Origin of the sequence: Fibrobacter sp. UWR4 (genome assembly GCF_003149045.1) — a bacterium.
GTDB lineage: Bacteria > Fibrobacterota > Fibrobacteria > Fibrobacterales > Fibrobacteraceae > Fibrobacter.
In genome coordinates this window covers 1-115,343 of record NZ_QGDU01000005.1, presented here as the reverse complement: position 1 = coordinate 115,343, position 115,343 = coordinate 1, and the positions used below count along the sequence as shown (strand labels likewise).

Below are 115,343 nucleotides of genomic sequence, written 5' to 3'. Positions count from 1 at the left end.
TCCCTCTGACCCATATCAGTTTTTACGGGCTGACTGTAAATCCCAGAACAATTCTTGGTCAAAAAGTTCAGAAAGAAATCTTCAAAATAGATGAAGATCTTTATGAACCGATGTATAACGGTGGTGTGGAACTCCTTGATAGAAAAGGATTTACACGATATGAAGTTTCCAATTTTGCAAAGCCAGGCTTTGAAAGTATTCACAATCAAAATTATTGGCAACGGGGCGAATATGCCGGTTTTGGACCGGGCGCTCACAGCTATGTAGGGAATAGGCGTTTTTTTGCTCCAGAGATATACCCTAGGTGGCGCGATTACGTGAGGAATGGGGCTCCGGAGAAACTCCTGGCGGTCGATGAATTGTCCGAAGATGACGTCCTGATGGAGCTCTTCTGGCTATCCCTAAGGCAATCCTCCGGCTTAGACCTGTTGGAACTGGAAAAACTGGGATATAAACTCCCGAATTGTGCTTTGGAAAAGTGGTTAAAGCATGGGTATTTGCAGGTGACGGATTCTCCTGAGACCGTTAACATCCGGCTTCAGGACAGGGGCTGGATCTTTATGGACGATATTGTTACGGACCTTGCGAACCGTTGTTCCAAGTTGGAATAGGGTTCCGTGTGCAAAACCCTGAGATATGAGTCACAGGGGCTTATTTTCATTTAATGGAATGCAAAAAAAAACATACATTTGATTAATGTATGGGGTACGAATATCCGTACCCGGAATTTGAGGTTGAACATGTGGGGTAGTCGTCAACATATTTTTCAGCTTTTAGGGCTGTTGCTGCTTTTGCTTGCAACAGGTACTTTTGCTGCGGAAGGCGATGAATCCTCCAAGGTTAAAGATGTTGACTGCGTCAATTATGATGGTTCTCCGGACGGACGTTGTGTCTATCTGCGCGTTTTAAGGTCTCAGGGTTTTAGTCTTTTTGTTGAAGCCCATGACGAAGATACGCTGTCTGCGGACGCCGTTAAGATAAATTCTCGTCAATACGCGCTGAAAAATACTGACTTCTATGTGTATGCGCCTTTGGCTGACAACGATTCCATTTATCTCTTCCGCTATGAAGGTGCCATTGGGGATTCTGTCCATAATCTGGATAAGGTAAATTCTGGCGAAAGAGCTCTTGCGAACTTCGGCATCAAGGGAATGTATCCTTATGTTAACATTCCTGTCGGTACTGCTAGTTCTCCCTCTGCTAAACCCGATACTTCCCGCATTTACAACATCTATGCTCCTGCTCTGAAATATTATGTCGCTGGTGAGGAGGTCACGGATGCAACCAAACTGCAACTGGAGGTCGGGGATTCTCTGCAGATCGATGTGGAAGCTGTTGTGACGATCGGCCCTGATGCCAATGCCGTAGATACGACTGTGGATAAGGAAAAGTTTTACGTATCCACATTTGGGGATAGTGACAATTTGATTTTCAAGACCCTTTCCGGTGCTGACTTGGAAACTGCAAACGGAAAGGCTTACGTTATCTTCAGTAAGGGTAAGAGCAGCTTCCTGGTCTACGCATCTGCATCTGTTACGGATGGCTCCAATTTTACATTGAGTGGTTACAAGAATCCAGGGGATTCCAAAAAGTACTTTGTAGAAGGTCCATTCCCTGGTGAACTTCGATTTGGTAATCCTGATCTGCCGGATTTGGAAAGCGCCGTCATCTTTGATACCGATGGCGATGGTATGGGCGATAGCATTTCTGTCCAGTTTGCCGGTAACATGGATTCCGTGGATGTGAAGGATTTCTTCTACAACTGGCCCTCTGGCGATAAGTTCAAGAAGTATTCCGGAGATGAAACTCGCACTGGAGACCAGTTTGGTCTGCCTGATATTGACGAGGCTCTCCAGGACAAGGATGCTTCCGGTGTATTGAAGGCCTATGTCTGTTCCTCTGTGGGGAATCGTTGCGACACTCTGCGCACGAACATTAAGGATAGCGTCGGTGCTGTAATTCAGGTTGCCACTCTGGTAAAGGGTAGTGGCGATACGGATACCTTGATTGTTCGCTTCAATAAGGATGTGGATGAATCCTGGACTGAGGGGGAAGGCCTGAAACTGAATGGGGAGCGCATTTATGCAGAAGCCATCCAGAAGGATGGAAATGTCTGGAAATTCCTGGTAGCTTCTGGCGTTGTGTCTGTGGGTGATAAGGTGAAGATTGAAACGGACTGTGGAAAGGACGCCTGTCCGGATGGAATTCTGACGGCTGCAGATGGAATTCCCACCAGCAAGAACAATCAGGAAGTTCCTGTTCAGAATTCTGGCCGTATCTATATGAGCGAAAATAACGGCTTCTACGATCGTGATGGTGATGGTCGTCTGGATAGCGTTTCCGTAGGTTTTGAAACTCCCATTACGGAAGATGACCTGAAGAACATGAATCTCACCTTCTACTGGCTGGATAACGATGGTGATGTGATTGAACTGAATCCTTCTCCTCGTGATTTGACCCTTTCTTCTGATGGAACTGTTCTTGGATTCTCCATTGATCCTAAGTCCTACGATGTGATGGAAAAACTTACTGCAGTGGATCCGACTCGAGTGTCCAAGACTTCTGATGGTAGGGAATATGGATACGCAACGCTTTCCAATAAGGTGACTATCGATGGAAAGGATACTACGGAAGAAGTTCGCTTTGAAATGAACGATTATATGGCGCCGGTTATCGCCAGCAACTTCCTTAATCCGGAATCCTTCCAGTACATGTCTCCGGACAAGTTTGTGGTGACTTTCTCTGAACCGATCGATTATGAAAAGTTCTCCATGACAGACGATTGCCTGTCCTTCTATGTGGATGGTGCCTGGATTCACTATAGTCTGACTTCTGTGGAATGGAGCGACGGAGGTCGTAAGGCGACTTTCTATATGGAAGCAGGAACGGATCTGGCGGAACGTATGAATCCTGCAGATTCCGTGAAGTTTGACAACTTTACCAGTGGTCTTGTGGATGCTAACGGTAACCGCGTTTCTGAACAGGCTCCTTCCGTAATGGTAGAGGGGGATCCTCGCGTCATTATGCAGACAACTTCCTTTGCTGATTTGAATCGCGCAGAAGAACTGAGTGACCGTGTGAAACCGTTTACCATTGACCATGTGAAGACTTCCCTGGACAAGGATAATGCTGCTTCTCTGGGCGTACTGATGGATGTGGGTTTCTCTACCATTATGAATAGCGACTCCGGTGCGAGCGTCCTGGATCTTGAAAACAGCGGTCTTGTCTGGGAACTTTACGTCTACACCAATATGGGTGTCTATGTGGGAAGCGCTTCCGGAAAGATAGCCTGTGATGACGAATTCTTTGAAGGAAACTGTTTTGAAAATCCCGACAAGCTTTATGTCCGCTGGAATATGCGTTCCGATGACGGCCGTAAGGTTGGAGTAGGTGTTTATCTTGCCAAGTTCAAGGTAAAAGTATTTGGTGCAAAGGAAGAATTTTTGATTGAAAGAGTCTTTAGGTGGGGCATTACTGGTTCCAGGAAGTGAGCCGCCCAAAGAGGATTTCAGAGGTTAGCGATATGTTGAAAACAACAAAATATATCTCAACTTTATTGATGTTCATGGCAGTTTCTGCCGTGGCTGGTGATGTTACGTACGACGCTCCGGAAAATCCGGCAACGGGTATCTGGATCCAGCAGATAGGAGACCTGATTGCTCACAATGGCTCCAAGGCTACGCTGTACTATACAAAGTATGCTGGACAAGATCGTGTAAAGAGCATCGACTATCAGTATGATGGTGGTGGTCGGTTACTCATGAACCCTAAAAAAAGGGAGACGCTTTGCACGGGTAATAGTAAGGAAGGCATGGACCATGGCGCGGAAGGTGATGGCCTTATTGGTGCAGATGGTATTGTTCACCATCCCGATGGTGACTTGCTTATTGCCGCCCAAGGAAGATTTGTCCATAAAGTCAGTAAAACTGCGAAGAAGGATGGTGGTAAGTGCTTGGTGGCAACTGCAACGCCGGCTACCTCTACCTCTGGTTTTTGGCATTTGATGATGGATCCTACCCAGGAAGTTTTGTGGGGTGCAGGTATCCCTGGTCCTCTGTTCCGTTTTGATACTAGGGTGGGGATCAATAAGAATAATTTCGCTGAAAAGGGGTATCGAGTCCATTTGCAAGCTGCTGAGGGATCACGCCGTAATGATGATGCTCTTGCAACTCTTATTTGGGATAATGAGGGTACTGCCTTCTATACCTATTCCAATTATTATGGTGGTGGCTGTGAAGCTAATGCGAATACGGGCGCTTTGTGCGATGAGGCTTCTGTAAAATCAAGAAAAGCGGGTGCCTATTTTGCTATGATCACGGACACTGTTAAGACATTGGTAACTGCTGATAATCGCGATGCCGTTGGTGGGAACATTGGTGATTCTGTTATTACCACTTTTAGAACAAAGATCCTGATTGATTCTCTGGAAGGTGCACATGGTGGAACCTATGATCCCTATTCCAAGACCATATTTGTCTTTGGTGGTTCTCGCATTGTGCAGATTCTGCCGTATCGTGAAAATGGTGAAATGAAGGCAAAAGTTGTTGCAACCATTGACCTTCGAAAAATGTTCTTCGTTGAAACTTTGGACAATATGACGCTTCCTAGAACCAATGATGGTGGTTACGTGGGATGGCGCCTGGATCAGGGTACTGTAGATGGTTATGGTCACCTGTTTGTTGCCAGCAACTCGGGACATATGGTGTTCGTTGACTATACCTCAAATCCTCAGAAGCACATTAATGACAATGTGCTGATTCATGTGCAGTGGATTGACAACTATCTAGATGATCTTGCTCCTCTTACTGGAGTGGTGGTGGATCGTGATGCCGCTGGTTCTGGTTCAGACTTTGAAATTATGAGTAGCGCTTCTCAGAGCAGTTCTTCTTTGCAGGTTTATGAAGAATCTTCTAGTAGTAGCAAGCCTGCTTCTAGCAGCTCTAACAAGGTTTCTTCTTCTTCTGGAACCATTCCTGGTCCCGGCTCTAGTGGCTCTGTAGGTTCTTCCTCTTCTGGCTCTGTTCCTGGTTCTAGCGGTTCTGTGGGTTCCTCCTCTTCTGGCTCCGTTCCTGGCTCCAGCGGCTCTGGCGATCCCTCTTCTTCTGGTTCCGTTCCTGGCTCCAGCGGCTCTGGCGATCCCTCTTCTTCTGGTTCCGTTCCTGGTTCCAGCGGCTCTGGCGATCCTTCATCTTCTGGTTCCGTTCCTGGCTCCAGCGGCTCTGGCGATCCTTCATCTTCTAGTTCCGTTCCTGGCTCCAGCGGCTCTGGCGATCCCTCTTCTTCTGGCTCCGTTCCTGGCTCCAGCGGTTCTGACAATCCTTCCTCTTCTGGTTCTGGAAATCCTGGAGAAGGTTCTTCCAGCAGTGGAAATGGAAAATCCAGTTCCTCTAACCGCTATATTGGTGTAGAAGACTTTGAAATTGAAGAATTGACTCCTGAAGAATCCTATCCCAGCCCCGAAGATTTTGAAAGGGGCGATGAGATTGTCTCCGGTACGGTTGTTCTTGTTCCTGCCGATCCGGATCCTAGCAATCCCAATATAAAGGTCATTAATGGCAACAACTACTTGCTGGGTGATAATCCTACTGGTTTGCCTCATGATTTGCGTTATGATTCCGGTAAGGATTCTGCAAGGGTTGGTGACATTGTCGCTATCACATTGGATAAAGATAAGGTGGATGAGTACTTTAATGGTGAAGATTCCTTGAAAATCATTGGTAGTGGTACAGTTAAGGTGCTTGACCCTGTCACTGGTGAAAAGGTGGATGCCATTAAGAAGAATACGGATGGCACTATAACCATATTTGTAACTGCCGATCAGGTGGTGGAGGGTGGTTCCATCAAGGTTGTTGGTAGCACCTCTAAGGTTGTCATCGATAACATCAATTTCTTCGATCCTGTTCCCGAAGCTCATAAGGGCTTTATTAAGGATACCAATGGTGACATGGATTTGGATTACCTGGAAATTCTCCTGAAGGATACATTGACTGCTTCTTACGAACTGGAAAATGTATGGCTCGTGGTGAACGGTGATACATTGAAGTGTGTGAACCCGTCCTTGAATGATGCTAAGGATCGCATTATTGTTGATGTAAGCGGCCTGGATTTGCCGGAATCTGAAAAGTTCCCAGTGGAAGGCGCTGTGGCAATTATGTCCTATAAGGATAAGGGCACTGGTTCCTCTCATGTTCGTAGCACCAATGTTATTAAGGTGGGTAGCAGTGTGATTAAGGATGCCTATGCCATTCGCGATGTTCATGGTAAGGATTCCTTGTTCCTGCAGTTCAATATTGAATTGATTCCCGTGGATATCGGTTCTCCTGAAATGCTGATTATGCTCAAGCAGGAAGCCGAACGATATGGCTTTGACCTGGATCAGATTTCCAAGGTTTATATGCCTGCTAAGGATATCGTGATTCTGGTTGGTGATTCCCTCGGTCTTAAGGGTGACATGAAGGATAGCGTTTCTCTCCATCCCAATGCAACCTTCTCTGAATTACCTTACATTACCTCGGATGAATATGATCGTGAAATTCCTGTAACTGTGGTGGATCGGTTCCCTGCTGTCCAGAATGTGGAATACTGGGATACCGATGGCGATGGTGTTCTTGACCAGATTGTAAGCGTGTTTGACTCCAAGCTTGCTAGGGAGGATATTGATGGTGCGCTGTACATGTCCTATCCCTGGTACAGCTATCGCGGAATGATGATTCAGCTTCAGGCTCAGCCTGCTGATCTGGAAATCGATCCTAACGACTCTACCCGCGTTATCTGGAAGGTCCGCTCCACAACCCGTCTGGCGGAAGGTGTCACTAGTATTAGTGAAAAGCTGCCCGAAGCAAACGTCTATACCTATTATTCCATCTTCGGTGAAACCTTCGTGAGCGAAGAAACTGCTCCGCTGGTGGATAAGATGTCTCCTGTGATTGCTCGCGCTACCTTGGATTACGGCAAGAAGGCTGACACCTTGGTTATCGTCTTCACCGAACCAATCATGACGAAGGATCTGAAGGGTGACGACTTCTTCTCCTTCATTCATGGTTCTGAAGTGATTGAGCTGAATCCTACTCGCATTGACTGGTCTTCCGATGGTTTGTCTGCCAAGTTGATTCTAGACGGCTCTATCGCTACAATCCTTCCGGGTGACTCCTTGCTGGTTCGTAAGGGCGATAAGGATGCTATCCGCGACAACTATGGTAACATTGCTGGTGAAAACCCCCAGTCGGTGGTTATTGGCGGCTTGCTGAACCATCTGGTGGAAGCTACCAATATGGGTACCTTTGATGCTAGCGATGATCGTGTGGTGGACGAAGGTGATAAGGAAAGCCATACCCTCCAGACCGTAAGTTCCGTAAACCTCCGCTATGTGCCTGGCTCTACTACGAAGGAAGATATGGAGAAGGAAGGCGCCTTAGGGCAGTTGGTACAGCTGGGCGAACGTTTTGTCCCGCAACTCCTGGATCGTGCGCAGATTTCTGCCGATGGTTCTTATGATCCGTCCGCTCTGGATTCCCTGAAGCCGGAAGATGTGTTCATCTCCTTCATCGTGAACTATACAGACCATCTCGGCCAGTATGTCAACGATACCGTAATTACGGTTCAGTGCAATAGCCCCAAGTTTGGTGGCAACTGCTTGGAAACGGATAAGAAGGTGTTCGTTAACTGGAACTATAAGGACCATCGTGGCCGCTTTGTCGGAACCGGCGTTTACAACGTCCAGTTCAAGATGATCGTTCGCTACGACAAGAAGAAGATCGAAGAAGAAATCAAGGATAAGTGGGGCGTTCGTCGCAAGAAACGTTCTAAAAAGTAAATCCTGAAAATTTCAAAAAAAGACTCTCGCCACACCCGCGAGAGCCTTTTTATTTGGAAAACTTAAAAAATCCCTAAAGAAAACGCAGACGGCTATCGCCGTCTGCCAAGGAACCCAGGGGGCGTAGCCTCCTGAGCCATCACTTGTTGATAACTGCGATAAAACCTCGTCACCAAATAAAAACGCCTGCAACAGAGCGTTGCAGGCCAAGGGTTCCAAGGGACGGAGTCCCTTGCGTCTAAGCGGCTATTTGTTAATAGCGGCGAGGATGTAAACCTTCGGTCTCTAAAGAAAACGCAGACGGCTATTGCCGTCTGCCAAGGAGTCCAGGGGGCGGAGCCTCCTGAGCCATCACTTGTTGATGGCTGCCAAAAATGCGTCTTTCTTTTCCTGGAGGAATTCCTTGCTGTTGTACTTGCGGATACGACGCAGGGCCTGGTCACGGAGCTGACGGACGCGTTCGTGGGAAATGTTCATGGATTCGCCCACTTCACGGAGTGTCTGCGGAGCTTCCTGATTGATACCGAAAATGCCGGTAATGACCTTTGCTTCGCGTTCCGGCAGCTGTTCCATAAGATCGCGAGCCAGTGCTTCCACACTCTGGATTTCGGATTCTGCTTCCGGATTGGATGCGCCACCATCGGGGAGCACTTCGGCGTAAGTAGCCTTGGAGTCCGCCTTCAGGGGGCTGTCAAAAGAAACGCCACGCTGGCCAATCTGGATGAGTTCGCGGATTTCTTCGTTGATTTCCTTACCGCGGGACTGTTCGTGCAGGGCCTTACGCACACGGAGATGCTGGTTTGCGGGAAGACGAATCAGGTTGCCCTGTTCGTTAATAGCGCGTGTAATATAGGCTTTAATCCACCATACGCCGTAAGAAATGAACTTGAGACCACGAGTGTGTTCGAAGGATTCGATGGCGCGAACGAGGCCCATAGCGCCTTCGCTAACCAGGTCCGGCAGGGGGATGGGGCAACCACGGTACTGGATGGCAACCTTCAAAACAAATCGCATGTTAGCGGAAATGAGCTTCTTTCGGGCAATTTTGTCGCCTTCCTTTGCCTTCTGGAAGAGAATCTGTTCTTCTTCACGAGAAAGAGGTGCGGTGCGACGAATATCTTCAAGGTATCTTTTTAGAGTAGTATCTGTAGAATCAATATGCATTTGGTAAACCTTACTCTTAATATCGTTTATTTTAAAGCAAGTTGCGTGCCAATTATGTAAAAAATTAAGAAGATTGCGTTAAAACCTAATTTAAAAGCTATAAAACGTCATTTATTTATGACTAAATGTAGCAAAATTATTTCTTTGTAATTGTTTTGTGACTATTTTTGTGTGGCTTTTTAGACATGTGTCCCATCATTAGTGGTAATTAAGAGCGGAAACATTTCGTATATTTTCCACGCTATGTCAATCAAAGAACCTGATCAATCAGTATGGAATCGTTTTTGGAAGCGCAAGAACGACATGGACAAGGTCTATCCTTCCTCCCCGTCGGTGCTTCAGACTATTAAGAAGAATTTTAAGGTTGAAGGGATGAAAATCCTGGAGGTAGGCGCTGGTACTGGTCGCGATAGTGCGGAACTGGCTCGCCTAGGTGCTGACGTTTACGTTCTTGATTTTGCCGAAAATAGTCTTAAAATTGTGGATTCCTTACGTAACAAGGAACAGCTCTTTGATAATTTGCACTTGGTTCGAGGCGACGCCTTTAAGGCTCCGTTCCCGGATTGCACTTTTGATCTTGTTTTCCATCAGGGCCTGGCAGAACATTTTAAGGATCCCCTTCCTCTGATTAAGGAAAACTACCGTATTTTGAAGCACGGTGGCCATTGCCTTTGCGATGTTCCTCAGACTGTGCATCCTTATACGATTATCAAGCATATCCTGATCGCCATGGATAAGTGGTTCGCCGGCTGGGAAACCCAGTTCACCATGCCGGAACTGAAGAAGCTTATGCGCGATGGCGGCTTCAAGTGTGTTTATACATACGGTGACTGGATGCGGCCCAATCTCTATTATCGCATGCTTCGTGAAGCCTGCTTCAAGATTGGTGTCGAATTGCCGAAGTATCCGCTCCAGGGAACGGCTTACCAGAAGATGAAGGATTCCATTCTGGATACCCTCTCCACTGTTCCGTTGATGCATTATACTCAGCTTTGTATTGGGGTCTTGGGTCGTAAGCCCTAAGTATTAAACTTGAACATACTTGTCGTCAATTATCGTGATCGTTTGCATCCCGCCGCTGGCGGTGCAGAAAAACACTTGCATCAAATTTTTTCCCTGATAGCCAAGGCTGGTCATCAGGTGGTCTTGTTCACGACGTCTTTTAAGGGTGCTAAGGAACGTGAAGTGGTGGATGGAATTCAGGTTGTCCGTAAAGGCGGCGATTTGATGTTCCAGTTGAATTGCGCGTTGAACCTTGGGAAACTGGACCGTGAGTTTGGCTTCGATGTAGTTGTGGAAGATTTGAACAAGCTTCCCGTATTCTCCCACTTCTTTGTGAAGAAGCCTGTGTTGGTGCAGATGCATCATTTGTGGCGTGGCTCCATTTTCCACGAGGCGTTTTTCCCGGTTGCTTTTGGGGTTTGGTTCTTTGAACGAATCATTCCACTGTTCTATCGCAAGCAGGATTTTGTGGTGGTTAGCTCCAGTACAAAACGTGAGCTTTCTGAAATAGGTATTGACGAAGATCGTATTGCCGTGATTTATAATGGATCCGATGACTGCGGTGCAGATTCTGAAAGCGAAAAACCTGTGAAGTGCCCATCGGGTATTCCTTATTTCCTCTGGCTGTCTAGGGTCCATAAGTACAAGGGAATATGGACTGCGCTGGAAGCTTTTGAAGAATTTGCGAAACAGCATTCTGATGTGAAATTGATGGTGGCGGGAGATGGTCCTCTTCTGAAAAAAATTCCTGCCTGGCTGAAATTGCACAATCTTTCTGATCGGGTTGAACTGCTTGGCTTTGTTTCCCGAGAAAGAAAGCGGGAACTTCTGGCAGGGGCGGTTGCCTTGCTGCAGACTAGCTATAAGGAAGGCTGGGGCCTGACTGTGGTAGAAGCGGCCAAGCTTGGTACGACAACCATTGCTAGTGATGTACCTGGCCTTCGAGACAGTGTTCGTAACGGTGAAACGGGTTTGCTTTTCCAGGCAGGTGATGCTGTTGCCTGTGCATCCGAGATGGATCGTCTTTATTGTAACGATGATCTGCGAACGCGTCTCGAGGAAGCGGCCAGGGCTTATGTGGATGAATTCCGCTGGGAAACTGCAGCGGAACTTACGACCAATTTGCTGCAGGATCTTGTGATTGAACATCAGGTTAGTGCGGTAGCCGAAGATGAATAGTAAGTTGAAATCATTTTTGGTGTTCTGTCTGAAGTTGCTGGTGACCTTGGTTCCTGCTTACTTCGTGTACCGCAATATCGTGCTGGCTCCGGACTGGAATATTGAAGACCTGTATGAATTGTTCTCGTCCAAGAGTGCGGTGCCGCTGGTACTTGCTATCGCCTGCTTGGGCATTTCCAACTTTACGGCTTGCCTTCAATGGAAACTTCTCCTTGAAAAACAGGATGTTCATTTGAGTTATGCGCGCCTGCTGAAGCTTTACTACGTAGGCCTGTTTTTTAATAACTTTATGCCGGGCAATGTGGGTGGAGATGCCAAGAAGGTTTATGATATTCGTATGCAAGGTGGACAGGATACGGTAGGTGCCGGACTTACGGCTACCTTCTTTGATCGCCTGTTCGGCCTGTTCTTTATTACGTTGTTTGCACTTGCCGTTGGTCTGCTGTTCTTTGTTCATGATCCGGAACAACGTGCGTTCATGTGGCCTTCCCTGTGGATTTGCCTTGGGTTCTGCATGCTGTTTGCATCCCTGTTTAGCCGTCGCCTGGGGGGCCTTGTCTGTAGGCTGATGACCAAGTTCCTTCCTGCAAAGATATCTGAACGTCTGATGCACATGTTCAAACGTTTTCAACAGTTCCGTTCCGTGAAGTTGTGGATTTCCATTAATGTGCTGTCTGCGATTACGCAGTCCCTTCGAATTTTCGTTCATTACTTCTGTGGAATTGCTGTGGGTGTGGATCTTTCCATGTCCTGGTATTTCTACTACATTCCGCTGGTAGCCATTGTGAGTGCCCTGCCTATTTCTATTGGCGGCTTTGGTCCTCGTGAATTGCTGGCTCAGTCTTTGTTTGCTCGAGCCGGCGTGGCAAATTTACCCTCCGTGGTAATTCAGCTTTTGGCTTACCTGGTGAGCCTTATATTGAGCCTTGTTGGCGCATTCCTCTTCCTGTTGGGAGGGGGTGTACCTAAGGGATCTTCTGCAGACGAAAAGTAATTCGTCTTTTATAGATTAAGGTGGCACTGCACCTGCACCATTATATGCGGGGAATGTGTCCCGACTTTATCGAGGAAATATGGATGCAGAGAGCATCCTCTCTGGATTGAATGGAGACCAGAGGGCGGCCGTGTTACACGACCATGAAAAGGACTCCCAGCTTTTAATTTTGGCGGGAGCGGGTTCTGGAAAAACATCTGTTTTAACAAAGCGTATTCAGTATCGCATTCTCTGCGGTGTTCAACCGGAAAAAATTCTGGCTTTAACCTTTACGGCGAAGGCCGCGGCGGAAATGCGGGAACGTGTACAGAAACTTTTTCCCAATGCAGGGGTTAGGCTCTGTACGTTCCATTCCCTGGCGTTGCATATTTTGAAAAGCGAGATTCCTTGCGGCTTGTCAAAATTACAGGCGGATACGATTCCGGCGTATCAAATTCTAGGCTTTGAAAAAATGCCGTCGCCTACGGAATCCTCGGATCGTGAATTCCTGCAGCAAATCAAGAAGACTAAACTGAAACCGGGGACCTTGTCCCGTGAAAATCTTTTCTCCGATGATTTGCCGAGATATGTACTTTCAAAAGTGGAACCCTTGCGGAAGGAGGTTCTTCGTTCGGGAAAGGTGGTGTTTGAAGACTTGATTTATCTGGCCATCAAATTGTTGGAGACGAATGAAGGTGCCGCTGGTTATTTTAGGGAACAATGGACTGAAATTCTGGTGGATGAATATCAGGATATTAATCCTTCCCAGTACCGTATGGTGAAAAATCTGCTTGGAGATAGGAAATCCCTTTTTGTAGTGGGGGATGATGACCAGGCTATTTATGGCTTCCGAGGAGCGGATATTGGAAACATCAATCGTTTCTGCGATGATTTCAAGGATAGTACCTTGATTCGCCTGGAATGGAATTATCGGTCTGTTCCCAATGTTCTCTATCTGGCTAATGAGATTTTCAAGAACAAGCCTCTCCATCTTCAGAAGGTATTGCGGGCAGGAAACTCCAAAGGGTCTGGCGGGAATCCTTTGTATACGGAGAACCGTAGGCCGGAAGTGTGGGAATCGGACAATCCTGTTGAAGAAATTCTGAAGATCGTGGCTTCCATCAAGGAACTGCGAATGGGTTACGACTTGAAATGGAAAAACTTCGCCATTCTTGTTCGGTACAACCGACAGCGTCTTTATTATGAAGAAGCTCTTCGGGATTACAACATCCCTGTTTTTGGAGATGTGGTGGATGTAGGGGACCAGGGGGAGGTGACTGTAGATGATGGCGTCCATGTGGAGACGGTTCATGCTTCCAAAGGTTTGCAGTATGCGGTAGTCTATTATGCCGGCATGGCGGAGGATCTTACTCCAGGAGAGTGTACTGGAAATCGCCGCCAACGGAAAAAACAACTGGATGAGGAACGAAGGCTGTATTATGTGGGGGTCACCCGAGCGGAAGCTTACCTGATTTTGTTATATTGCAGGAAAAGATTCTGGAAAGGGCGCCTTCGTAAGTACAAGCGTTCCCGATTCCTACCGAAAAGTCAACCTCAGACGGATTCTGTTATGCCAATGTTGCTTTTTAGAATTTGGGCCATCCTTACCGTGTTCGGCTATATGTTCGTACAGATTGTTAAGGTTCCTTACGTGCTGATCCGCTATGGAAAAAACTCCAAGGTCTGGGTGGATCGTAAAATTCAGGAATTTGGCGCCTATTGCATGAGACGTCTCCGTATTGATTTGACCATTGATGACCAGGCAAAGCTTGGGTCGGTGGATTGGAATCGTCCTGTATTTGTCATTGGCAACCATAGTTCCTTCGTTGACATTCCTATTGTGTTCCTTTCCATCCAGAAGACGATTGGTTTTGTGGCCAAGAAGACTTTGGGACGTATTCCATTTCTTCGTTTCTGGATGACCCGTATTGGCTGCGTCCTGATTGACCGAAGTAGCGGTAATGCGGCTATTGCAATCCGTAAGGCTATTGCGGAACGCGGTCAGGGTGCGCGAATCTTTATCTTCCCCGAAGGTCACCGCAGTAAGGATGGCAAGTTGGGCTCGTTCAAGAGTGGCGCCTTCAGGTTCGCTGCGGAAAATGACGGCATCATCCTCCCGCTGGTCATTCGTGGTTCTGGTGCTACTTGGGAACAGCGTAAGAGTTCCAAACGCTGCAAGGTGTCTGTCCAGATCATGGATCCGGTGGATCTTGCTGCCATGAAGAAGAATGAGTCCTTTGACTTGAAGAAGGATGTGATGTTTGCACTTCGTGACAAGATGAGTGCCGCTCTATGATCGGTGTGTTCGATTCCGGCTTTGGAGGATTAACGATCCTAAGGGACCTTCAGAAGGCCCTGCCGGAATACGATTACCTGTATTTGGGAGATAACGCCCGTGCACCCTATGGCTCCCGCAGTTTCGAGACCATTTATCGCTACACGCTGCAGGCTGTCCGTGAACTTTTCAGCAGGGGCTGCCCTCTGGTAATTCTTGCCTGCAATACGGCTTCGGCTCGCGCTCTCCGTAGTATTCAGCAGGATGTGTTGCCTTTTGAGTTTCCGGATCGCCGCGTCCTTGGCATTATTCGCCCGACGGCAGAAGAAGCCGGCAATTTTAGCCAGACAGGACATATCGGGATTTTTGCTACGGCGGGAACGGTTTCCTCCGGTAGTTATACCATTGAAATTAATCGGTTCTATCCGAATTTGAAAGTTACCCAGCACGCCTGCCCCATGTGGGTTCCTCTAGTGGAGTATGGCGAGAGGGGGACGGAAGGTGCACAGTTCTTCGTTCAGAAGGAAGTGAATGCCCTTATGAAGGAGGATCCGGAAATCGACGCGGTGCTTTTAGCCTGTACTCATTATCCTCTGCTGGAAGCGGAAATCCGTAAGGCACTGCCTGCCGGAGTTCGTCCCGTATTCCAGGGCGACATTGTTGCCCACAAGACAGTGGATTACCTAAAGCGTCATCCAGAAATTGAAATTCGCCTTACAAAAACTGGAAAAACCAGTTTTTTGACTACAGATACCGCAAAATTCTTCGAAAAAGGGGCAAATCTCTTTGGAATGAGCGATATTTGTGCTGAGTCGTTGACTTTTTAGTCAGTAAATTGTATCTTGCGTGTAATAATCGACGGGTCGTTGTTCGACCCGCCTGTTGAGTTTTATAATAAGGGGCTACTCCGAGCGTCTGTTCGGGGCAGTCTAAGTTTAACCTAATCGATTGGAAAGTAAATAAGATGCCGAAAACTCAGATTAACCTTGATGGTTGGCAGGACTACCGTGGTAACGCCGCTGGTAGCTTGCTCTATGTCGAAACTAGCCACACTTCCGAAGTGCCTGTTCGCGACCAGCTGAATGAAAATGGTAAGGGCTTCCTTTACGAACCGAACTATGAAACCAGCACCTATGGTCTCATGAGTTGCTACAATGTGAAGGCCGTGAACGCCATTCTCAAGGCAAAGAGCCGTTACATCCTGTTTGGCACTCGCTACGAAGGCCTGAGTGATTCTGAAATGCGCAATAAGTACCTGATCATGGGTTACATGCGCATCGATAAGATTAAGGATGTCCGTACCCGCCACATCCAGCGTTACATGGCTAATCCGGAACTGGAAGAACCGGAATGCATGCAGATGGAACACAACTGGGCTGTATATGGTCCCATGCGTTTTGTTTCCATGAACGATTCTTTCGTCGTAACCGATGAAATCCTTAAGGAATGGGGCTATCGTGGTCACGCTTCCCGCCAGCTGAAGGCTGTGTTCAAGAAGGAACATCTGGAACAGATCATTAAGTATCTGGACGAGAAGGAAGATATGATCGACGAATACATCGCTACCGTCGACGAATATAAGGAAGCCCTGGAAGAAGCTTAATGCGTCTTTGTGGGTAGGACTACCTGAGGTAGTCTAACGAAAAACCGGTCTCTGATGAGCCGGTTTTTTTTGTTTTGTGTAGAGAAAATAAGAAACCCCGCGATTCAATCGCGGGGCTTCTTTATATTCACGTAGAACGGGAATAGCGACTACAGGCACTCTGACGAGTGCCGTATTCTTACTTCAGGGTGCTTACCTGAACGTCCCAGCTCTGGTTGCCGAGGGCGATACGGTAAGTGGAAGCCTGACCAGCCTTCATGTTCTTGGTGTCCACAGCCGGAGCAGCGTTGGGGTCCTTCTTGGGAACGCCGATCTTGCGTTCGCCCTTCAGGAAGTCGATACCCTTGTTGCCAGCCTTGGTCTGGAGACAGCCGACGATGAAGATGTTTTCATCGGTAACAGGCAGACCGTTTTCTTCAAGCTGCTTCTTTGCAGCCGGAATACCCGGTTCCAGAATTTCTTCTGCGCACTGGACGCCCGGATGAGCCACAGAGAACGGTTCCAGCTTGAACTGGTCTGCTGCGATCTTCACCAGTTCCGGATCCGGTTCGCACGGGGTCTTGCCCTGGTAGCCCAGGAGCATCTTGCCGTAGCCTTCGGTCATCTTGAACCAACGATCACGACCAGCGTTTTCGTTGATGGTGTTCATGTAGGCCTGCTGGAAGTAGAACTGGGAAACCGGGGTCACGGAAGAGGCAAAGCCACCGCGAGCCACGCATTCGCTCATGTTCTTGATCACCTTGTCGTACAGGTGGAAGGTCTTGGTTTCGCGCATCATGAGGGTGTTGGCGGTAAGTGCGCCACCCGGCATGGGGGAGAAGATCACGTCCGGAGAGATCTGACGAGCTTCGGGCGGGAAGTTGTAGTCCTTGAGGCATTCCACTGCAACGTTGTTGGCGTCCATCAATTCCTTGATGTGATCGTCAACGATGCCGTCTTCGCCGAGAGCCAGCTTGTAGTCGGTGCCCTTGAGAGCGTGGAACATGGAGAAGAGGTCCGGCTGGGAAGTACCACCAGAAAGGGGCTTGCGAGCCAGGTCAACGCCATCAGCGCCACCTTCGATAGCGGCGGTGTACTGAGCCACACCAGTACCGCAGGTATCATGGCTGTGGATGCGCAGTTCAACGTCGTCGCCGAGAAGCTTACGAGCGCGCTTGAAGGTTTCGAAAACCTTGCGGGGGTTTGCGGTACCGGATGCGTCCTTGAAGCAAACGGAAGCGAAGGGAACACCTGCGTCCAGGATGTTCTTAAGGATGCGTTCGTAGAATTCGGGGTCGTGTGCGCCTTCGCATCCCGGAGGAAGTTCCATCATGGTAACTACGACTTCGTGTTCCAGACCGGCGTCGGTAATGCATTTACCGGAGTAGATCAGGTTGTTCACGTCGTTCAGGGCGTCGAAGTTACGGATACGGGTCATGCCGTGCTTCTTGAACATGTCAGCGTGGAGCTTGATCATGTCGCGGGGCTGGGGAGCAAGAGCCACAACGTTAATACCGCGGGCCAGGGTCTGGAGGCGAGCCTTCGGGCCGACAACGCGACGGAATTCGTCCATCATGTCGAATGCGTCTTCGCCGCAGTTCTGGTAGAGGGCCTGGAAACGGGCGCCGCCACCTGCTTCAAAGTGGGTGATACCTGCGTGGCATGCAGCTTCAACAGCCGGCATGAAGTCCTTAGCGAACACGCGGGCACCGAAAATAGACTGGAAACCATCACGGAAGGAGGTGTCCTGGAATTTGATCTTTTTCATGTGTCATCCTATGGGGTTATAAGCCCCGTGTGTATTAATTCAATAAAATACGTTGATGAATATAACAAAAGCGGTGAACAGAGTCTGTAAAAGGGGCGTAAAAGCGCCCCTTTTGACCCTTAAATCGACCGTTTTAGATAAACATAATCGTATTCAACTTGGCGCGGTACTTCCAAGTCAGTTCGTGCTTGGGGCCCAAAACGCCAAATAGGGTGAGCATCGCCTTCTTGGCAGCACCGTCGTTCCATTCCGGAGCTTCCACATACAGGTTGAGGAAGGCCTGGAGGGCATCTTCGAACTGTTCGCTTGCTGCCAGGATGCAGCACTGCTGATAGACGATAGCTTCCTTGCCCTGAACATCCTTTTTGGCTGCTTCGGCGTGGAAATCCAGAAGTTCCAGCAGGGACTTGGCTTCCTTGTACTGGTCATCGGCTTCTGTGAATTTGTTCAAAATGTCCTTGGCTTTTTCTGTATCGCCCATGCCGAGGCTTGCCTTTGCCCAAAGGAGAAGGAGTTTCTTGTCGTTGGGGGTCTTCTGCAAAGCTTCGTTTAGAAGGGGAAGAGCCTCGTCGAACTGCTTGTTGGCGATGGCTTCTTCCAGAGTATTCTGGGTGCGCATTTCGTCGGAGACATAGAATTTTTCAAGACGCTTCTTCAGTTCATCTTCGGGGAGCACTCCTGCGATGACATCTGCAATCTGGCCTTTGTCCACGATATGAACTTCGGGAACGGAACGGACGCGGAAGGCCTGGATGAGCTGCATGTTGGCTCGGTCGTCGCAACTGACGACGCCCAAGGTAAAGTCCATGCTTGTGCTCAGTTGACCCATGAGCTGTGCGTAACCAGCACAGTCGGGGTATTCGGCGGAGGAGAAAAGGACAGCTACAGCTCTTGTTTCGGAGGGCTGAGCAATTTCGGTTTCAAAATTTTCGGAGGTAATTTGTACTACTTTAGCCATGTCCTGTAATATAGTAATTAGTGATTTGAGGGTACAGGGTATAGGGTGTAGAGTGTAGGGAACAGAACTCGCGCTTGTATTGGATAGTCATTCGGCGCCATTTTTAAACCTCTAGGAGCGAAGCTCCGACCTCATACCTCAAGCGAAGCGTACCTCTGAACTAGAGATTAGAGGTTAGTGACTAGAAACTAGAGACTAGAAATTAGGGGTGTTGGGAATACTTCGTGAAGAAAAATAAAGATGTAATTGTCTTGAACTCACAAACACTTGCATCTAGCTGCCCTAACCTCTAGAACCTAGTCTCTAATCTTCAGAAGGATTATACTATATTGCCTTTCATGAGTACATGTTCTTTTTGTAAGGCCGAAGTGGCGGATGTAACTTTGCATCACCTGCAGTTGCGTATCTGTCCTAAGTGCCATTCCGTATTTTTTCCCTGCGACCAGACCATGGCTTTCCGTGGAGACCTGACGGATAAGTCCCGTGAACTTTGGCTTGCTGCTCTTAAGCGTATGAATGTGCAGGATCCTGTTTGTGAAAATCCTTGTTGCATTGATCATGGTGAACCCTTGGTCGAGGGGAAACTCCCTGATTATGGCTTTGATGGCCCGGTGACCACCTGCTGTAAGACTTTTCATATGAAACCCTCTCTTTTTATGGAATTGCTTCAGCGTACCTTGGATAATCCATTCCAGAATCCGGGCAAGGAAGGCAAGCACCATTTCTTTTTCATCAAGTGGTTTGACGCCTTGGTAAATAAGATCATGGGTGAGAAAATGCCGGATGAAGATCCGCTGGATTTGGTACAGTACAACATTCATCTGAAAAAGTTCATCGAGACTGAAGAATAATGACGAAGACTTACACCATCTTGGGGATTGTGGTGGCGATTATTCTGGGAGTGTACAATTACCTCCCGGATCAGCGTTTTTTGGATGAGGCGTTCCCTGTGGGAGAAGGCGTTTCCGTCATTGGTTATGATGATCAATATGATGGAGGTTCTTCTCAAATTGAATTTGACGCAGGGGATTCTACGCTTGATTTTAGCTGTACTTTGGGACCGGAAGATGCTAAGGCTGGCTGGTGTGGCGTTCTTTTCCAGTTGGGAGATGTTGCCGACAAAAAGTTCAAGAAGTGGAATTTCGTGGATACGGTTCACCTGGATATTGAATCTAGTGGAACGAATGAAATTCTCTTGAAAATCTGGACTTTTGATCCGGATGTGACTCAGTTGGATAAACCTAATACATTTAGACTCCTCCTGAAGGAAGTGGCCCTGAAGGGCGGCCGCGAAACAATCGCTATCCCGATGGATGATTTCTACACTCCTGAGTTCTGGTTTGAAGAATATGGGAAGGAGTCCGCCCGTAACCGTCGTTCTTTGGAATCCGCTGCTCGTGTGGAGATTACCTCTGGCTGGAATCAGCCCCGTGGTCAGAAGTATACCATCAAGCTTCGTCAACTGTCTGTTTCCGGTGTGAGCAACTTATATTTCGGCATTACGCTAGGCTTGATTGTCCTGGTGGTGATTGCCGCCATTGGTCTTCGTCATCCCCGCAGGAACGCAGAGGGTAGGCATGAACCGTAAGGTTGTCATTGCCGTATCCTCCGGCCTGATTCTGCTGGTGGCTGTCCTTGCTTTTTTTGTCCTGCAGAAAAAGTTTGGTTTTCGGGAAATGGCAATTTTCCCTACGGAAACCTATGAAGTCTACGCCGTGAACGATTCTATTGCTGGTGGATATTCCACGAGTGAAATTCATGTGGCAAATGATGGATCGGTTTTGGCAAACGTGAATATCAGGTCTGGCAAGGCTTATTCCTATGCGGGGGTCGGAGTTAACTTGCTTTCCGTGAATCATAGGCCTGCGGCGGAATTCTTTGATTTCGATCGGTTTGATTCTATTGAAGTGGATGTTCGAACTGGACGGATGCAGACTGTTGAAGTCCGTATATTGAATAATGATCCCGTATATAGTAGGGCAGGGGAACTATTGAGTTATCGTCCTAAGACAAAGATTGTTCCCGCAAACATGCAGACGAAAATTGCTCTAGCAGATTTCAAAACGCCAGAGTGGTGGCTCGCAGAGCAGGGATTGGATAAGGACGATTATCTCTCTTACTTTGATCGAGGCGTCATTCTTGCGGTGGTCAATGGAGAAAAGGTGATGCGAGGCATTCCGGATGAAATTGAACTGAAGTCCATTAGACTTTGGCGTGGAAACAAGCCGGAAGAAGGAAAATAAAGATGCAAGTAAGCAGAATATGGACCATTGATAAAATTATGCGCCTATTGGGCGTTGTTCTTGGTGCTGTTGCACTCCTGTGGCTGTTGAATTACCTCAAAGAAGTCCTATTCCCTTTCTTTGCTGCTTTTTTACTGGCCTATATTCTTGATCCCCTGGTTTGTAAATTACAGGTTAAGGTGAAACACCGCATTATTGCGGTTGTCATTGTTTTACTTTGTACATTGAGCATTGTTGGCGGATTGCTTTGGTTTATCGTGCCGAAAATTGTCGGGGAAATTCAGCATTTGGGTGTGCTGGTCTCAAGAATATTTAACGATTCAAGTTGGGCCAACCGTCTGTCGGAATTCATTCCGGATGAATTATGGAATTCCCTTAAGAATGATGTTTCCTGGAAGAATATTTCTACAACATTGAAGGAACTGGATGTTTGGCAATCGTCCCAGTCGTTGGCTGGTAAAGTTTTGCCGGGTGCCTGGGGCATGATTTCCAAAGGCGGACAAGTGATTGTCTGGATTTCAGGTGCTTCCTTGATTTTCATGTACTTGGTGTTCATCATGCTGGATATGCCCAAGTTGCGCAATGGCGCCCGCGAACTCTTCCCCAAAAGGTTTAAGGGGAGGGTTTCTGAATTTGGCAAGGAAGTGGATAAGTTCATGGGTAACTATTTCCGTGCGCAGTCCTTGGTTGCAATGAGCGTTGGCATTTTGTACGCGATTGGCTTTGCTATCATAGGATTGCCTATGGGCGTTGCGTTTGGACTTGTATCGGGTGCCATGAATATGATTCCTTATTTCCAGCTGGCATCGATTCCTGTGGCACTGCTTCTTGCTGTGGTCTATGCCCTTGAATCAGGTATGCCTTTTTGGGAAGTTGCGATTATTGTCTTGCTAGTTTATTTGATTGTGCAAGTAATACAGGACTTCTTCCTGGTACCGAAAATAGTGGGCTCTTCAATGGATTTGCCTCCTGTAGGAATCCTGTTATCCCTTTCTGTTTGGGGTAAACTACTGGGTTTCCTTGGCCTTATTGTGGCAATTCCCTTTACTTGCATTTGTCTGGTTTATATCAAAAAAATCCAGCAGAAAGCCGATAATAAAGCCGTTCCAGCGGTGGAGGACGGCTCTAAGGCTTGATTTTATTAGGATTTTTGCAAATTTTTGTGAAAGTTTCTACTTCTTGCGCAAAAAAAAGGTATAATATTGCCATTGAATTTTAACCAACTCAAAAACTCAAGGAGTTAATAATGAACAAGCAAGAACTCATCGACGCAATCCTCGCCAACAAGGAAGCTGGCATTGAATCCAAGGCTGCTGCTGGCCGCGCTCTCGACGCTGTGCTCGATGCAATCGCTGCTGGTGTTAAGAAGGACGGCAACGTTCAGCTCATCGGTTTCGGTACCTTCGCTGTTAAGGAACGCGCTGCTCGTGAAGGCCGCAATCCTCTGACCGGCGAAAAGATCAAGATCAAGGCTTCCAAGACCGTTGGCTTCAAGGCTGGCGCTGCTCTGAAGTCCTCTGTTGCTCCGAAGGCTGCTGCTAAGAAGGCTGCTCCGAAGGCTGCTGCAAAGCCCGCTAAGAAGGCTGCTAAGAAGAAGTAATAAAGCGAATGTCACACCAAGCTTGCTTGGTAAGGCTGTTGCTTAGAGCTTTTAAAAGGAACGCCCGTCATTGACGGGCGTTCCTTAATTTGTTATCCTTAAAAAAAATGAGGCTCGAAATGATTCGTAAATTTCTCGGTTTTTCTCTTGTAATTGCAGTTCTCTGCTTGGTTGGCTGTAGCGGATCTTCCAATGCGGAAGATGATTGCGATGTGGATCAGGTCACTACCCACTGTTCTGACGGTGCAGTAGACGACTCTGACGACCTTGTTGAAGACTCTAGCGATCTCTAGATTACTTGTACCAGCAATCCCTTGAGGTATTGGCCTTCGGGGAAAGCTGTGTTAACCGGATGGTCTGCGGGCTGTCCGAATCGTTCGATGATCTGCACGCGCTTGTGTGCGTCCGCTGCAGCATCGGCGATAATCTTCTGGAATAGATCCATTTCCATAAGGCCGGAGCAACTAAAGGTTGCGAGCATTCCGCCTTCTGCCAGAAGTTTCATAGCCAACAGGTTAATGTCCTTGTATCCGCGGCAACCTTTCTGCAAGTTGTCCTTGGAGTCTACAAACTTGGGTGGGTCCAACACAATGAAGTCAAACGTTTCTGCCTTGTCACGGCACTTGCGCAGGTACTGGAATACGTCCGCTTCCACATGGGTGGCGTGTGCGGTGGAAAGCTTGTTACGCATGATGCCTTCCTTGGCCAGCTTAAGAGCGTCCTTGGATACATCTACCTGATAAACCTTTTCGCAACCTCCGCGAAGGGCGTATAGACCGAAGCCTCCAGTATAGCAGAAACAGTTCAGAACCTTCTTGCCTTTGGCAAGCTCACCTACGCGACGGCGGGCGTCACGCTGGTCCAGATAATACCCGGTCTTGTGACCATTCTTCACATCGATAGGGAAGAGAATTCCATTTTCATTGATAATGACGGGCTCGTCAGGAACTTCCCCGTAGACGCAGCCTGTACGGATAGGAAGTCCTTCCTTTTTGCGGACGTCGGAATCGCAACGCTCGTAGATGCCACGACAGCCGGTCTTCTCGGCCAGCAGTTCGTAAATGATCTTGCGATTGACTTCTGCGCCTGCTGCAAGAATTTCCACGGAGTAGATGTCTGCGTACTTATCAATGATGCAGCCCGGAATGCCGTCATTTTCCGCATTGATCAGGCGGAATGCACTTTCCTTATCGGCAATGTCGAAACCGCGGCTCTTGCGTGCGGCGATGGCACGGTCTAGAATGTCGCTAAAGAAGTCTCGGTCAATGTTTGCTTTTTCTCCGAAAGTCCAGAAACGTCCTCGGATCTGGGATTTGGGGGAATAGGCTGCAAGGCCCAGGAAATCGCTATGGTAGCTGTATACTTCTACAACGTCACCCAGCTGAGGGTCGCCGGTAACTTCGTCGATGGCGCCACTGAAAATCCAGGGGTGGAAACGCAGTGCGGACTTTTCACGGGTTGCTTTCAGGATAATTGCTTTCATGGGCTAAAATATAGAAAGATGTCTTTTGCTATCTTTATGCTCAAGATGTTTGAAACGCTATTTGACAAGTACCCCTTCTTTCGTAAGATTCCTGCAATTCTCTGTATGGCGGTAATCTTCAAGCTTTCTTCCATGACTGGCGACGATTTGCAGGACTTACCTCAGGTTTGGGATAAGCTAGCCCATACGTGCGAATATGCAACTTTGGCGGGTTGTTTTGCTCTGTGGTGGGATCGTGCAACGTGGTCGAGCCGTCAGTGGTTTCGCATTTTAATTGTTGCAGTGATTGCTTTGGTGTATGGCTGTACCGATGAGTATCATCAAAGTTTTGTCGAGGGACGCTATAGTGATGCAATGGATTTAGTTGCGGACTTTACGGGGGGCCTTATTGGCGGTACTGTCTATGCTATCGTTTGTAAAATACTGAATCGATTTGACCCGCTTCCCATTAAACAAAAAACGCCGGAAGAATCCGACGAAGATGTAGCCGAATAGCAGGTTAGAAATTTCCTAGCAGAATGATTTCCCGCTGTAGCTGAATGCCGAATTTTTCAGCTACAGTTTTTTGTACATGCTCGCTAAGTTTTTTGATGTCGCTGGCAGTTGCTCCGCCTGCGTTCACAATAAAATTGGCGTGGACGGTGCTGACCTCGGCTCCACCAATGCGGTATCCCTTGAGTCCGGATTGTTCGATGTAGTAACCGGGCGCGATTTGCTGTGGCATATCTGCGGTGCCCACGTCCAGACGCTTGAAGGTGGAACCTGCGTTAGGCATGTTCAATGGCTGGCTTGCCTTTCGCTTGGCCATGCATTCCTGCATTTCCGTTTCCAGCGTGTAGCTGTCCTTGCCTGAAATGTCTGCGGTCTCCAATCGGAATGTTGCAGATAAAATAATTTCTGTTTTTTCCGGACTTGCAGCGAGTTCCTGGAAAAGACTGTGCCGATAGCCGAATTTGCAGTCGGTAGCAGCTCTCACCTTGACGTTTCCATGGATATCCAACGATTCCACTTCAATGCAGTTCGTCCCGATTTCTTGTCCATAGGCTCCGGCGTTCATGTAGATAGCTCCGCCTAGGGTCCCTGGAATTCCCGCCAGCTTGTGGATTCCTGCGAAGCCCATCTTGATGGTCTTTCGGGAAAAGGCCCCGAGGGAAATGCCTGCGCCTACCTTGAACTTGCCGTTTCCCAGATCAATGACTTCGGAGAAAGGTTTTCCTAAGGTGATGACGATGCCTTCGAACCCGCTGTCGGAAACGAGAAGGTTTGTTCCGTTTCCCACGACCATGCACGGCAGGTTCTTGTCCGCCAGTTCTTTTTTGGCGTTCATGATTTCTTCGACAGAGTCTGCCTTAATCAGGTATCTTGCTGGACCGCCCACCTTGAAGGAGGTGTGGTTGCACATAGGTTCGTTTTCCAGAATTTTCATAGCCAAAATATAGTTACGATGGTATCTTTGATGTTGCGCTTATGACCAACGAAGAGCTGAAACAGTTTAAGTCCGCTATCTCCATTACTGCGGTAGCCCAGTCCTTGGGCGTCGAAGTAAGTCATGGAAAGTGCCGCTGCTTTTTCCCGCAGCGTCATTCGCATGGTGATCGTACGCCCTCCGTCTCCATCTCTGAAGAGTATGGTAGTTTTCGTTGCTGGGTATGTGACGATGTGCGTGGTGATGTCATTTCGTTGGTTCAGCTTTTGAGGGACTGTTCCTTTACGGAAGCTTTGGACTGGCTGATGGAGCAGTATCCCGTGCTGGTTCCTGCAAATGCCAAACGTCCGGTTGTTTCTCACAGCAGTAGAGTGACTCCTCATAATGTACAAGGACCGATGGACTCAAAGATTGTCGCGGTGCAACATTCTGTAGATGTTGCTCCGGAACCCGAAGAAAACGAATTGATTTCTGAAGAAGACCGGAAGAAGTTGATTTTGTCCTTCCTGAAACGTTTAAGTCCTGTGGATGGGACTCCTGCGGCTTCCTGGCTCATGCGTCGCCGTATTTTTAAGCCCACATGGGATAAAATGCTTTTGCGTACCATTACGGATTATAGTGCCCTGAATAAGAGCTTGCGAGATGAATTCGGCGTGGAAATTCTCCAGCATGTGGGACTCTTTAATGAAAAGGGGAACCTGCGCTATTACAAGCACCCTCTCATTTTCCCTTATCTGGACACGGCTCGTCGTTCCTACTATTTCCAGGCTCGTGCGTTGGACAAGGATACCAAGCCAAAGGAATTATGCCTGAAGGGAACCGTACCCTATCCGTACAATATGTCTGCCCTGGACCAGAAGCCCGGCTGGATCTACTTGTGCGAAGGGGTGGTGGATACGTTGACGATGCTTGGCCAGAAGATTAGTGCCGTAGGCATACCAGGCGTTCGTTCTTTCAAGGTAAGCTGGCTCCCGCTGTTCAAGAACAAGAATGTGGTTCTATGTCTGGACCATGACGAGGCCGGCCGTAGCGGTATGGAGTATATTGGTAACCTGTTCAATCAGAATGGAATCCGGACCGTCATTCTTGGCGAGGGAATGGAAAACCTGCCAACAGCTATGAAAGAGGGACAGGACGTGAATGAATGGTTCGGCGGCAAGAAATAGTTGCTATATTTTTGAAGTCTAAATTTCAACTGTCTAAAAAAGGACAATAACAATGGCAAAGAAAGAATCCAAGAAGAAAGTCGTCCTCGCTTATAGCGGTGGCCTCGATACCTCCATCATCATTCCTTGGCTCAAGGAAAACTACGACTGCGAAGTGATCGCTTTCGCCGCTGACCTCGGTCAGAATGATTTCCCGGATGCAAAGGCTCTCGAACAGAAGGCTCTTGCAACTGGCGCATCCAAGTGCTACGTTCTCGACCTCAAGAAGGAATTCCTCGAAGACTACGTTTGGCCCACCGTCCGCGCTGGTGCCAAGTACGAAAGCACCTACCTCCTGGGTACCTCTTTCGCTCGTCCGCTTATCGCAAAGTACCAGGTCAAGATCGCTGAAAAGGAAGGCGCATACGCTGTTTCCCATGGCGCTACCGGTAAGGGTAACGACCAGGTCCGTTTCGAACTGACCTACGCAGCTCTCAACCCGAAGCTCGAAATCATCGCTCCGTGGAAGGACCCGAAGTGGAACATCCACAGCCGCGAAGATGCTATTGACTATGCTGCCGCCCGCAAGATTCCTCTGAACGGCATCAGCAAGAAGAAGATCTACTCCGAAGACGGCAACCTGTGGCACCTCTCTCACGAAGGTGGCATCCTGGAAGAACCGGATAAGGAACACCAGTACGATATGCTCAAGCATACCGTGACCTATGAAAAGGCTCCCAACAAGCCGGCTCACGTTACCATCGGCTTCGACAAGGGTACTCCGGTCTCTGTCAACGGCAAGAAGATGGGCGCAGTGGAACTCCTCGAAACCTTGAATAAGATCGGTGGCGAAAACGCTTGCGGTCTCCTGGACATTGTCGAAAACCGTCTCGTCGGCCTCAAGAGCCGCGGCGTTTACGAAACTCCGGGTGGCACCCTCCTTTACAAGGCTCACGAATGCCTCCAGCAGCTGGTCCTCGACAAGGAAACCTTGTTCGAAGCTCAGAAGATGTCTATGACCTATGCAAACCTCGTCTACAATGGCCAGTGGTTCACCCCGCTCCGTCAGTGCATGGACGCCTTCTTCGACGAAGTGAACAAGGTTGTTACCGGTGAAGTTACCCTCAAGCTCTATAAGGGCAACATCATCCCGGCCGGCATGAAGAGCCCCTTCAGCCTCTACGACATGAACCTGGGTGGCTTCTCCGACGTTGAAATGTACGACCAGAAGGATGCAACTGGCTTCATCCGCTGCTTCGGCCTCCCGCTGAAGACCCGTGCTCTCCTCCTCGGCAACAAGACCAACGTGGACTTCGGTTCCCCGGTCAAGCTCCCCAAGAAGTAAAAATGCAAAGGGAACCCTAGGTTCTCCTCTAAAGAGGACCATGCGCTCTAGACAATAAATTGTCTGAGCTGTCCGCCCTCTGGACTCCCTCCTTGATTCAAAAGAACTAGTCTTTTCATCAGGGATGGTTCCCTCAAACAACTTTGTAGAGTATGTCTGCAATTGAAAAGAGTCGCGAGAAATCGCGGCTCTTTTTTGATATTGATGATACTGAAAGAAATTCAGAATAACATTGTATCTGGATCAAAATTCGAAAATGTATCCGGCACCCCAGAGGACGCGTGGGGCGTCATGGTCAAGGAATTGATAGGCGGGAACGCTAATTTGTGTGTAAAATCCGTAAATGTGGGTCCACAATTCCAGGGAAATGTCCAGGTTTTCCTTGTAATTGTATGAGTACAGGTAATGACCGTTGTTTGCGTCGTTGAAAGCCTGATGCATTTTGTTCGGGGCCTTGGCGAAATCGTATCCGGACCCGATGCCTGCGTCAAAATTGAAGGGGAGGTCCCTGAAGAAGGTCCACAGTAAACTTCCGCGAACTCCGCACCAGAAATCATTGGGCCCGAATTGGATTCCGAGACCTTGAACTTTTGCGGTGAAGTCCTTGTAGCCGAAACTGCCCACCAGAACGATGGGGGTTGTATTACGGATTCCCGCACCAAATCCAAAACGCCAGTCATTTGCGTGGCAAGCTACTGTGAGGCTTATCACCAGGGCTAGGAAAAGGGGCCTTTTTAGCAGGGTAAAACTCATTTATTACAAATATAGTCAAATATTTATCCTATCTTTACTTACAAATCACGGCCTGGATATAGGGCCATTACAAAAAGGAACAACGATGAAGTTGAAATCTTTCTTGATGTCTTGTGTCGCCGCCTGCGCATTTGCAGCCCCCGTTATGGCTGAAGGTGGCATGTTCGAAGGCGCTCTTCCCGAAAACATGAAGGCTGACGTAGTTGCCGCTGTGAAGTACAACTACTACAACTTCAGTAACTGGCAGCAGGATGGTACCTCCAACTATACTTGGCTGGTAACTTTCGATGCTGACCTGCAGAACCAGTGGAAGGTTGCTAACTGGCGTAACCTTATTGACATCGACCTGGGTCAGACCTGGACCAAGGGTCTCGGCAAGCGCAAGTCTTCCGACCGTCTGTTCTGGGAATCCATGCTCGACTTCAATATGACCGAAGTCCTGAAACCCTACGTTGGTAACCGTTTCGAAACCCAGATGTTGGCTGGCTATGCTTACAGCGAAGACGAAGATGGCAATGAAGTAAGAAAGGCTGTCTCCAGCTTCATGGATCCTGCATACGAAACTCAGGTTGCTGGTCTTGCATACATTCCGAATGACATGTTCAGCCAGCGTATTGGTTTTGCAAACCGCATGACCATTTCCGATGGTTACGGCTATGCTGATGATCCGGACACCAAGAAGGTTGAAACCATTAAGGACGAACCGGGTCTGGAATCCGTTACTGAATTCAAGTATGCATTCTCTGATATCGTAAGCTTCAAGAGCCGTCTGTGGGCTTTCGTGAACTTCGAAGGTGTTGAAGAAATCGATGGCCGTTGGGAAAACCTCCTGACCGTCTCTCTCGCTCCGTACGTCGAACTCCAGGTGGGTTACGACATGGCTTACGACCTGGATCAGGACACCGATACTCAGTACAAGACCATGGTACTGTTCGGCCTGACCTGGCGTATGTTCTAATAATGACCGCTCGCTTGTCGTCAGAATGTAACGTGTGACAACGCTCGCTGCTGTTCTGGATGACAGAACCTGAGTTAAATAAGAAGCCCCCGAAAGGGGGCTTTTTTTGTATATAAATTAGAACGTTATGTTGTATAGAAGACGTCTAAGGGGGCTAGTTCTCTTTACTATAAATGAATGCTAAGTAGGTCTTCTTCCCACTGATCGCGGATTTTGCGGAGAGCTTCCAGGGACTTGTCGTCGGCGGCACTTTCGTCTCGGATTTGGGTTAGCTTTCTGTATCCCTCTAGGAGTAGTTCTGCCTTGGGGTAGTCGGGGGAGAGTTCCTTTAATGCTTTTTCAATGGCTTCGTCGGAATAAAGACGGTAAATACCTTCCAAACTTCGAGTGATATAAGTTTCCTGATCCCCTGTTTTCTTCGCTTCTCGGGCTTCCTCGAATTCCAGAGGTTCCATCTGGTCCATAAATCGGGATTCCTGGGCGTATAATTCGTCGTCTTCCTCCAGGGCGTCCTTTCGTTTGGATAATTCCAGCTGAGTTTTCATGTAGGGACGATAGGTCTCCATGTCTAAATCCAGATTTTTCTCGGAAATGAAGCGCTTCAGGTTCTGGAAGTTCCTTTCTGATGGATTGTTGAGGAGGCATTCCTTCAAAACAGCCAGTTGATCCTTGGCGGGAAGGGTCTTGAAGTTCTCGTTTTGGGTTCCGGAAGCTTTAATTCGAAGCCAGAAAACCCTTAAAAGGATCAAAACAATGGCTATTGTAAATAGAGTAGATGCGGTCATGATGCCCTTATTTAGAAAAATGGGGCGGAAAATCCATGTTTTTTGTCACGGAATATTGTAAAACCCTTTTTTACAGTGTTTTTTTAAAATTACATTTTCTAGTTAGAGTAAAAATGGAGTATATTTAGGTTCGGATATTTAAACCTGTGCACAGGTGGAGATTGGATTTATGAAGAAAACAGCTAAGCGTATTGCACTCTCTGCAATGATGTTCGGTTTGGCAGGGGTGATGCCCTCCCAGGCTATCGTTGCAGAAAATCAACGTGAACTGGATATTATTGTTCGTGACTTTGACGTTTCTCATCCGGACTTTGAAAACTTCCAGGAAGAAGCTTTTTATAGCCTTTATTCTGGCGCAAACGACGCTAAGGGTACGTCCTGGATTCCTAGTTATACCGGAAATTCTGAATGGTTGGATCGTCGTACAATTGCTGGCTATCAGAGATTTGGTTGCGGCAATACCAATACACCTGAATTTGGTATTGCTGTAGGTACCGCAGGTTATCCTAAGGATTTGACTTCTAAGAGCGGTGCGGCATCTACCGTTCCTGACTATGTGGCTGCTCTTGCCCTTCCTGCAAATACTCCTCAGGGTTACGCTTGGTATGGTGAATTCAGTAACTGCCAACCGGACGTTAAGCTTAATCCTCTTGGTCTTAAGGTGATGCGTGGTCTGGTCTCTGACCTATGTTCTGATGATTCTGATTCCTGGCCTTTGGGTATGAAGGATACTCAGAAGAACTGTAACAAGACTTGTAAGACCCATTCTTGGTCCCAGGTAGTGTATGTGACCCCTGGTATGGTGAAGAAGGACCTGGTCTTCCCTAAGGATGCTGATGGTAACCTGGATATGTATTCTCCGATTATTATGAAGAATCGAGAAGCATGCGATAATGGTTACTTTGAACAGTGGTATGCCGATTCTGTTTCCGGTACCAGGATTGAAGGTGTTGTCCACAAGCGTACCAACACAACTTTGATTCTTGATCAGGATCCTACCGATTCCAAGTACTTTGAAATTGATAAGAACTGGAATAACGGTGGTTACTTCCCGCTGGATTCTGTTGATGCAAACCTCAACTGGGTTGGACCTAAGATTCAGTATCCGAACCAGTTTGGTGCTCAGTCTCTGTCTATTTTCTGCCCTCCTTACGATTATCGCTACGCATCATCCCAGACCGACTATATGGGTGATAACACAGCTTCCTTGTGTAAGGCTTGGAAGGCTGCTGGTGGTCCCAAGAATGGTGCCGCTGCTCCTACTGCAGCATCTGGTGATGCGAAGCTTGGCCTCCGTCATCTCCGTAACTATGGTTTCACCATGATGGGTTACGCAGCCTTCAAGTATAAGAAGGGTGCAGACGAAGTCTTTAAGTTCACTGGTGACGATGACATGTGGATTTATGTGGATGGCGTTCTGGTGGTTGACTTGGGTGGTACTCACCTTGCTGCTGCTGGTACTGCAAACATGGACTACTTGGCTGCAAGCGGTCATGGTTGCCGTATGGGTGATCCGCTGCAGGATTCCTGCTCTGTCAAGACGGATGCTGCTGGCACATGGTTGGACCAGTCCTGGCATCACATTCACTTCTTCTACGCTGACCGTCAGACCGATGGTTCCAACCTCCGTATCCGTAGCTCCTTGTCCGAACTGGCTCCGTCCCGTTATGGTCAGCCCGCTGCAAACAACGTGTCTGTGAAGACCGAAACCAGAGAAGATGGTACTACTTACCAGACGATCAGCATGTTGCTGAATACCACTCTGGATGACGAAACCTTTATGAATCTAACTATGTATGGGGCTGTACAGCCGGCCATTATCGTGATGCGTACTGAAACGGATCCTGCTACTGGTCTGATGGTTACTAAGACCTATGGCTACTACATTGAAGCTATTACAACTCCGGAAGATAAGGGTTCCAAGGGTGTTCTGTATCAGATGAGCGGTTCCCTGAAGGATGCTAGTGGTAATGTTGTTGAAACCGGTATTCTGGGTTCTGACTTGATCGCCTTTAACTTCCCGTACAACGATGAAATCGCAAATGACGAAGATTTGAAGAAGGCCTATGTTTCGGGCTCTGCCGAAGCTCCGGGTGTTGGCGAAGCTACATGGAAGGAATTGCTTTCCTGGAACCAGAAGATAACCTTTGCTGTGAAGTCTACTTCCGGAAAGGCTGTGGTGGGCTTCCCAGATACTCCTACTGGCGAAGACTGGGCAATTGTGACCTTTATCCCGTCTGGCGACAAGAGCCTGGCTCCTGTGGATACCACCATTACTCGTCCGGACTTTGCTGAATCCCAGCAGCGCCTGGAAAGTATGGCTGGTTCTGGTGAGCTTTCCAATGAATTTACTGCTGACTTGATTCTGACTCCGCTTCCTGCTACTGTTGGTAAGGGTGATCCCACCAAGATGAGCGATGAAGAATACAAACTGTATGGTTCCTCTGATCCGTCTGTTGCCGCTTCTACTAATCGAACCTCCGTTGTGGGTGGTAAGCCTGGTGAAGCTGGTGCCGCTAACGGTCTTTGCTTTGAACAGAATGGCGTGGAAAGCTGCACTAACTTCAGTAAGGTGATTTCCGGTCCTAGCCGTATCAGTGTTCGCGTGTTTGATAACATGGGTCACTTCGTGAGCCAGTACCAAATGACCATCACCGAAGAAATGCTGCATAACGCTTTGGGTAAGAATGCCCTTGGCCAGACCTGTACAGACCAGAACCAGAATCGCCATGATGTTTATGGTGAAACGGGTTATATGCTCCTGTCTGCCAAGATGTACCCGGTGTCCCAGAATGGTCGCCTGTTGGCAACTGGCCCGTACATCTACCAGGTCACCGTGGTTGAAGAGAAGTACGCCTCTTGCGTGGTTTCTAACGGTTCTCCCCAGTGGCTGCCCATTGACTACTCTCGTACTGCAGAAACCTACGTACGTGGCTATCGTCGCGTGAAGTAATCCGAAGCGAGATTGAAGTTTAAAAGACCTTCCGAAAGGAAGGTCTTTTCTAGTTGTATAAAGATGCAGGGGGAGGGGCTGTTCCCCTCCCCCTGGACCCTCTCCCCAGCTAGCCTGAGGAAAGGTGCGTGGAGATGTAACGTGTACGGCTAGCGGACGTTGGGAGGGAGGGGCTGTTTCTAACGAGTGGATGTTGCTAGATGACTTCGGCGATGAGGGCGAAGGGTTCTGCGGCTGTAATACGGACGTTTAGGTGGGTGCCTGGGGCGTATTGTGTATTGTCGTTGACTTGAATGGCTACGGGACGGTAAGCGTCGTTACGGGCGATGATCGTGCCTTTGCGGTAGCCGGATTTCTCGACAGTGACGGTTTCCGTTTGACCGATCCAGCGGGAATTGTTCTGCTGGGCGATTTCCTGGAATGCGGCAGCAAGCTCTGCGGAACGCTTGTGCTTTATTTCGTCGGGGACGGTATTGGTCATGTGGCTTGCGGGAGTGCCAGGCCTGCTGACGAAACGGGTGATGTTGCAGACTGTCGGGCGCGTTTCCCTGAGGACACTTAGAGTGTCCGCGAAGTCCAGATCGGTTTCTCCCGGGAACCCGACGATAAGATCCGTACTGAGGGTAAACAGCGGGAAGCGCTTGTTGAATTCGTTGGCCAGATCGGCATAATCCCTGGCGGTATGCTTGCGGTTCATATCCTGCAGGGTGTGTTCACTGCCGCTTTGGACCGGCAGGTGAATGAACTTGTAGACCCTAGGATCGTTGAAGCAATCCATCAGGGCGTCCTTGTAACGTAGGATATGGCGGGGATTGCCCATCCCGAGGCGCATGCGGTAATCGCCTGGGACTTCCGCCAGAATTTTCTGGACCAGTTCAGCCAGGTTGATTGGAACCGGAAAGTCAAATCCATAGCACCCGCAGTCCTGGCCGGTCAACTGAATCTCCTTGCTGCCATCTGCTACTAGCTTGGACACCTGCCGTACGATTTCTTCTGCAGGATAGCTCTGGAGGCGTCCTTTGACAAGACGGGTGGAGCAATAGCTGCAGGCATCCAGACAGCCAGTCTCGATGTTGACGATACCTACTAGCGGGGATTCGCGAAGAACGGCGGATTCGTCCAGTACGTTCTTTTGGGTTACGGGCGGAACATGACTGCGGGCAAGTTCCTTGATGTCCGTAAAGACGATTTTCTCCGTGATGCGGAGGGCTTCTTCCCGGAAATCCTTTGGGGTGCAGCCGGTAATGAAAATCTTTGCGTCGGGTGAGGTGTCGATTGCCTGCCGGAGGAGCTTGATGGCGCCTGCATTTCCCTTGACAGTACAGACGTTTAGAACAAATGCCGCGGGGAGATTTCCGCTTGTGATGGGAAGGCCGAACTGCACGTCGTATTCGTTTTCGAATGAGCGGGCGATCTTTTCGCCTTCGCCGAAGTTGGCAGCGCATCCTTGGCTAATGACACGAAGTTCTGGCTTGAAATTTTCCATGACTAGCGCTGGAATTTTTCCAGGGTGATGCCCTGGTAGTAGTGGGTCAGGATTTCTTCGTAGGATTGGCCGTCCTTGGCGCGGGCGCGGACTCCCATCTGGCACATGCCTACGCCGTGACCGAAACCGGTGCCGGTCAGTTTCCAGGTGCTGCCATCGTGCTTGATGGTAAAGAAGGAGGAGGGGAGAATTGCTCCGCCTTTCTTGAAGAGCCAGCGGGTGCGATCTGTAAGCACTTCCATTTCTCCCTTGTCTGTCTTGACGACGAGGGTGAGAATGCGACCGCTCTTCAGCTGGTCCTTGATGGAAATGTTCTTGATTTTCTTGATGTCGCTAGGCTTGAATCCGCTGAACTTGGCTTTTGCTTCAACTGCGTTTGCCTTGACCATTTCCAGGACTTCCTTGTCCGAGAAACTGCGCTCCCACTTGGTGTAGCTGGATTCCTTGCAGTAAGGGGTGCCGTCCTTCATTAAGTCTGATGTGCTCTTGAGATAGGGAAGGTCCGGACGGTTCCAGGTGGCCAGGGTTTCCGTGACGCCACCGCAAGTGGAGTGGTAGTAGGCGATGATGAAATCGTTGTTGTACATCATGACGACGCCGGCGGTCGCCTTGACGGCCTGGTCTGTAAGGACGGTTGCATTTTCCAGGCCTTTGTATACCTGGTCCTTTGTATCGGCGTAGACGTCAAAGCCCATGGCTTCACGGCTGTTAAAATGCTTGTAGGCGTAAGTGCGGGCGGCGACGGCCTGCGCCTTGAGCGCTTCGATGCGGGAGGTGTCCAGACGTCCGATTTCATAGGGGACCACGCCTCGCAGGTAATCTTCCACATCTACGATATTGATGGCGTCCAGTTTGCCGTTGTTTGCCCTAAAGGCCATGACGCCCGGGTAGCAGGCCTGCTTTAAGCTTTTTGTATCGGGAGCGACGGCGAGACATGTCCCGTCATCGTTGCTGAATTCCCGAGTGTCCATTTCCATGGAATGGCTTCCGCTGGAAAGTTTGATGTTCTTGCCTGCGGGCGTAATCTTGATGGTTTCGCCTGCGTAGTTCAGGTACAGTTCCTTGACTCCGACGAATACTCCTACACGGAGGGGGCGATCCAGATTTTCCGGGATTGCTTCTGCCTGTACGTTTGTGGGGCCTGTTTCCTGCGGATCTGGGGACTGTGTTTTCTCAACCTTGGTTTCTTTTACGGGTGGGGTTATTTCCGCAGGTGTTGTCACAGGCTTAAAGGGCTCAGGAGCGGGTTCTGTCGTGGATGTTGCTTCGATGGGCTTGAAATTCTGAGGATTTGGCTCAAATTCTGGAAGCTCGAAGTCGTCATCTGATGCAGAAAAAGCCTGGGCTCCCGTAAGGGCTGGCCACAGGCTCAAAAAAAGAGTACAGAGGAATGTCCATCGACGATTCAACGGCGTCCCCTGTGTTGTTTTAACGCTTGCCTTTCAGCTTGGTCTGAGTGTCCTTAGCCATCTTCTTCAGCTTGGACTGATTCATGGTGCGGTCTGCAGTGGAAATCTTGTCCACGAACAGGTCGCCGCTCAGGTGGTCCACTTCGTGCTGGATGCATCGGCCGAAGAGGCCGTCGCAGTTGTGGATTTCCTGGGCTTCACCATTGATGTCGAAGAAGCGTACGCAGACCTTGTCCGGGCGGTTCACGTTGCAGAAAATATCAGGAACGGAGAGGCAGCCTTCGTCGTACTCGACGACCTTTGCATCGGGTTCTGCTTCCCATTCGGGATTGAACATGATGTAGGGGCGGGGTTCCTCTTCGCCGGGAACTGCGGTGTCGATGACTACCAGGCGGATGTTCTTGCCGATCTGAGGTGCGGCGAGACCGCAACCCGGAGCGTCGTACATGGTTTCCAGCATGTCACGGGCCAGCTGGCGCAGTTCAGGAGTGATTTCGGTAATGGGTTCGCATTTCTTGCGGAGAACCGGATCACCGTAAATTCGGATGGGGAGGATTGCCATAGTTGCCCTACCTTAGATTACTTCTTTTCTTCAACCTTGGCTTCTGCAGCCTTTGCATCTGCGTTGATCACGCGGAGAACGGCAGCCTTTTCCAGGTCAATGAGGGTGGTGGAACCGGTGCGGATGGTGATGACGGTGGAGGTTTCGTCGATGTTGGTAACGACACCGATGATGCCTGCGGCGGTCATGACCTTGTCACCCTTCTTGAGAGCCTTGCGCATTGCTTCCTGCTGCTTCATTTCCTTGTTCTTCGGACGGATGAAGAACAGCCACATGACGACGAAGAGGAGGATGATGGGCATCATGCCGCCCAACATGCTGGGCTGTTCCTGTTCGGGAGCTGCTGTTTCGGTTGCTGCTTCAGCTGTTGCTGTGGGGGCTGCCTGCTGGGATGCTGCTGCGAGAGAACCTTCAGCTGCAGGTGCTGCAGAGAGGGTAGGAGCGGCGGCTGCGGGAGCTGCTTCGCCTTCGGCAAAAGTGAATGCTGCTGCGGTAAGGAGTGCGGCAAGGAATATCTTAATCTTCATGTTTAAACCTTTATTTGAAGAGGTGAAATTTTACTGGTGCAAATTTAGAAAATTATTCAACTAGTTTCTTGTCTAGGAGGGGGAAGATGCGGTTCAGTTCCATCAAATCGATGATGTGGTCCAGATCTCCAGAGAAAGACTGGATGGATTCAATGGGTGTGGATACATCTACCGGATCTGAAGCGGCGCACTGGAGAATGTTCTTGTCCAGGAGGGGTTGGATGTTTCGCATGGTGAGCGTCATGCCGAAGGTCACCTTGCGAGCGATGTTTGCCAGGTTCTCGGAAGTGATGGTGCAAGTACCGTTTTGCAGGGGTTCCGAACTTTCCTGGGCGGCCTTGATGACAGCCTTTAGAACCATCTGTTCCGTAATGGACAAAATGTTAGGAGAGGGTTCCTTCCTAAGGGCTCGATGGAGAATGGCTTTGTAAAGCATTTCCACCACATTCTTGTTCTTGACCCTTACGGAGGAAGACTGGATTTTCAGTAAATCCATCTCCTGGAGAATCTGGAGCAGTTCCTTGGTGATGTCTACGGGCAGATTGGAAAGATGACTCATCTTTTCGATGAGTGTGGACAAACTAATTTCTGTGTCCTGGCTGCCTTTTGATGTGGTTGACAGGAGGTAAAGCAGTGAAGGTAGGGAACGGACTCTTAAACTCTTGCGGAAATCGCCTTCGGCAATTCGTGATCTCTGCGACAGAAAGTGTACGATAGAGCCAATCCAGCTAGGTTCCTGCTGGAGGGAATCCTTCAGGGCCTGGCCTTCTATAATCTGAATTTCGCAGTCGGACTGGGCGGTAATGGTTTCCGTAATGGCGCTGTTTTCTACCAGACAGAATTCGCCAACGATGGAGCCTGGACCATAAACGTGCTTGGCTCCGGTCTGGAGGGAGGACCCTTCCAGGAAGCCCTTCTTTACGATGTAGAGAGCGTTAATGAATTCTCCCTCGCGACAGATTACTTCACGAGACGTGTACTGCATTAGATGACCCCCTTAATGTTTGTCTCGAAAAGGAGCGCAAGGTAGGTCTTTGCCAGGCTATTGATGTGGATGGCGAAGTTTCCATCGCCGCAGTCTCTGAAACATCCGATTTTCTTGAGAATGAGCCAGTCGGACAGGGTGGCCTCGGGGACGTTTTCGGAAAAGAACTTTACCCAGTTGGCCCCTTCACGAGGGCTGCTGCCGGATTTTCTCGCCAGGACTTCCACCAGCTTCCTCTGGATCTTGCTGAGGGTGTACGGCGGGAAGGGAATTTCCTTGCTTCGGGCTGCCTGAAAGTCTACATAGGTTTCCAGCAGGCGAGTGTCTGGAATCCTGCAGCATTCCTTACCTTCGATTGCCTTGATCTCGATAAAGTGGCGGCGGGCGAGCCCCTTGAATGCCTGGATAATCTCTACGGCACGGAGCCTGGAAAGGAATGTGTATTCCAGAAGGAGGTCCTGGAGGGGGAGGTATTCCTTGGATGGCTTATGGCTCAGGAATTCAGCAAGGCTCAAGAGTTCGTTTTCGATGTGGCTCTTCTGGCTAGCCTGTTTCAGGTCGCGGGTTCTTGACCCGAAGGAGCGAATGGTGGCCAGTAGCCATAGGGGAAGACGCTTCAGTTCGGATTCCATGCATTCTTCGTTGATGATGGTAACATCCGAATCCCGGCTGGCGACCAGCTGGTACTTGAAGGGTTCACGTTCCAGGAGGGATGCTACTCCAACCAGGTCTCCCGGATGCATAGTAAAGACTGTCTTATGGGGGCTGTCCTTTTCGCGAGCTTCTAGTTCCCCGTCATTCAGGATGACGATACACCGTTCTTCGCTGTCCGGTGCATAAACAACAAATCCCGCCTTCACGCGCATTTGCGTGGGCGGGACTAGTTGCTGTCGGGAATCCGCCATGTTCATGGTGTCGGATATCCGCTAAAACGCAGTGGATTACTGACGTTCGTCGATACGAGCAGCCTTACCGCGGAGTTCGCGCATGTAGTAGATGCGAGACTGACGAACCTTACCCGGGCGATCCAGGAGGATGTTTGCGATACGCGGAGAGTTGACCGGGAAGATACGTTCAACAGCAACGCCGTTGGACATCTTACGAACGGTGATAGTCTTGGAAATGCCAGAGTTCTTGACCTGGATGACAACACCCTTGAACGGCTGGATACGTTCCTTGGTGCCTTCAATAACCTTAACGTTCACGGTGACGGTGTCGCCAGCGCGGAATTCCGGAAGGTCGGTCTTCACGTTTTCATTCTGGAGTGCTTCGATATTCAGGGACATGATGTACCTCGTTAATTATTTGATGCCAAATTTAGTATCTCTTTCGAGATTTTTAAAGATGTCTGGGCGCCTTTCTTCCGTTCTTTTTAACGATTCTTGACGCCTCCAGGCTGCAATGTTCTTGTGATGGCCCGAGAGAAGCACATCTGGAACCTTTTTTCCTTCAAAAACTTCTGGACGAGTGTAGACCGGCCATCCTAGTACGCCCTGTGCAAAGGAATCGGTATCACCGGATTCTCTGTTACCCAGAGCGCCGTCAATAAGGCGGACTACTGCGTCTGTTACCAGCATGGCGGGCAATTCACCACCACTGACAACGAAGTCACCTATGGAAATTTCAAGATCCACTTCGGACTGGCGGATGCGGTCGTCGATGCCCTTGTAGTGCCCGCAGACGAGGACCAGGTGGCTTTCCTTGGAAAGCTCTGCTGCCATCTTGTGGGTGAAGGGGACACCATCTGCGGTCAAATAGATGACCTTGCCGCCGTCTTCCTTGACGCCTGTGCTACGGATTGCCGCTGCCAGGGGTTCCGGTCGGATGACCATACCCGGCTCGCCACCGTAGGGGACGTCGTCTACCTGACCGTAGTCATTGATTGCGAAATCTCGCAGGTAGACAGTGTTGAATTCCATAAGCCCCTTATTCTGAGCCCTTCCCATGATTGAAGTCTTCATGGGAGTGAACATCTCGGGAAAAATGGTAATGCAGTCAATTTTCATAACTGGACTACTTTTCCCCGGGGCACATACTTTTGAGGTAGTCTGCGCCGCAGGTAATGCTTTCGCCTTCTTCGTCGACTTCTAGAATGCAGTCGTCGACCCAGGGGGCTAGAATAGGTTTCGCGGAAAATTCTTTCTGGTACTCCAGATCAAACTTGATCTGGAAGGCGTAGACGGTGGGGAGTTCCTGAACCTCAATGACCTCTCCAACTTCTCTGCCATCTTCCAGTTTGACACGGAATCCGGCCAGGTCGTCAATGTAGTACTCTCCCTCGGGAGCGGGAATGCGCTCGGACTCGGGAATCATAATATCGCCATTGACAAAATGGGTGATGGACTCGGGGGTGTCGTACCCCTTGAATTTAAGCAACCACAGGTCATTTGCCAGCCTGGAATCTTCCACCGTCAGTTTAACCAGTTCGCTATTGGTCTTTTTTAGCATCACATCCGTAAGTTTCTCATGACGGGTAAGGTCGTGAGTCAGAGGCATCGCCTTGATGTAGCCCTTGACGCCATGTGTGCGCATGAGCTGGCAGACGGTGATATACTCTTCTTGTGCTTCGGATTCAGACATTAAAGACGTGGGTGGGAACCAGACTACTGTAAACTAAAAAGCGGATACAGTATATGGAAGGTGGTTACAAAGGGGGGCGGAACCTTTCGATCCCGTTTAAAAAAGCCTCGCGCAGTTATGCTGCACGAGACTCTTTCAAAATGCTTGGATTAAGCTTCGGCAGGTGCTTCTGCGGGAGCTTCAGCAGCGGCAGCAGCTTCTGCAGCAGCGGCTTCCTTAGCAGCCTTTTCAGCTTCGATCTTGGCGAGAGCCTTAGGACCGAGCTTAGCCTTCTTTTCCTTAGCAGCCTTGGGAGCAGCAACCTTACCATCGATGGAACGGCCAGCACGGAGTTCGTGGAAGAGTTCCATGATGCCAGCCTGCTTCAGGAGGCTACGAACGGTGTCGGACGGCTGTGCGCCAGTAACGAGCCACTTGAGAGCCTTTTCCTGATCGAACTTGATTTCCGGAGTCTTGGTGTTCGGGTTGTAGAAACCGACCTGTTCGATAAAGCTATCGTCGCGTGCCTTACGGCTGTCGATAACGACTACGCGGTAGATCGGGTTGTGACGCTTACCAAAGCGAGAAAGACGGATAGCGGTTGCCATTTTTGGACCTCTTTTTATTGTTTGAACGTTTTAGTCCTGAGTCAGGACCTTTTTAACTGACGCCAAATATAGCAACACAACCTTTGTGTGTAAAGGACGGCAATGAAAAAAAATCCGCTCTTTGCATATAAAGTAATATATTTTATCTCGTGATTTATAATAAAAATGGCGAATTCTTTCGAAATTCGCCATTTTTGTCCTTGCGAGAATGCTGTGGAACTTGCCCGTTTTTGTAAGGACTACTTCTTGGTTTCTCCCTCTCCGATGGACACATTTGTGTTTCCCTTGGAGATTTTGACACCCTTTTTCATGGCAATGAGGGTAATGCACAGGATCAGAACCACCAAAACGGCACAACCGCTGGGGGAGGTCAGGGCGGTAATGGGGGACTGCTTGGCTTGAGCTTCCTGCAACTGCTTGGTCAAGGTTTCCACTTTCTTTTGACCATTGACGACCAGTTCCTTGGACTTGACCTTATATTCGGCGAATTCGTTCTGGACTTTTTCCAGTTCGCCCTTGACGGAGACGAGTTCTGCAGAGTCCAGGGAACATTTCATCTTCTTGTCGTTTATGTCCTTCATCTTCTGCATGAAATCCTGGGCGTGAGCTCCCTTACCGACAGATGCTGCTTCGGGGGTGGTGGTTGCTGCTATGTTCTGTTCAGCCATGTTTTGTTCCTTCTTATTCCTTCTAACTAAAAACAACCTTGCATTGGCAAGGTTGTTCAAAATTAGCAAAAGTTATTTTGTTTTAAATATTAGTGCTTCTGGGATTCTACGAATCCTAAAGCTGGCTGCACGGCAATAAAAATGAGCAAGCTCATTTTTGCTGCACTCGCCTTAGTGCTTTTTGGTCCTTCGGACCCTAAAGCTTGCGGCTCGGCCATGCCAAAGTAAACTTTGGCGCGGTTCTCGCCTTAACGCTTTTTGGTCTTTCGGACCCTAAAGCTTGCGGCTCGGCCATGCCAAAGTAAACTTTGGCGCGGCTCTCGCCTTAACGCTTTTTCTTCTTGTTCTTGTCCTTGGGCGGGGTGTAGTTGGAGCCGACGGGGTTGCCTCCGTTTTGCTTGCGGGCCATTTCGCCGACCTTCTTGAACATTTCCTTCATGCCTTCGTACTGCTTGAGCACTGCGTTCACGCGACCGATTTCGGTGCCGGAACCCTTGGCGATACGGTCCTTGCGGCTGCCGTTGATGATGCTCGGGTTCTTGCGTTCCTTGGGAGTCATGGAACTGAGGACCGCTTCCACATAGACCAGCTCCTTCTCGTCGAAGTTGTCCAGTGGCAGCTTGTTCAGACCCGGGATAAGGCTGATGATGCTTCTGATGCTGCCCAGTTTTTTGATGGTGCGCAGCTGGTTCAGGAAGTCATTTAAGTCAAAGGTGTTGTTGAGGATCTTCTTCTTTAGGTCCTTGGCATCCTTTTCGTCAATGACCTGCTGGGCCTTTTCCACCAGGGAGACCACGTCGCCCATGCCGAGAATACGGCTAGCCATACGGTCCGGATGGAACAGGTCGATTTCGTTCAGCTTTTCGCCAACGCCGATAAAGCAGATGGGCACGCCGGTCATCTTCTTGATAGAAAGGGCTGCACCGCCACGGGTGTCGCCGTCCATCTTGGAAAGGCAGACTCCGGTAAACTTCAGGCGCTGCCAGAAGGTTTCTGCAACGTTTACGGCTTCCTGACCGATCATGGCGTCGGCTACGAACAGCACTTCGTCAGGATGGACGGCTGCTTGAGCCTGTTCCAATTCCTGCATCAATTCTTCGTCAATCTGGAGGCGGCCTGCGGTATCGTAGATGACCAGGTCGAAACCGTTATCCTTGGCGTACTGATAGCCGTGCTTGATAATTTCTACAGGATTGCCCTGGCCTTCGTCGTAGACGGGAATGCCGATGGACTTGCCCAAGACCTGCAGCTGCTTGATGGCGGCGGGGCGGTATACGTCGGCTGCCACCAGGAGGGGCTTGCGCTTTTTCTTGGTGCGCATCCAGAGAGATATCTTACCTGCGAAGGTGGTCTTACCAGAACCTTGCAGACCCACCATCATGATGCCTACGGGAGCGGGGGCGTTCAGGTTAATTTCTTTAGTTTCGCCACCCATGACTGCCACTAGCTCGTCGTGGATGATTTTCACAATCTGCTGACCCGGAGTCACGGAGGTGAGAACATCGGCACCCAGTGCCTTTTCCTTCACGGCCTTCACGAAGTCGCGGGTGACGTTGAAGTTCACGTCGGCTTCCAGGAAGGCTCGACGGACTTCACGGAGGGATTCCGCAACGTTTTCTTCGGTAAGCTTGCCCTGCCCACGCAGGTTCTTGAGAGTTCTTTCTAGAGAGTCGGTCAGCATTGAAAACATAGTGGGGGCAAATATAGAATAATTGAGGATTGAGGATTGAGGATTGATAATTAAAATGAGTGGAAATATAGCCAGGATATTACGAGAATAGCTCATCGCCCGCCAATAAAAAGTCGGCGAGACCGATGTGGTAGATTCCCATGTCATCGTACCAGGGGGCAATTTCATTTCGGGTGACAACGATCTTCCTGAACGAGTTTCCGACAATGTTGAATGGCGCAAGTTCCGACTCCTGCTTTTCGGGAGTGTTCATGGAGAAGGCCGATTGAACATAGCATTGCACATTGCCCTTGTTTACCACGAAGTCGATTTCTCTGTTGATCCGGGTCGATTTCCCGTCCACTTTTTTGAAACTTTCTAGCACGCCTACATCAACATTGTAGCCTCTCTGGATAAGGCTGTTGAAAACGACGTTTTCCATGATATGGGTTTCCTCGTTTTGCCGCATATTCAGGCGGACATTTCGTAACCCGACATCCACGCAGTAAAACTTGCTGCTTGAACTGAAATATTTTTTTCTGCGAATGTCGTAGCGCTTTGCTTCCTTGATGATAAACGCATCTTCGAGGTGCTGCAAGTATGATGTCACGGTGTTTGAGTTTACTTGGGTTTCCCGAGTCCTTTTCGTTGAGGAATTGATGCTGTTAGCAAGATTCAATGGGTTTGTCAGGGATCCCGTTGCGGAGCAAAGTTCGTTGGTTATTGCCGAAAGCAGGTGAGGGTCCCTGATGCGGTTGCGCTCAACGATATCCTTGAGGAAAGTTTCTTCAAAAAGGTTCTGCAGGTAAGAAATTTTTGTTTCAGGACTTGGCCTAGAAACGACAGCCGGCATGCCACCGTAAAGCATGTATTCATTCAAGGCAGCTTCCTTGTCGCCCTGTTTTGCGGAATAGAATTCCTTGAACGAAAGCGGATTGACTCTGACTTCATCACCGCGCCCCCTGAATTCCGTCAGCACGTCCTTGGATAGCATTTTGGAATTGCTCCCTGTAATGTAGATATCCAGGTTTTTATGGCTCAGAAGACCGTTCAGAATGTCATAGAAAGTGATATAGTCGCCTTCTACGTCAGGGTTCTTGATTTTCTTTACAAATTGGATTTCGTCAATGAAGATGTAAAAGTATTCGGAATCGTTAATCCTTTCCTTGATATACTTTGACAGGTTCAAGGGGCTGCGGAGTTTAGCAAAATCATCACTATCCAGAGAAATTTTGATGATGTTCTTTTCGGAAACGCCCTCGGTAATGAGATGCCTAAAAAACAGCTCAAACAAAAGTACGGACTTGCCGCAGCGTCGAACTCCGGTAATGACTTTCACCATTCCGTTGTGTTTTCGGTCAATGAGTTTTTTTAGGTAAACAGAGCGTTCAATCATGGGAAATCCTCTTGTTTGGAAATATAGCAAAAAGAAATGAAACTTATTTAGAAAAAGTGTGTTGGTACACTAAAATTTTAAACTTTTCTGTATCGTTATGTGCTTTTTGTTTAAAAAATAAGTGTTTTTACTGACCGAGTTCCCTAAATGGGTGGATGTGTTTGGCGATTGGCAAAAAGTCCTTTCTTTGTTATAACTACATTTGGTGCTACGAAATTGTCTGTTTTACGGTGTTTTATGAAAGAAATATTGATTGTTCTTTTTCTGCTGGTTTTGCCTTCAATGGTGATGGCAAAACATGTGGCGGTGCTGGAAACTCTTGCGGATCCTGCAGCCGCCGAGAAAGTTTCTACTTCTGACAAAAATTATTTGACGGATGTCTTGCGTAGCGAGGCGGTGAAAGTTTTGCCTGCGGAGCAGAACTTTACCATTATGACTCGCGAGAACATTAACGCCATGCTTCCGCCGGGCAAGTCCATTGAAGAATGCGAGGGTAGTTGCCTTGCTGAAACAGGACGAAACATTGCCGCGGATTATGTGGCTCAGGCCCGAGTGGGCTTGTTTGGCGGTTCCCTCACCTTGAGCGTGGAAATCTACGAAACAGCTGGCAATAAGCTGGTGGCCAGTTTCAATGGGGATGGCGAGAATGTCAAGGATTTGCTGGCTGTAGTAAAACTGCAGGCACCGGATTTTTTCAGGAAGGTGAAGGGTTCCAGCGGTGGCTGGGGCGGAGCTACTGGATTTAGTGATATTAACAGTGGCGGTAGTTTTTCTGTGCAGGGAAAGAAATCCTTTATTGTGGAGGTTTCCACCGAGCCTACGGGGGCTGCCTTGAGCATTGATGGTCGCCCCGTCCCCAAGTGTATGCAGACGCCCTGTAAGGTGCAGGTGGAAGAAGGGGAACACCTGTTTGTGGCTGTGAAGGATCGTTACGATGATGGTGAGACTCGAACCATGATTTCTGCGACGAACAAGACCGTGAACATGGAACTGGTTCCCAATTTCGGTACCCTGCTGCTGGAACCCAAACTTGCAGGTGTTGGCAGGCTCGGTGATATTTCTGTGTGGGTGGATGGCCAGCCTGTGAAGCAGAGAAAACTGGAGCTGGATCCTGGAATTCATGAAGTTCGTTTGAAGCACCCCTGCCATGACCCCATGGAATTCAAGGTGGGAATCGAAAAAATGAGCGAGCAACGCTTTGAACAGCCCATGACTCGAGGTATTGGTGGCCTTAAGCTAGATGCGGAATGGAATGGCGAACCTCAGGCTTTGTCCGTTTTTGTTGATGGAGAGGAAGTGGGCAGTACGCCTTTCCTGGGTGAAGTTCCCCTTTGCTCAAGGGTAACCGTTGGTGAGGATGGTAAGTATGAAGATGTGCATGTGAATTTGAAATGGCACGAAACTGTAGAATACACCCATAAGTTAAAGAGGAAACCTGCGTCGGTAATCGCCGCCGAGGAATCTAGCTTGGAAAGAAATCGCCAGAGGGCTAGCGCCGCCTATGATGAACTTGATGGAAAGGAACCTGCCAAACCTCAGGTGGGGGAATCTATTCCTACGAATGTCGAACCCGAGAGCACAGGTATAAAATGGGTTCCGGTGGGTATTTCCGCTGCTGTTGCAGTAACGGGAACGATCCTTGCCGTTGTGGGTAATTCCAAGGCAAAGTCCATCCATGACGAAAAGCCTGCCGATGCTGAAGAATATAAGAAGAATAAAGATGACATTCACGGCGCTCAGACCCTGCGTACCGCAGGCATCGTAACTGCCATCGTGGGCGCCATCGGCGTTGGCGTAAGCTTCGCGTTCTAGGGGAGGGAATGAAGATGAAAAATGAACATGTCATCCTGAAAAGTGCATCCTCCCGTGTCACCCTGAGCGTAGCGAAGGGTCTAGCATTCCTCTTCGTGTTAATGCTTTCCCTTACCGCCTGTTCCGACTATGAGGCGGATTACGAGGATATGTACGGGTATCTGGTGGAGGCAGGTACAGATGTTGCCTTGAGTTCTTCCTTGTCGTCATCCTGGAGCCGCGAAGAGGCGATAGGATCCAGCAGTTCCAGCATTAAGTATGGAAGCGAATATGATGCTGTTGCAAATACCTTGAAGGACCTCCGCGACAACCAAACCTACAAGACCGTCACCATCGGCTCCCAGACATGGATGGCAGAGAACTTGAACTACGACCCGGGTAACGTGTCTAGCATGGGTTCCTATGCATGGAGCGGCTGCTATGGCAATGAGTCTAGTAATTGTACCAAGTATGGTCGCCTGTACACCTGGGAAGTCGCCATGGACGATGCAGGCTGTGCTTATGGTAAAGCCTGTAATGCATCCCTTAATCCGTCAACCCCGGTTCGCGGTGTTTGCCCCAGTGGGTGGCACTTGCCGAGCCACCGAGAGTTCGAGGAACTGATCAATTTTGTTGACCCATCGTTCGGATATAACCATACTGGTGATGCCGGTTCATCTACTGCTGGCAAGTATTTGAAGTCCCAGTCCGGCTGGAATTCTAGCGGCAACGGAACGGATGCTTACGGTTTCTCCGCGCTCCCTGGTGGCTACAGGGACTACGGTGGTGACTTCGGCAACGAGGGCAACAACGCTGGCTTCTGGTCGTCGGGCGAGTACAGTAGCTACGTCGCCTTCTTCTTGTACCTGCTCTACTACTACGACGACGCGTACCTCGACCGGGACTACAAGAACTACGCAAGGTCGGTTCGTTGTCTCAAGGACTCTAACTAGACCGACGTAAGTCGGACTAGCGGTTGGCTAATGTAAGCCAACCAAAACAGGCCGCCAAGCCGCAAGGCAAGGCGGCCCGATTTTTTTTTGGGGGGGGGGCGAGATTTTAGCGGTAAAATATAATCATCTAAAACCTATAAATATCTATTTTAATAAATGTCAATTTTTGTCATAAAGTGTAAAACTAAAATTGCGCAGACATCCCTTTGATTGTGTTGAAAGTTCCATTAAATTTGGCGCATGAAGATAAATGAAATCTTTGCTCTTGAGCATTCTGAATCTACGCCAACAGGCAATGGAACAATCCACCTTTTGCGGGATCGTAGTTTTTTCCAGGCTTATGAATATTCAGCCTATTTCATGGAAAGGCACTTTCGCAAGTACAAGGTGCATAGCCGTTTCTATAAAAATATCAATGCCGAAATGGTCTATATGGGGTTCCCTGAAAAATGCATGGAACCTTTGAAGCGTGAGGTTGAACTATCGGGATATTCCTGGATTCAGATTGATGAAAACCGTGTAGATATTCAAGGTTTGCCTCCATGTAAAGATTTTGAAGAATGGAAAACAACCAAGATAAGCATGGTCGAGGGGAATGTTCCATCAAGAGAATCCATTGAAAAAAGCCAGGCTGAAGTTACTTATGAAAACTTAATGCTTGCCAATCGCGAAGCCTATGATATTTGTTTGTACGTGTGTAGATGCTCCAGTAAATTTTTCCGGAATTTCCGTTTTGGCCTGGGCGAAAAATTACGCCAGGAATCAGTGGAACTGACAGAGCATCTTCACTTGGTTACAACAAAGGTTATAAAGATGGATTCTATGTTGCTTCGGACTCTTTTGGGTAGCATGAGAATCAAGGTCCGCCTGTTAACGGATTTGGGGCAGCTTAATGGAAATCAATGGTTTTTCTTTAATGAAAAGGTGGAAAAAGTTTATTCGCTTTTAAGGTTAGAGTCCAGTGGTACTAAAGACTACGGGAGCAAACCTATCAGAGTCGGCGATCAACTCGCATGAAACCGAGTAGAAAAAAATCCCTGGAGGTTTCCGGTCAGCTAGATTTATTTAGTCAGCTTGGATTAGATTCTTCCTTGGAAACTAAAATCGATCGCAGTTCAAATTCAGGTGGCACTTACGGTTTCTCCGCGCTCCCTGGTGGCAACAGGAACAACAATGGTGACTTCAACAACGAGGGCAACAACGCTAACTTCTGGTCATCGGGCGAGTACAATAGCAACAACGCCTTCAACTTGAACCTGAACTACAACAACGACAACGCGAACCTCAACTGGAACAACAAGAACAACGCAAGGTCGGTTCGTTGTCTCAAGGACTCTGGTAAATTTAATATCAACCTTCTAAAAAATGATTTACGCTTTGCCTATTTTCAGGCCCGCAAACATAAGCGCAATACCCATAACCAGCTGGAGTTCGAGCAAAATCTCGAAAGCAACTTGTTGGCCTTGGCCTTGGAACTACAAAATAGGACCTACGAGCCTTTGCCTAGCATCTGCTTTATCAACGAAAAGCCTGTAAAGCGTGAAATCATCGCCGCCAATTTCCGTGACCGCGTTGTGCACCACCTATTGTACAACTGGATTTACCCCATATTCGACCGGCAGTTTATCTATGACAGCTACAGTTGCCGTGTAGGTAAGGGTACGGATTTCGGCATCAATCGGGCTAAAGAGTTCATGGTTTCGGAAAGCCGCAATTTTACCCGCGACTGCTGGGCCCTTCGCCTTGATATTAGCGGGTTCTTCATGAGTATCAACCGCGATATCTTGTATCAGTTGATTATCGAGGGCCTTCGCAAGGCCAAGTGGCGGGGCATTCCCGACAGGGATCTTTGCCTGTTCCTGGTTAAGACTTTTGTGTTTAACGATCCGTTAAAAAATGCCCACTTTCGCAGCCCTCGCAGTGCCTGGAACGACTTGCCAGCAAACAAGTCCCTCATGGGGCTGCCAGCAAACCAAGGCTTGCCTATTGGTAACTTGACTTCGCAACTATTCGGCAATGTCTATTTGAATCCCTTGGATCAGTTCGTAAAACATCAACTGAAAATTCGCTGCTACGGCCGTTATGTGGACGACATGCTTCTTGTTCATCATGACAAGTCTGTGCTGCTGAATGCAATCCCTAAAATCCGCAATTTTTTGCTTGACCGGCTGAACTTGAATTTAAATGAAAAGAAAACGCGGCTACAGCCTGTAAGCCATGGTTTTCCTTTTTTGGGAGCCTATATTTTGCCCTGGCGGACTTATCCTAGCAGACGGACTGTAAAAAACTTTAGGGAATGTGTACGAAACCCTGTGTTGGAAGAACGCGTCCAGCAATCCAGAATTCAAAGCTATCTTGGATATATGGGGCATTACGATGCGTTCAAGTTGGCATCTACTTTCCTTGCAAGTTCTTCTGGATTTCTCGCACCCGATCAATCGAAACATCGTTGTCTTCTGCGATTTCATCCAGGGTGAGCTTGCCTCGCTTTAAAGCCTTGACGACAGCCTCGGTCCGAGCCTCGTCTTTACCCTCTGTCCGCCCTTTTTCAAGACCTTGTTCAAGTCCTTGCTCAAGTCCCTTTTCAAGTCCCTTTTCAAGACCTTTTTCGAAGCCTTCGCTAATGGCGTCATCAATGTAACAGTCTATGTCATACTGGGTAGTCATGGTAAGAGTCTGCCTTTCAAGGATTTCCTTAGGGGTTCTACGGATACGCAACCGCTCGTAGGCGTCGCGGATGGCGCCCTGGGCGTTGCTGGGAATTTCGTCGCGGCTGCCGCAGTTGTTGATGAAGTCCATCCATTCCCGTTCCCTTTCGGGGACGTCCTTGGCGGCTTCCAACTTCGGCAACTTGATGAAAATATAGTTCAAAACGTCGCTTACAGGCAAGGCGTCCTTGTTTCCCAGGTCGCTCTTGCGGTAGATGCCCCAGGTGTCGCGGTAGTCCTTGTTTCCGTCGGTGGCGTTCTCGCAAATCCAGATGCTGTAGATCTTGGGCATGCGGTAGCGCTCCTTGAGGGAGAGTTCCTGGCGGCGCTTCTTGAGCGACAGGAGTTCCTCGCGGTGGGCCTCGGCGGCCATGATGGTGCCGTACAGAACGACGCGGTCCTTGAAGTGGGTGTGGCCGAACTTCTGCATTTCAACGTCGATGTATTCGCCTTTTTTTGTTTTTGCGTGAACGTCAACGCCCACGATGTCATCGCTGGGGTAGATGACCGCAAGGTCGCGATTCATGTGTTCTACTTCCGTAATGAGATCCTCGCCGTTGCGACGGAGGACTGCGTTCAGAAAATCGATCAGGATTTCCTTGTCCTCGAAAAGCCTGATAAAAGCCGTATTTTCCTTCGCGGAAAGGAAAGTGGAGTGCCGCAGGAGTTCCGGGATTTCCTGTTCCGGAAGGTCCTGGTTCAAAATGATGCCGAAGTCGGCGCGTGATCCCAATGCTGTCATGGGATACCTCTTGAGTAAAAATGGTTAACGATATGGTGCCGACCTCAATTTTTCGTTGAAATCGGGGGCCCTACGTTACTTACTCAGGAAGCGCATTCCCAGGTCCCCTGCGGCGTCCTTCCTTCGGTCAAGTTGAAAGCGAAGTGCCGCGAGCAGCAAGCAGAGAGTTAATGGCCGCGCACGAATGCCGGATGAGAATATGTTGAATATAGTATATTTCTTTGTATAAAGCTAGATTGTTTCCCTGATTTGGATGACGCTAGTCACTTGATACAGTTGTGTACACTTTTTGATTTGCTGCAGGCTTATCCCGCACTTTTATAATTATATTCTAGCTGAAAAATTTGAAAAGAATAGGAATGTTTATGCATAAATCCTTAAAAACCGCCCTTTGGGCTTTGCCTGTGGCTGCATTGGTGGGCTGCGCTGGCAGCGAAAATGCTAGTCCTTCCGTGATTTCTACTGCAGGTGGTCCTGCCAGCATGGCTGCCACTTCTGCGAATGCAGATGTTCCTCCTCCCACGGGCTGCAATCCCGAAGAATTCGAGGAGATTCCTGTATCCAACAAGATGACCAACGGCGACATGGAATATGGCGATGGCGGCTGGTATTTGTGGATCAAGGAAGATGGTCGCAAGACTGCCAAGGTGGAAAGCCAGATTGGCGTTCAGGGTCTTGGCGTGAACTGCACCAACGGCGCCCAGGTGATCGTGAAGGAACTGCCGGATCCTTGGTGGGGCCTGCAGCTTCAGCCGCCTAAATTCCTGGCGGACTCTACTTATTACACTCTTTCCTTCGTTGCTAGAGGGAACATGGCTATGAACGCCGTGGTCCAGGGTGGTCCCGATACGGAATACAAGCAGAAGGAAAGCGCTTCCTATGCCCTGACTCCGGAATGGCAGACTTATTCCATGACCTTCCTTGCTGACCAGAAGGGTTACGGCCTGAATAATGTCACCTTCCAGGTGGGTATCCAGAAGGGTTGGATGCAGATCGACAATGTGGCTATTTCCATGCAGGGTGATCTGGACACTACCTGGTATGCTGAAGCGGATACCCGTATCGATGAAATCCGCAAGGCTGATTTTGAAGTGAAGGCTAATCCGGGTGAAGAAGTTTCCGTGAAGCTTCTGCAGCATGATTTCCCCTTCGGTACCGCTCTTGCATTCTATGGTCCGGACAAGGACAGCACGGAACAGTGGTATAAAGCTGCCGCCAAGAAGTACTTCTGGCATGCAGTTACCGAAAACCAGTTCAAGTGGCCTGAATACGAACGCAAGGAAGGTAAGCCCCTCCGCGAAGAAATGGATCGCTACGTGAAGTTTACCCAGGAAAATGGCTGGACTCTCCGCGGTCACGCTCTGTACTGGGCTCACCAGGGCTATGGCTTCGATAAGCACTTCTCCAATCCTAATAAGGCTAGCCAGTGCGAAGATTTCGGCAAGAAGCTGAAGGCTCGTATCGACCGCGACCTGAAGGAATATAAGGGCAAGATTGTGGAATACGACGTGTGGAACGAACCCATCCACGAAATGTACACCACCAACCTTTGCGGCATCAACTATTTGGATAGCGCCTTCATCTGGGCTCACCAGGCTGATCCCGAAGCAATCCTCTACATCAACGAATACCAGGTGGTTGCTGCTGGTGAAACCGATCGATACATTAGCTTGATTAAGGGCTTGATTGATCGTAAGGTTCCCATTAGCGGTATTGGTGTCCAGTGCCACTTCGGTACTCGCCCCGTGGTTCCGGCCCTCATCAAGGAACGTCTGGATAAGCTTGCAGCTCTGGGCCTGCCCATCAAGGTGACCGAACTTGACTTTGGTGCCTGGGACAAGGGTCTTACCATCTCTGAAGAAGAACAGGCTAGCGAATACGAAAAGGTTATCCGTACCTTGTTCAGCCATCCTGCTGTAAACGGCATCGTGATGTGGGGCTTCTGGGATAACCGTCACTGGGTCCAGAACGGTGGTATCATCCGTGCCGATGGTTCCGAAAAGCCTGCCGCAACAAAGATTTACGACTTGTGGCACAAGGTTTGGACCACTGAAGCGACTGTGACTGCCGATGAAAACGGTGTGGCAAAGTTCCGTGGCTTCAAGGGTAAGTATCAGGTTACTGTCGATGGTGCCGTTCAGAATGAAGGCCTAATCGTGAAGTAATCAAAGGTTTGATCGAGCGATCAGAAGATCCTCCTAACCCCCAAAAAGGCTGCTCCGGTTTATGCCGGGGCAGTCTTTTTTCTTTGATGTGAACTCAATCAACAGGACTTTCGGTTAACTGCTTTTTTCTTGACTGGGTGGAGGGAATAACCTATATTGGCCAGCGGATTTGAAAAATTCCTTTTTTTGGAGAAGGATGTTTGTGATGAACAAAGTGTTTGGTTGGCTTAATCGCAATAATTGTATCGCGTGCGGAGTCTTTTTGATGGGAATGGGTTCGTTTTTAACTTCCTGTTCCGAAGAATCTGATAAACCTTCTGCTCCGTCGACTCCTCCTTCTACGGAAGAGGAAGCCCAGCAGAATGCTGATGCCGCCAAGGATGAAATCCTGGTGACGGATTGGGAAGCTGAAGGTGCCAAGGAAAATGGTCTAACTAAGAAGACTGCGCCTAAATTGGGTTTGCCAGAAGCCGGTTTTTATGACGAGGCCCTTACCGTTGATATTCCTGCACCTCAATATGGCGGAGAAGTTCGCTGTACTTTTGATGGAAATGAACCTACGCTGGAAACCGCCGCAGTGGAAGGTCCCGTGACTATCGATACCTCCAAGGTCGCCCGTTGTACGGAGTTCATTGGTGATTCCGTTGCGGCAAAGTCTGTGGAAACCTACTTCATTGGTGAAACTGTTTCTATGCCGGTGGTTGCTGTGACGGTACCTCCTTGGTATTACAAGCAAATCCTCAAGGCGGAGCCCTGTAAACCGGATCCTTGTTCTGATGCAGATTTCTGGCTTGATACGGCTGTGGTTGCCCATGTGGAATATTTCCCCAATGGTAGCAAGTCTGATGTCAAGGCTTTTGAAGTGGACATGGAAGCGTCCATTATGGGTGGCTATAGCCGTAACCAGAAAAAGAAGTCCCTGTCCCTGAACATGAAGAAGAAATTACAGAAGGGACACTTCAGATATCCGCTGTTTGATACCCGTCCCAATCAGAAAAAGTTTAAAGGCTTTATCCTGCGTAATAACGGCAACCGCTTTGTCAGTGACTATCTGGAAGATGCCATGGCAACAAGCCTTCTGGAAGGAACCCAGGTAGATTACCAGCGCTCCCGCCAGGTGGTGGTGTTCTATAATGGTATCTACTACGGTATCCACGATATGCGCGAAAAGCTAAATGAACATTTTGTGGAAACCAACTACGGTATCGATGCGGAAGCTGTTGATTTTATCAAGCATGCAGGTCGCTCTGTAGAAGCCAGCGGTGGTACTACGGATGATTACGTGGATCTGCTGAATTTCATTTCTGCAAGTGACCTGACAGGTGAAAACAATAAGGCCTATGCCGCCGTTAAGGCACGCATGAATGTGCAGAGCTATATGGAATATATGGCTGCAGAAATCTATTACCACAATGGAGACTGGCCCAATAACAATTTGCGTGTATGGCGTTCCGGAACCCAGAAGTGGAAGTTTGTTGCCTATGATCTTGACCATGGTTTTGACTGGGAATGGGGCGTAAGCGGTTTTTCCCAGAGCACGAATATGTTCAAGTGGATTAAGCAGGGTGGAAACGGACATTGCAGCGTTAAGTCTGGCGACGGATCCAATCCGCTATGCTTCCATAACGTATTTGTGAAGCTGAATACAAATCCTGAATTTGTACGTAGCTTCATTAATCGTGCTGCTGTAATCTATTCCTCCTATGTGAATGCCGGCAGGGTTGCTGAAGCAACCAATCGCATGGCTGCAACTATTCCTGACGCGGAATCCTCCCGAGATATGAAGAAGTTTGATCGCGAAAAACTTTATTACAAGAATTCCTGCGGAAAGGGTTTCTCGGTATCCGGTAGTTGCATTAAGGAATGGGCTGAAGAACGTGATGCTGCAAATCGCAACGAATGGCGTGCCGAATATGGCCTGGGCGCAGACGTGAATGTTGAGTTCGCTGTTGCGGGTAACGGGGAAATCCTTCTGGATGGCATGTCCTTACCCAGCCGCAATTATGCGGGCAAGTTCTTTGCTGGAAATCCCATGGTGCTTACTGCGAAGGGAGAAGGCTTTGTGGGATGGGAAGATGGTTCTACCGATAATCCCCGCGTAGTCGTTCCTACGGAAGCGACTGCTTTTGGGGCGACATTTCAGTAAATAGACCGCCTTTCTAGAACAGTATTACTGATAAAATTGCTATTTTGCGTTGCCGGAGAAAATATGCGGTGACGCAATGTTCAATAGTGCTGTAGAGGAACAACAGATTGAAAAATCCTTAGGGAAGCGAAAATTTCGCAAAAATGGGGATATCAAGGATGTGCTGGTCGTTGCGCTTCCTATGCTTCTCTCCATGTCCTTTGACACCCTGATGACTTTTGTGGATCGTCTGTTCCTCAGTAAGTTGGGGCCTGCGGAAATGAATGCCAGTTTAGGTGCTGGCGGAATGAATCTGGTCCTGACTACTTTCTTTACGGGAATGATCAGCTATACAACCGCCATGGTAGCTCAGCGTATGGGGGCCGGACGAAAGGGCGAATGTGCCAGTGTCTTTATGCAGGCGGTGTATTTATCCCTCCTTTGCGTGCCCTTTCTTTATTTGACCATTCCCTTGGGCCATGCCATTTTTGGAATTCAGGGGGTAGCGGCTGACCAGCTGGTCCACCAGAAAACTTATTTCAATATCCTCATGTTCGGTGGGGTGGTGAGTCTTGTTCGTAATGCAGCGCCTTGCTTCTTTAGTGGCATTGGCGAAACCAAGGTGATCATGAAGGCCGCCTTTGTGGGCATGCTGGTAAATATCGCCTGCAACTATCTTTTGATTTATGGTTGCGGTCCTGTTCCTGCCCTCGGTGTGGCGGGTGCCGCTTATGGTACGGTCATAGGAAACATTGTATCCACGGTCATGCTGTTTGTGGTTTATTTCGGTAAGAAGAATGATCGACGTTTCGAAACCCGCCACCATCTAAGGATGAATTTCGATCAGATGAAGGAGCTTCTAAAACGAGGCTTGCCTTCTGGTGTGGAAATGTTTTTGAATATGGCCGCTTTCCAGTTGATGATCCTGCTGTTCCATGGGTTAGGGCCTGTGGAAGCGACTGCGGCTTCGGTGATGTTTAATTGGGATATGGTGGCGTACGTTCCTTTGATGGGTTTGGAAGTGGCTTCCACAAGTTTGGTGGGACGATACGTGGGGGCAAAGCAGGCTGCCGCGGCTACCCGTTCAACTTACTCAGGCTTGAAGGTGGGCTGGGCCTATTCCTTGATTATAGGCGTACTTCTCATATTCCTGCCTGGCGTCCTTGCGGATATTTTTAGACCGGATGCCGCTGCTTCTGCGGAGGCGCTTGCAATTTTTGAAACAGCTCGACCGATCAGCATTTTCATGCTTCGATTTGCGACACTCTACATTTTTGTGGAAGTGCTCCTGGTTATTTACTGCGGAGCCCTTCGTGGAGCCGGAGATACAGTTTGGGTCATGATTGCCTGTGGCCTGATGAACTGGTTTAATACGATCGCCTTGTATATTGCGGCATATGTTTTCAAGATGCCTGCCCATTATGCATGGATTATCGTGGTTTGCGTGTATGGAACAGCGCCCGTATTGTTCCTTCTTCGCTGGCGAGGGGGCAAATGGCGTAGGCATGTGCTGGATAAGATGTAAGCGACTGCCTGAATTGCATGTTTGAGGATGTTAATGATTGAAAAACTGAAAAACTATTTGCTTTATGCCAATCTTAAAGAGACGGATTGGCATCTGGTGTGGCCTGAGATCCAAAAGGAGAATCGCTCCATCCTGATGATGGTTTCGGCATCCATGTGCTTGCTCATGTCCGTTTTGGCCTTTTATACCCAGTTCTTTGACGAAATGTACCATAAAAATGCATTCTCGTACGCATGCATTGCGGCTGTGGAGCTGGTCATTTTCTCGCTTGCTAAATTCGTTAGGAATCAGGCTCCCAAATACGTTGTGATTCTTACTTTTGTTTTTAATGTGACCTTGTTTGCCCTGGGCATTGTGATCGGTACGATACTGGATCCTGGTTCCTATGCACTGGCTTTTGTGGTGATGATTATTGTGCTGCCTATGTTGTTCTGCCTAAAACCGATTAACGGAGTGTTCCTGGTGTTGATGGCGGATCTGGCGTTTCTTTTGGTTGCACATCATTTTAAGCCTTCCGAAATTTTTCATTCCGATGTGATGAATGTGATTGTGTGGTCTATTGTTGGTTTTTTTGTCGCGGGAATCACGAATTCCGCCCGTGCGAACAACAGACTCGAAGTTAAACGAAATAAGGATAACCGACGTCGTATTCAGGACTCCTATGACAAACTGGAATCCCAGATGGATATGTTCCGTTCATTAGGGAATATCTATACCACACTTTATTATATTGACCTGAAGGCGGATTCCTATATTGAACTGGTTTCCTTGCCGGAAGCACACGCCCTGTTTGGCGACAAAGGTGGGCATGCCTCTCGTAGGATGAAAGTTTTCTGCGAAAATTTTGTTGCGGATAATTTCCGTGAGGCGATGTACAAATTCACGGATTTGCAGACTATCGGAAAGAGACTTGCCAACCGAAATATGCTTTCCATGCAGTTTCTCTCTACGGCTGTAGATGACAAGACGAATAGTGCGGAATGGACTGAAATCAGCATGATTTCCGTGAAGCGAGAGGAGAATGAAACCGCTTCTGGCGTAATGCTTGCCACTCGTAAAGTCCATAAGGAAAAAATGAAGGAGATTGAACAAATGAATCGACTTCAGGAGGCTTTGGTTGCGGCGGAATCTGCTAACAAATCCAAGACTGTATTCCTGAATAATATGAGCCATGATATCCGCACCCCCATGAATGCTATTACCGGTTTTACCAAGTTGGCTCAAAAGCATGCGGATGATACTGTGCTCGTGTGTGACTATCTTGATAAAATTTCTGTGGCGAACTCGCATTTGCTGGCCTTGATCAATGATGTGCTGGATATGAGCCGTATTGAAAGCGGTCGAGTAAGCCTGTCGGAAAAAACGGAAAATGTTGCCGTCATTATTGAAGAACTGAATACAATTCTTCACGATGATGTGGCTGCTCGTCAGTTGGATTTCCTGGTGGAAATGAACATTTCAAAGGATCGTGTAGTCCTTTGTGATAAGTTGCGACTGAAGCAAATCTTGCTAAACCTGTTAAGCAACGCAGTGAAGTATACTCCGGAAGGTGGCAAGGTAAACTTTTCCATTACGGAACAGGAAAATACGGAACTGGACCGTGTGAGTTATTGTTTCGTCGTGAAGGATTCCGGTATCGGCATGTCTCAGGAATTCCTCAAGAATATTTTCGAGCCCTTTGAACGTGAAAAGACCAGCACGGTTAGTGGCATACCGGGAACCGGCTTAGGCATGTCCATTGCTAAAACTCTGGTGGATATGATGGGTGGTCGTATTTCTGTAGTTAGCGAACAGAACGTGGGTACGGAATTTACGGTGGAACTATCCTTTGTACTTTCTAAAGATAATCAGCTTGCTAGTTCCACTGGAACTCCGTCTGAAGAAATTGTAGATGTCCATGTGGAGCCGAATCAATTTGCAGGGAAGCGCATTTTGTTGGCGGAAGATAACCACATGAACCAGATGATCGCGAAGCATCTGCTGACGGAATCCGGTGTGGAATTGGTTGTGGCTGAAAATGGCCGTATTGCCTGCGAACTTCTGGAAAATAGCGAGCAGGGATATTTTAACCTGGTGTTGATGGATATCCAGATGCCTGTGATGGATGGCTATACGGCTGCCCGTAATATCCGAAATTCTGGCCGTAAGGATCTGTCCCTTATACCCATTATCGCCTTGACAGCGGACGCTTTTGAAGAAGACCGGGAAAAGGCATTGGCTGCAGGCATGAACGGTCATGTTTCGAAGCCTGTGGAATCTGACAAGCTGTTTGCAGCTTTGTTGAAATATTTTAAGTAGTTATTTTTCGGAAAAATCGTCTACCAGCTCAAAGCGGTATTTTTGCTTTACGTCCGGATATTTCTCGTGGTCCACTTCGCTAAGGAACATGTTCTTCTCGCGAATCCATAAGGAATTGTCCCCATATAGGCGACGGTACACGACGTATTCCTCGGTGCTTTCGGAATGGAGAGCCACGTCCTCCACCATATAGTAGCGGTTCTTGAAATGACGGTAAACACCGTGGATCTTTACGTCGCGTTTTTCTGACATTCCTTACCTGCGAAAGTCCTGGAGAATTAGGGCAAAGCCTTTGCAATCTTTGCTGCAAGTTCTGCGTTGTTCAGACGGAGATGCTTCTGGGCTTCAACGCTTTCCGCACCCATCTGGGCCTTGACGCTACGGAGCAGGAATGGTGTAATGTTCTTGCCCTTGATGTCATCCCAGACGGCTTCCTTCACGGCCTTGTCGATAGCGCGGTTCATTTCGCTTGCGTTCACGGCGTATTCTTCCGGAATCGGATTGGTCACTAGCAGGCCACCTTCCAGTTTCAGAGCCATCTTGACGTCAAAAGCGCGGGCGATGGTTTCCACGTCGTCGGCACGATAGTCCACGTTGAAATCGCTTTCGCGGGCCATATAGGCGGGGAGCTTGTCTGTGCCGTAACCAATAACGGGAATGCTCTTGGTTTCCAGATATTCCATGGTAAGTCCCAAATCCAGGATGGACTTGGCGCCTGAGCAGACGCAAACCACGTTGCTGACAGCCAATTCTTCCAGGTCGGCGGAAATGTCCATGGTGGTTTCTGCACCGCGATGGACGCCGCCAATGCCGCCGCCGGCAACAACCTTGATGCCCACCAGGTCTGCAATCAGCATGGTGGCCGCAATGGTCATGACAGCATCCTTCTTCTGGGCTATCAGCATGGGGATGTCACGGCGGGATGCCTTGATCAATTCGCCTTGTCTCTTGGCAAAATCTTCAATTTCTTCGTCGGAAAGCCCTACCTTGATGCGGCCGCCCTTAATAACGATGTGGGCGGGGATGGCGCCTATGTTTCGAACGTGGTTGGCTAGCGTCTGGATGGTATCCCTATTTTCGGGATAAGGGATTCCTTCAAATGCACCTGCCGATTCCAGGGCGACAATGGCGGATCCTTCTTCGAGGGCCTTACGTGCGTCCGGTTCAAAATCGATATACTTGAACATAACATTCCTCTTTAGTGGAGATAGTGGGAGTCGAACCCATGACCTACTGATTGCGAACCAGTTGCTCTACCAACTGAGCTATATCCCCATAGATTTCTAAAATATAGTAATATTGATGTATGCTCAAATGTTTACTATATTTGTGTCATGACCAAGTCCATTGAAATTCGCGACGCTCACGAGCATAACCTCCGAAATGTAAGCCTTTCCATTCCTCGCGACTCCATCGTGGTGGTCACAGGTGTGTCGGGATCGGGCAAGTCCAGTCTTGCCTTCGATACGGTCTTCCAGGAAGGTCAGCGTAGGTTCGTGGAATCCCTTTCCGCTTATGCCCGTCAATTTATCGGCCGCATGAAGCACCCGGATGTGGAAAGTGTCCGCGGAATTTCTCCCACCATTTCCATCGACCAGAAAACGGTGAACCGCAATCCCCGCAGTACGGTAGGTACCGTGGTGGAAATTCTGGATCATTACCGATTGCTGTTTGCCCGTCTGGGAATCCCTCATTGTCCCAATTGCGGTCGTGTGATTCAGGCTCAGACGGTGGATCAGATTGTAGATAATCTTTATGCCAGTGACGAAAATAAGCAAGTCACGGTGATGGCTCCCATTGTACAGGAACGCAAGGGTGAATACCGCAAGGAATTGGCGGAACTGAAGGAGAACGGTTTCGTCCGCGCCCGCGTAGACGGAGTCATCTACCGCATTGAAGATGTTCCGCCCCTTGTCCGTTATGAGAAGCATACGATCGAAGCGGTCATTGACCGTCTGACCCTCGAAAGAAAAAACATGAGCCGCCTTCGCGAAGCGTTGGAAGGAGCCTTGAAACTGACGGATGGCAAGCTGGTATCCTTCCTGTTTGGATCTGCCGCAGCTACGGGAGAAGGTCGTGAGGATTATCGCCTTCAGGGCACGCTTCTCGCTTGTCCCAAGTGCAATATTTCCATTCCCGAATTGGAACCGCGATTCTTTAGCTTTAACGATCCGAAGGGCCGTTGCCCTGTCTGTAAGGGTATGGGGGAGTCCTGCGAATTTGATTTGGACTTGATCGTTCCCGACAAGACGTTGTCCTTGAAGCAGGGCGCTCTTGCCGTCCAGAAAAAGGATACGGGAACGATTATCTTTAGCGATTATGGTTGGCGCAATCTGCGTACCATCGCTAGCGAAATGAAGTTCACTTTAGATACTCCCTGGAATAAGCTTAAACCTGCTCAGCAGCACGCAATCCTTTACGGCACTCCCAGCGGAAGCGAACGTGGCGTCATCGATATTATCCAGGAACTTTGGGACATGTGGCATATTTTCCACTTCCGAAAGTACATGAATATTGGCGTCTGTCCCGAATGTAAGGGAACCCGAATCAATCGCTCTGCTAATGCGGTTCAGTTCCATGGAGTAAACTTGACGGAAATGACGGAATGGTCCGTAGAAAAATCCGTGGAGTTCTTTAATAAACTGGATTTAAGCGATCGTGAAATGCATATTGGTCGTGAAATCCTGAAGGAAATTCGCGGACGCCTGAGCTTCCTGAATGCAGTGGGCCTTGGCTACCTGAACATTTCCCGAAAGGCGTCCACCCTCAGTGGCGGGGAAGCTCAACGTATTCGCTTGGCAAGTGCGGTAGGCGCCGGCCTGCAAGGTGTGCTCTACGTGATGGATGAACCGAGTATTGGCTTGCATCCCCGCGATAACGATAAACTTCTTGAAATGCTGGAGCACTTGCGCGCCCAAGGGAACAGCCTTATCGTGGTGGAACATGACGAAGATACCATGCGTCATGCAGATTATGTGATTGATGTGGGCCCTGGCGCAGGCGTGGAAGGCGGACGCATTATTGCCGCAGGCACTGTGGACGAACTGGAAAAAAACAAGGCTTCACTGACTGGCGCATATCTTAGTGGACGTAAGGCCATTGAAATTCCAAAGGAACGTAAGAAGATTACCAGGGATACGCCTAAGCTGAAAGTCTGTGGCGCTACCGAAAACAACCTGAAGAACATCGATGTGGAAATCCCTCTGGATGGTGCTTTGACGGTGGTGACAGGTGTTTCGGGTTCCGGTAAGAGTACCTTGGTGAACCAGATTCTCCGTCGCGAACTGGCTCGTGTCTTTTTCAATTCCGAAGAACCGGTGGGAAAGTTCGACCATCTGGAAGGTCTTGAAAATATAGACAAGGTCATTGAAATTGACCAGACGCCCATTGGCCGCACCCCTCGAAGCAATCCTGCAACTTATACCAAGATTTGGGATGACATCCGTGATCTTTTTGCGGGTATGGAAGAAAGTAAGATTCGCGGTTACTCCAAGAGCCGTTTCAGCTTTAACGTGAAGGGAGGTCGTTGCGATGCCTGTGAAGGCGCCGGTGTGAAGGTGGTGGACATGCATATCCTGCCTTCTGTCCAGGTAACCTGCGAAGTGTGTAACGGCAAGCGCTTTAACGACGCCACGCGGGAAGTTTATTTCAAGGGCAAGAATGTTTCTGAAATTCTAGACATGAGCATCAGTGACGCTGCGGAATTTTTCAAGGATCAGCCCCGCATCGCCCAACCCTTGAATTTGCTTTGTGAAGTGGGTCTAGGTTACTTGACCTTGGGCCAGCCTTCCACCACATTGAGCGGTGGCGAAGCCCAGCGTATCAAGATTGCGTCGGAACTTCGTCGACCGGGGACCGGCAAGACTTTGTACTTGCTGGACGAACCGACAACGGGTCTGCATTTTGAAGATATCCGTAAATTGATGGATTGCCTCAATCGCCTCCGCAGCTTGGGCAATAGCATTGTCATCATTGAACATAACCTAGATGTGATCAAGTGTGCCGACTGGATTGTGGATCTAGGCCCTGATGCCGGTGTTCACGGCGGTAAGATTGTGGCTACTGGTACTCCGGAACAAATTGCCAAATGTAAGAAATCTGAAACCGGTAGATACCTGGCGCCTGTATTGGCAAAGAAACATGGGGAGAACAAACCCATCAGTCAGCTCATGGGACATCTTGCCGAAAATAAGGCCCGCTACAATGCGTTCGCATCGTCCATCAAGGGAACCGCTGGCGAAACGGAAGGTCCGTCCCTGGATATTGAAGTTCGTGGCGCACGTAAGCACAACCTGAAAAATATTGATGTGACAATCCCCCGCCATAAATTGACGGTGGTGACAGGTGTTTCGGGTTCCGGTAAATCCAGCCTTGCGTTCCACACCTTGTTTAGCGAAGGCCAGCGCCGTTTCGTAGAAACGTTAAGCACTTACGCCCGTCGCTTCCTGGGCCGCCCGGACCGCGGTAGCATCGATTCCATTTCCGGTCTTGCTCCGGCTATCGCCATCGATCAAAAAAGTGCAAGCAAGAGCCCTCGCAGTACGGTGGCGACCCTCACGGAAATTTACGACTACTTCCGTATTTTCTGGTCCCGAGCAGGAACTCCTCATTGCCTCCATTGCGGTAAGCCTGTAGATTCCTTTGCCGCAGGCGATTTGATGCAGTTGGCGTTCAGTCGTGACGAAGGCAAGATGGTAACAGTCCTTGCTCCTTTTGAAATTAAGGATGTCATCAAACTGTCCAAGATCCTGACGGAAAAGGGCTACCGTAAGGTTTACCTGGGGAAGGACCTGGTGGACTTGCCTCTGCCTAAGATTCCTACCCGGGAAAAGCAGCTTCTTGCAATTGTCGATCAGGTGGTGGTGAAGGAGGAAAATCGTGCCCGTCTGGTAGAAGCGTTTGAACGTGCCTATCGCGATGGCAACGGTATCCTTTATCTGGATTCCGAGGGACACGAACGTCTTTCCGCCAGCGAAAAGCCGGGCTGCGCTGAATGTGGCTGGTACATGGATAGTTCTCTCAATCCCAAGCTCTTCAGCTTTAATACGCACTGGGGCGCCTGCGAAACCTGTCTGGGCCTTGGCTACCTGAAGGATGGTAAAAAGGATTCGCCGAAGGTATGCCCCAGCTGCCATGGGGAACGTCTAAAGCCGGAATATCTCGGGGTTCGCATTGCAGGCAAGAACATCATGGATGTTCATCACATGAGTATCGCCGATGCCCGGGATTGGTTCGCCGGGGTGGACTTTGCTGGCGAGAAAAATGCAGAGGGCAAGCGTTCCATTGCAGAACCGCTCCTGCGTGAAATTATCGGACGACTGGACTTCCTGAAGTCTGTGGGTCTCGGGTATATTGGCCTTGACCGTGCGGGAGACACTTTGAGTGGGGGCGAATCCCAGCGAATCCGTCTTGCCTCACAGATTGGTAGCGGCCTGGAAGGGGTGCTCTACGTTCTGGACGAACCCACAGTTGGCCTTCATGAAAGTGATACTGCCAAATTGCTGGACACCCTCTATCGTCTCCGCGACTTGGGAAATACCCTGGTGGTGGTGGAACACGATATGAAGATGATGGAAGCTGCTGACCATATTATCGATATGGGGCCTGGTGCAGGTGACTTCGGCGGTGAAGTGGTTGCGGAAGGTTCCCCCCAGTTGCTGGCAAAGCCTTATGCTCTGCAGCAGTTCCCTCGTAGCGAGACCGTGAAATTCCTGACTCGTCAGACCCCCGTGGCCAACGAGGTGACTCCCATCCGTATTACGGAATCTACGGAGTTCTACGAATTTAACGGCTTGAACCATAACAACCTGAAAAATCTGTCCGTAAAGTTCCCCAAGGGGGCGGTCAGCGTCGTTTGCGGTGTCTCCGGTTCAGGAAAGAGCTCCATGGTCATGGACGAAATTTATCCTGCCTTGAAAAAGAAGTTCCAGGCTCGGGGCAAGAAAAAGCAGAGCGGGGAAGTGCTGCTTGTGGACCAGAGCCCTATTTCTGGAACACCCCGCAGTACTCCGGCTAGCTTTACAGGGGTCTTTGATGATATCCGCAAACTGTTCAGTAAACTGGAACAATCCAAGATCAAGGGCTTTGACTATGGCCGTTTCAGCTATAACTTGGCCCGCGGGCGCTGCGAAGCTTGTGAAGGACGAGGCGTCATTTCTGTGGAAATGCACTTCCTTTCGGACGTATGGGAAACCTGCGAAGCTTGTGGCGGCAAGCGGTACAACCAGGAAACCTTGAGTGTTACCTTTAAGGGTAAAAACATTGCCGACGTATTGGACATGCGTGTGGTGGATGCCTGCGAATTTTTCAAGGATCAGCCTAAGATTTTACCCAAGCTGGAAACACTTCGAGATGTGGGTCTTCCTTATGTAAAATTGGGCCAGCCGGTCACAACCATGAGTGGCGGTGAAAACCAGCGTCTGAAACTGGCTGCGGAACTGACTCGCAAGAATGCCACCGAAACGGTCTACCTGCTGGATGAGCCTACAACCGGCCTCCACCTGAAGGATATTCAGATTTTGTGGAATTTGATGCGAAGACTGTCTGCCCGCGGGGATACGGTCATTGTTATTGAACATCATCCGGATATCATCCGTCTGGCCGACTGGAAGGTGGAATTGGGTCCTGTGGGTGGCTCCGAAGGAGGCCATTTGCTGGAAATGGGGCCTAATAATTAGTCCCTTTTTTGGCATGTTTTCGCAATTTTACATAAAAATGTTATTTTTAAGTAAGAAAATGGACACCTTTTTGGACGTGTCTAATGGTTATAAAAGGAGACTTTATGTCTTTTAAGCGTTTGTTGCCTCTCTTGCTGTTGGTTCCGGCTATTTCCTTTGCCGATAGCGATCGTAATTTCAAGATTGCTCCCAATATGTTCAAGAATGGAGTTGCCTTACAGTCCGATATGGGCTTTGCCATGGATAAGAAGGGCCTGAACCTTTCTGAAACACCTAAGGTACCTCTTCGCACCAATACTTTCTACTTCCGTAAGAAGGTTGGCCCCAAGGAATATAACTGGTATGTGGGCAGACCGGATCTGGAAGCTTATGAGCATCTTCACGCCTTTAGCCTGAAGGATAATTACCTGAAGTCTTCCGAAGTGGTGACCATGCGTTTTTATGCCTCCCAGAATAGCAAGGCATTCCTGGATGAAAATGACATTTATTTTGATAGGGAATACATTTATTCCTCCCGTGTGCCGAAGCTGTTCTTTATGAAGAATGGTAAATGGCAGCAGCTGAAGGAAACGGAGCTTCCGGGTGTTATTGCCATTGATCAGTCGATTCCTGGTTTGGAAACGGTTGCGATTACTCCCACCATCAGACAGGTGTCCTCTCTGGTTTATCCGTTGGCTCCCGGCATGTATGCCTTCTCCTTTTCCGCCCCTGGTCGTCTGCCCTTTGTTGAGGCCGTCTCACTCCAGGAAGGCCAGGTCCTGACTTTCAAGCCTGAATTGCCGATGGCAGATACCGCAGGCGCAAACATGTCTGCAAAGATTTCCATTACCAAGGAAAAAGTGGCTCAGGCTAAGACTTTGGAAGACGTGGAAGCCCTCTATGATGCTTTTGTCCGCGAACTGGAAAGCAATGTGTCCTTGGTGGATACCAATGAATTCGCAAAGATTTATCCTGCTGCCCAGAACTGCCTGAAGCTTGGCGTAGGTAAGGCTGATGACCGTTACCAGGATTACCTGAATCGCTTTGAAGTGACTCGCCGCAATGCCAAGGATCAGTGGCGCAGTGATAAGCTGGGTGGCGCTAGTGAAGTTGGCCGTGCCCTTCATGCAAAGAAGGATAGTCTGGAAGCCTTGCCGCTTCGTGGTTCCGTGGCTCCCGCTCGTGTAGAACCTGTGTATGACGAACAGGCTCAGAATCGTCCGATTGTAGCGGTTAAGATTTTCTTCGGTCAGGAAAAGGCTCGTTACGACGTGGCATGGGTCGGTACCGTGGATGGTCTTTCCGCTGCTGATTTCTATGGCTTACTTACGGATGGCGGAGATGTGAAGTTCTCCCTGACTTTGGCAAACAACAAGCCTGTCTGGATTTATAACCAGGGGGTGATGTTGGGACGTTTCCAGTATCGTTATGATCATCTGGATGTAACGATCAATGGCGCAGAAGTGGCGAACAAGGGTGAATTCGTCCTGCCCGCCCATATTCGCGATCAGGACGAAGTGAAGGCTTGGCTCAACCGTCCTAAGGAAGAAGAAAAGCAGGAAACTGTTCAACAGGTTGCGGATGCTCAGGATGCTGCCGATAGTCTGGCTATCGCACTGCAGCGTGCAAATGACATCGATGCTGAAGTCAAGATGAACGCTCCTCGAATTGTCCGTGATCGTGAACATGGCACGGTGGCTCTCCTTGATTCCGGCAAGTTCCGTTATTACGGCCGTGTAGTTACCATGTCTCCTTTCGCAATCCAGACCACCGAAGTGACTCAGCAGTTCTTCAGAGACGTGATGGATCGTGTTGAAAAGGATAAGAAGATCAAGGACAAGTCTTCCTTCCAGGATCCCAACAAGCCGGTTCACAACATTAACTGGGATGATGCCCGCGCATTCTGCCAGCTGATTGGCGGCGACCTTCCTACAGAAGCTCAGTGGGAATTTGCTGGCCGTGCCGACAATAACGAAGGCTCTCTCTGGAATCTGGATGAAGAACCTGACCCGACGAAGTATGCCGTCTTCCGTGATAATTCCTATAAGCTGGGCAAGAAGAATCCTGGCTATGGTCCTCAGCAGGTGGCACTCCGTAAGCCCAACGAATGGAGCATTTACGATATGTCCGGTAACGTAGCCGAATGGACCCGTGACAGCTACTTCATGTTCTCTTTCTGGGTGGAATCCTCCAATCCTACTGGTGCCATGATGGGCTCCCATAAGGTATATAAGGGTGGTTCCTGGAAGGATCGCGAATCTCGTCTGAATCTGACTGAAAGCGATGATGAAGATCCGCGTTACTGGTCCGACGCAATCGGTTTCCGTTGCGCATTCCCCATATCTGTTTTTGATGGCGACGCCGTCAAGAAGGAAGCAAATGTCCAAAAGTAATGAGGTTCGAGAGAACGAAAAGAAATCAAAGGAAATGCGACTCTTCAAGAAGTTGACCGCAGTTCCTTACCTTTTGATTTTCTTCGCTCTTTTATTGCCTTTTGCCACAGTTTCCTGTACAGGGGCGAATTTCACACCGAAAAAGGTCGACACCCAGGATGGCAAAGTCCAGGAAATTCCTCAAGTGGAAAAAATGGAAACGGTCCTGATGGAACCGACACTTTACAAACTCATGACCGGCGTTAATCTAGAAGAGGATATGAGCGAAGTGGGTGCTACGGAACTGAAACGTTTTGAAAAAAGCGGTTTCCTGTCTGCATTGAAGGCTCGTACCCCAGATTATCCCCAGCTTCCTCCCATGAGCTTTTTATGGGTGATTCTCATTGGCATTATCCTGTCCGCCGCCTTTGCTTTGTTTACTCCCCTAGGATCCATCACACTGGGCATGTTGACCTGGGTAGCCATGTGGGGCGCGTTAGCTAAGTTTGGCGAAGTAAGCGGCGCAATTGGCGTGCCAATCTTGAAGGTGGAACCTGGCATCGGGCTTTATGCTGCGACCTTTATGATCTTCTTTGGTACGGCAATGAACCTGGCTTCCATCATACGACCCATCGTTGTGGAGCTGAAGGCCCGTAAGGCAGCAAAGAAAGCTTAGATGATGTAGGGAATATCCCTCTTCACGAAAAAATAATGACCCGCGGATCGTTTTAAGTCCGCGGGTCTTTGTTTTGAAACTTATGTCGTTCTATTACACGTTGAAGCGGAACAGCATGATGTCGCCGTCCTGCACCACGTATTCCTTACCTTCGGTGCGGAGAACGCCTGCTTCCTTGGCGGCGTTCCAGCTGCCGTATTTTTCGAAGTCGGCGTAGCTCAAGGTTTCTGCACGGATGAAGCCGCGTTCGAAGTCGGAGTGGATGACGCCTGCGCACTGGGGGGCCTTGAAGCCTGCTTCGAAGGTCCATGCACGGCATTCTTTTTCGCCTGCGGTGAGGAAGGTGCGGAGACCGAGAATTTCGTAGCCCTTGCGGACCACTGCGTCGAGACCAGATTCCTGGAGACCCAGGTCCTTCAGGAATTCAACCTTGTCGGCCGGTTCCATCTGGGAAAGTTCTTCTTCAATCTTGCCGCTGATCATGATCACTTCGTGACCGTTCTTTGCTGCGTATTCCTTCAGCTGGTCTACGTAGGCGTTACCGGTGAGAATGTCGTCTTCCTTCACGTTGGCGCAGTAGAACAGGGGCTTTGCGGTAAGGAGGGCCAGGTCCTTGATGATCTGGTCCATTTCCTCACTTTCACCTGCGAGAGTGCGGGCAGCCTTGCCCTCCTGGAAGGCGTCACGGAGCTTTTCGCAGGCGGCGAGACGGGCCTTGGCTTCGGCACCACCCATACGGGCGTTCTTGGCTTCGGTAGCCAGGCGCTTTTCCACAGATTCCAAGTCCTTCAGGATCAGTTCGGTTTCAATGATTTCAACATCGCGGACCGGATCAACGGAACCGTGGACGTGAACGATGTCGCCATCGTCGAAGCAGCGGACCACTTCCATGATAGCCTGGCATTCACGGATGTGGGTGAGGAACTGGTTGCCCAGACCTTCGCCGTTTGCAGCACCCTTCACAAGACCTGCGATGTCCACGAATTCAGTGACGGCGGGAACGATGGACTTGGGGTTGTAAACCTTAACAAGAGCGTCAAGACGTGCGTCCGGGACGTTCACCATACCCACATTGGGGTCGATGGTGCAGAACGGATAGTTTGCTGCTTCTGCACCTGCGTTAGTGATTGCGTTAAAGATGGTGCTCTTGCCGACGTTCGGCAGGCCAACGATACCACATTTAAAACCCATGATAATCTCCGTTTAATTTTTTACGCCACAAAGTTAGTAATTACCCTTTGGGCAGGGGTGCCAAGAAACTAAATTTGGGTGCGATTATGGCTACTGTGAAAAACATGGATTTGCTGACCGGCTCAATTTGGGATAAGATCCTAAAGTTTGCAATCCCTCTGGCGGCAAGTTCCATTTTCCAGCAGTTGTTTAATTCCGCCGACGTGGCCGTGGTTGGAAAGTTTGCGGGAGACAAGGCCCTGGCTGCCGTAGGAGCCAATACTTTCGTCATTAACCTGATGGTAAACCTTTTCGTTGGACTTTCTATAGGTGCCAATGTGGTGGTTGCAAATGCCCTAGGGGAGAATCGTCCCCGTTCGGTATCCCGCGGAGTACATACGGCTGTGGCTATTTCTTTAGTGTGCGGTCTGGTGCTCGCCTTAATCGGTATCGCATTCGCCCATCCAATTCTTGGCGCCATTTCCACACCTGCGGATATTATGGAGCAGGCGGACCTTTATTTTCGGATATACTTTGTGGGAATCCCCTTTATCCTGCTGTATAATTTCTGTGCAGCGCTGCTCCGGAGTAAGGGAGATACCAAGCGCCCGTTCTATGTCTTGCTGGTGGCGGGAGCCATCAATCTTGTCCTGAACGTAATCTTTGTTGTGGGCTTCCGCATGGATGTGGACGGCGTTGCCATTGCGACGGTCATTGCCAATGTCATAAGTTCCTTGACTTTGCTCTTCTTCCTAAAACGGGAAGCGGGTCCCTTCAAGTTTGATTTCTGGAAGTTGCGCTTTACGCCATGGATCCTAGGACGCATGATTAAGATTGGCCTGCCTGCGGGAGTTCAGGGTGCGCTCTTTTCCTTCAGTAACGTTTGTATTCAATCGGCTATAAACAGCCTTGGTTCTACGGCGGTTGCCGCTTCCGCTGTTGCCATGAATCCGGAATTGATCGTTTACTTCTGGCTAGCATCCTTTGGCCACGCCTGCGTTACCTTTGTGGGGCAAAATTATGGAGCCCGCAATCTTGAACGCTGCAAGAAGGTGGTCCGCTGGACTCTGTTGCTGTCTGGCCTATCCACTTTTACGCTAGGTGCCTTGACTTGCATTTTCTATCATCCCATTCTATCCATCTTTACCAACGACGAGGCCACCATTGAAACAGGTATGTACCGAGTCTACATTGTAATAGGCTTGGAATTTATCAACGTGCTTATAGATGTGACTTCCGGCGCCCTTCGCGGCATGGGGAAATCCATGTTGCCGACGTTAATTTGTGTGTTTGGCATTTGTGGAATCCGAATTTCCTGGGTGTTTGTCATGTTCCCCAAATTTGGAACATTCAAGGCCTTGATGTTCTGTTATCCCCTAAGCTGGATAACGACAGGTGTGATTTTGGTCTGTATTTATGGCCGTTTTGTTCGCAAAAAGAAAATAGAGTGGGCTTCCGAAAAATAGGGTTTTTATATATTTCGTTTTGATGAAGTATTTAATTACGTCCACATTATTACTTGCACTTGGTCTTTCCGCTTGTGTATATGAGCCGGAACAGTTCGAGGAAAAGTCTGCCGAAAGTTCCAATTCGGGGGCCAGTTCCGATATTGGTACGGTTTATTCCATTAACAGTGGAAAGCAGATTTGCAACCCGTCTATCACCCAGGATACGGTAAATTACCCTGGTGCAATGCTTTGGCTGAACTTTGGCGGTAAGCTGAACGTGTCTCCCAAGGATTCCGGTTATACCATTTCCGGGGTATACCAGCACGACCGTATCACTGTAACGAATCAGGATAACGAGGTCCAGTGGTATTTGATGACGGATTCCTCGGAATGTCAGTTCCAGGATCCGGAATGGACCACTCATCCCAATTTCGTCGTGGCGACTAGTGCGGATACTACGGGATCCAAGGGATGTACTGATCTGGATTATGGCATTTTTACTGCCCGCATGAGTGACCATAAGCGTTTTTGGCTGGTGGAAAAGGGCATGGGCGAATTCACTTGTCCCCACGTCTGGGTTGATCCTTCTGTGACGGAACCTGATACTTCCGCATCCGATACTACCATTCAGGGATTTTTCGGTACGGAAAATGTTCGCCTGGTGTTTGTGGACAAGTCCAGTGTCATTAACTTTGTGGATTACGCCAATGGTGGCATGAAGAAAGCCATTAAGTTGAAAAAGTCCCCTGAAATGGAAAAGGAAAATTGGACTCCGGATAGTCCCTTGATTTCCCCGGATGGCAAATTCATCGTGTTCAACGTGGTGAAGGGTCCGGGCAACAATACGGTCATGAAGTCCTACATCCAGAAACTTTCAGAGACATCCGCTCCCGTAGAAATCGAGCGTACTGCGGACATGATGGGCGAGCCTATGCAGCCCCACTGGTTCAAGTATGGCGAAAGACTTTTCGTCACCTGGGCCGAAGTGCCGGATGATGTTTTCTTCATCAAGAGTGATTTTTCCCTGGCCGTGACTCAGGATGGTAGCGTAGGCCGTACGGCAATGCGTGAAATTTCCCTGGATGCAAATGCTCCTGCCGACTTGGCTATGCAGTGGATTGGTCCTGTAACCGAAGTGGCTCCCATTCCTACGACAGGTGGACGTTCTGCCGATGGAAAGTATCTTGCCACGGGTTATGCAAATGGCTTTATGCTGGAACTTCCGTGAGGCTCTCGATGAAATTGGATTACAGAAAGATTTGCGGAATTGCAGTGGTGGCTTTGGCTTCGGCTGGGGCTGTGTTCATGGGTTATAACGCCCCTGTGGAAGTTTCCACTCCGTGGCAGTCCATTGGTGGCTGCGGTGCTGGCGGTAGCGGTGGCGGTTCCGGTGATGGCATCAAGTGGATTGGCCAGGGCGTTTCTGGGGGATACCTGGAAGTGGAGGCTTTTACCAAGTATTCCGTTGGCCAGAATTTTTCCGGCATGACTTTTACTCCGCACTTGTCCATAAAGCCCACCTGGTCTACAAAGCTTGGTGTTAGCATTCCTTGGCTGAGTCATCAGGGAGAAGTGCAATATCGCAGCAACCAGAATCCCACGGACCGTACTACAGGCGGTCTGGGTGACGTGTCCTTTGATTTCAGCAAGACTATTGGTAGTGGCGGCGCCGCATCTCTTTCCGCTAGTCTTTCTATTCCTACGGGTCAGTACGACATTAAGCGCGGTACCGACGGTTCCCAGGAAATTCTGCCCAGCAGTTTCCAGAAAGGCTCGGGCTTGTATAGCCTTACCTTGGGTTGGGACTATAGCCGGGATACGGACAAGGGTATCTGGCTTTATGGCTTGACCTATACCCATCCTTTTGCCATGCACCTGTTCTCCGGCGAGAATGAATTCAATGATTCTTACTGGAAGGATTTGGACCATAAGGGAGACCGTTTTAAGTATCGCTTTAAGGCTTATGGCGAAAACGATCTCGGCGCCTATACGCCGCCTAGCGTGGGAGGCTCCATTGCCTATGGTTACCGTGGTCGGCCAGGAATTGTCCAGTCCTTTGGCCTGAGTTTTTCTGCTCCTCTGGGGGTTGCCTGGATTTCTTCAGAAAAAACAGGCAAGTATGACCCGCGTCCGGATCCGGATCATAAGGCTTGGTCTGCTGCCCTTGCTTATGGTATCGAGTTTTCCGATACGGATTTTCCGGTGTACTTTGCTGTAAGCCTGCCGATTCACGACAAGTCCAGTTCCAATTCCAAGGATGAATACGACGAAAGTCCCATGAAAAGGTGGGACGCCCCTGATTGGGACGATTTCGGACAGCAGTGGACGATTGCAGTGGGTGTGAAGGGATCTTTCTTCTAGCCTGGAATGATTTTTTACCAATTTAGTACAAAGTAATGAATTGTGTCCCCCCTCAATGTCCCTATTGAGGGGTGTTTTCATTCTCCTTTGTGGTCTGGAAAGTTGGGTTTTTGTATCTTTGTTGCCGAAATTGTCTTTTTTATGCTTACAGGTAGGTTTATTCTGCAGTCCCGTTTGCTTTTTGTACTGTTGATGGTGGTTGGTCTTGCCCAGGCCCAGCTTTTGGATATGTCGGAAATGTCCGAAAGCTATATGGCCGAAAATATGATCCACAAGGTAAAAGTGGAAGGAATGATTCACATGGATGAACGTTCAGTTCTTAGCCGAATTGGAATCCGTGATGGTCAAAGCTATTCTCCTTCCGCCCTTACCGAAAAGGTTCAGTCTTCTGTGACTTCCCTGTACGAATCGGGCCTGTTTGACGATGTGACTGCCTGGGTGGACTATGTGGGCGAAGGTACCGATGTGGACCTCATCTTTAAGGTGAAGGAACTGCCTGCTCTTGATACGGCTATTATCGATGGTGCCGATGAAGTTTCCGAAGACGATTTGCGCTTGAAAATCCGCCTGATTCCGGGTCGAGTTTACAGCAAGAGCCAGCTGGAACGTGATCGACAGGCTATTCTGGATTACTATCGCTCCGAAGGATACCTGCTGGCAGAAGTGGGTTATCGTGAGACTCCTACCGATGAAAATCGCAATATGGTGACCTTCCTGGTTCGTGAAGGTGAAAAGGTGAAGGTGCGTCAGTTTGATATTCAGGGGAATGATAATGTTCCCAGCGAAGATATTCTGGAACATATGCTGACCAAGCAGGACCAGTGGTGGGGTGGTGGCGAATTTAAGGAAGTGGTGTTTAATGCCGACCGTGATACGGTGCTAAACGCTATCCGTCATTTTGGTTACCTGGATGCAGAACTGACGGAATACAGCGCAGAATACCTGCCGGACTCCAGCTGCCTGTTCTATATGGGTCGTATGGTTCCCCTGGGTGAAAAGCTGGAACCGCTGTACACTTTGATGAACGACGCCTTGGAAGATACATCTTCCGTATTCTACAAGATGGCGGGCAAACCTACCATGCAGGTGACTCACCTTTTCCGCAATCATCGTCGTATTGGCGAAAAGCAGTGGGTGACCAGACCTATGCCCAAGGTAAAGTCCGAAGAAGACGCCTGGAAGTACTTGAACGATATTATCCGTTATGAGGATGCTCGTAAGGAATGGCTGTCCAGGGTGGACGGTTATAAGTGGAGCAACCCCAAGATCGATTCCTTGCTGAAAATCAAGAAGCGCCACCAGTACGAAGACAAGTTGCTGGTTCGCTACATGATTGAAGACTTGTGCCCCATGCTGAACAAGTATGACCAGATCAAGACTTCTAGCGCCATTATCATTCATATCCACATGAATGAAGGTCGTCGTTACTACATGGGTGGCCTCCACTTCTCCGGTAATGAAGTGCTGAACGACCAGATGCTGAAGTACGCCTTCCGCCTGGATAGCGGCATGGTGTTCGACCAGTACTTGTATGACGCTTCCAAGAAGGCCTTGCTGGATGCTTATCGCGAAGATGGTTATCTGTTTGCCCAGTACGAAGAAGAACGTACCTTCGAAAACGATTCTGTAGTGAACTTGTCCTACCGCTTGACCGAAGGTCTGCCGGCTCAGATTCACAAGGTTCATATCCATGGCAATACCAAGACTAACGAAAAGGTCATCCGTCGTGAAGTTCGTCTCTTCCCGGGCGATACCTACCGTCAGTCCTCCCTGGAACGTTCCTTCCGCGAAATTATGCAGCTGAACTATTTCGATATGGTCATCCCCGATATCAAGGTGGTGGGCGAACAGGAAGTGGACCTTGACTTCGCTGTCCAGGAAAAGGAAGCTGGTACCGGTCAGTTCAGCCTTGGTGTATCCTATAGCCAGAGCGATGGACTTGTGGGTACTGCAAGTATTTCCATTCCCAACTGCTGTATGGGTGATGGCCAGGCTGCATCCTTTAGCGTTGAATATGGTTCCGACAAGAAGAGCGCATCCATTAGCTTCCAGGAACCCTGGCTCCTGGATAAGCCCATTACCTTGGGTGCTAGCCTGAGCTACTCCTGGTGGAACATGGATGATTACGACGAACCGGATATTACTCGTTATGGCGGTAGCGTCTACCTGGGTAAGCGTCTGAAATGGCCTGATGACTACTTCTATGGTCAGATCGGTTATAGCTGGCTCATGAACAAGCAGGGCAAGAACGTCCCGGGAAGTTATGTTGTTTACACGGGTATTGAATCCGCCCTCAACTTCCGCCTGGTGCGAGACGACAAGAACCTGCCTCAGTTCCCCACAGATGGTTCTCGTTACGTGCTGGATGTGCAGTGGGCTGATGACAAGTTCGGCAGTGACTTTAACTTCGTGAAGACTGAGCTTACCATCAAGTGGTGGTTCCCCATCTTCCGTGATCGCCTGACTTTGGCTTTGACCAACGAATACGGCATTATCGTGGGCGACCGACTGCAGAACCGCATCCTTTACCAGATGGGTGGTGTCATGGGTTACGAAGGCATGATGCGTGGTTATAGCTCTGGTTCCATTGGCTATGGTCGACTGGGACGCAGCTATCAGTACGTAGGTGCGGAACTCCAGTTGGGACTGGTTCCCCAGACCTTCTACCTGTTGCCCTTCTTCTTTGATGCTGGTAACGTATTCGGTGATCGTTATGTCCGCAAGTCCAAGGTGGAAGAACCTGCTCTCAGTCCGCTTAGCGAATGGGATCCCACCAGCCTTAAGAAGGATATTGGTTTCGGCTTCCGTGTAGTTGTGCCGATGCTGGGTATTATCGGCTTCGACTTCGCATGGCCTCTGGATGTGGGTGAAACCTACGGCGGTACTCAACGCGAACGTGTGGGCGACATGGAATTCAACTTCGTTATCGGTCAGGGATTCTAATCCAAGGACGCGAAGGAGCGAATATGCTTAAGAGATTTATTGTTCTGATTTCCTTAGTGATGATGCTGGGTGCAGGCGCAAGTTTTGCTGAAGACGGCCTGCGCATTGCCCATGTGGATTCCAAGCTGATCTTCGATGGTTACAAGGGAACCAAGAAGGCTCAGGAAGAATATGATCGCCAGGTGGCAAAGTGGGAACAGCAGGGTAACTTGCTGCAGAAGGAACTTTCCGCCATTAAGGAAAAGCTGGATAAGCAGGTCCTGATGCTTTCTGACGAAAAGAAGCGTGAACTTGAAGCGGAATACGCCAAGAAGGATACGGAACTGAAGAATTTCATTGACCGTGTCTATGGCCGTAAGGGTGAACTGATTTCCGAAAACGAAAAGGTGAGTGGTCCTATCATTCAGCTGATTCGCAAGGCGGTAAACGAAATCGCCCTGCAGGAAGGCTACGATATGGTGGTGGACCGTGCAACTGGCGCCGTGCTTTTCTGGAAGAAGGAAAACGACCTGACCCAGAAAGTTCTGGACTACCTGAACAATCGTTAACAGCAAAAAAGTTATCTTGATACCGCGGACTTTTCCGCGGTATTTTTTTGTTAGGAGAAATCATGAAAAAGAGTGCTTTTGCGTTTGGTGCAATCTCTATTGCTGCGTTTGGACTTGTGGCTTGTGGAGATAATTCTTCCAGTTCCACAGCGTATGAACTGAATATAGATACTGCCACTTCTTCCGGACCCGCCTATGGGGTTGTTGTGCCTGATACGATGCAGACCTTGGATACTTTGCTGCATTCATATTTTTGTAATTCCGCCATAAAATGTTCCCATGTGTACCTTGTGGAAATGGACAATGTGATGGAATGCGATGGAGAGGCTTGGGTGTACCTTAGCGATTACCAGCCTTCTGTATGTGGGTATGAACCAGGAAAACCGAACTCCAGCGCTTCCGTAGAAAATCCTGGCGACGCATTGAGTTCTTCGTCCAGTATTGTAGAAGAACCGGAAGCCTGTGTGGAACATGTGCAGGCCAACATTACGATTAAGAACGTAGAACACATCGTCATGGACTGCGGTTCTTCAAATGTGGGACAGACGGTCTATCTTGAAGATACTCAGACCTTGTACACCTGCGAAAATGGCGCCTGGATTGGTGAACGCGTTGCTGTTTGCGAAGAGCCTGAACCGTCCCAGCCTGTAGAAGACGTTCCTTCTGTAAGTTATGGAACGATGACGGATGAACGTGATGGTCAGACTTATAAGACTATTGAAATTGGTAAGCAGACCTGGATGGCGGAAAACTTGAACTTCTATAAGAGTACCGATGGCTCTGTTGTGATGGATTCTTCCTTCTGCTACGAAGACCTTCCTGCAAATTGCGAAAAGTATGGCCGTCTGTATCAGGAATTTGACGCCTCCGAGGCTTGCCCCGATGGCTGGAAAATGCCGACCCAATTTGACTGGCGTGAACTTACGGACAAATTAAGTGAATTGTACCCTAGTAAGAACCTGAATGAAATTGCCCGTGCCACGACTGGTTGGGATGATTCCATGAAGTCCAATAATGCAAGTGGCTTTGGTGCATTGGCTGCTGGTAAGCGCAATAGTAAGGGTGAGTATTCTGATGAAGAATACAAGGCTTATTTCTGGGGGGATAAGGGTATGCTTTATTACGCCTGGACCTTAAGCAAGACTTCCGAATTTGACGAAGGAACTAGAATGTATAGCTATTATGCTTATTCCCTTCGCTGCATCAAAAAATAACGGGCTTCAATTATCTACATTGTACTTTTAGAAAATAAAGATTAGCCCTTTAACAGCGCGTTGCGCCAAGGACCAATATGGCCGATAATAAAGCAGAAAAGTTTGTATTCTACATGTACAAGATGTGCAAGTCTTACCCCAACAAGGAAGTCTTGAAGGATATTTCCTTAAGCTTCTACTATGGCGCTAAGATTGGCATTATCGGCCAGAATGGTGCTGGTAAGTCTACGCTTTTGCGTATCATGGCCGGTATCGATAAGGAATTCCAGGGCGAGGCTTGGATTGAACCGGGCCGTACCGCAGGTTATCTGCCTCAGGAACCCCAGCTGGATCCGAACCTTACTGTCAAGGAAAACGTGATGCAGGCTGTGGCCAAGAAGCAGGCTGTCCTGGATCGTTTCAACGAAATCTCCATGAAGTTCGCTGAACCTATGGAAGATGATGAAATGAATAAGCTCCTGGATGAACAGGCTAAGCTTCAGGACATCATCGATGCTCAGGACTTGTGGAGCCTGGACCGTAATATTGAAATCGCTATGGATGCCCTGCGCTGCCCGCCGGGCGATTGGCCGGTGACCAACCTTTCCGGTGGTGAAAAGCGCCGCGTGGCTCTGTGCCGCCTGCTTTTGGAAGAACCGGATCTGTTGCTTTTGGACGAACCTACCAACCATCTGGATGCTGAAACTGTTGCCTGGCTGGAACGCCACCTCCGTGAATACAAGGGCTCCGTCATTCTCGTGACCCATGACCGTTACTTCCTGGATAACGTTACTGGTTGGATTCTTGAAATTGACCGCGGTCGCGGTATTCCTTGGGAAGGCAATTACGCCCAGTGGCTGGACCAGAAACTTGACCGCATGAAGAACGAAGAAAAGGGTGAATCTGACCGTCAGAAGCGCCTGGCTCGCGAACAGGAATGGGTCAAGCAGAGTCCCAAGGCTCGCCAGGCCAAGAACAAGGCTCGTCTTAAGGCTTACGAAGAATTGCTGGCTGAAGATTCCAGAGAAAAGATTAACGTGGCTCAGATCCACATTGCTAACGGTAACCGTCTGGGTGACATCGTTATTCAGGCGGAACACCTGCAGAAGGCCTTTGGTGAAAAGGTGCTCTTCGATGATCTGAACTTCAGCTTGCCCCGCTCCGGTATTGTGGGCATTATCGGCCCCAACGGTGCTGGTAAGACCACCTTGTTCAAGATGATTACCGGTTCTGAAAAGCCTGATGGCGGTACCTTGAAGATTGGCGAAACCGTCCAGATTATCAGTATGGAACAGGGCCGCGATTCTCTGGATGATTCCAAGACCGTCTGGGAATCCATTACCGGAGGCTGCGACGAAATCATGGTGGGCGACCGCAAGATGAATGGCCGCGCCTACTGTGGCTTGTTCAACTTTACTGGCGCTGCCCAGCAGAAGAAGCTGAACACCCTTTCCGGTGGTGAACGCAACCGCGTGCTCATGGCCAAGAACCTGCAGCAGCCCGGTAACCTGTTGTTCCTGGACGAACCGACCAACGACTTGGATATTGAAACCCTCCAGGCCCTGGAACAGGCTATCCTGAAGTTCGCAGGCTGCGCCGTGATCATCTCCCATGACCGCTGGTTCCTGGACCGTATTGCCACCCACATCCTTGCTTACGAAGGCGACTCCAAGGTTGTCTGGTTCGAAGGTAACTGGAGCGAATACGAAGCCGACCGTCGCAAGCGTCTGGGCGAAGATGCGGAAAACCCCAAGCCCATCAAGTACAAGACTCTGACACGAAACTAGGTTGCGCTAGGGCGCGAAAGTTCGCTGCGCGACCTTTTGCTTTGAGGTGTGAGGTCGCTGCAGTTCACTTAGTGAACTTACGCTTTGAGGTATGAGGTCGGCGACGGCGTTGCCTTTGATGTGTAAAATAATGGCGCCCTTAGGGGCGCCTTTTTATATATTTCAATATATGAAGTCGTTGATTCAAATCCTTTTTCTTTCTGCATCATTGTTGTTGGCTCAAAACATTGATGAAAGTGTAATTGGAGGAAGTAAGAATTTGACGCTTGATGATGCTTTGTGTAAGGGTTGCGAAATTCTTCGATACGATTCAACGGACTCGACAAGTTGTGAATCCTGTGCAGATTATGTGAGCTGTAATCAAGATGGCGATATAGTTACCTATTCTTCTGGTCCAATGGGAAGTTGGACGAATGTTGAATCTGTAGTAGTTTCTAAGGGTGATGCAAGAAGTCTTCCCAAGTGTAAGCTTCGGTTTTCTTCAAATCTAAAGCTTCGGCTAGGTATGACAAAAAGCGAAGTTCTAAAAACTGGGTTATATTTTAGGCGAACTTCTGATAAAACCTGGGAATGGATGAGTTGGAGCAGGTTAGAAGGATCTCCTGATGAAGCTGGAAATGATTGGCATGAATGGCAAGGACGAACGCTTGAATTTTGTAATGAGAAACTGTGTAGCTTTGGGTATTGGTGTAGTGTGTTCGATTCCGGTCCGAGTGATGCGGAAATAAAAGAATTTTCTAAACCGTAGATGACGATTTCTCATGATTCTTCACGTTCTTAAACATGAACTGCGATTGATTTTCCGGGAGCCCCGCTTCTGGATTCCTTTCGTGATTCCGCCTGTGTTGCTGGCTGCGTCCCAGGGGATTGCGGTTTCCCGTTATGGTGGGCAGATCATGCAGGGCATGGAAGGTTACATGATGCTTCTGCTGGGTTGCCTCATGGCGCCTATGGGAGCACCTCTTGCTGCCGATAGCTTTGCCGGTGAACGTGAAAGAAATTCCCTGGAACTGCTGCAGCTTTCTCCCGTAAAGCCTGCGGACTTGTTCTGGGGTAAGCTGCTTGCGGTGTTGCCGTTTCCGCTAATGTTCAGCTTGATTTGCCAGCTGGTTTACTTTGTGATGCATAAGGATGCCGTTGCTGGGACTGTCGCTATTGCCGCAATTCTTGGATCCATGTCCGCGTGTCTCCTGGTGAATGCTTTTTCCCTGTTGCTTTCCTTAAAGGCGAAGACGGTTCGCGCTGCAACTCAGGGAACTCTGTTCTTTATCATCCCGCTATTACTTCTGGTGCAGTTCGGCTATCAGGCATTCCTGCAGGATGTGATGATGCCCGTGGCGGCCCTGGCGATTTCGATTGTGGTGTGCGCTGTTGCTACTGCGGTGGGAATGCGAAAGTTCATTAGCCTGTAATTAGATTTCAAATAGATCCGGCTGAACGCTGGGCTTTTTCTTTATCCAACTTTCTTGCTTTGCAGGGTGTACGATTTCTCCGGGACGCAAGTTGCCAATAATCAATGGCGATTCTGGATCGTGCGTCTTGTGTTTTTGCAGCACTTGATCTTTTCCGTAGTTGGCGTAGCAGTATTTGCATAAGTGTGGGCAGTTGCTGTAGTTACCAATATCGCCGCCTACCACGCAGGCGCTGCATTCGTCGCGGGCAAATTTCTTTTTGGGGGGAGTGAAGGTAAGGCCCCGTGTCGGGAGGCCGAGAGCGGTTTCAAAAACAGCTGGCGTAGTACAGCCGCTGCAGTCGGCTCCAAATTCCGCGAGAGCGCCGTTCTCTACACAGGTCTTGATAGCGATGCCATGCTGACCTCCGATTTCTACAAACGCTTTCGTTATAGTCACTTGATCTTCCCAACAGACAGGACGGAGCTCCGGGAAGTTCTTGGTGACGCAATTGAAAATGTCTACGAAGCTGATAATGCAGGTGCGGGTGTAACCTTCCAGAAGGGTTGCCATCACTTCGAAGGATTTAATATGCTGTTCTACGGTGTATCTGCCTGTAATGCAGATGGGGTCGTAACGCCACTGAACGGCGTCCTCACCGCCGTTATGGGCATTGACCATGTCCGAAAGCTTCTTGAACTGCTCCACAATGAATCGCTTGTGGGGAACGTTGGGCTCAATGTCCTTTCCATAGGGCGTGAGGGTTACGTGCCACATCCAGCGGTAATCTGCGATTTCCTCCAGATGGGGGAGGAGCGGGGTTGGATTCTTGGTGCAGAAAAATAGACAGTCCACAACGCTTGGGTCCAGCTGGTAGCGGGTAATGTAATCCTGGTTGTAGGGGTTTCGTACCAGCACGTAGCCTTCGCGGATTCTGTTCAGGAACCATTTGGAATAGAATGCGGGGAGGTCTGTGCGGATGCTGGCGGAGATGATCATTGTTGGATTCTTCGCTCAGGATTGCAATGCGGTGATGATGTTGCGGAATTGGCTGACGCTGAATGCTTCGTTCTGGAAGAAATTGTCCGCCAGGATTTCCATGATTTCCTCGGAGTATTCCGTCTGCTTGCTCAGAAGTTTGATTGCGTTTATTTTGCGGGTAAGATCCGTTGCGTCTGCAGGGGAGCCTGCTGCAAGAACATCGCCGAACTTTTGAAGCATGATCCAGAAGTAAATGGCGAACTGGACTTTGGTCATACCGTCGCCATCAAAAAGGCTCTTGGCGTAGTAGCGGTAAAGTAGATAGGTGACAATGCGTGCGCCGTCTTCATCTGTAAATAAACTGATGCCGGAGCGAGTTCGGCATGACGTGGGAAGGGGCCATCCCTTGCGGATCATGCGTTCGTAGGCGTTATCCCAGGCGGGGCCGAAGCTTTCTCCTTCGCCAAGAATTTCAATCCAGGTCTGTTGAATGGCGTCCGGAGAAAGTTCCGGTTCTTCGTCGTCTTGCTTTTCGGAGTCTTCTTCGTAGCTGTTGACGCTTTCGGCGTAGTCCAGAACGTCGATGAGCCGCTGGTTCAGCGATTTGCTGGAATCTGCCATCAGTTCGAACATGTGGGAGCGTTCTGCGAAAATGGCGTCGCGGGCTTCTTTTGCGTCTTCCGGCATTTCGTCCGGTTCTTCGTCAATTTCGCTTTCTGCGAAGGAAAGACTGCTGATGCCGAAACTAGTTCGGCATGACGTTTCGGATGTCAGCAACAGTCTTGCCGCTTCTTCGCAGCAGAGACCCAGACCCTTTTCCATGATATCGCCATAGACTTCCACAAAACGGGGGTGTTCCCTGCAGATGTTGCAGAGGATGCTTTCACCATTTTCATCTAAATCCGTGCCCTTGCATCCTAGGTGGCAAATCATGTCGCAAAGACCGTTTTCCTTGAGGAAAGGACAGCGGTCTCCTGGCAAAAGTTTGAAATGCCCCTCTTCGATGTTTTCCAGAAGGCGCTTTCCGAAGGTGCGGCGGCTCTCGTCGGGCCCATTTTCGGGGAGCTGTCGGTACTTTTCCAGGGATTTTTCGTCAATGTCGATTTCCCAGCCCACGCAGCAAGTGTCGGTACATTTGTCGGCGATGCATTGGAACTGGTGGTAAAAAACGGGTGATCTGAGAAGCATTTGTGGGGCCAAGTGGGGAAGTTTCAGGTGAAAATCTAGCAAATGAGTGTCTTTATGTTCACTAGTCTAGTGTCGGACTGGCAGTGGAGGATGACTTTTTTGAGGCGTTTTCTGGGGCGAAAAAAGAGAAAATTGAAACGTGGTGGTGAATTGTGGGGCGTGAGTGTAATAAAACGTATATAATCTTGCCAAAGTGGGGTAAAGTGGGTATATTTACCTTGTGTGTTTTTAATTCCATGTGTTGTGTACTTGTAATGGAATAGTGTGTAATGAACGAACGTAACCGTTTTATAGGTCAAGCCAAGTCGGCTATCGACGGAAAGGGTAGGTGCGCCTTCCCTCGGGAATTCCGTCGTCAATTGACCGCAGAAGACGGTACGGAATTCGTATTGACTGTCTGGGCGGACGGAAGACTTCGTTTGTTCGTGACATCTGAATACGAGAAGTTCATGAGTGAGTTGGACCAATGGCCCGACCGCGAACTAGCTGAACAATTCCGTATGAGCCTCCGTTCCTCCCTTGTGGAACTGGATGGACAGAACAGAATCTTGCTCCCGAAGGACAAGATTCAGTATGCCGAACTTACGAACAGCATTACGTTCGTAGAATACCGCGGCAAGTCTCTGGAATTGTGGAATACAGACAAGTACGAAGCCAAGCTTGCTTCTCAGACCGAAGAAGCTAAGGCTCTATTCAACAAGCTGTGTTTTAATGCTGGTTTTGCGGGGGGATTGAATGTCCAAAAATGATCCTCAAGTAAAATCCTTACATACAAATGAAATTTCTGCGGCTGCAATTGCAGGCGTTGAAGGTGGCGTGTTCTATCACGATCCTGTGATGCTGAAGGAATGCCTTCAGGGTTTACGCCTGGAAGAAGGTTCCGAACTGAATAAGGCAAACGAAGTGCTTGCCGGCGGAACGTTCGTTGACTGCACCATGGGCGGTGGCGGTCATTCCTATGCTATTGCAACCCGTCTTTCTGCGGCAGGTACCTTGCATGCCTTTGACCGCGACGAAGATGCGGTGAAGTTTGCAACCAAGCGCCTGGCTCCTGTTTCCAATGGGGAAGGCAGGCCGAATTTTATTCTCCATCCGGTTCCCTTTGGCAAGCTGGGTGAAGAAGTTTCCGAAAATGTTTTGGATGGTGTCCTGTATGATCTGGGCATCAGCAGCCACCAGGTAGATGATTCCAGCCGTGGCTTTACTTTCGTTGGAAACAATCCGCTGGACCTCCGTATGGATCGTCGCGAAGATGTTTCTGCGCAGGAATGGCTCCGCAGCGTCAGTGCTGACGATCTGGCTGATGCTCTTCGCAAGAATGCCGATATGGATCGAGCATTCAAGCTTGCTACCCGCATTATTGAAGTCGCCCAGGAAACGAGTCGTGAAGGTCGCGACATTTTGCCTAGCGATATTAAGGCTGTGGTAGAAGCTGTATTCCCGGATAAGCGTCGCGATGCCAATAGCTTGCTGGCTCGCGTATTCCAGGCGGTTCGCATGGAAGTGAATGGCGAATTGCGTCAGATTGAAGATAGCATCCGTTCTGCAGTGGATTGCCTGAAGGTGGGCGGTCGTCTGGTGGTCATGAGTTACCACTCTGTGGAAGATCGTTGCGTCAAGGATACTTGTGCTGAATTTGAAAAGGCCTGCATTTGCCCTGAACACTTGCCGGTCTGTATGTGCGGTGGTAATCACCAACGTTTAAAGAAGGTGAATCGCAAGCCGATTCTCCCCACTAACGACGAAATCGCAAAGAACAGCAGGGCTCGCTCTGCAAAACTGAGAGTGTACGAGAAGGTATGAGTGAAGTAGAAAACACAAAGCCTGCTGTAACTTCAAACCGCAACATTGTGCGGTTGTTCGTGATTGCTGTCCTGGTGGCAGGCTGCTATATGATTCTGCCGTTGTACATGCAGAATCGTACCAATGCACTTTATGAACAGTCCCATAAGCTTTCTGTCCAGATCAACCAATTGCAGCGCGATGTGCTGACTCAGGAACTGGAAATCAACAAGCTTTCTTCTCTGGAACACTTGTCCAGTGTTTCTGAGGATTGGGAACTGGGTCTGAATGATGTTCCTACTAAGATTCGTGTAGTAGGAGGTGCCCGATGAACATTCCCAATATTAATGCAATTTCTATGTGCAGAATGTTCGTGCTGGGCGTTGTTGGCGTTCTTGCTTTCAAGACCTTTGATATTCAGGTCTTGAATAGGGAAATCTACCAGCAGGAAACCAAGAACATGGTGACCCAGACGAAGAACGTGTACGCTGAACGCGGTTTGATTATGGACCGTAACGGCGTGGTATTTGCCGACAATCTTCGCGATAACGAAAATGCAACGGACTTTACCCGTATTTTCTTACAGGGTAAGCTTGCTTCCCAGATTGTGGGCAAGGTGGGTTATAACGGCATTGGCTCCATGGGCGTGGAACGTGTGTTCGATTCCCGTTTGCGTGGTAACGAAGGTTATCGCCTGAGTTATCAGGACGCTCGTCGCAACGAAATTTATGGCCGTTCCGAAAATGTTGCCGAAGCAGAACCGGGTAAGAACTTGGTGCTGACTATCGACAAGGACATGCAGGAAATTGTGGAAGGAGCCTTGAAGAAGGGTGTGGCCGATTACTTGGCTACTAGCGCTTCCGCTGTGGTGGTGGATCCTTACACCGGTGAAATTCTTGCCATGGCTAGCTATCCAACCTACGATCCCAATTCCAAGAAGCAGGTCGTGGGCCGTATGTCCAAGAACGACATCGTTTCCATGTCTTACGAACCGGGTTCTACTTTCAAGGTGGTTACCGCTGCTGCAGCTCTTGAAAATGGCGTTGTTCCGGTAGATACGATTTTCCCCGACGAAGGCAAGTGCTGGAAATGGAGTGAACGTTCCGAAAAGATTTGCGATACCCATGTGTATGGCGATATGGATATGGGCGAAGCCATGGTGCAGTCCTCCAATATCGTTTTCGGCAAGATTGCTGACAAGGTGGGGGCCGATAAACTTTATCGTATGGCTCGTAATTTCGGTTTCGGCATGAAGACTTCTGAACATCTTTATGGCGAAGAATCTGGAAAGCTCTACCAGCCTTATGAATTGACTCGTGATGACCGTACCCTGAAAACGATGGGCTTTGGACATGCTCTGATGGCCACCCCGATTCAGCTGGTGATGGCTTATTCCGCCGTAGCTAATGGCGGTATCCTGATGGAGCCGAAGATCGTGAAGGAATGGCGCGATTCCAAAGGTAACCTGGTGGAAAGCTTTAAGCCGGATACCGTCCGTCGCGTAATTTCTGAAAAGACTGCCGCTAGCATCCGCCAGATGCTCCATCGCGTGGTGAACAATGGTACCGCTAAGAAGGTTATGAGCAAGAAGATTCCGGATATCGTATTCGGCGGCAAGACGGGAACTGCAGAAAAATATAACCAGGAAACTCGCAAGTATGACCGTGATCATCAGGTGGCTTCCTTTATCGGTCTTGCTCCTGTTGAAGATGCTCGCTATGTATGCATGGTCCTGGTGGATGACCCTCAGACGGCTCAGCATCATGGTGGTAATACTGCAGGTCCTATTTTCCGTCAGATTATGGAAGGCATCTACTACCATCCGGAACTTTCACCGCTGTCCCATCGTATGGCTGTGGTGGAAAAGGTTTCCGCTTGCGATGATGATTACATCGGGATGATGGCGGCAGACGCTAAGCAGCTTGCTACGGAAAAGAACTGCAAGATTCATTTTGATGGTTCCGAAGAAAACGGTCGCGTGATTTCCATGCGTCGTGATATGGGCGATTCTCTGGGTCTCGTACTTATCCTCGGTAATGTGGACGGTAGCCGTATGCCTAACTTCAAGGGACTTTCCCTGAAGGATGCTATGGAAGTTGCAAGCAATGTTCGCATGAAGGTTGAATTTACCGGCAAGGGTCGCGTTGTTGCCCAATCCCCGAAGGCCGATGAAGTGTTGAGTAAAGGGCAAGTTTGCAAACTGACGTTGAAGGAGAAAGGCTGATGCTTTCTGAAACTTTGATGAAGAACTTGAATGTTCGTGGTTTGTGCGACGATTCCCGCCGCGTGAAGTCTGGTGACCTGTTTTTCTCGATGCCGGCTCCTAACTATGATGTTTTCGCTCGTGATGCAGTGGCCGCAGGCGCAGTTGCTGTGGTTAGCGAGTCTGTCGCTCCCGAAGGTCTTGCTTCCAAGTGGATCCAGGTTTCTGATGTAAAGGCTGCACGCCTTGAAGCAGCAAAGATTTTCTACAAGGATCCGTTCTCAAAGCTTACTTGTCATGCCGTAACTGGTACAAACGGCAAGACTACTAGCGCTTTCCTTATGGATGCGATGCTGACTGCAGCTGGCCATAAGGTAGCTCTCCTGGGTACGATCAAGAATAAGGTGGGCGATGTTTCTGTTCCTGCTAACTTGACTACTCCGGGTCAGCTTGATTTGTTTGCTTTTGCAGCTAAGGCTGTGGAAGTGGGTTGCACTGATCTTGTCATGGAAACCTCTTCTCACGCCCTTCATCAGGGTCGTGTTGCAGGCATTAGCTACCGTAGCGGTCTGTTCAGCAATCTGACTCAGGATCACCTGGATTATCACAAGACCATGGAAGCCTACTTCGAAGCAAAAACTTTGCTGTTCACCAAGTATCTGGCTTCTGATGGTGTTGCCGTCATTAATGTGGATGACGAACACGGCGCATCTCTCTGCGAAAACCTGAAGAAGGCTGGCCGTAAGGCTGTTGGCGTTTCTCGTCTGGCTGCTGAAAAGGCTGATGTGAAGCCCAATGGCATTGTTGAAAATACGGAAGATGGCTTGAAGTTTGACTTGACTGGCTTTGGCTCTGCTGCTCATTTTGAAACTGCTCTTTGCGGTGATTTCAATGTGGATAATGTGATGCTGGTTCTTTCCTGGGCGAATGCAATTGGTCTTTCCAAGGAAGCAATGGATAAGGCTCTTGCAGAAGTTCGCGTGCCAGGCCGTTTTGAAAAGGTCTGGAATAAGAATGGTATTCATGTGGTTGTGGACTACGCTCACACTCCCGATGCTCTTGAACGTGTTTTGGCTACCGCTCGCTCTCTTTGCCGTGGCAAGCTTTCCGCTGTATTTGGCTGCGGTGGCGACCGCGACAAGACCAAGCGTCCCATTATGGGTGCCATCGCAGAAAAGATGGCTGACAAGGCTTGGCTTACTTCGGACAATCCCCGTACTGAAAATCCCACCGACATCATTAACGATGTTCGCGCCGGTATGAAGACGGACAAGTTTGAAGTTGTGGAACTTCGCGATGAAGCAATCAGGCGTGCTTGTGCGGAATTGAAGGATGGCGACTGGCTGGTGGTTGCTGGCAAGGGCCATGAAGACTACCAGATTATCGGCAAGACCAAGCATCATTTTGATGACCACGAGGAAGTGGTGAAGGCGATGGAAAATGTTTAAGCTGGATTTGAAAATTAAGGAACTGCTTGAAATCCTGGAAACCCAGGCTGTGGGCGTTAATGCCCGTACCCAGGGGCGCAAGGTGAATCTTTGCATGGATTCCCGTGAACCTGCAAAGGGTGTTGTTTTCTGGCCGATCAAGGGCGAACGTTTTGACGCCCACAAGTTTGTGACTGAGATGGAAAAGAATGGAGCTCTGATGAGTGTTGTGAACCAGGATGCTGAAGGTATTGAAAACTTCAAGATGTATGCCCCCGTGGATGATACCACCAAGGCTCTGCTGAAGCTTGCCAAGGGTTACCAGAAGAATTTCAAGCTGAAGAAGGTGGCTATCACTGGTTCTAACGGAAAGACCACTACCAAGGAAATGACCAAGGCTGTTCTTTCCATGAAGTACAATACTCACGCTACTGCTGGTAACTTCAATAACCACATTGGCGTGCCCATGACCTTGTTCCAGCTGAAACACTCCCACGAAGCTGCAGTCATTGAAATGGGTACTAGCGGTCCCGACGAAATTCGTCCGTTGTCTATGGCTACTGAACCCGATATTGCTGTAATTACCAATATTGGTGCAAGCCATCTGGAAAAACTAAAGGACTTTGATGGTGTCTTTGCGGAAAAGCGCACGATTACTGCAGGACTCAAGAAGAACGGCCTTCTGATTGTGAATGCTGATGATGCTCACCTTTGCAAGCTCCGTTCCAACACCAGCTATAAGGTGGTCACATTCGGAATTAAGCGTGGTATCTACAAGCCCGAAAAGCTGTCCTACGACGAGAACAACTGTGCGTCCTTCTTTATTGGTCGCACTAAGTTTACGCTGTCTGTTCCGGGCATCCACAACGTTTATAATGCACTGGCCGCTATCGCCATCGGTGAAGCGATGAAGGTTTCCAAGACCGATATTGCCAAGGCTCTTGCCAACTTCCATTCCACCAATATGCGTATGGAAATCAAGAATGCCAATGGCTTCAAGATCGTGTCTGATTGCTATAACGCAAATCCGTCTTCTACCAAGATGGCTCTCCAGACCATTGGTAACATGAAGGTGAATCGCCGTATTGCCATTCTTGGCGATATGCTGGAACTGGGCGACAAGACTGACGCTCTCCACCTGGAAATGGGCGCCATGGTTCCGGAAATGAATTTTGACATGCTGTTTACTGTTGGCGAGAAGGCTAAGCTTTATGTGAAGGGCGCAAAGTCCAAGGGCATGAAGTCTGCTTATCACTTCGATTCCGTTCAGGATCTGATTGCTGAACTGACAGAAGAAGTGTCTGAGGGAGACGTTCTCCTGGTGAAGGGTTCCCGCGGTATGCATATGGAACAAGTTGTCGAAGCGATGCTCAAGCTTACCAAGGTTAACGTTTAGGAATATTATGAAGATCTTGAACAACATTATCACTCGAGGCTCCAGCATGAATAAGATGCTGTTAGTGGTGGCTATGCTACTGCTGTGTCTCGGTGTGGCTGTTGTTTATACGGCTTCTGCTGCGCAGGCCAAGGCTATGGGCTTTGGTGCTGAATATTACATGATGGCACATTTGAAGAAGGCTATTCCCTGCTTTATTATCATGCTTGGAATTTCCAGGTTGGATTATGGCGTATGGAAGGTCCTGGGTCGTGTCGTTTTTGTGGCGTTTTTTGTGCTTTCTGTTTTGGCCCTGGTGAAGGGTGGTGGCGTCAAGGGTGCTAACCGTTGGATTTTCGGTATCCAGCCTTCTGAATTCATGAAGCTTGGCCTTTTGATCTGGATTAGCGCAAAGCTTTCTGAAGCAGGGGATAACATTAAGTCTGTTGCCTGCACCATTGTCCAACCTGCAATTCCTTATGGTCTTTGCGCTATGGTTTTGGTTCTGCAGCCAAACTTCTCCATGTTGATCATGATTTCTGCCATTGTGTTTACGGTCATGATGATTGCAGGTGCTAACCTGAAGTATCTGGCAGGAATTCTTGGTGCTGTGATTCCTCTGGGAATCTTGAAGCTTTTGTTCTCCACTCACTCTAGAGCTCGAATTATGGCATTCTTTGCTGACGAAGGCCAGATGGTTGCTTCTAATTATCAGGGGGATCATGCTTTGCAGGCTCTTGGTAACGGTGGCCTGTTTGGGACGGGCTATGGTATGGGACTTCAGAAGCTTGGCTATTTGCCGGAAGCTCACAAGGATGTGGTCTATGCAGTGATTGGAGAAGAAATTGGCTTTGTAGGAACCTTCGCTGTTTTGATGGCTTTTGCAATTCTCTTCTCTCAGGGATTCAAGATTGCCCAGAATGCTTCTACTCGTTTCGGTAGGTATTTGGCTCTGGCTTTGACCTTGTCTCTGTTCTTCAACTTTGTGGTCCACGTTTGTGTTTGCGTTGGCCTGATTCCTACCACGGGTCAGCCCTTGCCGTTCCTGAGCTTTGGTGGAACGAACCTGGGCTATTCCTGTGTAGCCGTTGGAATTTTGCTGAACATTTCCCGTGCCAATTCTGGTAGGAAGATTAACGAACCTTATATGAGTGGTTCCTCGCTGGATAGTAGCGTGTTTAGAAACTTTGGTTTTTCAAGGAGTGGCGTATGAAAAAGTTCCTCTTCGTTTGTGGCGGTACCGGTGGCCATATTTTCCCGGCAGTAGCTATTGCCAATAGCCTGAAGAAGATGGGCGTTACCGATATTACTTTTGCCGGCCGTAAGGGCTCCATGGAAGAACGCCTGGTGGCAAAGGATTGGCCCTATGAATACATTTCCGCTGTGCCTCTGCATCGCGGCCCGTTCCTGAAGAATCTCGCTCTGCCTTTTAACTTGACCAAGGCTCTGGTCCGTGCCAAGAGCGTTGTGAAGAAGGTGAAGCCTGATGTAGTTGTTGCTACTGGCGGCTACGTTTCCCTTCCCATTGTCCTTGCCGCAGGTTCCATGGGTATTCCCGTGTATCTGCAGGAACAGAATGCTGTTGCAGGTGTTGCCAACAAGGTTGGCTCTCGCTATGCAAAGACCATCTTTGTAACTTCTGACGATGCTGCCAAGGCTTTCCCTGCAGAAAAGTGCATGGTTTTTGGAAACCCTGTCCGTGAATTGCCTACTGAAGATTCTCTGCCTCGTCCTATGGAATTTAGGGAAGGTAAGAAGGCTGTGTTCATTGTGGGTGGTTCCCAGGGTGCTGTAGGCATCAACAATAAGATTGAGGAAAGCATCAAGACTATCGCTGCCCGTGACGATGTTTCCGTTGTCTGGCAGGTGGGTGTAAAGAATGTGGAAACCATCAACAACCGCGTGGGCAACGTGAACAATGTTGCAGTTCGTGGCTTCCTGGATGGCATTTACTCCTATATGAAGCATGCTGACTTGATCATCAGCCGTGCAGGTGCTTCCGCTCTCGCTGAAATTCTTGCTTTTGGCAAGCCCTCTATCCTGCTTCCGTTCCCTCACGCAACTGCTAACCACCAGGAACACAACGCCCGTGTTGTGGAAAAGGCTGGTGCTGCTCTTGTGGAATTGGACGCAGATGAAAATCACCTGTGGGAAAAGGTGGAACGCCTTCTTGCTGATGAAGATGGCCTGAAGAAGATGGCTGCTGCAGCAAAATCTCTCGGTATGCCTGATGCTGCCGATCAGATTGCAAAGGTAATCCTCTCTAAGGAGAATGCATAATGCAGATTAATGATTGCAAGCGCGTACGTCGCCTCCATTTCGTCGGTATCGGCGGTGCAGGCATGTCCGGTATTGCAGAAGTCCTTCATGCCAATGGCTTTGTGGTCAGCGGCTCCGACATGAGTGAAAGTGCTGTCGTCGATTACCTGAGAAATCTGGGTATCCGCGTGGATCCCAAGCACGACGCCAAGAATGTGGAAGACGCCGACCTGGTTGTCTATTCCTCTGCTGTTCCCCACGATAATCCGGAACTGGTTGAAGCTCGTAATCGTCGTATTCCCGTCATCAAGCGTGCAGAAATGTTGGGCGAATTGATGCGTATGAAGTACACCTTGTCTATTGCCGGTACCCACGGCAAGACTACCACCACTTCCATTGTGGGCCAGATCTGGGAAGAAGCCGGTCTTGATCCCACCATTATTGTGGGTGGCGTGGTGAAGGGTCACGGCAGTGGCGCCAAAGTGGGTAAGGGCAACTACCTCATTGCCGAATCTGACGAATTTGACCGTAGCTTCCTTTCCATGATGCCTTCTTCTGCCATCATTACTAATATTGATGCAGACCATCTGGATACCTACGAAAATATTGAAGACATTAAGGATGCTTTCGTACAGTTTGCAAACAAGATCCCGTTCTACGGTCAGATTATTCTGTGCCTGGACGATCCCAATGCTCAGCAGATCCTGATGCGCCTGAAGAAGCCGGTAATTACTTATGGCTTTACTCGTCAGGCGAAGTATCGCGTGGATAACCTGCGTTTTGAAAAGGGCTTCCCCGTATTTGAAATTTTGAATGATGGCAACAGCCTGGGCGAATTCCGCCTGCAGATTCCTGGCCGTCATAACGTGCTGAACGCAACTGCAGCAGTAGCCCTGGCTATTGAAGAAGGTATCAATGCTGACGTTGCCCGTAAGGCTGTGGCAGGATTCGAAGGCGTGAAGCGTCGCTTTGAATTTATTGGCGAAAAGAATGGCGTCATGGTCTTTGATGATTATGCTCATCACCCGACCGAAGCAACCGCAACCTTGCTGGGTTTCCGCGATGCCTTCCCGGACAAGCGCATTATTGTCGCTTTCCAGCCGCACCTTTTTACTCGTACCCGCGATCAGCACGAAGCATTCGGTAGCGCTTTCGCTAATTGTGACGTCCTGCTTGCAACCGACATTTACCCTGCCCGCGAAAAGCCTATTGAAGGTGTAACTGGTGCTCTTGTTTCCGACAGCGCAACCGCTCGCGGCCATCGCGATGCTCGTTTCATTGGCGACCAGATGAACTTGCTGCCTATCCTGAAGAAGGAACTGCGCGAAGGTGATGTGGTGGTCCTGATGGGTGCCGGTAGCATTTACAAACTTGGCGAAACCATTCTGAAGGAATGCATCTAGGATATTGGAGTTAAACGTTGACTGAACACAAGACGACATTTCTCGGCCGCAGAATCGGCGTGAATGAACAGCTGCGCAAGCAGGCTCGTAGCCAGAAGATTAAATCTGGTGTTGCGGCCGCATGCCGCTGGTTTGCTCGCCGTGGCTGGATTGTCTGTGTTGTGGTTGCTGCTCTTTGCGTGGCGGCATATCAGCAGCGCTTTGAACTTCAGAGATTCAATCCGCTGGAATTCCGCCACTTGCAATATGTGGATATTGAAGGCAACCGCATGCTTTCCTGGGAAGACGTGGTCCAGAACGCTCAAATCGAAACGGGCATGCTGATGGGTGACGTAGACGAAGATTCTGTCCGTCAGGCCCTGCTTCGCTTGCCGCTGATTCACGATGCGATCGTTACCAAGACTTTCCCGTCTACCTTGAACATCAAGCTAACGGAAACCTCTCCGGTGTTCTCCGTGTTTGACGGTACAAGCGTAGTTGGTTATTCCGAAAAGGGCTTGCCCATGTCCATTGCAAGAGCTTCTGCCATGAGACTTCCCATTTTCGATCACGAAAATTTGGACAAGGTTAAGGACGTTGCCGCTTTCCTCACCACGATGCGTCAGATGAATAGCGGTTTGTACGAAAAGGTTTCTCAGGTGGGTTGGTCTGAAAAGGATCACGCATTTGAAGTTTTCTTCAAGGACGCAGGTTATCATGTTCTGTTTTCCGCAAAGAGCTGGACAGAAGATGTTTTTGCCCTCTATGAGTCTTTGGGAAAGGGGTTTAGTAAGGATTTAAGATGCGCTGGCGAAGTCGATATGAGGTTCCCGGGCTTCGCATATGTAAGGAATTATGAAAAGAGGTGTCTCAATGGATGATCAACAGCCCATAAAGAAAGACGATTACATCTTTGGTCTCGATATCGGAGCATCCAAGGTCAATCTGTTCGTTGGCATTTCCGGTGGTGAAACCGTCCGTGTTATTGAATGCGGCGATTTTCCGCTGGCAAATCCCGATGAGTTTGACTCTGTAGTGGAAAAGCTGCAACAGGCTATTCACATGCTGGAATCTTCAGCACGCATTGATGTGCATGATGTGTATGTGGGTATCGCAGGTAAGCATGTCCAACCGTATAACTACAAGGGCCTCATCACGCTTCCCACCGGTGAAGTTCGTGAAGAAGATATCATTAACGTGCAGAAACAGGCTAGTACACTTCCCGCCTCTGCCGGTGAAATCATCCATGTGTTCCCGGGTGAATATACTCTGGACGATGAAGAGCATATTCGCAATCCCAAGGGCCGTTCCGGTCGCCGCCTGGGTGTAGACGTTCAGTTGGTCACCTCTCGACAGAACGCTATGCAGAACCTGGCAAAGTGCGTGAACCGTGCTGGTCTCAATGTGCTTGGCTTTGTGCTGGAACCTCTTGCAGCCGCATGCGCAGTCCTTACTGAAGATGAACGCGAACTTGGCGTTGCCCTGGTTGATATTGGTGCAGGCTCTGCAGATATCGCTGTTTTCGTCAACGATTCCGTCCGCTATACCGCATCTCTGGACCTGGCTGGTAATGTAATCACCAGTGACATTAGCAAGTGCCTTCCGGTACCTATTTCTCTGTCCAAGGCAGAAGAAATCAAGAAGAAATATGGTACCTGCCATTTGAACAATCTTATTGAAGATGAAACATTCCCGGTTCCTGCTGTTGGTGGCCGTGGGGATGTTCCTTGCTCCAAGCAACTTCTCGCTCGCGTGATTACCGCACGCGTTCAGGAAATTTTCCAGCTGTTGGCTAAGGATCTTAAGAAGCATCAGATGGATTCCATCATCAATGGTGGTGTGGTCCTGACTGGTGGCTGCTGCAACCTGGATGGCATTGATCTGGTTGCCTCCAAGGAGTTCGGAAAGCCTGTCCGTATCGGTCGCCCCAAGGGCATGACCGGCATTCAGGAAGCTTTCCAGAATCCTTCCTATGCAACAGGTATTGGCTTGCTTCATTATGCAAACAAGCAGCATCGCGAAAAGAAGGGTAAGGATACAGGCGCTCAGATCGCAGTTTCCATGAAGAAGGGCTTCAACCGCTTCAAGGAATTCCTGAAGACCTACTTCTAATCGCAAACAAGAATTTTAACAACTAACCTAAACACTCAAAATCAGGGAGATTATAACATGAGTGAATTCGAAAAGATCAACTTTGAGGCACAGTCCCGCATCATGGGAGACGATTCCTCTACTCGTAACGCAAAGGTCAAGGTATTCGGCGTAGGTGGTGCCGGTGGTAACACTGTGAACCGCATGAAGCAGATGAATATTGATGGCGTTGAATACTATGCTGTCAACACTGACGCTATGGCTCTTGACCTGAGCCTGGCTGATCACAAGATTGTGATTGGCGAAAAGACCACTAAGGGTCTCGGCGCAGGCATGGATCCGGAAAAGGCTAGCAAGGCTGTTGAAGAAAATATTGAAGAACTGAAGGAAGCTATGAAGGGCGCCGACATGGTGTTCGTCACCGCCGGTATGGGTGGTGGTACCGGTACTGGTGCAGCTCCTATCGTTGCTAACGTTGCTCGCGAAATGGGCATCCTGACCGTTGCTGTGGTCACCAAGCCGTTCCGTTTTGAAGGTAACGCTCGTTCCTCCATCGCTCAGGCCGGCATCAAGGCTCTCCGCGAATGCGTTGACACCATCATCGTCGTGGAAAACAAGAAGCTCCTGACTTTGCTCCAGAGCTCCAACCAGAAGGCTACCATGGAAGAAGCCTTCAAGATGGCTGATGAAATCCTGGGCAACGCTGTTCAGAGCATCTGCGGCATTATGTTCCACCATGGCCTGGTTCACGTTGACTTTGCTGATATTCGTAAGGTCATGCTCAAGGGCGGTAGCGCTCTTATGGGTACTGGCTGCGCTCAGGGTGAAAAGCGCGGTATTGCCGCTGCTGACCTGGCTCTTGCATCTCCGCTTCTGGAAGACATCAACATCGAAGGCGCTTCTGGCGTTCTCATCAATGTTGCTCACGGTGAAAACTACTCCTTGCTGGAACATAGCGACGCTATGGAACACATCTATGAAAAGGTGGGTGAAGAAGGTAATCCGAACATTATCATTGGCGATATCACTGTTCCGGAACTGGGTGACAAGGTTTGCATCACTATTATCGCAACTGGTTGCGGTGGCACTGCTAACAACCAGCCCGCAGCTCCCGTATTTACCACTGCACAGACCATGCAGATGACTGGCTTTGCTCCGAACCCGGTTTTCGGCAACTCTCAGCCCACCGTCGCTGTTCCCGCTGCAGCACCCGCTGTACAGCAGGCAACTCCGCGTCCGACCGCAGTGAACTTTTTCGCTGAAGCAATGACTACCGCAGCTCCCGCAGAAGCTCCTGTTGCTCCGGCTCCCGTAGCATCCGTAGCCCCGGCTGCTCCTGTTGCTGCACCGGCTGCTGCACCTGCCCCTGAAATGTTTGCCCGCCGTATGGCTCCTGCCGCAGTTGCTGCACAGACCATGGCTAACGTTGCTCCGGCTGTTGCTTCTGCATACGCAGCTCCGGCATTTGATGCTACCGCTACTGCAGTTATGGAAGAAGAAGTCACGAGCCGTATGCCCGAAACTTCCGAGATTTCTGCAGTTGCTGATGACGATGTCATGAATGGTGGCCGTGCAGGTCTGGATACTCCGGCTTTCACTCGCAACTATGGTTCCGTTGAACGTCAGCAGGTTGTTGAAGAATCTATCAAGGATAGCACCCAGGATTATTCTATCCCGGCTTACTTACGCACAAACCAAAACGACGCTATCCCGGTTTACTTCCGCGCAAACCCTAACGACAACTTCTAATCAGGAGATTGATGGGCCGTCAGGCAAAGCATTCTGCTACAAGTTTCTTGTAGCGGGCTATGCCTGGTGCACCCCGACGAAACACACACACACAAGAGCATGCGAGTGCATGCTCAACACAACACAAGGAACTGCCTGGGTCTCCCTGCCTGGGCAGTTCTTTTATATACCGTTCGTGCAGTACGTCTGATGAAGAACCTACGATTTGCACTCACTCTCGTCGCCACGGCTGATTAAGATCAGCCGCTTGCTCCTCACGATTACCGTTCGTGCGGTATCATTTTTACTACATTCAGAATATGAAGTTTTTGTCTGGACGTAATTTTTCAATACTTGCGCTTGGAATTTCTGCTGCGTATGCCGTAGATATTGTTCCGCCTGCGATTCTTGTGGACCGCTCGGTAACGGTTCCGCAGTGGCGCACATCCTTGTGGCAGGATTCATCCGCTTATAAGGGCTACGTTCAAGTTGGTACGGACTTCAATTTTGGCTTTAATGGAGGACCAACCGCTTCCTATTTTGCTGCGGATACATCCGACTGGTTTGGCGGTAATTGGCGTGGCTTGCAGATTCCCCTGGAAACTGGCCGTAATTACGAGGATCGTATTGAACCGTTCTTCACCCTAAGTTTCCGCGCGGGTTACAAGAATTTCCATTTCCTGATGGAATTACCCTTGCGTAAGGATCTGGAAGCCTGGTATCAAAGTGGTACGAAAACCAATTTGACATACAAGCCTAGCGAATTGGACATCAATGTTCCTTATAACGCCTATGCCCGCTGGAACAATCCTGTCGGTTATGTGCAAATCGGTCGTTTTGATGCCGATGTGAAAACGTCTCCCAACGATGTGTTCATCGGGGGCATTCCTTACCATGACGGAATCCACTGGAAGTTTAATCCGGGAATCTTCCGCTATGATTTCTTGCTCAGTTCCTTGAACGCCTGGCTTTATGGGGATGTGATCGATCACTCTACGGGTTGTCCTCCTTATGGAACGGAAGCCTACGCGCAGAAGTGCACTGAACCGGATAAGCAAGTTTCGAATCAGCGAAATCGTACTTACACCGAAAATGTGAAAAATCTTGTATTCCATCGCTTCGGCGTGGAAATGAAACATTTCTGGGCCTATCTGGTAGAAACCAGTATGGTAGGGGGCAAATCCCTGGAATTCAGGTCCATGAATCCTTTCATGTACTGGCACGATAATTATGCTACGGGTTATACCTCGGCGGCCACATCCATCGAAGTTGGCTTTAAGCCTGTTCAGGGCGGCAAGTTCTATGGCCAGATGAATATGGAAGATCTGAACAGCCCAGTGGGGGAGGATGATGACAAGGGGACTTCCCGTTCCATCATCAATTATCTGGTGGGATACTATCAGGAAATTCCTACTCTGAAGTACGGAAAGTTTACGACTCGTTTTGATGTGGTTTTGACAGATCCAGCGTCCAATAATAGCCGCCTTCCGCTGGTGAAATATACCGGACGTAAGCTTTATCGCAGTAACTATCGCGAACAGAACGATCCGGATTACGCCGACGCATACTTCGTGGATTATCCTGTTGGTTACCGTCGCGGTCCTGACGCTCTGGATATGTGGCTGGATGTGAACTGGACCCTTAAGAATCGTTCCGTAGACTTGTCCCTCGCCTGGCTCCGTCAGGGGGATAAGGAACTGTATGGAGATTATGACTCCGCTTTGGAAGCGACTCACTCTACATCCGGTGTAGAAGAGGCTCAATACGTTTTCGATGTGCTCTACCGCGAGAAGGTTAAGTCCTGGTTTGAGTACTACGTAGGGGGCGGATTCCGCATTTATGAAAATCTAGACCATATTGTAGGAGAGGATGGTGCTGATGGCTGGGTTCGTGCCGGCGTCAAGTTCCTCTTCAACCCCGTGGATTACAGGTTTTAGGAGCAAAAAGCTAGAGGTTAAGGGATAGAAATGCGAAAAGGGTTCCTTTTTTTAATTTCTAGGTTCTAGTTTCTAATCTCTAAAAAGCTATCTTTGAGATACTTTCAAGGAGTTTTTTATGGCTGAAATCGGTACCCCGCTTAGCTCTAGTGCAACTAAGGTTCTCTTCTGCGGTGCAGGTGAACTGGGTAAGGAAGTCATCATCGAAATGATGCGTCTCGGCGTGGAAGTAATCGCCGTGGACCGTTATGCAAATGCCCCGGGCATGCAGGTGGCTCACCGCTCTCATGTGATCAACATGTTGGACGGTGCAGAACTGCGCCGCGTCATCGAGCTGGAAAAGCCCGACTACATCGTTCCCGAAGTGGAAGCTATCGCTACCGATACTCTGGTCCAGATGGAATCCGAAGGCTACACCGTGATTCCTACCGCCAAGGCAACCAAGCTGACCATGAACCGCGAAGGTATCCGCCGTCTCGCTGCTGAAGAACTTGGCATCAAGACCAGCCCCTACAAGTTTGCCGACAACTTCGAGGACTTCAAGGCTGCAGTCAAGGAAATCGGTATTCCTTGCGTCATCAAGCCCGTCATGAGCTCCTCCGGCCACGGCCAGAGTGTCATCAAGACTGAAGCCGACATCGAAAATTCCTGGAATATTTCCCAGAACGAAGGCCGCACCGGCAAGGCTAGCCGTGTGATTATCGAAGGTTTCGTCCCCTTTGATTACGAAATTACTTTGCTCACTGTCCGCCATGTTGCAGGTACCGCATTCCTGGAACCCATCGGTCACCATCAGGTGGGCGGCGACTATCAGGAATCCTGGCAGCCCCAGCCCATGAAGCCGGAACTTCTGGAACAGGCAAAGGTCATCGCCAAGAAGGTCACCGATGCTCTGGGCGGTCGCGGCATCTTCGGTGTTGAACTGTTCGTCTGCAAGGATGAAGTCTTGTTCAGCGAAGTGAGCCCCAGACCTCACGACACCGGTATGGTGACCTTGATCTCTCAGGACCTTTCCGAATTTGCCCTCCACGCACGCGCCATTCTGGGCCTGCCCATTCCCAACATTGCTTTCCACGGCCCCAGCGCAAGTAAGGCAATCGTCTGCGACGGCAACTCCACCCAGGTGAAGTTCAGCGGCCTGGAAGAAGTTCTGGCAGAACCGGATACCGGCCTCCGCCTCTTCGGTAAGCCGGAACTGAAGGGCCACCGCCGCATGGGAGTTCTCCTTGCTCGCCGCAATACTGTGGAAGAAGCCAAGGACGCTGTCATGGCCATGCGCGAAAAGGTGAAAGTAAGCCTGTAATGAAAAGGATGCTGCGCATCCTCTAAAAAGAAAAAGATCCTAAAGCTTAGCTTTGAGGACCTTTTTCTTTTGTGTAAGAACGAAGGAATTTCCTTCGGGACTTATTAATCCCCGTTACTTTCGTAGAAGGCTTCCAATTCCTTATGGCAGTTGATGAAAGGTGTCTTGAGGGCGGGATCAAATTGGCTGCCCATGGCACTGGTGATGATGTCGAAGGCTTCTGCGTAGGACATCTTTTCTTTGTAGCAACGACGGCTGACTAGAGCGTCATATACATCGGCCACAGCCATAATACGGGCTTCCAGCGGAATTTCATTTCCCTTAAGATGAGCCGGGTAGCCGGTGCCGTCCCAGCGTTCGTGATGGTAATGAGCGACGTTCCTTGCAATGTTGACCAACTGCTCGGATTCCACATCCTTCAGCAGGTTTTCCACAATGGTGGCGCCCTTTTCGGAGTGGGTCTTCATCACTTCAAATTCATTTACGTCAAATTTGCCGGGCTTACGCAGGATAGAATCTTCCACGGCGATCTTTCCCAGGTCGTGCATGGGGGCGGCCTTGATGACTGCGTTGAAGAAAGCGTTCATGGATGTGTAGGATCCGCTCTTCTTCATTTCGTTAATCAGAATCTTTACCACCTGGCTTGTACGGCGGATGTGGCCGCCTGTAGTGCTGTCGCGACTTTCCACCATGTTGGCCATGCCAACGATCATCTGTTCCTGGATGTTCTGGATGTGTTCGTCCTTCGTCTGGACGTCGTTGGCAAGTTCGCTGTTGTACTTGTCCAGAAGCTTGATGTAACGTTGCATCTTGGTGTCATCTTCGATGCGGAACATGTAGCCACATACCTTTTCACCATGGTGCATATTCCTCAGGACAACCTTGTAATATTTTTTGCCGTACTGGAAACAGTCCACTAGGCAAAGTTCCTGGGGGGAGAACTTCTTGATGAGGCGAAGAAGGATGTTGCCCAGGTCGTTGGTTTCCTGGATCTTGGTGTCAACGCGGAAAGTTCTCAGAGTGGGGAAATGATGGAGGGCGATGTCATTACAACCGATGTAGCAAAGGTCGTTGGTCACGGACAGGTAGACGTTTTCGTTCTGGAATTCCAGGGTGTCGCGGATGATGCCTTCAATATCGTACTTACCTACTCGGTGGGAAATGGTAATCATTACGTATTCCACGATGAGGTAAATGGCAGGCATGAGCAGCATGTCGCATTTCAGTTCGCGGAATACGAAGAACGCTCCGATGCTTACGACGCCAATAACCGCAAGTCCCATGAGGTTCTTGTAGGATACGTTCAATTCCTTGACCAACGTATATACAAGAACGCAAATGCCGGAGGACAGGTACAGACCTAGCATGATGTTGAACAGAATGTGGGCGGGACCAAAAACCGGTTCAAAGTCTGTGACGCCGTTCTTGTAAACCAGCGTCGCGCTCTTATAGAAGATGTCGCTCCAGCCGGTGGTCAAGGCGAAACCAAAGACAATGGAACTGAACAGGAAAAGTCCTATACGGAGCCGCTTGGTAATGCGGATGTTGCAGAGGGTAAGTTCGCCCAGGAAGAACAGGAGCGGCACGTATACGGCGCCTACGTAGGCGATCTTATTTGCCAGTAAGGCTTCTTCGAGGTTTGTGGAAAGTGCCAGGCATAGATGACCAAAAATTTGGATGGTCATCACATGGAACATGGTCGTATAGTAAGACGTTGTTCTCTTGGAATTGACGTATGTCAAAATACAGATGTTGATTACTGACAACACCAGGGCCGCAATCATGTAATAAATGACCATAAATCCTCATCCCCGCTAAAATAAAACTGGAATAATCGTTGAAAATGTAAAAATGTTGGAGAAATTGAGAGAAGGGTATATCCCAATTAGCACACGATTTTACCTAAGGCGATAATAGCGGCTGTTCGTGCGCGGAGTCGGGTAGGACCTAATTTCATGAGATGTACCTGACCGCCCTTGAAATCTTTAATGGCCTGGATTTCTGCCGGAGAAAAGCCTCCTTCCGGACCTACCAGTAGGGTGGTGGGATTGGCTAACTTTTCGGGAGACGGCGCCTGTTCGCCATCCATATCGCAAAGGACTAGGTCTCCTGCATAATCTTTCAGCCATTCCTTGAATTCTACGGGACCTTCGATTTTTGTCATCCAGGGCTTCTTGGATTGCTTAAGGCTTACGAGACTCTTTAGCTCAGCGCGTCGAACGGTTTTCTTCAAGTCGGAGTTCTTTGGCTCCTGGGAGTAGTCGGTACGCAAGAATACAATGCTGTCAATTTCTGTCTGTGCCGCATGAAAAACCACTTCCTCCAGGGCATCGTCCTTGAGGCAGGCGATTCCTAGGGAAACCTTAGGGCGATCGCTTCCGGCTGTTTCGACGCAATCTACCTGGACTTCGCAACCACGGGCATCTGCTTTCACGATGGTGGCATCAGCATAATGTCCTAGTCCGTCAGAAAGTTGCAGCACATCGCCGACTGCAGCACGACATACTCGCACAGCGTGGGTACTTTCGTTTTCGTCCAGTGTGATGATGCCCTCGGTAATGAGCGGGCAATAGAAGCGGCTATCAGGTGTTTTCATAAACTGCAAGATAGAAACTTGAACCTAGAGACTAGAAACTAGAAATTAGAAATTAGGGATGTTCCCTAGCCCTTGGAATCAATGATCTCATCTTTCTCCATAAACCTCTAGCGTCGAAGCCGCGACCTCATACCTCAAGCGAGCGTCGCGAGTGAGCTGTCGGCCTCAAGAGATCGGTCTTTTCTTTAGTCTCTAGAACCTGGTCTCTAGTCTCTTTTTTATATTTAGCACATGACTTGTAAGCCGGTAAAAGCTGTTGTATTTGACTTGGATGGTACCTTGTACCTGAGTGGACGTCCCTATCCCAAGGCGGTGAAGACTGTCAATAATGTGGCCAAGCATGTTCCCGTCTACTATCTGAGTAACAACACCAGTAAGTCTCCGGTCTTCTATGAGAACCGCCTGAAGGTGATGGGGCTCCCCTTAAGGGACGATGCGATTATTTCCGCCCTGTATCTTTCCTTGAATGCGATTCATGAAGAAGGCATCAAGAACGTGTACTTCTTTGCCAATCCCGAAGTGACGGAATGGTTTGCTGCCCAGGATCCCACCCTGAATCTGCGCCCGAGCGTAGAAGATACGGAACTGGTCCTGATTGCCTACCACAATAGCTTTGACTACCGCGAACTTTGTGAACTGTCCTTCCGCGTCCAGCGTAAGATTCCTTTCTGGGTGACCCACACGGATTTTGTCTGCCCCGATGCCAATGGCCCTGTGCCCGACATTGGAAGCTTTATGGCCTTGCTGAAGACCGCTTACGGCGTAGAACCGGAACGAAGCTTTGGTAAGCCCAATCCTGCCATGTTGTCGGAACTTCTGAAAAAGTACGACCCTGAAGAAATCCTGTTCGTTGGGGATCGCCTCTATACGGACTTCGAGCTGGCAAGGCGTAGTGGCTGCCGTTTTGTGTTGCCCCTTTGTGGCGAAACCAAGATGGCTGACTTGGAAAAGCTTGACGTGAAACCCGAAATCGTGGTGGACATGGTGAGCGATATTGATTTTGATGGGTTTATCGAGGGCCGCATTTAATGCGTCTTGTATTTATTGTATTGGCGTTTTGTGCGTCCCTGTTTGCGGCCAATTTGACGGTAGCAGTTTCTCTGCAACCTTACTCCAGTGTGGTAAAGGAAATTGGCGGTGACCAGGTGGATGTGGTGGCGATGCTTCCTCCTGGGGCGGACCCTCATACCTTTGAACCGAAGCCCGCTTCCCTCAAGGAATTTGCAAAGGCTTCTGTTTACTTCAGTGATGGTTCCGGCATGGATGCTGCCTGGCTTCCGCGATTCAAGGGCGTGAACAAGAACGTCAATGTAATTTCTCTTTCCAAGGGAATTGCCTGGATAGAAGAGGATGAACACCATCATGAAGGTGGTGAAGAACATCATCACCATGGGGATGACGATGATCTGGATCCCCACCTGTGGACATCTCCCATGCAGATGATGCAGGTGGCGGAAAATGTTTGCGAGGCTCTCATGAGTCTGGACGCAGACCACAAGGTTCTTTACCGCAAGCGAGCCAACGACTTGATCTTTCGCCTGAAAAAGTTGGACGTGGAACTCCGTCAGACCATTAACAAACTTCCTGCCAATAGCCGCACCTTTATTGTCTTCCATCCGGCCTATGGCTATTTCGCCCGTGATTACGGCATGAAACAGCTGACCGTAGAAGTAGCTGGCAAGGAACCGAAGCCTCGCGACCTGGCAAACCTGATTAAGACGGGTAAGGCCAACAACGTTCATATCGTGTTTGTCCAGCCCCAGTTTAGCAAGCGGGCTGCCGCTACCCTCGCCAAGGAACTGGATGCAAGAATCCTGGATACGGATCCGCTGTCCTATGATTACGAAGGCAATATCCGGGCACTCCTAAAATCCATCGGTCAATAGGAATATTATGAACGCAATCGAAGTCTCCAATTTGTCTTTTGCCTACGGCAATTCCAGAATCCTCGACAAGGTAAATCTTGAAATCGAGGAACATGACTTCGTTGCCATTATCGGCCCCAATGGAGGCGGCAAGTCTACTCTCATGAAACTGATTGTGGGACTTCTCAATCCCTCCGAAGGTGAGGTCAAACTCTTCGGCGAAAAAGTTCCCACCAAGAAAATTGCAGTGGGCTATGTCCCCCAGAATACCAGTCGCAATCTGGAATTTCCCATTACTGTAGGGGAGTGCGTCGCCCTTGGAAAAATCGGCCTCAAGGCGAAGTCCACCGAAGTTGCCGCCGCACTCTCCAAGGTCCATCTGGATGGTTTCCAGGATCGCCGTATGGGTGAGTTAAGTGGTGGCGAACGCCAGCGCGTTCTTATTGCACGCTCCCTGGTCTGCAATCCCCGCATCCTGTTTCTGGATGAACCCAGCAACAACATTGACGCCGCCGGCCAGGAAAATCTCTATAACCTGCTGGAAGAATTCAGCAAGACTATGACCATCGTCATTGTCACTCATGACCTGATGGCTCTTTCCCATAAGGTGAAGAGTGTGGTCTGTGTCAACCGAAGCGTCCACTATCATGAAGGCTCGGGCTTAACCCAGCAGATGATTACGGATACTTATGGCTGCGACGTGGATCTGATTGCTCATGGCATTCCTCATCGCGTTTTAGGAAGTCATGATCATTCACACGGGGGATGCTGTGAAGGTCATCATCACCATCATCACCATCATCACTAAAAGTTTTTATTGGGATCAGATATGAAGAAGATTACAAAATGGTTTACTTTAGCCCTGGCGGCCTGTGGCGCCTTCGTGGGCTGTGGCGATAACGGCGGCTCTCCTAGCTATAACATGGAAGACTCTTTCGATATCGTTCTTTCCAAGTCCAGCTATGTTTACAAGTCCAAGGATTCCCTACTCATTGTGAAACCTTCGGTCTGTAAGGAAGTGAAGGAAGGCGGACTTAGATATTTGCAGTGGAAGAAGGAATCCTCCAATCCGGATACCCTGTTTGCCTATCGAGAAAAGTCCAGGGCCTACATCCGCGACGAAGATGACGAGGATGAAAAGGTCTACACTTACAGTGGTTCTTCGTTCCCCAACGGAAATTGGACTCGGGTGGACGATGCTCGTAATTCAATCCATAACGCACTGGTATTCTCTTCCGGCGTGATGAAGGAAACTTTCCAGTATGATGGCGCCTGCTTCATGAAGTCCTTCTATACCCAGATGTTTGACAAGAATAAGTCTCTTGAATCTGCGGAAAAGGCCATTAGCAAGTTCTATGAAATGTTCAGGGATGACGATGATGACGAAATCGAGGAGAATGATATCGTTGAAGATATGCGCGTTCCTGATTGCGATGAACTGAGCATGAAGAATGGCGAGGTGACCATCCGTGTGAATACGCTCAAGGCTTCTAGCGGAAAGATTACTTTGAACTATCGCGGTGAAACGTGCCTGATCAAGTTTAACCTGCGCTACGCCAATAAGGAAAGCGACTGCAAGGCGGCCTACGATGAGTACAAGCTGAACCGTAATACGGACAAGGACTTCAATTTTGAAGATTACGACCGCACCTTGGATTATAGTTACAACTGCATTGCCGATCTGGTGAAAAAACTCAAGAAGGATGAGGCGAACGTCAACAGTGTGGCCTCCTCTGCGGTGGATGTAATTCTTTCCGGCCTTAGATAAAACGCAAAAAGCCCCCGTCCAAACAAGACGGGGGCTTTTTTGTTTCTTTAGGAGGAGAGTATCAGATGAATATCATGATATAGCGGCCGAATTGGCCGCTTTTTTTAGCGGAGGTCAGCGACGCAACGGACGTAAAGGCCCTTAGTGCGGCTTTCGTCGGTGCGGTTGATGCTATGGGCTTCGCTACGGAATTCCCAGGAACGTCCAGTGTCCTTCTGTACGGAGGATGCGGACCAGTAGTGACCGGAGGTATTGCTTTCGCAGTAACCGCCCCATTCCTTGCAGCCACCCTGACCCAGGTTTTTCCAGTCTACCTTAGACTGGTCCTTCTGGAAATCGCGCCATTCACCATCATCGGGGAGGTGCCAGCCTGCGGGGCATGCCTGCTTGGCTTCGTTATGGCTATAGAAACGACCATACTTCTTGCAGTATTCTTCGCTTTCCATCAGGCACTGATTGGGATTGGAAATGCTGAATGCAAGATTCTTCTTCATCCAGGCCTTTTCGCCACGGATTTCGATGGAATACTTCTTGCCATCGCGGGAATCGGTAAGGATCTTACCGTCTGCGGAAATATTCTTTTGCTGGAGGATTCGGCTGAAGATTTCTTCTTCGGACAGAACTTCGCTATCCTTGTCGAGTTTCACGTCGTGAGACTTGACCATGTGGGTCTTGGCCTTGTGGGGCTTGACCATGTGCTTTGCACCCATCTTGGGACCTGCAGCGAATGCAGAAGTGCAGAGTGCAGCAGCGACGAGAATACTCATTAATCTATGCATAACAGCCATCCTTAATTCCATAAAAGCGCACCTTGTGAGCTCCGTTAATTCTTTGCTCTGCGCTTACACTAATGAATATATACCGGATTATTTCAAGTTGGATGTTACAAAAAGTTTTCAAAGGGAAAACGTGATCCCTGCCATAGAGGGACCCACCCAGAAAGAGAACTTTTCGTTCCGTTTTTTATGCATAAATAAAATGCCGTAGCTTATGGCAGTTCCAATAGCGGCTCCTGCCAGGACATCGCTGGGATAATGCTTTCCTGCTGCAATTCTGAGAGTTCCTTCCAGGCCAGCCAAGGAGAAGGCTAAAGCCCGTACAACGCCCGTATTTGCTGAGTTCGGGTGGGTTTGGGCGAACCATTCGGAAGTGAAAACCGCTACCGTAAATGCTGCTGAAGCGTGCCCTGAAAAGAAACTTCCGTAGGCTTCTGCCTTGGCGTTTTCTGCAGCTTTTTTCCCCTTTTCGTTCTGAGAAAACACGTACGGTCTTGGCCATAATTCAAAGGATCTGAAGGCCAAGTTTATTCCAGATTGGAATAGTGCGGCTTGGACTAGCATGAGCGAAAAAGTGCCGAATTCTTCCCAGTCGGAATCCTTGGTGTATACCGCAATTCCGCCGATTGCCAGGGGGGCTACTGCAAAAATGGTCCCGACGTCGCTTGCAAAATCTGCTGATTCGCTGTATCGGCCTGCAAATCTTCTGTCCCAGGGCAAAAGGTTCTTCTGGTCCATGGGATGTTGAGGTATTTCCATCCTGCTATAAAGATAACTGCCAAACCCGCTGGTGATCAAGGCCATGGCCGTTACGGGAATGTCATTGGAAAGGCTAAGACGGTACTCCTCTCGGGCTCCGGCTATCGAAAAAGCTAGAGTGAGCAGGGGGAGGATGAGCCTTATCTTCATAATGGCCTAAGCTAAAAAAATTATATTGTTTTCAAAAAGACCCAAGGGTGTTTTTATGGCGAAATTGAATAATAACCGTGAGCCCATTGTCCCTAATATGGATTTGTTCGGGGCCATTTCCGATGAAATGCGCCTAAAGATCCTGTTGCTTCTGGACCAGGCTGAGTTTACGGTGAATGAAATCAAGGACATTCTGGATATCCACCAGAGTAATGCCAGTCGCCATTTGGCAAAACTTTCTTCCTGCAATCTGCTGAAGGACCGTCGTGACGGTATCAAGGCTTATTATCGCCTGAGTGAGGATCTTTATTTAAGTGACCGCATGCTGTCCATGATCCGTGAGGCTTATGAGGAACTGCCGGATAAGGATGTGCTGAAATGCCGCGCCGCCCAGGTCCTGGAAGACCGTAGTGACAAGACGAAAGGATTGATTCATAAACTGGATCAGGCTGGTGGTAGCCTTAAGGCCCAGGTTAGTCTTTTCAGCAAGTTGATGGTCCAGTTTGACAATGCGGTGGATGTGGGTTGCGGTGAAGGGGGTGACCTTTCACTGATGCTTTCCAGTCGCTGCAAGCATGTCACTTCCCTGGATTGCGATCCTAAGGTGGTCAGTGGCCTGCAACAGATCCTGAAGCAGAAGGGTATCCAGAATGTTCAGCCCAAGATGGCGGACATGGTGAATACGGGACTTCCGGACGATTTTGCGGATCTGGTGTTGATGAGCCAGGTGCTTCATCACGCTATGGATCCTCGCCTGGCCTTGAAGGAAGCGGTCCGCATTTTAAAACCGGGTGGAACTTTGGCCCTGCTGGACCTGGCTCAGCATAAGGAAGAATCCTTCCGCACGACTCATGGCCACATTTGGCTTGGCTTTGACCGTTCCCAGCTGGAATTTTTTGTGCAGGAACTGAACTGTGATATTGTGGAAAGTGAAATTATCCCCAGTGAAAACGAAGTGGATAAGAAACTTCCTGTTATCTGCATGATTCTGACTAAGAATGGGTAAAATCCTTCTAGTTTGTAAGCATTATTGCTAGATTTCTCTGCATGAGAATTTTTGAAAAGAAGCCCACCTTTTTTGTGGCCATTGCGGTCATTTTCTTTGCGATCTTGCTGGTAGTATTCCGCGACTTCGCATTTGACTCTAACCAGTTGATGCTGAATTCCGACCAGCTGAACGGTATCGGTAGCCGAATCCTTCGTGCTGAAAGTGCCCTGGTGACGGAATGGGACGATAGCCGTCTTGGTGGTGTTCCTACCATCGACGCCTTGTTCGCCGATGTTTACCATCCGCTGGTATGGACTCAGTTTGTGATGGACCCGGCTCGTGCAGTGGGCTTCAAGTTCATTTTGACCCTGTGGGTTGCCTTCATGAGTGCCTTTGCTCTGGGCTGGCACCTGACCAAGAATAAGTGGTGGGGCGCTCTCCTGGGCCTTCTTTATGCCTTTGCGCCTGAGTTCTTTACCTATATCTATGGCGGACATGACGGTAAGATGATGGTATTTGCCATCGCCCCGTTGGCTCTGCTTGCCATCCGCAAGGTGGTCCGCACAGGAAGTATTCCTTACATGATTGTCCTTGCCTTGAGTGTCGCCTGGATGATTCTTGGCTCTCACTTGCAGTTGACTTATCTGTTCCTGTGGGGGGCTGGCCTTTATACTCTTTACGAAGTGGCCTTCCATTGTGATGCCTTGAAGACTCGCGGTAAGCGTCTTGGCCTCGCTGCCGTGGGCCTTGCTTTCGGTCTTGCCCTTTCCTGCTTCCAGATTGTGCCTCCCTATCTTTATACTACTACCCAGTCTGTCCGTGGTGACGATAGCCATACCAATTATGGCCATGCAGTCAGCTGGTCTCTCCACCAGGAAGAAATGGCACAGATGATTCTCCCTGGCTTTGTTGGTGTTGATGTCTACGAACAGAACGAAAAGACCAATGACCTGGAAGGCAGTTCCTTCGTCAATTTCTCCGTAGATGAATACCGCAAGATGGGCGGTGGTTCTCCTTTCTACTGGGGTCACAATAGCTTTAAGCTGGACCACAATAATGCGGGCGCTCTCCTGACTTTCCTGGGGTTCCTCTGCCTGTTCTTGCCGGGTAAGCGTCGCTATGCCGCTTTCTGGGGTGTGGGTGCAGTGGTCGCTCTCAGCTATGGTATGGGCGATCATTCTCCCTTGTTCAAGCTTTGGTACAATGTACTTCCTGGTGTCAAGAGTTTCCGTGCTCCGGGTATGGCTCTGTTCTGGCTACCGCTCTTGCTGGTCATGATGGCTGGCCCCGTACTGAAGGCTTTGACTGCAGAAAATACTGAAGTAGCGGAAGGCGAACGTTCCGCAAATGATGATCGTCGCGCACTTCTTCACGGTACGGCCATGTATGCGATCCTCCTGGTTCTTGTTCTCATTGCTCGCTTTGCATGGACCGCATTTATTGGTCCTGTAGGTCTTGTGGTCATGGTGGCCTATGCTGTGCTCTGCCTGGGTGTCATGAGTCTGGATGACCAGAAGAAGCCCTTCTCTATGGGCAACTTGATGGCCTGCTATAGTGCAAAACTTCCGGGTACCAGCCGTGTCGTCCAGACGGTTCTGCTGATTGCCGCTGCCTACATCGGCGTCATGCTCATAAGTGGCCAGAAGCTGCTGGAAGATGCGGTGACTGCTCCTTACTTTAAGCCGCTGAACGAAGCGGTCATGGAAGCCTCCGCCGGCAAGGTGGTTCCTGGTTTCATCTTGATTCTCGTAATTGTCGCTGCAACCTGGTTTGTGGTAAGGAGCAAGCTGAGTGTTCATGCGAAGGCTTTGATTCTTGCTGCTGTAGCAGGTGTTGAACTGTTCGTGATCAATGGCGTGTTTATTCAGAACGTCCCGGCTAAGGAATACCTCCAGCCGGATAACGCTGTTGTGGCCGCCTATAAGAATAACTTCAAGGCGGATTCCCTCAATACACCTCGTGTTCTTTCCCTTTCCCGCAGCAAGGCGCTGAGTGCAAACTCTTTCCCGCAGTATAATTTGCGCAATGCGGATGGCGTTCACGATAATGAACTTGCAAGCTACCGCGCTTTCCGTGGCGGACAGCAGGATGCCAACTACCTGATGAACATCAATGATCAGGATGCCGCCCATCCGTTCCTGGACTTGATGAACGTTGGTGCCATCTTCTTTGACGGTCCCCGCGGTACGACCTTCATGTGGAATCCCACTTTCATGGGCGAAGCCTACCTTTATGGCGAAGCTGTTGTCATGAATGACGATGAGGCTATTGCTACCCTGAAGGATAAGGCTGCGATCCGTAGCGAAAAGATTGCTGAACCCGAAAAGTCTGAGACGGTTGAAGTTCCCACCGATTCTGCCGCGGTTGTGGATTCCGCAAAGGTCCCAGAATCTGCTCCGGCTGAAACAAAGCCTCAGTTCGCTGATGAAGATGGCAAGTTCTTCTATCGCGAAAAGGTCATCCTGTCTGAAGCTCCCGCTAAGGATTACAAGGGCAGTGTAGCTGCAACCGGTCCTATTCAGGGAAAGGCTCGCTTGGTGGAACGCCCCAAGATGGATACCCAGGTTTTCGAGGTTGAATCGGATCGTCCTGGCTTTATGGTTGTTGCTGGTAACTATCATCCCTACTGGAAAGCTTACGTTAATGGATCAGAAGCTAAGGTCTATAAGGCATTCGGAACTCTTCGCGCTGTAGAAATTCCCCAGGGCAAGTCTCAGGTCCGTATGGAATACCGTAGTGAACCTTTCCATAAGTTGGTTTATGTTTCCTTCGCCGCTGGCGCAATTCTGATTGTACTTTGTGCTTTCGCCCTGGTTCGCCGCAAGAAGTAATCTTATACTTCCTAAATTTTAAAGGGCTCGGTGACCGAGCCCTTTTTTATACATCCATATTTTTTTGAACGTGAATGTGGCTATCTGTAAGTTGTAGTGATAAGATGATGTTAGTGCGTTTATTCAGTTAGTTTATTTAACGAATTCGTGTAAGTTGTAGCCAAGAAGAACTCGTCCACCTTCATTGTTGTATCGTTTGATTGTAACTTTTAAATCCCCGGTAGTTTGTGCGGTAAACTCCACGACTTCAAAGGGGTTTTTTGCGGAATTAGATGTATAACAACGATCATCTTGACATACTTCAAGATCTATATCTTGGGGGATGATCCCAAAATCTCTTACGTAATCTCCGCTGGATAGCCAGGCGATGGCAATGCGGTATTTGCGGCCGGAGGTGATGTGATGCTCATAAAGAACAATTTCCTCATTGATGAAATGGTCTTCGTTGTTCCCATTCCAGTATTGGGAACGGTTGTATTTATAAAGGTCGGTAAAGTAGGGATAGTAATGCCCAGCGATATTACTAACTCGTTGATTACCTTTTAAAAAAGTATTTGCGTTGTTGACTTTGCCAGAACTAGCGCTTATTAGTAGCGCTTTTACGACTTCTGGATGCCACTGATAGAATTTTTTGTATTGCAGTAAATCAGCCACCATACCTGCGGTAAGGGCTGCTGCGCCATGGGTCCAGTATACTGCGGGGTATGTAGTATATGTGCCGTATCCAACATAATTGACCATGGGATCTTCGGGGGAGAACATGTTTGTGAAATTGGCTATTTCCGGCTTGTCGATACGGGAACTAGTTATGTTTGAAATAGTTGGACGATCTATATTGTTGTGAATTAGATAGTTTGTTGTAGATGGATCTATTGCTCCTACTGTAATGACATTGAGACCTTGACTATATAGGTTTTGGTTGTCCCAAGTGTATATTTCCCCTGCGGGAGCAATTTCAATTACTCTATTATGGTAGACGTAATTGTCTATGTCGTGTTTTGCATTAGAATAGTTGTTTACGTCATTGTTTGTGAGATAGGGGATTCCTATGTAGATTGGCGTTTGGGCTGTGTTGGGGGCTTCGGGGAAGTAGTTTGGTGTTGAATAAATTTGTGCTTTTGGGGCGACGTTTTTTACAGCTCGTGCAACTTCGTTTGCTTGATGAAATTCTAATAAATTATGTCCTGATATTTTATTTTCGCAACCCCAATTGGAACAACTTTTGGCATGATTATAGTTTATTGGAATGTTTGGTACAATTTCTTCTGCTACATGCTCTGGATATCCAATATGGATGCCGATGTTACGACCTTGGTAGCCGGTCGTCAAGGCCCGTCTCCATACAGAGTCTTTTTTTAAAACACTTTCATATGTAAGAAATATTTCTGCAGAAATAGATTGAGCTTCTTTTGCATCTCCCAATAAACTCGGAGGGAGTTCATGCTTTATCTTTAACGAATTGGCTCCAATGTTATTTCCCATGGTGAAGTTGATTGTGTACGAGCCTTTATCGCCTGTAGGTTTAGAACCTACATAGTTATTTCTGGCTGGATCTTTTTTTTCAATTTCTTCAATTTTTTGGAAATAGAGGGTTGAACTTATAACATTTTTGTCTAGTATGTAAGTGGTTTGGTTATTTTCATGTGCGAACCTTCCACTTACCGTATGAATTTTTTCTTCATTATAGGGATATGAACTTGTGACTTTTAAAAGAAGTGGTTTGTTTTTTTTGAGGCGAATTTAAGTCGCCAAGTAAATTTGTTTAACTTGCCTAGAAATATACTCTAATGGGGTGAGAAATCCAAGTCGTTTTCTCGGCCGATTGTTC

The 115,343-nt window shown here is 49.1% G+C and carries 91 protein-coding genes and 1 tRNA gene (1 of these 92 running past the window's edge); 60 read left to right on the top strand and 32 right to left on the bottom strand.

What is annotated here, in order from left to right; translation table 11 throughout:
• The 3 genes from hemW to BGX12_RS03420 all read left to right on the top strand — a co-directional run.
• Nucleotides 1–611 carry the 3' portion of a radical SAM family heme chaperone HemW gene (hemW, locus tag BGX12_RS03430; protein WP_109734687.1) on the top strand. Its footprint begins 547 nt before the window's first position, so 611 of the gene's 1,158 nt are visible here — the last part of the coding sequence; its start codon lies beyond the left edge, outside the window; its stop codon occupies nt 609–611.
• Between the two features lie 129 nt (nt 612–740).
• Nucleotides 741–3,491, top strand: coding sequence for a hypothetical protein (locus BGX12_RS03425; protein WP_109734686.1), 2,751 nt, complete (start codon nt 741–743; stop codon nt 3,489–3,491).
• 74 nt (nt 3,492–3,565) lie between these two features.
• The gene (locus BGX12_RS03420; protein ID WP_146196229.1) at nt 3,566–7,813 is read left to right on the top strand and encodes a hypothetical protein; all 4,248 of its coding nucleotides are present in this window, start codon (nt 3,566–3,568) and stop codon (nt 7,811–7,813) included.
• A gap of 351 nt (nt 7,814–8,164) precedes the next feature.
• On the opposite strand, the gene BGX12_RS03415 is transcribed toward BGX12_RS03420, so the two are convergent.
• Complete coding sequence (locus BGX12_RS03415; RefSeq protein ID WP_073225501.1) at nt 8,165–8,977, bottom strand: RNA polymerase sigma factor RpoD/SigA; 813 nt, start codon at nt 8,975–8,977, stop codon at nt 8,165–8,167.
• Nucleotides 8,978–9,220: 243 nt separating this feature from the next.
• Between BGX12_RS03415 and BGX12_RS03410 the strand changes: the two genes are divergently transcribed.
• From BGX12_RS03410 to BGX12_RS03385, 6 genes are all read left to right on the top strand, one after another.
• Nucleotides 9,221–10,000, top strand: coding sequence for a class I SAM-dependent methyltransferase (locus tag BGX12_RS03410; RefSeq protein WP_109734684.1), 780 nt, complete (start codon nt 9,221–9,223; stop codon nt 9,998–10,000).
• 9 nt (nt 10,001–10,009) lie between these two features.
• On the top strand, nt 10,010–11,158 hold the full coding sequence (locus BGX12_RS03405) for a glycosyltransferase family 4 protein (protein WP_109734683.1): 1,149 nt from the start codon (nt 10,010–10,012) through the stop codon (nt 11,156–11,158).
• Nucleotides 11,151–12,152, top strand: coding sequence for a lysylphosphatidylglycerol synthase transmembrane domain-containing protein (locus BGX12_RS03400; protein ID WP_109734682.1), 1,002 nt, complete (start codon nt 11,151–11,153; stop codon nt 12,150–12,152). The genes BGX12_RS03405 and BGX12_RS03400 overlap by 8 nt, the downstream gene beginning before the upstream one ends.
• 79 nt (nt 12,153–12,231) lie before the next feature.
• Nucleotides 12,232–14,427, top strand: coding sequence for a UvrD-helicase domain-containing protein (locus tag BGX12_RS03395; protein WP_109734681.1), 2,196 nt, complete (start codon nt 12,232–12,234; stop codon nt 14,425–14,427).
• Nucleotides 14,424–15,233 (top strand): glutamate racemase, encoded by an 810-nt coding sequence (gene murI / locus BGX12_RS03390; RefSeq protein WP_109734680.1) that lies wholly within the window; start codon nt 14,424–14,426, stop codon nt 15,231–15,233. Before BGX12_RS03395 ends, murI begins: the two co-directional genes overlap by 4 nt.
• Before the next feature lie 137 nt (nt 15,234–15,370).
• Nucleotides 15,371–16,009 (top strand): hypothetical protein, encoded by a 639-nt coding sequence (locus BGX12_RS03385; protein WP_109734679.1) that lies wholly within the window; start codon nt 15,371–15,373, stop codon nt 16,007–16,009.
• Between the two features lie 178 nt (nt 16,010–16,187).
• Here BGX12_RS03385 and BGX12_RS03380 read toward each other — a convergent pair whose 3' ends face one another.
• Nucleotides 16,188–17,756, bottom strand: a complete 1,569-nt coding sequence (locus tag BGX12_RS03380; RefSeq protein ID WP_109734678.1) for a biotin attachment protein — start codon at nt 17,754–17,756, stop codon at nt 16,188–16,190.
• 133 nt (nt 17,757–17,889) lie between these two features.
• A complete protein-coding gene (locus BGX12_RS03375) occupies nt 17,890–18,714 on the bottom strand; it encodes a tetratricopeptide repeat protein (RefSeq protein ID WP_109734677.1) in 825 nt (274 codons plus the stop codon).
• Between the two features lie 338 nt (nt 18,715–19,052).
• On the opposite strand from BGX12_RS03375, the gene BGX12_RS03370 reads away from it, so the two are divergent.
• The 6 genes from BGX12_RS03370 to BGX12_RS15440 all read left to right on the top strand — a co-directional run bounded on the left by BGX12_RS03370 (nt 19,053) and on the right by BGX12_RS15440 (nt 22,850).
• Nucleotides 19,053–19,565 (top strand): hypothetical protein, encoded by a 513-nt coding sequence (locus BGX12_RS03370; protein WP_109734676.1) that lies wholly within the window; start codon nt 19,053–19,055, stop codon nt 19,563–19,565.
• Entirely contained in the window at nt 19,565–20,302 is a 738-nt protein-coding gene (locus tag BGX12_RS03365) for a hypothetical protein (protein WP_109734675.1), read from the top strand. Before BGX12_RS03370 ends, BGX12_RS03365 begins: the two co-directional genes overlap by 1 nt.
• Nucleotides 20,292–20,957, top strand: a complete 666-nt coding sequence (locus BGX12_RS03360) for a CIA30 family protein (protein WP_109734674.1) — start codon at nt 20,292–20,294, stop codon at nt 20,955–20,957. Before BGX12_RS03365 ends, BGX12_RS03360 begins: the two co-directional genes overlap by 11 nt.
• A 2-nt stretch (nt 20,958–20,959) precedes the next feature.
• The gene (locus tag BGX12_RS03355) at nt 20,960–22,093 is read left to right on the top strand and encodes an AI-2E family transporter (protein ID WP_109734673.1); all 1,134 of its coding nucleotides are present in this window, start codon (nt 20,960–20,962) and stop codon (nt 22,091–22,093) included.
• A gap of 110 nt (nt 22,094–22,203) precedes the next feature.
• Nucleotides 22,204–22,557: an HU family DNA-binding protein gene (locus BGX12_RS03350; protein WP_109734672.1), complete on the top strand. Its 354-nt coding sequence runs from the start codon at nt 22,204–22,206 to the stop codon at nt 22,555–22,557.
• A gap of 119 nt (nt 22,558–22,676) precedes the next feature.
• Entirely contained in the window at nt 22,677–22,850 is a 174-nt protein-coding gene (locus tag BGX12_RS15440) for a hypothetical protein (protein ID WP_158278156.1), read from the top strand.
• Here BGX12_RS15440 and BGX12_RS03345 read toward each other — a convergent pair.
• Nucleotides 22,847–24,040 carry a class I SAM-dependent rRNA methyltransferase gene (locus tag BGX12_RS03345; RefSeq protein ID WP_073225531.1) on the bottom strand — a complete coding sequence of 398 codons (1,194 nt, stop codon included), beginning with the start codon at nt 24,038–24,040 and terminating at the stop codon, nt 22,847–22,849. The two genes, BGX12_RS15440 and BGX12_RS03345, sit on opposite strands and share 4 nt — an antisense overlap.
• A gap of 36 nt (nt 24,041–24,076) precedes the next feature.
• Here BGX12_RS03345 and BGX12_RS03340 point away from each other — a divergent pair, with 36 nt between their 5' ends.
• The gene (locus BGX12_RS03340) at nt 24,077–24,535 is read left to right on the top strand and encodes a VanZ family protein (protein ID WP_233246228.1); all 459 of its coding nucleotides are present in this window, start codon (nt 24,077–24,079) and stop codon (nt 24,533–24,535) included.
• 4 nt (nt 24,536–24,539) lie between these two features.
• On the opposite strand, the gene murB is transcribed toward BGX12_RS03340, so the two are convergent.
• Nucleotides 24,540–25,466: a UDP-N-acetylmuramate dehydrogenase gene (murB, locus tag BGX12_RS03335; protein ID WP_109734671.1), complete on the bottom strand. Its 927-nt coding sequence runs from the start codon at nt 25,464–25,466 to the stop codon at nt 24,540–24,542.
• A 41-nt stretch (nt 25,467–25,507) separates the two neighbouring features.
• Here murB and BGX12_RS03330 point away from each other — a divergent pair, with 41 nt between their 5' ends.
• A complete protein-coding gene (locus tag BGX12_RS03330; protein WP_109734670.1) occupies nt 25,508–26,632 on the top strand; it encodes a CHC2 zinc finger domain-containing protein in 1,125 nt (374 codons plus the stop codon).
• A gap of 52 nt (nt 26,633–26,684) precedes the next feature.
• Complete coding sequence (locus BGX12_RS03325) at nt 26,685–27,956, top strand: argininosuccinate synthase (protein WP_109734669.1); 1,272 nt, start codon at nt 26,685–26,687, stop codon at nt 27,954–27,956.
• 243 nt (nt 27,957–28,199) lie between these two features.
• Here BGX12_RS03325 and BGX12_RS03320 read toward each other — a convergent pair whose 3' ends face one another.
• On the bottom strand, nt 28,200–28,709 hold the full coding sequence (locus BGX12_RS03320) for a hypothetical protein (protein WP_109734668.1): 510 nt from the start codon (nt 28,707–28,709) through the stop codon (nt 28,200–28,202).
• Nucleotides 28,710–28,794: 85 nt separating this feature from the next.
• Between BGX12_RS03320 and BGX12_RS03315 the strand changes: the two genes are divergently transcribed.
• A complete protein-coding gene (locus tag BGX12_RS03315; protein WP_109734667.1) occupies nt 28,795–29,667 on the top strand; it encodes a DUF3078 domain-containing protein in 873 nt (290 codons plus the stop codon).
• A gap of 167 nt (nt 29,668–29,834) precedes the next feature.
• On the opposite strand, the gene BGX12_RS03310 is transcribed toward BGX12_RS03315, so the two are convergent.
• A complete protein-coding gene (locus BGX12_RS03310) occupies nt 29,835–30,452 on the bottom strand; it encodes a hypothetical protein (protein ID WP_109734666.1) in 618 nt (205 codons plus the stop codon).
• Between the two features lie 169 nt (nt 30,453–30,621).
• Between BGX12_RS03310 and BGX12_RS03305 the strand changes: the two genes are divergently transcribed.
• Nucleotides 30,622–33,405, top strand: coding sequence for a fibro-slime domain-containing protein (locus BGX12_RS03305; protein ID WP_109734665.1), 2,784 nt, complete (start codon nt 30,622–30,624; stop codon nt 33,403–33,405).
• A 196-nt stretch (nt 33,406–33,601) separates the two neighbouring features.
• Here the strand turns inward: BGX12_RS03305 and BGX12_RS03300 are convergent, their stop codons facing one another.
• The 13 genes from BGX12_RS03300 to BGX12_RS03240 all read right to left on the bottom strand — a co-directional run bounded on the left by BGX12_RS03300 (nt 33,602) and on the right by BGX12_RS03240 (nt 45,274).
• Entirely contained in the window at nt 33,602–34,891 is a 1,290-nt protein-coding gene (locus tag BGX12_RS03300; protein WP_109734664.1) for a tRNA (N(6)-L-threonylcarbamoyladenosine(37)-C(2))-methylthiotransferase, read from the bottom strand.
• A 2-nt stretch (nt 34,892–34,893) separates the two neighbouring features.
• Nucleotides 34,894–36,300 (bottom strand): SpoIID/LytB domain-containing protein, encoded by a 1,407-nt coding sequence (locus BGX12_RS03295; RefSeq protein ID WP_109734663.1) that lies wholly within the window; start codon nt 36,298–36,300, stop codon nt 34,894–34,896.
• Between the two features lie 19 nt (nt 36,301–36,319).
• Nucleotides 36,320–36,862, bottom strand: coding sequence for a peptide deformylase (gene def / locus BGX12_RS03290; RefSeq protein ID WP_109734662.1), 543 nt, complete (start codon nt 36,860–36,862; stop codon nt 36,320–36,322).
• A 17-nt stretch (nt 36,863–36,879) separates the two neighbouring features.
• Nucleotides 36,880–37,389 carry a preprotein translocase subunit YajC gene (gene yajC, locus BGX12_RS03285; RefSeq protein WP_109734661.1) on the bottom strand — a complete coding sequence of 170 codons (510 nt, stop codon included), beginning with the start codon at nt 37,387–37,389 and terminating at the stop codon, nt 36,880–36,882.
• A gap of 52 nt (nt 37,390–37,441) precedes the next feature.
• Entirely contained in the window at nt 37,442–38,374 is a 933-nt protein-coding gene (locus BGX12_RS03280) for a Crp/Fnr family transcriptional regulator (protein WP_109734660.1), read from the bottom strand.
• Nucleotides 38,374–39,285 carry a cyclic nucleotide-binding domain-containing protein gene (locus BGX12_RS03275; protein WP_109734659.1) on the bottom strand — a complete coding sequence of 304 codons (912 nt, stop codon included), beginning with the start codon at nt 39,283–39,285 and terminating at the stop codon, nt 38,374–38,376. The genes BGX12_RS03280 and BGX12_RS03275 overlap by 1 nt, the downstream gene beginning before the upstream one ends.
• Before the next feature lie 30 nt (nt 39,286–39,315).
• Entirely contained in the window at nt 39,316–39,660 is a 345-nt protein-coding gene (gene rplS / locus BGX12_RS03270; protein ID WP_109734658.1) for a 50S ribosomal protein L19, read from the bottom strand.
• 15 nt (nt 39,661–39,675) lie between these two features.
• Nucleotides 39,676–40,380 carry a tRNA (guanosine(37)-N1)-methyltransferase TrmD gene (trmD, locus tag BGX12_RS03265; protein ID WP_109734657.1) on the bottom strand — a complete coding sequence of 235 codons (705 nt, stop codon included), beginning with the start codon at nt 40,378–40,380 and terminating at the stop codon, nt 39,676–39,678.
• A 7-nt stretch (nt 40,381–40,387) separates the two neighbouring features.
• A complete protein-coding gene (gene rimM / locus BGX12_RS03260; RefSeq protein WP_109734656.1) occupies nt 40,388–40,954 on the bottom strand; it encodes a ribosome maturation factor RimM in 567 nt (188 codons plus the stop codon).
• 149 nt (nt 40,955–41,103) lie between these two features.
• Complete coding sequence (gene rpsP, locus BGX12_RS15915) at nt 41,104–41,541, bottom strand: 30S ribosomal protein S16 (protein ID WP_109734655.1); 438 nt, start codon at nt 41,539–41,541, stop codon at nt 41,104–41,106.
• Between the two features lie 239 nt (nt 41,542–41,780).
• On the bottom strand, nt 41,781–42,209 hold the full coding sequence (locus BGX12_RS03250; RefSeq protein ID WP_109734654.1) for a hypothetical protein: 429 nt from the start codon (nt 42,207–42,209) through the stop codon (nt 41,781–41,783).
• 325 nt (nt 42,210–42,534) lie between these two features.
• Nucleotides 42,535–43,899, bottom strand: a complete 1,365-nt coding sequence (gene ffh, locus BGX12_RS03245) for a signal recognition particle protein (RefSeq protein ID WP_109734653.1) — start codon at nt 43,897–43,899, stop codon at nt 42,535–42,537.
• Nucleotides 43,900–43,978: 79 nt separating this feature from the next.
• On the bottom strand, nt 43,979–45,274 hold the full coding sequence (locus BGX12_RS03240; protein ID WP_109734652.1) for an ATP-binding protein: 1,296 nt from the start codon (nt 45,272–45,274) through the stop codon (nt 43,979–43,981).
• 237 nt (nt 45,275–45,511) lie between these two features.
• Between BGX12_RS03240 and BGX12_RS03235 the strand changes: the two genes are divergently transcribed.
• The 4 genes from BGX12_RS03235 (at nt 45,512) to BGX12_RS03220 (ending at nt 50,495) form a co-directional block, all read left to right on the top strand.
• Entirely contained in the window at nt 45,512–47,086 is a 1,575-nt protein-coding gene (locus BGX12_RS03235) for a PEGA domain-containing protein (RefSeq protein ID WP_109734651.1), read from the top strand.
• Between the two features lie 8 nt (nt 47,087–47,094).
• On the top strand, nt 47,095–48,018 hold the full coding sequence (locus BGX12_RS03230) for a fibrobacter succinogenes major paralogous domain-containing protein (RefSeq protein WP_109734650.1): 924 nt from the start codon (nt 47,095–47,097) through the stop codon (nt 48,016–48,018).
• Between the two features lie 240 nt (nt 48,019–48,258).
• Nucleotides 48,259–49,035: a hypothetical protein gene (locus tag BGX12_RS03225; protein WP_109734649.1), complete on the top strand. Its 777-nt coding sequence runs from the start codon at nt 48,259–48,261 to the stop codon at nt 49,033–49,035.
• A gap of 74 nt (nt 49,036–49,109) precedes the next feature.
• Nucleotides 49,110–50,495, top strand: coding sequence for a reverse transcriptase domain-containing protein (locus BGX12_RS03220; RefSeq protein WP_158278155.1), 1,386 nt, complete (start codon nt 49,110–49,112; stop codon nt 50,493–50,495).
• Here BGX12_RS03220 and BGX12_RS03215 read toward each other — a convergent pair.
• Nucleotides 50,413–51,468, bottom strand: a complete 1,056-nt coding sequence (locus BGX12_RS03215) for a PD-(D/E)XK nuclease family transposase (protein WP_109734647.1) — start codon at nt 51,466–51,468, stop codon at nt 50,413–50,415. The genes BGX12_RS03220 and BGX12_RS03215 overlap by 83 nt on opposite strands.
• Nucleotides 51,469–51,833: 365 nt before the next feature.
• Between BGX12_RS03215 and BGX12_RS03210 the strand changes: the two genes are divergently transcribed.
• From BGX12_RS03210 to BGX12_RS03195, 4 genes are all read left to right on the top strand, one after another.
• A complete protein-coding gene (locus tag BGX12_RS03210; RefSeq protein ID WP_158278154.1) occupies nt 51,834–53,633 on the top strand; it encodes an endo-1,4-beta-xylanase in 1,800 nt (599 codons plus the stop codon).
• Between the two features lie 271 nt (nt 53,634–53,904).
• Entirely contained in the window at nt 53,905–55,779 is a 1,875-nt protein-coding gene (locus tag BGX12_RS03205) for a CotH kinase family protein (RefSeq protein WP_158278153.1), read from the top strand.
• A gap of 76 nt (nt 55,780–55,855) precedes the next feature.
• Nucleotides 55,856–57,283, top strand: coding sequence for an MATE family efflux transporter (locus BGX12_RS03200; RefSeq protein WP_109734644.1), 1,428 nt, complete (start codon nt 55,856–55,858; stop codon nt 57,281–57,283).
• Nucleotides 57,284–57,316: 33 nt separating this feature from the next.
• Nucleotides 57,317–59,581: an ATP-binding protein gene (locus tag BGX12_RS03195; protein WP_158278152.1), complete on the top strand. Its 2,265-nt coding sequence runs from the start codon at nt 57,317–57,319 to the stop codon at nt 59,579–59,581.
• On the opposite strand, the gene BGX12_RS03190 is transcribed toward BGX12_RS03195, so the two are convergent.
• The 3 genes from BGX12_RS03190 to BGX12_RS03180 all read right to left on the bottom strand — a co-directional run bounded on the left by BGX12_RS03190 (nt 59,582) and on the right by BGX12_RS03180 (nt 60,856).
• The gene (locus BGX12_RS03190; RefSeq protein WP_109734642.1) at nt 59,582–59,833 is read right to left on the bottom strand and encodes a DUF1653 domain-containing protein; all 252 of its coding nucleotides are present in this window, start codon (nt 59,831–59,833) and stop codon (nt 59,582–59,584) included.
• A 26-nt stretch (nt 59,834–59,859) separates the two neighbouring features.
• Nucleotides 59,860–60,768, bottom strand: a complete 909-nt coding sequence (locus BGX12_RS03185; RefSeq protein ID WP_109734641.1) for a pseudouridine-5'-phosphate glycosidase — start codon at nt 60,766–60,768, stop codon at nt 59,860–59,862.
• Nucleotides 60,769–60,783: 15 nt separating this feature from the next.
• Nucleotides 60,784–60,856, bottom strand: a tRNA-Ala gene (locus BGX12_RS03180).
• A gap of 59 nt (nt 60,857–60,915) precedes the next feature.
• On the opposite strand from BGX12_RS03180, the gene uvrA reads away from it, so the two are divergent.
• The 3 genes from uvrA to BGX12_RS03165 all read left to right on the top strand — a co-directional run bounded on the left by uvrA (nt 60,916) and on the right by BGX12_RS03165 (nt 69,285).
• Nucleotides 60,916–66,258 carry an excinuclease ABC subunit UvrA gene (gene uvrA, locus BGX12_RS03175; RefSeq protein ID WP_109734640.1) on the top strand — a complete coding sequence of 1,781 codons (5,343 nt, stop codon included), beginning with the start codon at nt 60,916–60,918 and terminating at the stop codon, nt 66,256–66,258.
• 104 nt (nt 66,259–66,362) lie between these two features.
• Nucleotides 66,363–68,630, top strand: a complete 2,268-nt coding sequence (locus tag BGX12_RS03170) for an SUMF1/EgtB/PvdO family nonheme iron enzyme (RefSeq protein ID WP_158278151.1) — start codon at nt 66,363–66,365, stop codon at nt 68,628–68,630.
• Nucleotides 68,617–69,285 carry a hypothetical protein gene (locus tag BGX12_RS03165; RefSeq protein ID WP_109734638.1) on the top strand — a complete coding sequence of 223 codons (669 nt, stop codon included), beginning with the start codon at nt 68,617–68,619 and terminating at the stop codon, nt 69,283–69,285. The genes BGX12_RS03170 and BGX12_RS03165 overlap by 14 nt, the downstream gene beginning before the upstream one ends.
• Before the next feature lie 93 nt (nt 69,286–69,378).
• Here BGX12_RS03165 and ychF read toward each other — a convergent pair whose 3' ends face one another.
• Complete coding sequence (ychF, locus tag BGX12_RS03160; RefSeq protein ID WP_109734637.1) at nt 69,379–70,476, bottom strand: redox-regulated ATPase YchF; 1,098 nt, start codon at nt 70,474–70,476, stop codon at nt 69,379–69,381.
• 86 nt (nt 70,477–70,562) lie between these two features.
• On the opposite strand from ychF, the gene BGX12_RS03155 reads away from it, so the two are divergent.
• The 9 genes from BGX12_RS03155 (at nt 70,563) to BGX12_RS03115 (ending at nt 82,147) form a co-directional block, all read left to right on the top strand.
• Nucleotides 70,563–71,921, top strand: a complete 1,359-nt coding sequence (locus BGX12_RS03155; protein ID WP_109734636.1) for an MATE family efflux transporter — start codon at nt 70,563–70,565, stop codon at nt 71,919–71,921.
• Nucleotides 71,922–71,943: 22 nt separating this feature from the next.
• The gene (locus BGX12_RS03150) at nt 71,944–73,131 is read left to right on the top strand and encodes a hypothetical protein (protein ID WP_109734635.1); all 1,188 of its coding nucleotides are present in this window, start codon (nt 71,944–71,946) and stop codon (nt 73,129–73,131) included.
• 8 nt (nt 73,132–73,139) lie between these two features.
• The gene (locus tag BGX12_RS03145; RefSeq protein ID WP_109734634.1) at nt 73,140–74,264 is read left to right on the top strand and encodes a hypothetical protein; all 1,125 of its coding nucleotides are present in this window, start codon (nt 73,140–73,142) and stop codon (nt 74,262–74,264) included.
• Nucleotides 74,265–74,405: 141 nt separating this feature from the next.
• On the top strand, nt 74,406–77,207 hold the full coding sequence (locus BGX12_RS03140; protein ID WP_109734703.1) for an outer membrane protein assembly factor: 2,802 nt from the start codon (nt 74,406–74,408) through the stop codon (nt 77,205–77,207).
• Nucleotides 77,208–77,230: 23 nt separating this feature from the next.
• On the top strand, nt 77,231–77,755 hold the full coding sequence (locus tag BGX12_RS03135; RefSeq protein ID WP_109734633.1) for an OmpH family outer membrane protein: 525 nt from the start codon (nt 77,231–77,233) through the stop codon (nt 77,753–77,755).
• 62 nt (nt 77,756–77,817) lie between these two features.
• Nucleotides 77,818–78,969 carry an FISUMP domain-containing protein gene (locus BGX12_RS03130; RefSeq protein ID WP_109734632.1) on the top strand — a complete coding sequence of 384 codons (1,152 nt, stop codon included), beginning with the start codon at nt 77,818–77,820 and terminating at the stop codon, nt 78,967–78,969.
• A 77-nt stretch (nt 78,970–79,046) separates the two neighbouring features.
• Nucleotides 79,047–80,735, top strand: a complete 1,689-nt coding sequence (gene ettA, locus BGX12_RS03125; protein ID WP_109734631.1) for an energy-dependent translational throttle protein EttA — start codon at nt 79,047–79,049, stop codon at nt 80,733–80,735.
• A gap of 169 nt (nt 80,736–80,904) precedes the next feature.
• Nucleotides 80,905–81,483, top strand: a complete 579-nt coding sequence (locus BGX12_RS03120; protein WP_146196227.1) for a hypothetical protein — start codon at nt 80,905–80,907, stop codon at nt 81,481–81,483.
• Between the two features lie 13 nt (nt 81,484–81,496).
• A complete protein-coding gene (locus BGX12_RS03115; RefSeq protein WP_233246227.1) occupies nt 81,497–82,147 on the top strand; it encodes an ABC transporter permease in 651 nt (216 codons plus the stop codon).
• Here the strand turns inward: BGX12_RS03115 and BGX12_RS03110 are convergent, their stop codons facing one another.
• Nucleotides 82,148–83,125: a DUF1848 domain-containing protein gene (locus BGX12_RS03110; RefSeq protein ID WP_109734629.1), complete on the bottom strand. Its 978-nt coding sequence runs from the start codon at nt 83,123–83,125 to the stop codon at nt 82,148–82,150.
• Nucleotides 83,126–83,140: 15 nt separating this feature from the next.
• A complete protein-coding gene (fliB, locus tag BGX12_RS03105; RefSeq protein ID WP_109734628.1) occupies nt 83,141–84,295 on the bottom strand; it encodes a flagellin lysine-N-methylase in 1,155 nt (384 codons plus the stop codon).
• Nucleotides 84,296–84,564: 269 nt separating this feature from the next.
• On the opposite strand from fliB, the gene BGX12_RS03100 reads away from it, so the two are divergent.
• The 14 genes from BGX12_RS03100 to purT all read left to right on the top strand — a co-directional run bounded on the left by BGX12_RS03100 (nt 84,565) and on the right by purT (nt 101,782).
• On the top strand, nt 84,565–85,044 hold the full coding sequence (locus BGX12_RS03100) for a division/cell wall cluster transcriptional repressor MraZ (protein WP_109734627.1): 480 nt from the start codon (nt 84,565–84,567) through the stop codon (nt 85,042–85,044).
• Nucleotides 85,031–86,098, top strand: coding sequence for a 16S rRNA (cytosine(1402)-N(4))-methyltransferase RsmH (gene rsmH, locus BGX12_RS03095; RefSeq protein WP_109734626.1), 1,068 nt, complete (start codon nt 85,031–85,033; stop codon nt 86,096–86,098). Before BGX12_RS03100 ends, rsmH begins: the two co-directional genes overlap by 14 nt.
• Nucleotides 86,095–86,409: a hypothetical protein gene (locus tag BGX12_RS03090; protein ID WP_109734625.1), complete on the top strand. Its 315-nt coding sequence runs from the start codon at nt 86,095–86,097 to the stop codon at nt 86,407–86,409. The genes rsmH and BGX12_RS03090 overlap by 4 nt, the downstream gene beginning before the upstream one ends.
• Nucleotides 86,406–88,301, top strand: coding sequence for a penicillin-binding transpeptidase domain-containing protein (locus tag BGX12_RS03085; protein WP_109734624.1), 1,896 nt, complete (start codon nt 86,406–86,408; stop codon nt 88,299–88,301). Before BGX12_RS03090 ends, BGX12_RS03085 begins: the two co-directional genes overlap by 4 nt.
• On the top strand, nt 88,301–89,728 hold the full coding sequence (locus BGX12_RS03080; RefSeq protein WP_109734623.1) for a UDP-N-acetylmuramoyl-L-alanyl-D-glutamate--2,6-diaminopimelate ligase: 1,428 nt from the start codon (nt 88,301–88,303) through the stop codon (nt 89,726–89,728). The genes BGX12_RS03085 and BGX12_RS03080 overlap by 1 nt, the downstream gene beginning before the upstream one ends.
• On the top strand, nt 89,721–91,103 hold the full coding sequence (murF, locus tag BGX12_RS03075) for a UDP-N-acetylmuramoyl-tripeptide--D-alanyl-D-alanine ligase (protein WP_109734622.1): 1,383 nt from the start codon (nt 89,721–89,723) through the stop codon (nt 91,101–91,103). Before BGX12_RS03080 ends, murF begins: the two co-directional genes overlap by 8 nt.
• A gap of 7 nt (nt 91,104–91,110) precedes the next feature.
• Nucleotides 91,111–92,295, top strand: coding sequence for a putative peptidoglycan glycosyltransferase FtsW (locus tag BGX12_RS03070; protein ID WP_233246226.1), 1,185 nt, complete (start codon nt 91,111–91,113; stop codon nt 92,293–92,295).
• Nucleotides 92,292–93,362 carry an undecaprenyldiphospho-muramoylpentapeptide beta-N-acetylglucosaminyltransferase gene (gene murG, locus BGX12_RS03065; RefSeq protein WP_109734621.1) on the top strand — a complete coding sequence of 357 codons (1,071 nt, stop codon included), beginning with the start codon at nt 92,292–92,294 and terminating at the stop codon, nt 93,360–93,362. Before BGX12_RS03070 ends, murG begins: the two co-directional genes overlap by 4 nt.
• Nucleotides 93,362–94,744, top strand: a complete 1,383-nt coding sequence (murC, locus tag BGX12_RS03060) for a UDP-N-acetylmuramate--L-alanine ligase (protein ID WP_109734620.1) — start codon at nt 93,362–93,364, stop codon at nt 94,742–94,744. The genes murG and murC overlap by 1 nt, the downstream gene beginning before the upstream one ends.
• A gap of 17 nt (nt 94,745–94,761) precedes the next feature.
• Nucleotides 94,762–95,604 (top strand): cell division protein FtsQ/DivIB, encoded by an 843-nt coding sequence (locus BGX12_RS03055; protein ID WP_109734619.1) that lies wholly within the window; start codon nt 94,762–94,764, stop codon nt 95,602–95,604.
• Nucleotides 95,597–96,835: a cell division protein FtsA gene (ftsA, locus tag BGX12_RS03050; protein ID WP_109734618.1), complete on the top strand. Its 1,239-nt coding sequence runs from the start codon at nt 95,597–95,599 to the stop codon at nt 96,833–96,835. Before BGX12_RS03055 ends, ftsA begins: the two co-directional genes overlap by 8 nt.
• Nucleotides 96,836–96,892: 57 nt before the next feature.
• Nucleotides 96,893–98,563 carry a cell division protein FtsZ gene (gene ftsZ, locus BGX12_RS03045; RefSeq protein WP_109734617.1) on the top strand — a complete coding sequence of 557 codons (1,671 nt, stop codon included), beginning with the start codon at nt 96,893–96,895 and terminating at the stop codon, nt 98,561–98,563.
• 299 nt (nt 98,564–98,862) lie between these two features.
• Entirely contained in the window at nt 98,863–100,479 is a 1,617-nt protein-coding gene (locus tag BGX12_RS03040) for a hypothetical protein (protein WP_233246225.1), read from the top strand.
• A 118-nt stretch (nt 100,480–100,597) separates the two neighbouring features.
• Nucleotides 100,598–101,782, top strand: a complete 1,185-nt coding sequence (gene purT / locus BGX12_RS03035; RefSeq protein ID WP_109734616.1) for a formate-dependent phosphoribosylglycinamide formyltransferase — start codon at nt 100,598–100,600, stop codon at nt 101,780–101,782.
• 104 nt (nt 101,783–101,886) lie between these two features.
• On the opposite strand, the gene BGX12_RS03030 is transcribed toward purT, so the two are convergent.
• Entirely contained in the window at nt 101,887–103,581 is a 1,695-nt protein-coding gene (locus BGX12_RS03030; protein ID WP_109734615.1) for an HD domain-containing phosphohydrolase, read from the bottom strand.
• 86 nt (nt 103,582–103,667) lie between these two features.
• The gene (locus BGX12_RS03025) at nt 103,668–104,378 is read right to left on the bottom strand and encodes a 16S rRNA (uracil(1498)-N(3))-methyltransferase (RefSeq protein ID WP_109734614.1); all 711 of its coding nucleotides are present in this window, start codon (nt 104,376–104,378) and stop codon (nt 103,668–103,670) included.
• A 231-nt stretch (nt 104,379–104,609) separates the two neighbouring features.
• Between BGX12_RS03025 and BGX12_RS03020 the strand changes: the two genes are divergently transcribed.
• The 4 genes from BGX12_RS03020 to BGX12_RS03005 are packed head-to-tail and all read left to right on the top strand — an operon-like array spanning nt 104,610 to nt 108,011.
• Nucleotides 104,610–105,407: an HAD-IIA family hydrolase gene (locus BGX12_RS03020; protein ID WP_109734613.1), complete on the top strand. Its 798-nt coding sequence runs from the start codon at nt 104,610–104,612 to the stop codon at nt 105,405–105,407.
• Entirely contained in the window at nt 105,407–106,264 is an 858-nt protein-coding gene (locus tag BGX12_RS03015) for a metal ABC transporter solute-binding protein, Zn/Mn family (protein ID WP_109734612.1), read from the top strand. The genes BGX12_RS03020 and BGX12_RS03015 overlap by 1 nt, the downstream gene beginning before the upstream one ends.
• Before the next feature lie 7 nt (nt 106,265–106,271).
• A complete protein-coding gene (locus BGX12_RS03010) occupies nt 106,272–107,051 on the top strand; it encodes a metal ABC transporter ATP-binding protein (protein ID WP_109734611.1) in 780 nt (259 codons plus the stop codon).
• A gap of 21 nt (nt 107,052–107,072) precedes the next feature.
• Nucleotides 107,073–108,011: a hypothetical protein gene (locus BGX12_RS03005; protein WP_109734610.1), complete on the top strand. Its 939-nt coding sequence runs from the start codon at nt 107,073–107,075 to the stop codon at nt 108,009–108,011.
• A gap of 104 nt (nt 108,012–108,115) precedes the next feature.
• On the opposite strand, the gene BGX12_RS03000 is transcribed toward BGX12_RS03005, so the two are convergent.
• Together BGX12_RS03000 and BGX12_RS02995 are read right to left on the bottom strand one after the other, a co-directional pair.
• A complete protein-coding gene (locus tag BGX12_RS03000) occupies nt 108,116–108,790 on the bottom strand; it encodes an FISUMP domain-containing protein (RefSeq protein WP_158278150.1) in 675 nt (224 codons plus the stop codon).
• Nucleotides 108,791–108,907: 117 nt separating this feature from the next.
• Entirely contained in the window at nt 108,908–109,696 is a 789-nt protein-coding gene (locus BGX12_RS02995) for a phosphatase PAP2 family protein (protein WP_109734608.1), read from the bottom strand.
• A gap of 55 nt (nt 109,697–109,751) precedes the next feature.
• On the opposite strand from BGX12_RS02995, the gene BGX12_RS02990 reads away from it, so the two are divergent.
• Both BGX12_RS02990 and BGX12_RS02985 read left to right on the top strand, forming a co-directional pair.
• A complete protein-coding gene (locus BGX12_RS02990; RefSeq protein WP_233246224.1) occupies nt 109,752–110,702 on the top strand; it encodes a metalloregulator ArsR/SmtB family transcription factor in 951 nt (316 codons plus the stop codon).
• A gap of 41 nt (nt 110,703–110,743) precedes the next feature.
• Nucleotides 110,744–113,515, top strand: a complete 2,772-nt coding sequence (locus BGX12_RS02985) for a hypothetical protein (protein ID WP_233246223.1) — start codon at nt 110,744–110,746, stop codon at nt 113,513–113,515.
• A gap of 132 nt (nt 113,516–113,647) precedes the next feature.
• Here the strand turns inward: BGX12_RS02985 and BGX12_RS02980 are convergent, their stop codons facing one another.
• A complete protein-coding gene (locus BGX12_RS02980) occupies nt 113,648–114,997 on the bottom strand; it encodes a hypothetical protein (protein ID WP_109734606.1) in 1,350 nt (449 codons plus the stop codon).
• Nucleotides 114,998–115,343 lie beyond the last annotated feature (346 nt).

Excerpts from the sequence above, each read along its gene's own strand:
- BGX12_RS03230 (WP_109734650.1), top strand. The coding sequence starts at position 47,095 with ATGAAGATGAAAAATGAACATGTCATCCTGAAAAGTGCATCCTCCCGT.
- BGX12_RS03380 (WP_109734678.1), bottom strand. The coding sequence starts at position 17,756 with ATGAAAAAGATCAAATTCCAGGACACCTCCTTCCGTGATGGTTTCCAG.
- BGX12_RS03120 (WP_146196227.1), top strand. The coding sequence starts at position 80,905 with ATGAAGTCGTTGATTCAAATCCTTTTTCTTTCTGCATCATTGTTGTTG.
- murG (WP_109734621.1), top strand. The coding sequence starts at position 92,292 with ATGAAAAAGTTCCTCTTCGTTTGTGGCGGTACCGGTGGCCATATTTTC.
- BGX12_RS03150 (WP_109734635.1), top strand. The coding sequence starts at position 71,944 with ATGAAGTATTTAATTACGTCCACATTATTACTTGCACTTGGTCTTTCC.
- BGX12_RS03345 (WP_073225531.1), bottom strand. The coding sequence starts at position 24,040 with ATGAAAGCAATTATCCTGAAAGCAACCCGTGAAAAGTCCGCACTGCGT.
- BGX12_RS03135 (WP_109734633.1), top strand. The coding sequence starts at position 77,231 with ATGCTTAAGAGATTTATTGTTCTGATTTCCTTAGTGATGATGCTGGGT.
- BGX12_RS03355 (WP_109734673.1), top strand. The coding sequence starts at position 20,960 with ATGCAAGTAAGCAGAATATGGACCATTGATAAAATTATGCGCCTATTG.
- murF (WP_109734622.1), top strand. The coding sequence starts at position 89,721 with ATGTTTAAGCTGGATTTGAAAATTAAGGAACTGCTTGAAATCCTGGAA.
- BGX12_RS03235 (WP_109734651.1), top strand. The coding sequence starts at position 45,512 with ATGAAAGAAATATTGATTGTTCTTTTTCTGCTGGTTTTGCCTTCAATG.
- BGX12_RS03205 (WP_158278153.1), top strand. The coding sequence starts at position 53,905 with ATGGGTTCGTTTTTAACTTCCTGTTCCGAAGAATCTGATAAACCTTCT.
- yajC (WP_109734661.1), bottom strand. The coding sequence starts at position 37,389 with ATGAAGATTAAGATATTCCTTGCCGCACTCCTTACCGCAGCAGCATTC.
- BGX12_RS02990 (WP_233246224.1), top strand. The coding sequence starts at position 109,752 with ATGGCGAAATTGAATAATAACCGTGAGCCCATTGTCCCTAATATGGAT.
- BGX12_RS02995 (WP_109734608.1), bottom strand. The coding sequence starts at position 109,696 with ATGAAGATAAGGCTCATCCTCCCCCTGCTCACTCTAGCTTTTTCGATA.
- BGX12_RS03280 (WP_109734660.1), bottom strand. The coding sequence starts at position 38,374 with ATGCAGTACACGTCTCGTGAAGTAATCTGTCGCGAGGGAGAATTCATT.
- ftsA (WP_109734618.1), top strand. The coding sequence starts at position 95,597 with ATGGATGATCAACAGCCCATAAAGAAAGACGATTACATCTTTGGTCTC.
- BGX12_RS03415 (WP_073225501.1), bottom strand. The coding sequence starts at position 8,977 with ATGCATATTGATTCTACAGATACTACTCTAAAAAGATACCTTGAAGAT.
- BGX12_RS03385 (WP_109734679.1), top strand. The coding sequence starts at position 15,371 with ATGCCGAAAACTCAGATTAACCTTGATGGTTGGCAGGACTACCGTGGT.
- def (WP_109734662.1), bottom strand. The coding sequence starts at position 36,862 with ATGGCAATCCTCCCCATCCGAATTTACGGTGATCCGGTTCTCCGCAAG.
- BGX12_RS03080 (WP_109734623.1), top strand. The coding sequence starts at position 88,301 with ATGCTTTCTGAAACTTTGATGAAGAACTTGAATGTTCGTGGTTTGTGC.
- BGX12_RS03425 (WP_109734686.1), top strand. The coding sequence starts at position 741 with ATGTGGGGTAGTCGTCAACATATTTTTCAGCTTTTAGGGCTGTTGCTG.
- BGX12_RS03165 (WP_109734638.1), top strand. The coding sequence starts at position 68,617 with ATGTCCAAAAGTAATGAGGTTCGAGAGAACGAAAAGAAATCAAAGGAA.
- BGX12_RS03025 (WP_109734614.1), bottom strand. The coding sequence starts at position 104,378 with ATGAAAACACCTGATAGCCGCTTCTATTGCCCGCTCATTACCGAGGGC.
- fliB (WP_109734628.1), bottom strand. The coding sequence starts at position 84,295 with ATGCTTCTCAGATCACCCGTTTTTTACCACCAGTTCCAATGCATCGCC.
- BGX12_RS03370 (WP_109734676.1), top strand. The coding sequence starts at position 19,053 with ATGAGTACATGTTCTTTTTGTAAGGCCGAAGTGGCGGATGTAACTTTG.
- BGX12_RS03010 (WP_109734611.1), top strand. The coding sequence starts at position 106,272 with ATGAACGCAATCGAAGTCTCCAATTTGTCTTTTGCCTACGGCAATTCC.
- BGX12_RS03100 (WP_109734627.1), top strand. The coding sequence starts at position 84,565 with ATGAACGAACGTAACCGTTTTATAGGTCAAGCCAAGTCGGCTATCGAC.
- BGX12_RS03375 (WP_109734677.1), bottom strand. The coding sequence starts at position 18,714 with ATGGCTAAAGTAGTACAAATTACCTCCGAAAATTTTGAAACCGAAATT.
- BGX12_RS03330 (WP_109734670.1), top strand. The coding sequence starts at position 25,508 with ATGACCAACGAAGAGCTGAAACAGTTTAAGTCCGCTATCTCCATTACT.
- rplS (WP_109734658.1), bottom strand. The coding sequence starts at position 39,660 with ATGTCCCTGAATATCGAAGCACTCCAGAATGAAAACGTGAAGACCGAC.
- BGX12_RS03420 (WP_146196229.1), top strand. The coding sequence starts at position 3,566 with ATGGCAGTTTCTGCCGTGGCTGGTGATGTTACGTACGACGCTCCGGAA.
- ettA (WP_109734631.1), top strand. The coding sequence starts at position 79,047 with ATGGCCGATAATAAAGCAGAAAAGTTTGTATTCTACATGTACAAGATG.
- BGX12_RS03315 (WP_109734667.1), top strand. The coding sequence starts at position 28,795 with ATGAAGTTGAAATCTTTCTTGATGTCTTGTGTCGCCGCCTGCGCATTT.
- ftsZ (WP_109734617.1), top strand. The coding sequence starts at position 96,893 with ATGAGTGAATTCGAAAAGATCAACTTTGAGGCACAGTCCCGCATCATG.
- BGX12_RS03155 (WP_109734636.1), top strand. The coding sequence starts at position 70,563 with ATGGCTACTGTGAAAAACATGGATTTGCTGACCGGCTCAATTTGGGAT.
- BGX12_RS03140 (WP_109734703.1), top strand. The coding sequence starts at position 74,406 with ATGCTTACAGGTAGGTTTATTCTGCAGTCCCGTTTGCTTTTTGTACTG.
- BGX12_RS03110 (WP_109734629.1), bottom strand. The coding sequence starts at position 83,125 with ATGATCATCTCCGCCAGCATCCGCACAGACCTCCCCGCATTCTATTCC.
- BGX12_RS03190 (WP_109734642.1), bottom strand. The coding sequence starts at position 59,833 with ATGTCAGAAAAACGCGACGTAAAGATCCACGGTGTTTACCGTCATTTC.
- BGX12_RS03115 (WP_233246227.1), top strand. The coding sequence starts at position 81,497 with ATGATTCTTCACGTTCTTAAACATGAACTGCGATTGATTTTCCGGGAG.
- BGX12_RS03305 (WP_109734665.1), top strand. The coding sequence starts at position 30,622 with ATGAAGAAAACAGCTAAGCGTATTGCACTCTCTGCAATGATGTTCGGT.
- BGX12_RS03365 (WP_109734675.1), top strand. The coding sequence starts at position 19,565 with ATGACGAAGACTTACACCATCTTGGGGATTGTGGTGGCGATTATTCTG.
- BGX12_RS03185 (WP_109734641.1), bottom strand. The coding sequence starts at position 60,768 with ATGTTCAAGTATATCGATTTTGAACCGGACGCACGTAAGGCCCTCGAA.
- uvrA (WP_109734640.1), top strand. The coding sequence starts at position 60,916 with ATGACCAAGTCCATTGAAATTCGCGACGCTCACGAGCATAACCTCCGA.
- BGX12_RS03040 (WP_233246225.1), top strand. The coding sequence starts at position 98,863 with ATGAAGTTTTTGTCTGGACGTAATTTTTCAATACTTGCGCTTGGAATT.
- BGX12_RS15440 (WP_158278156.1), top strand. The coding sequence starts at position 22,677 with ATGATTCGTAAATTTCTCGGTTTTTCTCTTGTAATTGCAGTTCTCTGC.
- rpsP (WP_109734655.1), bottom strand. The coding sequence starts at position 41,541 with ATGGCAACCGCTATCCGTCTTTCTCGCTTTGGTAAGCGTCACAACCCG.
- BGX12_RS03360 (WP_109734674.1), top strand. The coding sequence starts at position 20,292 with ATGAACCGTAAGGTTGTCATTGCCGTATCCTCCGGCCTGATTCTGCTG.
- rimM (WP_109734656.1), bottom strand. The coding sequence starts at position 40,954 with ATGTCTGAATCCGAAGCACAAGAAGAGTATATCACCGTCTGCCAGCTC.
- BGX12_RS02980 (WP_109734606.1), bottom strand. The coding sequence starts at position 114,997 with ATGGGAAATAACATTGGAGCCAATTCGTTAAAGATAAAGCATGAACTC.
- BGX12_RS03395 (WP_109734681.1), top strand. The coding sequence starts at position 12,232 with ATGGATGCAGAGAGCATCCTCTCTGGATTGAATGGAGACCAGAGGGCG.
- BGX12_RS03030 (WP_109734615.1), bottom strand. The coding sequence starts at position 103,581 with ATGGTCATTTATTACATGATTGCGGCCCTGGTGTTGTCAGTAATCAAC.
- BGX12_RS03300 (WP_109734664.1), bottom strand. The coding sequence starts at position 34,891 with ATGGAAAATTTCAAGCCAGAACTTCGTGTCATTAGCCAAGGATGCGCT.
- BGX12_RS03350 (WP_109734672.1), top strand. The coding sequence starts at position 22,204 with ATGAACAAGCAAGAACTCATCGACGCAATCCTCGCCAACAAGGAAGCT.
- BGX12_RS03400 (WP_109734682.1), top strand. The coding sequence starts at position 11,151 with ATGAATAGTAAGTTGAAATCATTTTTGGTGTTCTGTCTGAAGTTGCTG.
- BGX12_RS03170 (WP_158278151.1), top strand. The coding sequence starts at position 66,363 with ATGTCTTTTAAGCGTTTGTTGCCTCTCTTGCTGTTGGTTCCGGCTATT.
- BGX12_RS03210 (WP_158278154.1), top strand. The coding sequence starts at position 51,834 with ATGCATAAATCCTTAAAAACCGCCCTTTGGGCTTTGCCTGTGGCTGCA.
- ychF (WP_109734637.1), bottom strand. The coding sequence starts at position 70,476 with ATGGGTTTTAAATGTGGTATCGTTGGCCTGCCGAACGTCGGCAAGAGC.
- BGX12_RS03005 (WP_109734610.1), top strand. The coding sequence starts at position 107,073 with ATGAAGAAGATTACAAAATGGTTTACTTTAGCCCTGGCGGCCTGTGGC.
- trmD (WP_109734657.1), bottom strand. The coding sequence starts at position 40,380 with ATGAAAATTGACTGCATTACCATTTTTCCCGAGATGTTCACTCCCATG.
- purT (WP_109734616.1), top strand. The coding sequence starts at position 100,598 with ATGGCTGAAATCGGTACCCCGCTTAGCTCTAGTGCAACTAAGGTTCTC.
- BGX12_RS03340 (WP_233246228.1), top strand. The coding sequence starts at position 24,077 with ATGCTCAAGATGTTTGAAACGCTATTTGACAAGTACCCCTTCTTTCGT.
- murB (WP_109734671.1), bottom strand. The coding sequence starts at position 25,466 with ATGAAAATTCTGGAAAACGAACCTATGTGCAACCACACCTCCTTCAAG.
- ffh (WP_109734653.1), bottom strand. The coding sequence starts at position 43,899 with ATGTTTTCAATGCTGACCGACTCTCTAGAAAGAACTCTCAAGAACCTG.
- BGX12_RS03085 (WP_109734624.1), top strand. The coding sequence starts at position 86,406 with ATGAACATTCCCAATATTAATGCAATTTCTATGTGCAGAATGTTCGTG.
- BGX12_RS03200 (WP_109734644.1), top strand. The coding sequence starts at position 55,856 with ATGTTCAATAGTGCTGTAGAGGAACAACAGATTGAAAAATCCTTAGGG.
- rsmH (WP_109734626.1), top strand. The coding sequence starts at position 85,031 with ATGTCCAAAAATGATCCTCAAGTAAAATCCTTACATACAAATGAAATT.
- BGX12_RS03070 (WP_233246226.1), top strand. The coding sequence starts at position 91,111 with ATGAAGATCTTGAACAACATTATCACTCGAGGCTCCAGCATGAATAAG.
- BGX12_RS03325 (WP_109734669.1), top strand. The coding sequence starts at position 26,685 with ATGGCAAAGAAAGAATCCAAGAAGAAAGTCGTCCTCGCTTATAGCGGT.
- BGX12_RS03225 (WP_109734649.1), top strand. The coding sequence starts at position 48,259 with ATGAAGATAAATGAAATCTTTGCTCTTGAGCATTCTGAATCTACGCCA.
- BGX12_RS03020 (WP_109734613.1), top strand. The coding sequence starts at position 104,610 with ATGACTTGTAAGCCGGTAAAAGCTGTTGTATTTGACTTGGATGGTACC.
- BGX12_RS03195 (WP_158278152.1), top strand. The coding sequence starts at position 57,317 with ATGATTGAAAAACTGAAAAACTATTTGCTTTATGCCAATCTTAAAGAG.
- BGX12_RS03015 (WP_109734612.1), top strand. The coding sequence starts at position 105,407 with ATGCGTCTTGTATTTATTGTATTGGCGTTTTGTGCGTCCCTGTTTGCG.
- BGX12_RS03250 (WP_109734654.1), bottom strand. The coding sequence starts at position 42,209 with ATGGCTGAACAGAACATAGCAGCAACCACCACCCCCGAAGCAGCATCT.
- murI (WP_109734680.1), top strand. The coding sequence starts at position 14,424 with ATGATCGGTGTGTTCGATTCCGGCTTTGGAGGATTAACGATCCTAAGG.
- BGX12_RS03090 (WP_109734625.1), top strand. The coding sequence starts at position 86,095 with ATGAGTGAAGTAGAAAACACAAAGCCTGCTGTAACTTCAAACCGCAAC.
- BGX12_RS03275 (WP_109734659.1), bottom strand. The coding sequence starts at position 39,285 with ATGAACATGGCGGATTCCCGACAGCAACTAGTCCCGCCCACGCAAATG.
- BGX12_RS03130 (WP_109734632.1), top strand. The coding sequence starts at position 77,818 with ATGAAAAAGAGTGCTTTTGCGTTTGGTGCAATCTCTATTGCTGCGTTT.
- BGX12_RS03145 (WP_109734634.1), top strand. The coding sequence starts at position 73,140 with ATGAAATTGGATTACAGAAAGATTTGCGGAATTGCAGTGGTGGCTTTG.
- BGX12_RS03410 (WP_109734684.1), top strand. The coding sequence starts at position 9,221 with ATGTCAATCAAAGAACCTGATCAATCAGTATGGAATCGTTTTTGGAAG.
- BGX12_RS03240 (WP_109734652.1), bottom strand. The coding sequence starts at position 45,274 with ATGATTGAACGCTCTGTTTACCTAAAAAAACTCATTGACCGAAAACAC.
- BGX12_RS03000 (WP_158278150.1), bottom strand. The coding sequence starts at position 108,790 with ATGCATAGATTAATGAGTATTCTCGTCGCTGCTGCACTCTGCACTTCT.
- BGX12_RS03310 (WP_109734666.1), bottom strand. The coding sequence starts at position 30,452 with ATGACCGCATCTACTCTATTTACAATAGCCATTGTTTTGATCCTTTTA.
- murC (WP_109734620.1), top strand. The coding sequence starts at position 93,362 with ATGCAGATTAATGATTGCAAGCGCGTACGTCGCCTCCATTTCGTCGGT.
- BGX12_RS03320 (WP_109734668.1), bottom strand. The coding sequence starts at position 28,709 with ATGAGTTTTACCCTGCTAAAAAGGCCCCTTTTCCTAGCCCTGGTGATA.
- BGX12_RS02985 (WP_233246223.1), top strand. The coding sequence starts at position 110,744 with ATGAGAATTTTTGAAAAGAAGCCCACCTTTTTTGTGGCCATTGCGGTC.
- BGX12_RS03215 (WP_109734647.1), bottom strand. The coding sequence starts at position 51,468 with ATGACAGCATTGGGATCACGCGCCGACTTCGGCATCATTTTGAACCAG.